At 61.8% G+C, this 114,005-nt stretch carries 110 protein-coding genes and 9 pseudogenes (2 of these 119 running past the window's edge); 56 read left to right on the plus strand and 63 right to left on the minus strand.

What is annotated here, in order from left to right; genetic code table 11:
• From paaF to N4R57_13550, 3 genes are all read left to right on the plus strand, one after another.
• Window positions 1-409: the end of a phenylacetate--CoA ligase gene (gene paaF / locus N4R57_13540; GenBank protein UYV36056.1), read on the plus strand. It extends 902 nt beyond the left edge of the window; the window shows 409 of its 1,311 coding nt (coding positions 903-1,311); the start codon falls outside the window, past its left edge; the stop codon is at window positions 407-409.
• A 4-nt stretch (window positions 410-413) separates the two neighbouring features.
• Entirely contained in the window at window positions 414-1,010 is a 597-nt protein-coding gene (locus N4R57_13545) for a TetR/AcrR family transcriptional regulator (protein ID UYV36057.1), read from the plus strand.
• Between the two features lie 134 nt (window positions 1,011-1,144).
• The gene (locus N4R57_13550; protein ID UYV36058.1) at window positions 1,145-1,489 is read left to right on the plus strand and encodes a hypothetical protein; all 345 of its coding nucleotides are present in this window, start codon (window positions 1,145-1,147) and stop codon (window positions 1,487-1,489) included.
• A gap of 52 nt (window positions 1,490-1,541) precedes the next feature.
• Here N4R57_13550 and N4R57_13555 read toward each other — a convergent pair whose 3' ends face one another.
• The 8 genes from N4R57_13555 to N4R57_13590 all read right to left on the minus strand — a co-directional run bounded on the left by N4R57_13555 (window position 1,542) and on the right by N4R57_13590 (window position 8,241).
• Window positions 1,542-2,303: a phenylacetate-CoA oxygenase subunit PaaI gene (locus N4R57_13555; GenBank protein UYV36059.1), complete on the minus strand. Its 762-nt coding sequence runs from the start codon at window positions 2,301-2,303 to the stop codon at window positions 1,542-1,544.
• A 19-nt stretch (window positions 2,304-2,322) separates the two neighbouring features.
• The gene (paaK, locus tag N4R57_13560; protein ID UYV36060.1) at window positions 2,323-3,390 is read right to left on the minus strand and encodes a phenylacetate-CoA oxygenase/reductase subunit PaaK; all 1,068 of its coding nucleotides are present in this window, start codon (window positions 3,388-3,390) and stop codon (window positions 2,323-2,325) included.
• A 10-nt stretch (window positions 3,391-3,400) separates the two neighbouring features.
• On the minus strand, window positions 3,401-3,859 hold the full coding sequence (gene paaJ, locus N4R57_13565; protein ID UYV36061.1) for a phenylacetate-CoA oxygenase subunit PaaJ: 459 nt from the start codon (window positions 3,857-3,859) through the stop codon (window positions 3,401-3,403).
• A gap of 103 nt (window positions 3,860-3,962) precedes the next feature.
• Window positions 3,963-4,718 (minus strand): phenylacetate-CoA oxygenase subunit PaaC, encoded by a 756-nt coding sequence (gene paaC, locus N4R57_13570; GenBank protein ID UYV36062.1) that lies wholly within the window; start codon window positions 4,716-4,718, stop codon window positions 3,963-3,965.
• Window positions 4,718-5,002: a 1,2-phenylacetyl-CoA epoxidase subunit B gene (paaB, locus tag N4R57_13575; GenBank protein ID UYV36063.1), complete on the minus strand. Its 285-nt coding sequence runs from the start codon at window positions 5,000-5,002 to the stop codon at window positions 4,718-4,720. The genes paaC and paaB overlap by 1 nt, the downstream gene beginning before the upstream one ends.
• 15 nt (window positions 5,003-5,017) lie before the next feature.
• Window positions 5,018-6,010, minus strand: a complete 993-nt coding sequence (paaA, locus tag N4R57_13580; GenBank protein UYV36064.1) for a 1,2-phenylacetyl-CoA epoxidase subunit A — start codon at window positions 6,008-6,010, stop codon at window positions 5,018-5,020.
• Between the two features lie 15 nt (window positions 6,011-6,025).
• Window positions 6,026-7,231: a 3-oxoadipyl-CoA thiolase gene (pcaF, locus tag N4R57_13585; protein ID UYV36065.1), complete on the minus strand. Its 1,206-nt coding sequence runs from the start codon at window positions 7,229-7,231 to the stop codon at window positions 6,026-6,028.
• A gap of 185 nt (window positions 7,232-7,416) precedes the next feature.
• Entirely contained in the window at window positions 7,417-8,241 is an 825-nt protein-coding gene (locus N4R57_13590) for a crotonase/enoyl-CoA hydratase family protein (protein ID UYV36066.1), read from the minus strand.
• 134 nt (window positions 8,242-8,375) lie between these two features.
• On the opposite strand from N4R57_13590, the gene N4R57_13595 reads away from it, so the two are divergent.
• The 8 genes and pseudogenes from N4R57_13595 (at window position 8,376) to N4R57_13630 (ending at window position 18,477) form a co-directional block, all read left to right on the plus strand.
• Window positions 8,376-10,361, plus strand: a complete 1,986-nt coding sequence (locus tag N4R57_13595; protein UYV39582.1) for an acyltransferase — start codon at window positions 8,376-8,378, stop codon at window positions 10,359-10,361.
• A 210-nt stretch (window positions 10,362-10,571) separates the two neighbouring features.
• A pseudogene (locus N4R57_13600) lies at window positions 10,572-12,142 on the plus strand (GMC family oxidoreductase).
• A pseudogene (locus tag N4R57_13605) lies at window positions 12,139-12,908 on the plus strand (SDR family oxidoreductase). Before N4R57_13600 ends, N4R57_13605 begins: the two co-directional pseudogenes overlap by 4 nt.
• Before the next feature lie 290 nt (window positions 12,909-13,198).
• A complete protein-coding gene (thrS, locus tag N4R57_13610) occupies window positions 13,199-15,178 on the plus strand; it encodes a threonine--tRNA ligase (GenBank protein ID UYV36067.1) in 1,980 nt (659 codons plus the stop codon).
• A gap of 480 nt (window positions 15,179-15,658) precedes the next feature.
• Window positions 15,659-15,961, plus strand: a complete 303-nt coding sequence (locus tag N4R57_13615; GenBank protein ID UYV36068.1) for a DUF2282 domain-containing protein — start codon at window positions 15,659-15,661, stop codon at window positions 15,959-15,961.
• A gap of 87 nt (window positions 15,962-16,048) precedes the next feature.
• Window positions 16,049-16,903 (plus strand): DUF692 domain-containing protein, encoded by an 855-nt coding sequence (locus tag N4R57_13620; GenBank protein ID UYV36069.1) that lies wholly within the window; start codon window positions 16,049-16,051, stop codon window positions 16,901-16,903.
• 264 nt (window positions 16,904-17,167) lie between these two features.
• On the plus strand, window positions 17,168-17,926 hold the full coding sequence (locus N4R57_13625) for a putative DNA-binding domain-containing protein (protein ID UYV36070.1): 759 nt from the start codon (window positions 17,168-17,170) through the stop codon (window positions 17,924-17,926).
• Window positions 17,923-18,477 carry a DoxX family membrane protein gene (locus tag N4R57_13630; GenBank protein ID UYV36071.1) on the plus strand — a complete coding sequence of 185 codons (555 nt, stop codon included), beginning with the start codon at window positions 17,923-17,925 and terminating at the stop codon, window positions 18,475-18,477. Before N4R57_13625 ends, N4R57_13630 begins: the two co-directional genes overlap by 4 nt.
• A gap of 142 nt (window positions 18,478-18,619) precedes the next feature.
• Here N4R57_13630 and N4R57_13635 read toward each other — a convergent pair whose 3' ends face one another.
• The gene (locus N4R57_13635) at window positions 18,620-19,816 is read right to left on the minus strand and encodes a DegT/DnrJ/EryC1/StrS family aminotransferase (GenBank protein UYV36072.1); all 1,197 of its coding nucleotides are present in this window, start codon (window positions 19,814-19,816) and stop codon (window positions 18,620-18,622) included.
• Between the two features lie 106 nt (window positions 19,817-19,922).
• Between N4R57_13635 and N4R57_13640 the strand changes: the two genes are divergently transcribed.
• A complete protein-coding gene (locus tag N4R57_13640) occupies window positions 19,923-21,230 on the plus strand; it encodes an MmgE/PrpD family protein (GenBank protein ID UYV36073.1) in 1,308 nt (435 codons plus the stop codon).
• A 104-nt stretch (window positions 21,231-21,334) separates the two neighbouring features.
• Here the strand turns inward: N4R57_13640 and N4R57_13645 are convergent, their stop codons facing one another.
• A complete protein-coding gene (locus N4R57_13645) occupies window positions 21,335-21,997 on the minus strand; it encodes an HAD-IA family hydrolase (GenBank protein UYV36074.1) in 663 nt (220 codons plus the stop codon).
• Window positions 21,998-22,137: 140 nt separating this feature from the next.
• On the opposite strand from N4R57_13645, the gene glmU reads away from it, so the two are divergent.
• From glmU to N4R57_13660, 3 genes and pseudogenes are all read left to right on the plus strand, one after another.
• Entirely contained in the window at window positions 22,138-23,496 is a 1,359-nt protein-coding gene (gene glmU, locus N4R57_13650; GenBank protein UYV36075.1) for a bifunctional UDP-N-acetylglucosamine diphosphorylase/glucosamine-1-phosphate N-acetyltransferase GlmU, read from the plus strand.
• Window positions 23,497-25,318 (plus strand): annotated as a pseudogene (gene glmS, locus N4R57_13655) (glutamine--fructose-6-phosphate transaminase (isomerizing)).
• A complete protein-coding gene (locus tag N4R57_13660; GenBank protein UYV36076.1) occupies window positions 25,315-25,992 on the plus strand; it encodes a DNA alkylation repair protein in 678 nt (225 codons plus the stop codon). The pseudogene glmS and the gene N4R57_13660 overlap by 4 nt, the downstream one beginning before the upstream one ends.
• Before the next feature lie 263 nt (window positions 25,993-26,255).
• On the opposite strand, the gene N4R57_13665 is transcribed toward N4R57_13660, so the two are convergent.
• A complete protein-coding gene (locus tag N4R57_13665) occupies window positions 26,256-26,588 on the minus strand; it encodes a D-galactarate dehydratase (protein UYV36077.1) in 333 nt (110 codons plus the stop codon).
• 259 nt (window positions 26,589-26,847) lie between these two features.
• On the opposite strand from N4R57_13665, the gene moaA reads away from it, so the two are divergent.
• Window positions 26,848-27,855 (plus strand): GTP 3',8-cyclase MoaA, encoded by a 1,008-nt coding sequence (moaA, locus tag N4R57_13670; GenBank protein ID UYV36078.1) that lies wholly within the window; start codon window positions 26,848-26,850, stop codon window positions 27,853-27,855.
• Between the two features lie 90 nt (window positions 27,856-27,945).
• On the opposite strand, the pseudogene N4R57_13675 reads toward moaA, so the two are convergent.
• The 5 genes and pseudogenes from N4R57_13675 to N4R57_13695 form a co-directional block, all read right to left on the minus strand.
• Window positions 27,946-29,108, minus strand: a pseudogene (locus N4R57_13675) (M20 family metallopeptidase).
• Between the two features lie 27 nt (window positions 29,109-29,135).
• Complete coding sequence (locus N4R57_13680; protein UYV36079.1) at window positions 29,136-30,308, minus strand: M20 family metallopeptidase; 1,173 nt, start codon at window positions 30,306-30,308, stop codon at window positions 29,136-29,138.
• A gap of 4 nt (window positions 30,309-30,312) precedes the next feature.
• Window positions 30,313-31,476, minus strand: a complete 1,164-nt coding sequence (gene argE / locus N4R57_13685; protein UYV36080.1) for an acetylornithine deacetylase — start codon at window positions 31,474-31,476, stop codon at window positions 30,313-30,315.
• A gap of 202 nt (window positions 31,477-31,678) precedes the next feature.
• Entirely contained in the window at window positions 31,679-31,879 is a 201-nt protein-coding gene (locus tag N4R57_13690) for a hypothetical protein (GenBank protein ID UYV36081.1), read from the minus strand.
• A 217-nt stretch (window positions 31,880-32,096) separates the two neighbouring features.
• A complete protein-coding gene (locus N4R57_13695) occupies window positions 32,097-33,917 on the minus strand; it encodes an ABC transporter ATP-binding protein (GenBank protein UYV36082.1) in 1,821 nt (606 codons plus the stop codon).
• Window positions 33,918-34,234: 317 nt separating this feature from the next.
• On the opposite strand from N4R57_13695, the gene N4R57_13700 reads away from it, so the two are divergent.
• The 4 genes from N4R57_13700 (at window position 34,235) to N4R57_13715 (ending at window position 39,440) form a co-directional block, all read left to right on the plus strand.
• On the plus strand, window positions 34,235-35,938 hold the full coding sequence (locus tag N4R57_13700; protein ID UYV36083.1) for a peptide ABC transporter substrate-binding protein: 1,704 nt from the start codon (window positions 34,235-34,237) through the stop codon (window positions 35,936-35,938).
• 92 nt (window positions 35,939-36,030) lie between these two features.
• Window positions 36,031-37,095, plus strand: a complete 1,065-nt coding sequence (locus N4R57_13705) for an ABC transporter permease (protein UYV36084.1) — start codon at window positions 36,031-36,033, stop codon at window positions 37,093-37,095.
• A gap of 105 nt (window positions 37,096-37,200) precedes the next feature.
• On the plus strand, window positions 37,201-38,058 hold the full coding sequence (locus N4R57_13710) for an ABC transporter permease (GenBank protein ID UYV36085.1): 858 nt from the start codon (window positions 37,201-37,203) through the stop codon (window positions 38,056-38,058).
• A 308-nt stretch (window positions 38,059-38,366) separates the two neighbouring features.
• A complete protein-coding gene (locus N4R57_13715; GenBank protein UYV36086.1) occupies window positions 38,367-39,440 on the plus strand; it encodes a YeeE/YedE family protein in 1,074 nt (357 codons plus the stop codon).
• Here N4R57_13715 and N4R57_13720 read toward each other — a convergent pair.
• Window positions 39,376-40,650, minus strand: coding sequence for a DUF3422 domain-containing protein (locus N4R57_13720; GenBank protein UYV36087.1), 1,275 nt, complete (start codon window positions 40,648-40,650; stop codon window positions 39,376-39,378). The genes N4R57_13715 and N4R57_13720 overlap by 65 nt on opposite strands.
• Window positions 40,651-40,807: 157 nt before the next feature.
• A pseudogene (locus N4R57_13725) lies at window positions 40,808-41,304 on the minus strand (lactoylglutathione lyase family protein).
• A gap of 99 nt (window positions 41,305-41,403) precedes the next feature.
• Here N4R57_13725 and N4R57_13730 point away from each other — a divergent pair.
• A pseudogene (locus N4R57_13730) lies at window positions 41,404-42,294 on the plus strand (LysR family transcriptional regulator).
• Between the two features lie 90 nt (window positions 42,295-42,384).
• On the opposite strand, the gene N4R57_13735 reads toward N4R57_13730, so the two are convergent.
• The 6 genes from N4R57_13735 to N4R57_13760 form a co-directional block, all read right to left on the minus strand.
• Window positions 42,385-43,143 carry an enoyl-CoA hydratase-related protein gene (locus tag N4R57_13735; GenBank protein ID UYV36088.1) on the minus strand — a complete coding sequence of 253 codons (759 nt, stop codon included), beginning with the start codon at window positions 43,141-43,143 and terminating at the stop codon, window positions 42,385-42,387.
• An 82-nt stretch (window positions 43,144-43,225) separates the two neighbouring features.
• Window positions 43,226-43,603, minus strand: coding sequence for a carboxymuconolactone decarboxylase family protein (locus tag N4R57_13740; protein UYV36089.1), 378 nt, complete (start codon window positions 43,601-43,603; stop codon window positions 43,226-43,228).
• Window positions 43,596-43,967 (minus strand): MerR family transcriptional regulator, encoded by a 372-nt coding sequence (locus tag N4R57_13745; protein ID UYV36090.1) that lies wholly within the window; start codon window positions 43,965-43,967, stop codon window positions 43,596-43,598. Before N4R57_13745 ends, N4R57_13740 begins: the two co-directional genes overlap by 8 nt.
• A 355-nt stretch (window positions 43,968-44,322) precedes the next feature.
• Window positions 44,323-45,756 carry an NAD(P)(+) transhydrogenase (Re/Si-specific) subunit beta gene (locus tag N4R57_13750; protein ID UYV36091.1) on the minus strand — a complete coding sequence of 478 codons (1,434 nt, stop codon included), beginning with the start codon at window positions 45,754-45,756 and terminating at the stop codon, window positions 44,323-44,325.
• Between the two features lie 13 nt (window positions 45,757-45,769).
• Window positions 45,770-47,341, minus strand: coding sequence for a Re/Si-specific NAD(P)(+) transhydrogenase subunit alpha (locus tag N4R57_13755; protein ID UYV36092.1), 1,572 nt, complete (start codon window positions 47,339-47,341; stop codon window positions 45,770-45,772).
• A 199-nt stretch (window positions 47,342-47,540) separates the two neighbouring features.
• On the minus strand, window positions 47,541-47,990 hold the full coding sequence (locus tag N4R57_13760; GenBank protein ID UYV39583.1) for an isoprenylcysteine carboxylmethyltransferase family protein: 450 nt from the start codon (window positions 47,988-47,990) through the stop codon (window positions 47,541-47,543).
• Window positions 47,991-48,165: 175 nt separating this feature from the next.
• Between N4R57_13760 and N4R57_13765 the strand changes: the two genes are divergently transcribed.
• Both N4R57_13765 and N4R57_13770 read left to right on the plus strand, forming a co-directional pair.
• The gene (locus tag N4R57_13765; protein UYV36093.1) at window positions 48,166-48,918 is read left to right on the plus strand and encodes an SDR family oxidoreductase; all 753 of its coding nucleotides are present in this window, start codon (window positions 48,166-48,168) and stop codon (window positions 48,916-48,918) included.
• Between the two features lie 39 nt (window positions 48,919-48,957).
• Window positions 48,958-49,311, plus strand: coding sequence for an MmcQ/YjbR family DNA-binding protein (locus tag N4R57_13770; GenBank protein UYV36094.1), 354 nt, complete (start codon window positions 48,958-48,960; stop codon window positions 49,309-49,311).
• Window positions 49,312-49,489: 178 nt separating this feature from the next.
• On the opposite strand, the gene N4R57_13775 is transcribed toward N4R57_13770, so the two are convergent.
• Entirely contained in the window at window positions 49,490-50,035 is a 546-nt protein-coding gene (locus N4R57_13775; protein ID UYV36095.1) for a cysteine hydrolase, read from the minus strand.
• Between the two features lie 107 nt (window positions 50,036-50,142).
• Between N4R57_13775 and N4R57_13780 the strand changes: the two genes are divergently transcribed.
• From N4R57_13780 to N4R57_13795, 4 genes are all read left to right on the plus strand, one after another.
• Window positions 50,143-51,090 (plus strand): helix-turn-helix domain-containing protein, encoded by a 948-nt coding sequence (locus N4R57_13780; protein UYV36096.1) that lies wholly within the window; start codon window positions 50,143-50,145, stop codon window positions 51,088-51,090.
• A gap of 66 nt (window positions 51,091-51,156) precedes the next feature.
• A complete protein-coding gene (gene kynU, locus N4R57_13785; GenBank protein ID UYV36097.1) occupies window positions 51,157-52,350 on the plus strand; it encodes a kynureninase in 1,194 nt (397 codons plus the stop codon).
• A complete protein-coding gene (locus tag N4R57_13790; protein ID UYV36098.1) occupies window positions 52,347-52,826 on the plus strand; it encodes a GNAT family N-acetyltransferase in 480 nt (159 codons plus the stop codon). Before kynU ends, N4R57_13790 begins: the two co-directional genes overlap by 4 nt.
• Window positions 52,827-53,060: 234 nt before the next feature.
• Window positions 53,061-55,529 carry a Hint domain-containing protein gene (locus N4R57_13795; GenBank protein UYV36099.1) on the plus strand — a complete coding sequence of 823 codons (2,469 nt, stop codon included), beginning with the start codon at window positions 53,061-53,063 and terminating at the stop codon, window positions 55,527-55,529.
• Window positions 55,530-55,671: 142 nt separating this feature from the next.
• On the opposite strand, the gene N4R57_13800 is transcribed toward N4R57_13795, so the two are convergent.
• Both N4R57_13800 and N4R57_13805 read right to left on the minus strand, forming a co-directional pair.
• Window positions 55,672-56,451, minus strand: coding sequence for a gamma-glutamyl-gamma-aminobutyrate hydrolase family protein (locus N4R57_13800; GenBank protein ID UYV36100.1), 780 nt, complete (start codon window positions 56,449-56,451; stop codon window positions 55,672-55,674).
• A gap of 124 nt (window positions 56,452-56,575) precedes the next feature.
• Window positions 56,576-57,073, minus strand: a complete 498-nt coding sequence (locus N4R57_13805; GenBank protein UYV36101.1) for an XRE family transcriptional regulator — start codon at window positions 57,071-57,073, stop codon at window positions 56,576-56,578.
• A 269-nt stretch (window positions 57,074-57,342) separates the two neighbouring features.
• Here N4R57_13805 and N4R57_13810 point away from each other — a divergent pair, with 269 nt between their 5' ends.
• From N4R57_13810 to pepN, 3 genes are all read left to right on the plus strand, one after another.
• On the plus strand, window positions 57,343-57,837 hold the full coding sequence (locus N4R57_13810) for a fasciclin domain-containing protein (GenBank protein UYV36102.1): 495 nt from the start codon (window positions 57,343-57,345) through the stop codon (window positions 57,835-57,837).
• A gap of 87 nt (window positions 57,838-57,924) precedes the next feature.
• Window positions 57,925-58,128, plus strand: coding sequence for a DUF378 domain-containing protein (locus N4R57_13815; protein ID UYV36103.1), 204 nt, complete (start codon window positions 57,925-57,927; stop codon window positions 58,126-58,128).
• Between the two features lie 131 nt (window positions 58,129-58,259).
• Window positions 58,260-60,809: an aminopeptidase N gene (pepN, locus tag N4R57_13820; protein UYV36104.1), complete on the plus strand. Its 2,550-nt coding sequence runs from the start codon at window positions 58,260-58,262 to the stop codon at window positions 60,807-60,809.
• 30 nt (window positions 60,810-60,839) lie between these two features.
• On the opposite strand, the gene N4R57_13825 is transcribed toward pepN, so the two are convergent.
• Window positions 60,840-60,983, minus strand: a complete 144-nt coding sequence (locus tag N4R57_13825) for a hypothetical protein (GenBank protein ID UYV36105.1) — start codon at window positions 60,981-60,983, stop codon at window positions 60,840-60,842.
• A 74-nt stretch (window positions 60,984-61,057) separates the two neighbouring features.
• Here N4R57_13825 and N4R57_13830 point away from each other — a divergent pair, with 74 nt between their 5' ends.
• From N4R57_13830 to N4R57_13840, 3 genes are read left to right on the plus strand one after another with little or no spacing between them, the layout of a single operon-like run.
• Window positions 61,058-61,591, plus strand: a complete 534-nt coding sequence (locus N4R57_13830) for a hypothetical protein (GenBank protein UYV36106.1) — start codon at window positions 61,058-61,060, stop codon at window positions 61,589-61,591.
• Window positions 61,588-62,334 (plus strand): SDR family oxidoreductase, encoded by a 747-nt coding sequence (locus N4R57_13835; protein ID UYV36107.1) that lies wholly within the window; start codon window positions 61,588-61,590, stop codon window positions 62,332-62,334. The genes N4R57_13830 and N4R57_13835 overlap by 4 nt, the downstream gene beginning before the upstream one ends.
• A complete protein-coding gene (locus N4R57_13840) occupies window positions 62,331-62,774 on the plus strand; it encodes a hypothetical protein (GenBank protein ID UYV36108.1) in 444 nt (147 codons plus the stop codon). The genes N4R57_13835 and N4R57_13840 overlap by 4 nt, the downstream gene beginning before the upstream one ends.
• A gap of 401 nt (window positions 62,775-63,175) precedes the next feature.
• Here the strand turns inward: N4R57_13840 and N4R57_13845 are convergent, their stop codons facing one another.
• The 13 genes from N4R57_13845 to N4R57_13905 form a co-directional block, all read right to left on the minus strand.
• On the minus strand, window positions 63,176-63,859 hold the full coding sequence (locus N4R57_13845) for an ABC transporter ATP-binding protein (GenBank protein UYV36109.1): 684 nt from the start codon (window positions 63,857-63,859) through the stop codon (window positions 63,176-63,178).
• Window positions 63,852-65,102: a lipoprotein-releasing ABC transporter permease subunit gene (locus tag N4R57_13850; GenBank protein UYV36110.1), complete on the minus strand. Its 1,251-nt coding sequence runs from the start codon at window positions 65,100-65,102 to the stop codon at window positions 63,852-63,854. The genes N4R57_13845 and N4R57_13850 overlap by 8 nt, the downstream gene beginning before the upstream one ends.
• A gap of 91 nt (window positions 65,103-65,193) precedes the next feature.
• Entirely contained in the window at window positions 65,194-65,721 is a 528-nt protein-coding gene (locus N4R57_13855) for a DUF2937 family protein (protein UYV36111.1), read from the minus strand.
• 61 nt (window positions 65,722-65,782) lie between these two features.
• Window positions 65,783-66,082, minus strand: a complete 300-nt coding sequence (locus tag N4R57_13860) for a hypothetical protein (GenBank protein ID UYV36112.1) — start codon at window positions 66,080-66,082, stop codon at window positions 65,783-65,785.
• 4 nt (window positions 66,083-66,086) lie between these two features.
• Window positions 66,087-66,341, minus strand: coding sequence for a DUF2484 family protein (locus tag N4R57_13865; GenBank protein UYV36113.1), 255 nt, complete (start codon window positions 66,339-66,341; stop codon window positions 66,087-66,089).
• On the minus strand, window positions 66,338-66,604 hold the full coding sequence (locus tag N4R57_13870; protein ID UYV36114.1) for a DUF2484 family protein: 267 nt from the start codon (window positions 66,602-66,604) through the stop codon (window positions 66,338-66,340). The genes N4R57_13865 and N4R57_13870 overlap by 4 nt, the downstream gene beginning before the upstream one ends.
• Window positions 66,601-67,821 carry an APC family permease gene (locus N4R57_13875; GenBank protein ID UYV36115.1) on the minus strand — a complete coding sequence of 407 codons (1,221 nt, stop codon included), beginning with the start codon at window positions 67,819-67,821 and terminating at the stop codon, window positions 66,601-66,603. Before N4R57_13875 ends, N4R57_13870 begins: the two co-directional genes overlap by 4 nt.
• Window positions 67,821-68,048, minus strand: a complete 228-nt coding sequence (locus tag N4R57_13880; protein UYV36116.1) for a hypothetical protein — start codon at window positions 68,046-68,048, stop codon at window positions 67,821-67,823. The genes N4R57_13875 and N4R57_13880 overlap by 1 nt, the downstream gene beginning before the upstream one ends.
• 302 nt (window positions 68,049-68,350) lie before the next feature.
• The gene (murC, locus tag N4R57_13885) at window positions 68,351-69,751 is read right to left on the minus strand and encodes a UDP-N-acetylmuramate--L-alanine ligase (GenBank protein ID UYV36117.1); all 1,401 of its coding nucleotides are present in this window, start codon (window positions 69,749-69,751) and stop codon (window positions 68,351-68,353) included.
• A 66-nt stretch (window positions 69,752-69,817) separates the two neighbouring features.
• Entirely contained in the window at window positions 69,818-70,918 is a 1,101-nt protein-coding gene (locus N4R57_13890; GenBank protein ID UYV36118.1) for a UDP-N-acetylglucosamine--N-acetylmuramyl-(pentapeptide) pyrophosphoryl-undecaprenol N-acetylglucosamine transferase, read from the minus strand.
• Between the two features lie 95 nt (window positions 70,919-71,013).
• Window positions 71,014-72,180, minus strand: a complete 1,167-nt coding sequence (gene ftsW, locus N4R57_13895) for a putative lipid II flippase FtsW (GenBank protein ID UYV36119.1) — start codon at window positions 72,178-72,180, stop codon at window positions 71,014-71,016.
• A gap of 365 nt (window positions 72,181-72,545) precedes the next feature.
• Window positions 72,546-72,968 carry a hypothetical protein gene (locus tag N4R57_13900; GenBank protein UYV36120.1) on the minus strand — a complete coding sequence of 141 codons (423 nt, stop codon included), beginning with the start codon at window positions 72,966-72,968 and terminating at the stop codon, window positions 72,546-72,548.
• Between the two features lie 33 nt (window positions 72,969-73,001).
• Window positions 73,002-73,628 (minus strand): pyridoxamine 5'-phosphate oxidase family protein, encoded by a 627-nt coding sequence (locus N4R57_13905; GenBank protein UYV36121.1) that lies wholly within the window; start codon window positions 73,626-73,628, stop codon window positions 73,002-73,004.
• Window positions 73,629-73,784: 156 nt separating this feature from the next.
• Here N4R57_13905 and N4R57_13910 point away from each other — a divergent pair, with 156 nt between their 5' ends.
• On the plus strand, window positions 73,785-74,966 hold the full coding sequence (locus N4R57_13910) for an NAD(P)/FAD-dependent oxidoreductase (protein ID UYV36122.1): 1,182 nt from the start codon (window positions 73,785-73,787) through the stop codon (window positions 74,964-74,966).
• Window positions 74,967-75,265: 299 nt separating this feature from the next.
• Here the strand turns inward: N4R57_13910 and N4R57_13915 are convergent, their stop codons facing one another.
• The 3 genes from N4R57_13915 to N4R57_13925 all read right to left on the minus strand — a co-directional run bounded on the left by N4R57_13915 (window position 75,266) and on the right by N4R57_13925 (window position 76,832).
• Window positions 75,266-75,715 (minus strand): c-type cytochrome, encoded by a 450-nt coding sequence (locus tag N4R57_13915; protein UYV36123.1) that lies wholly within the window; start codon window positions 75,713-75,715, stop codon window positions 75,266-75,268.
• A 10-nt stretch (window positions 75,716-75,725) separates the two neighbouring features.
• A complete protein-coding gene (locus tag N4R57_13920; protein UYV39584.1) occupies window positions 75,726-76,103 on the minus strand; it encodes a cytochrome c in 378 nt (125 codons plus the stop codon).
• 243 nt (window positions 76,104-76,346) lie between these two features.
• Entirely contained in the window at window positions 76,347-76,832 is a 486-nt protein-coding gene (locus N4R57_13925) for a cytochrome c (protein UYV36124.1), read from the minus strand.
• A gap of 121 nt (window positions 76,833-76,953) precedes the next feature.
• Between N4R57_13925 and N4R57_13930 the strand changes: the two genes are divergently transcribed.
• Window positions 76,954-77,364, plus strand: a complete 411-nt coding sequence (locus N4R57_13930) for a PaaI family thioesterase (GenBank protein UYV36125.1) — start codon at window positions 76,954-76,956, stop codon at window positions 77,362-77,364.
• 187 nt (window positions 77,365-77,551) lie between these two features.
• The gene (locus N4R57_13935; GenBank protein UYV36126.1) at window positions 77,552-78,484 is read left to right on the plus strand and encodes an MBL fold metallo-hydrolase; all 933 of its coding nucleotides are present in this window, start codon (window positions 77,552-77,554) and stop codon (window positions 78,482-78,484) included.
• Between the two features lie 79 nt (window positions 78,485-78,563).
• Here the strand turns inward: N4R57_13935 and N4R57_13940 are convergent, their stop codons facing one another.
• Window positions 78,564-78,992, minus strand: a complete 429-nt coding sequence (locus N4R57_13940; GenBank protein ID UYV36127.1) for a DUF1801 domain-containing protein — start codon at window positions 78,990-78,992, stop codon at window positions 78,564-78,566.
• A gap of 42 nt (window positions 78,993-79,034) precedes the next feature.
• The gene (locus N4R57_13945; GenBank protein UYV36128.1) at window positions 79,035-79,415 is read right to left on the minus strand and encodes a VOC family protein; all 381 of its coding nucleotides are present in this window, start codon (window positions 79,413-79,415) and stop codon (window positions 79,035-79,037) included.
• A 74-nt stretch (window positions 79,416-79,489) separates the two neighbouring features.
• Here N4R57_13945 and soxR point away from each other — a divergent pair, with 74 nt between their 5' ends.
• Complete coding sequence (gene soxR, locus N4R57_13950) at window positions 79,490-79,990, plus strand: redox-sensitive transcriptional activator SoxR (GenBank protein UYV36129.1); 501 nt, start codon at window positions 79,490-79,492, stop codon at window positions 79,988-79,990.
• On the opposite strand, the gene N4R57_13955 is transcribed toward soxR, so the two are convergent.
• Entirely contained in the window at window positions 79,948-80,508 is a 561-nt protein-coding gene (locus tag N4R57_13955) for a helix-turn-helix transcriptional regulator (protein ID UYV36130.1), read from the minus strand. The two genes, soxR and N4R57_13955, sit on opposite strands and share 43 nt — an antisense overlap.
• Before the next feature lie 122 nt (window positions 80,509-80,630).
• Between N4R57_13955 and N4R57_13960 the strand changes: the two genes are divergently transcribed.
• Both N4R57_13960 and N4R57_13965 read left to right on the plus strand, forming a co-directional pair.
• Window positions 80,631-81,362: an SDR family oxidoreductase gene (locus N4R57_13960; GenBank protein UYV36131.1), complete on the plus strand. Its 732-nt coding sequence runs from the start codon at window positions 80,631-80,633 to the stop codon at window positions 81,360-81,362.
• A gap of 12 nt (window positions 81,363-81,374) precedes the next feature.
• Window positions 81,375-81,977 carry a 2-hydroxychromene-2-carboxylate isomerase gene (locus N4R57_13965; protein UYV36132.1) on the plus strand — a complete coding sequence of 201 codons (603 nt, stop codon included), beginning with the start codon at window positions 81,375-81,377 and terminating at the stop codon, window positions 81,975-81,977.
• A gap of 21 nt (window positions 81,978-81,998) precedes the next feature.
• Here N4R57_13965 and N4R57_13970 read toward each other — a convergent pair whose 3' ends face one another.
• A complete protein-coding gene (locus N4R57_13970; protein ID UYV36133.1) occupies window positions 81,999-82,673 on the minus strand; it encodes an SDR family NAD(P)-dependent oxidoreductase in 675 nt (224 codons plus the stop codon).
• 314 nt (window positions 82,674-82,987) lie between these two features.
• Here N4R57_13970 and N4R57_13975 point away from each other — a divergent pair, with 314 nt between their 5' ends.
• Complete coding sequence (locus N4R57_13975) at window positions 82,988-84,556, plus strand: 2-isopropylmalate synthase (protein UYV36134.1); 1,569 nt, start codon at window positions 82,988-82,990, stop codon at window positions 84,554-84,556.
• Between the two features lie 355 nt (window positions 84,557-84,911).
• Here the strand turns inward: N4R57_13975 and N4R57_13980 are convergent, their stop codons facing one another.
• Window positions 84,912-86,006: an acyltransferase gene (locus tag N4R57_13980; protein ID UYV36135.1), complete on the minus strand. Its 1,095-nt coding sequence runs from the start codon at window positions 86,004-86,006 to the stop codon at window positions 84,912-84,914.
• 264 nt (window positions 86,007-86,270) lie between these two features.
• Here N4R57_13980 and N4R57_13985 point away from each other — a divergent pair, with 264 nt between their 5' ends.
• The 8 genes and pseudogenes from N4R57_13985 to N4R57_14020 all read left to right on the plus strand — a co-directional run bounded on the left by N4R57_13985 (window position 86,271) and on the right by N4R57_14020 (window position 95,208).
• Complete coding sequence (locus N4R57_13985) at window positions 86,271-87,317, plus strand: rod shape-determining protein (protein UYV36136.1); 1,047 nt, start codon at window positions 86,271-86,273, stop codon at window positions 87,315-87,317.
• Between the two features lie 147 nt (window positions 87,318-87,464).
• Window positions 87,465-88,742: a PLP-dependent aminotransferase family protein gene (locus tag N4R57_13990; protein ID UYV36137.1), complete on the plus strand. Its 1,278-nt coding sequence runs from the start codon at window positions 87,465-87,467 to the stop codon at window positions 88,740-88,742.
• A gap of 96 nt (window positions 88,743-88,838) precedes the next feature.
• A complete protein-coding gene (locus tag N4R57_13995; protein ID UYV36138.1) occupies window positions 88,839-89,057 on the plus strand; it encodes a DUF6500 family protein in 219 nt (72 codons plus the stop codon).
• A gap of 246 nt (window positions 89,058-89,303) precedes the next feature.
• A pseudogene (gene mreC / locus N4R57_14000) lies at window positions 89,304-90,235 on the plus strand (rod shape-determining protein MreC).
• Window positions 90,228-90,767: a rod shape-determining protein MreD gene (locus tag N4R57_14005; protein ID UYV36139.1), complete on the plus strand. Its 540-nt coding sequence runs from the start codon at window positions 90,228-90,230 to the stop codon at window positions 90,765-90,767. The pseudogene mreC and the gene N4R57_14005 overlap by 8 nt, the downstream one beginning before the upstream one ends.
• On the plus strand, window positions 90,706-92,739 hold the full coding sequence (gene mrdA / locus N4R57_14010; protein ID UYV36140.1) for a penicillin-binding protein 2: 2,034 nt from the start codon (window positions 90,706-90,708) through the stop codon (window positions 92,737-92,739). The genes N4R57_14005 and mrdA overlap by 62 nt, the downstream gene beginning before the upstream one ends.
• Window positions 92,726-93,865: a rod shape-determining protein RodA gene (gene rodA, locus N4R57_14015; GenBank protein ID UYV36141.1), complete on the plus strand. Its 1,140-nt coding sequence runs from the start codon at window positions 92,726-92,728 to the stop codon at window positions 93,863-93,865. Before mrdA ends, rodA begins: the two co-directional genes overlap by 14 nt.
• Before the next feature lie 411 nt (window positions 93,866-94,276).
• Window positions 94,277-95,208: pseudogene (locus tag N4R57_14020) on the plus strand (glyoxylate/hydroxypyruvate reductase A).
• Between the two features lie 225 nt (window positions 95,209-95,433).
• Here N4R57_14020 and N4R57_14025 read toward each other — a convergent pair.
• Entirely contained in the window at window positions 95,434-96,240 is an 807-nt protein-coding gene (locus N4R57_14025; protein ID UYV36142.1) for an SseB family protein, read from the minus strand.
• Complete coding sequence (locus N4R57_14030; protein UYV36143.1) at window positions 96,237-96,824, minus strand: uracil-DNA glycosylase family protein; 588 nt, start codon at window positions 96,822-96,824, stop codon at window positions 96,237-96,239. The genes N4R57_14025 and N4R57_14030 overlap by 4 nt, the downstream gene beginning before the upstream one ends.
• Window positions 96,825-96,921: 97 nt before the next feature.
• On the opposite strand from N4R57_14030, the gene N4R57_14035 reads away from it, so the two are divergent.
• Complete coding sequence (locus N4R57_14035; protein ID UYV36144.1) at window positions 96,922-97,290, plus strand: metalloregulator ArsR/SmtB family transcription factor; 369 nt, start codon at window positions 96,922-96,924, stop codon at window positions 97,288-97,290.
• On the plus strand, window positions 97,283-98,389 hold the full coding sequence (locus tag N4R57_14040; GenBank protein ID UYV36145.1) for a permease: 1,107 nt from the start codon (window positions 97,283-97,285) through the stop codon (window positions 98,387-98,389). The genes N4R57_14035 and N4R57_14040 overlap by 8 nt, the downstream gene beginning before the upstream one ends.
• A gap of 47 nt (window positions 98,390-98,436) precedes the next feature.
• Here the strand turns inward: N4R57_14040 and N4R57_14045 are convergent, their stop codons facing one another.
• From N4R57_14045 to N4R57_14090, 10 genes are read right to left on the minus strand one after another with little or no spacing between them, the layout of a single operon-like run.
• Window positions 98,437-100,131 carry a Na(+)/H(+) antiporter subunit D gene (locus N4R57_14045; GenBank protein UYV36146.1) on the minus strand — a complete coding sequence of 565 codons (1,695 nt, stop codon included), beginning with the start codon at window positions 100,129-100,131 and terminating at the stop codon, window positions 98,437-98,439.
• Complete coding sequence (locus N4R57_14050; GenBank protein ID UYV36147.1) at window positions 100,124-100,489, minus strand: hypothetical protein; 366 nt, start codon at window positions 100,487-100,489, stop codon at window positions 100,124-100,126. Before N4R57_14050 ends, N4R57_14045 begins: the two co-directional genes overlap by 8 nt.
• A gap of 11 nt (window positions 100,490-100,500) precedes the next feature.
• Window positions 100,501-101,961 carry a proton-conducting transporter membrane subunit gene (locus N4R57_14055; protein UYV36148.1) on the minus strand — a complete coding sequence of 487 codons (1,461 nt, stop codon included), beginning with the start codon at window positions 101,959-101,961 and terminating at the stop codon, window positions 100,501-100,503.
• Window positions 101,961-103,535, minus strand: coding sequence for a monovalent cation/H+ antiporter subunit D family protein (locus N4R57_14060; protein UYV36149.1), 1,575 nt, complete (start codon window positions 103,533-103,535; stop codon window positions 101,961-101,963). Before N4R57_14060 ends, N4R57_14055 begins: the two co-directional genes overlap by 1 nt.
• Window positions 103,535-103,957, minus strand: coding sequence for a cation:proton antiporter subunit C (locus N4R57_14065; GenBank protein UYV36150.1), 423 nt, complete (start codon window positions 103,955-103,957; stop codon window positions 103,535-103,537). The genes N4R57_14060 and N4R57_14065 overlap by 1 nt, the downstream gene beginning before the upstream one ends.
• 16 nt (window positions 103,958-103,973) lie before the next feature.
• A complete protein-coding gene (locus N4R57_14070; protein ID UYV36151.1) occupies window positions 103,974-104,417 on the minus strand; it encodes a Na(+)/H(+) antiporter subunit B in 444 nt (147 codons plus the stop codon).
• Entirely contained in the window at window positions 104,417-104,989 is a 573-nt protein-coding gene (locus N4R57_14075; protein ID UYV36152.1) for a DUF4040 domain-containing protein, read from the minus strand. Before N4R57_14075 ends, N4R57_14070 begins: the two co-directional genes overlap by 1 nt.
• Window positions 104,989-105,399 (minus strand): monovalent cation/H(+) antiporter subunit G, encoded by a 411-nt coding sequence (mnhG, locus tag N4R57_14080; protein UYV36153.1) that lies wholly within the window; start codon window positions 105,397-105,399, stop codon window positions 104,989-104,991. The genes N4R57_14075 and mnhG overlap by 1 nt, the downstream gene beginning before the upstream one ends.
• Entirely contained in the window at window positions 105,396-105,764 is a 369-nt protein-coding gene (locus N4R57_14085; GenBank protein UYV36154.1) for a monovalent cation/H+ antiporter complex subunit F, read from the minus strand. Before N4R57_14085 ends, mnhG begins: the two co-directional genes overlap by 4 nt.
• The gene (locus N4R57_14090) at window positions 105,764-106,261 is read right to left on the minus strand and encodes a Na+/H+ antiporter subunit E (GenBank protein ID UYV36155.1); all 498 of its coding nucleotides are present in this window, start codon (window positions 106,259-106,261) and stop codon (window positions 105,764-105,766) included. Before N4R57_14090 ends, N4R57_14085 begins: the two co-directional genes overlap by 1 nt.
• Before the next feature lie 326 nt (window positions 106,262-106,587).
• Between N4R57_14090 and N4R57_14095 the strand changes: the two genes are divergently transcribed.
• Window positions 106,588-107,247 carry an ATP-binding cassette domain-containing protein gene (locus N4R57_14095; GenBank protein ID UYV36156.1) on the plus strand — a complete coding sequence of 220 codons (660 nt, stop codon included), beginning with the start codon at window positions 106,588-106,590 and terminating at the stop codon, window positions 107,245-107,247.
• Window positions 107,248-107,346: 99 nt separating this feature from the next.
• On the opposite strand, the gene N4R57_14100 is transcribed toward N4R57_14095, so the two are convergent.
• Window positions 107,347-107,544 carry a hypothetical protein gene (locus N4R57_14100; protein UYV39654.1) on the minus strand — a complete coding sequence of 66 codons (198 nt, stop codon included), beginning with the start codon at window positions 107,542-107,544 and terminating at the stop codon, window positions 107,347-107,349.
• Here N4R57_14100 and N4R57_14105 point away from each other — a divergent pair.
• The 5 genes and pseudogenes from N4R57_14105 (at window position 107,507) to N4R57_14125 (ending at window position 112,028) form a co-directional block, all read left to right on the plus strand.
• Window positions 107,507-109,140: pseudogene (locus tag N4R57_14105) on the plus strand (capsule biosynthesis protein). The gene N4R57_14100 and the pseudogene N4R57_14105 overlap by 38 nt on opposite strands.
• A 139-nt stretch (window positions 109,141-109,279) precedes the next feature.
• Entirely contained in the window at window positions 109,280-110,776 is a 1,497-nt protein-coding gene (locus N4R57_14110; protein ID UYV36157.1) for a phosphomannomutase/phosphoglucomutase, read from the plus strand.
• Between the two features lie 38 nt (window positions 110,777-110,814).
• On the plus strand, window positions 110,815-111,030 hold the full coding sequence (locus tag N4R57_14115) for a hypothetical protein (GenBank protein ID UYV36158.1): 216 nt from the start codon (window positions 110,815-110,817) through the stop codon (window positions 111,028-111,030).
• Window positions 111,030-111,419, plus strand: a complete 390-nt coding sequence (locus N4R57_14120; protein ID UYV36159.1) for a hypothetical protein — start codon at window positions 111,030-111,032, stop codon at window positions 111,417-111,419. The genes N4R57_14115 and N4R57_14120 overlap by 1 nt, the downstream gene beginning before the upstream one ends.
• A 123-nt stretch (window positions 111,420-111,542) precedes the next feature.
• Window positions 111,543-112,028 (plus strand): DUF995 domain-containing protein, encoded by a 486-nt coding sequence (locus N4R57_14125; GenBank protein UYV36160.1) that lies wholly within the window; start codon window positions 111,543-111,545, stop codon window positions 112,026-112,028.
• Between the two features lie 245 nt (window positions 112,029-112,273).
• On the opposite strand, the gene N4R57_14130 is transcribed toward N4R57_14125, so the two are convergent.
• Window positions 112,274-114,005, minus strand: the 3' portion of a protein-coding gene (locus tag N4R57_14130; protein ID UYV36161.1) for a M3 family metallopeptidase. It continues 284 nt past the right edge of the window; the window shows 1,732 of its 2,016 coding nt (coding positions 285-2,016); the start codon falls outside the window, past its right edge; it ends in the stop codon at window positions 112,274-112,276.

Consider the following 114,005-nt stretch of genomic DNA (forward strand, 5'->3'; position numbering starts at 1 on the left):
GATGATCCGCTACCGCACGCGTGACCTCACGCGGCTCTTGCCCGGCACCGCGCGTTCAATGCGGCGGATGGAGAAAATTACCGGCCGTTCGGACGACATGATCATCCTGCGCGGCGTCAATGTCTTCCCCTCCCAGATCGAAGAACAGGTCATGGCCACCGGCGGCCTCGCCCCCTATTACCAGATCGAGCTGTTCAAATCGGGCCGTATGGATTCGATGCGCGTGTTTGTCGAAGCCTCGCTTGACGCCACGGACGAGCTGTCCAAAACCGCCGCCGCCCGGATGTTGACCAAGCGGATCAAGGACATCGTCGGTGTCTCGACCGAAATCATCATCGGCAATCCGGGCGAAGTCGAACGCAGCCAGGGCAAGGCCCGCCGCGTTGTCGACAACCGGGAAAAGGAGTAACCCCTTGGCTCGGACAATCGCAAAAGACCACGGCGAAAAGCGCGCGCAAATCCTGAAATCGGCGGCCAAAGTGTTCGCCGACGAAGGGTTTGACCGCGCCTCGATGAGCCAGCTTGCCAAGACCTGCGGTATCTCAAAGGCCAATATCTATCACTACTACGACAGCAAGCACGCGCTGCTGTTTGACCTGCTCGACAACTATCTTTCGGCCCTGCGTGACCGGCTCTGCGCCGTGCCGATTGACGATAGCTCACCCGAAACCGCACTCCGCCAGATCATTCTGGAAACCCTGCTCGCCTATCAAGGCGCCGATGACGAACACCGCGTCCAAAGCTCCGGCCTCTCGGCCCTGCCCGAGGATCAGCAACGCACCCTGCGCGCCTATCAACGCGATATGGTGCAGCATATGTCGGCCATCGTCACGCGCTGCGCACCCGATAAATTTACCAATGATCCGGGCAAGCTACGCGCCACAACCATGTCGGTCTTCGGGATGCTCAACTGGTTCTACATGTGGCACCCCGGCGCCGATGAAACCGCCCGGCGCGACTATGCCACGCAGGTCTCCAACCTCACGCTCGGCGGGCTCAACGCGCTTTAACACCTCGCTTCGGCCAGTTTCCGCCACCTTATTGGCGACGGAACCGCGCCCTTCCTACGTAAAACGTGCAGTACCGCGCACCGGCCCATCGGGTCGGCCAAGCGCGGTCGTCACAAAAACAGAGGAAGATCGAGATGAAACAGTTTGCAATTGCCGCCAGCCTCGCCGCGGGTCTCACCGCCGCCGCCGCGCCCATCGCCCAGGCCGACCCGGCCATTGGCTTTGGCGTTTCCTATGTCTTTGGCGGATCCAGCGGTGGCGATGTCGCCCTTGGGGCCAAGGTCTTTTCCGATGACACGCCGGGCGATGCCGCCGTGTCGCTGGGCCTTGATTACAAGCTTCAATCGCAAAGCTTCCGGCCCAATATCGGCGTCGCCTACATGGAGAACGACTGGTATTCCGACCTCAGCGTTGGCTATGACCTCGGCGCAGGCGCGGTCGATTTCGGCCTCGGCGCAGGTGGCTGGGGCAAGTTCTAAGCGTCCCTGACACTTGGCCCGCGCCGGACCAGAAACGGGTCCGGCGTGCGGCTTACCCCGCCTTTAGCCCGTGTTTAGCAAGGGTGGCACTTGCCTCGCGCTCCCATTGCGCTTTCATTGCGGCATTGGGCGCATGGCGCAGCCCCATCGCGCTTAGCGCTTCAAACCGTTTTCCCTTGCCGCTGCCAAAACTCGCCGCGACGCGGGGCCACCAGTAGGTGACGCTGGCTTGCAACGCCTCGCCCTGCCCTTCGGCGATCAAACGGACCACGCCCTCTTCGGCCAGTTCCGCATGACGCGCCTCAACCGGGGCCACCTCGCGAAAGGCCTCGGCCAGCGGCTGATAACTCGCCTTGGTGAAATCCGACATCTGCACGCCCACGGCCTGCCCCATCAACAGGTTCATCGCCACCGCGTCGCCCCAGCCTTCCAGCGGATAGTTGAACACCGCCAACCGCATGTCATGCTCCGAACGGCTCGCGCCGATGTCGGCGTCGCGCGGCAATCGCGCCGCCCACGGGTGATGATTGGCATACCGCGCCTCATCCACGCCGAATTCACCCATCACCTTTAGCACCTTGTCGGCGTTGTCGGTTTTTTCCAGCACGATCTTCGCCGCCGCGATCCGTTCCTTGATCCCCGGCCCGGTGTTGATGACATCGGCAAATCCCGCCGCCCCAGCCAGCTCGCTATCGACAAATGTCGCCATCAGCTTCATAAGCTCCGCGCGATAGCGCGGCGGCACATTCGCCGGGCTGCTCAATACGCCGCCCTCGGCCAGATAGCTCTCGATGCTCATATCGTCCATATCCATCCCCTCCCCGGGTTGCGCCTCACTGGTCGTAATCCACAACCACACGGTCGGTCACAGGAAAGGTCTGGCACGACAGAACATAGCCCTTCTCGACCTCGTAATCTTCCAACGCGTGGTTGGCGACCATCTCGACCTCGCCCTCGATCACCCGGCAGCGACAGGTCGAACAGACCCCCGCCTTGCAGGCATAAGGCGCGTCCATCGCGTTTTCGCGCGCCGCATCCAAAAGCGTGACATCCTTGGCCGCGCTGATTGTCTGGGTCGAGCCATCCAGCGTCACGGCAATCTCGGCAAGGTTCGCGGTCTTGCCCGCTTCCTTGGATTGCACCCGCTTCTTAAGCCGCCCCGGCTGGGCGCTGGCGAACAGCTCGAATTTGATCTGGCTATCGTCCAACCCATGTTCGCGCAGCGCCTTGGCAATCCCCAGCATCATCGGCTCCGGCCCACAGATAAACGCGGTGTCCACGCTCTCCACATCAATCCACGTGCGGAACAACTGGGCGCATTTTTCCTCGCTGACACGGCCGGTGAAAAGGTCAATCTCCTGCGCGTCCTGCTCCAGAATGTGAATGACGGACAAGCGCCCAAGGTATTGGTTCTTAAGGTCTTCCAGTTCCTCCCGGAACATGATCGTCGCCACCCCGCGATTGGCATATACCAACGTAAAGGTCGATTGCGGCTCAGCCGCCAGCGTCGTCTTGATGATCGACAAGACCGGCGTGATCCCCGATCCGCCCGCAAACCCGAGGTATTGCTTGGCATGCCCCGCATCAAGCGGCGTGAAAAACCCGCCCATCGGCGCCATCGCTTCCAAGGTGTCGCCCACGCTCAAGCCTTCGTTGGCAAACGTCGAAAACGCCCCGCCATCAACCCGCTTGATGCCAACCTGCAACTTGCCGTCCTGCTTGCCAGCACAGATCGAATAGGACCGGCGCAACTCCTCGCCGTCAAATTCACGCCGAAACGTCAGGTATTGCCCTTGGGTGAAATCAAACGCCTCCGGCTCATCCGGGGAAAGCGTCAGAACAACCGCATCACGGATCGTGCGGTGAATGTCGGTGACGGTCAGCTTGTGAAAACGTGCCATCAGGGTCTCCTCAGATGCACTTGAAATAATCGAACGGCTCAAGACAATCCTTGCACCGCCATTGCGCCTTGCACGGGGTTGAGCCAAAGGCGCTGATCCGCTCAAGATTGCGACTCTCACAGCGCGGGCAACGCGCCGGCCCACCGGCGGGTTGTGGCGGTGCAATGCCATACTCTTCCAACTTCTCGCGCCCGCTTTGCGTCAACCAATCCGTGGTCCACGCCGGCGACAACTGGCGTTTCAACTCCAGAGCTTCGACGCCGTGCTCGCGCAGCGCCTTTTCAATCTCGAAATTGATGACACTGGTGGCAGGACATCCCGAATATGTTGGCGTAACAGTGACTTGCAAAGTATCCCCCTGCCACTCCACAGCACGGATAATGCCCAGATCAACAAGGCTGATCACCGGAATTTCCGGGTCTGGCACGCCATCCAGCCATGTCCAAATCTGATCAACACTCGGTTGCATGTGCCCTCTCACGCCGCCCTCCGCCATCCGGCGCAGCGGAATTTTCCAAAAATTCCGGCCCGTTTTCTTTGAAAGAAAACGGCACCGCCCAATTCAAAACGCGCTACCAGCTTGCGCCGGGATAGGCCCGCTGCAACCATTGCATCTGCGTCAGAATATGCCCCAAATGCTCGGTATGCATCCGCCCGTCGCGGCCCCCCATATGGGCAAACCGGTCGCCCGGAATGCTCAAGGTTGCCGCGCTCATCACATCGGCCAGCTTGGCATCATAGGCCGCACGAAGGCTCCCCGGATCAGGCGCAACGCCCGCCGCAACCATCGCCGCATCGACCTGATCACCCTCAAACAACTCGCCCACATAGGGGTAAAGATAATCCAAAGCGGCCTGCATCCGCGCATGGCTCTCCTCGGTGCCATCGCCAAGGCCAATCACCGTGTCGCCCGAACGCTCGACGTGATAGGCCACCTCTTTGCTGGCCTTCTCGGCAATCTCGGCCACCCGTGCATTGCTCGACCCTTTGAGCGCAGTCAGCATCAACTCCTGCCACGCATCAAACAGGAATTGCCGCATCAGGGTCTGACCGAAATCGCCATTCGGCAATTCACAGAGCAGAACATTGCGAAAATCCCAAGCATCGCGCAGGAACGCCAGATCATCCGCCGAGCGCCCCTCGCCCTCAACCTCCGCCGCAAGGCCAAGCCACATCTGCGTCTGCCCGATCAGGTCCAGCGCCGTATTGGCCAGCGCGATGTCCTCCTCCAGAACCGGCGCATGGCCGCACCATTCGCTCACCCGATGTCCGAGGATCAGGGTGTTATCCCCCATCCGCAGCAGAAATTCGAAAAGATCGCGCGCCATTACATCGCCCCCACATCTTCGGGAATATCGAAAAACGTCGGGTGGCGGTAAACCTTGCTCTCGGACGGCTCAAACAACGGCCCCTTTTCACTCGGCGCAGTGGCGGTGATATGTTTGGCTTCCACCACCCAAATGCTCACGCCCTCGTTGCGCCGCGTATAGACGTCGCGAGCGTTTTTCACGGCCATCTCCGAATCCGGCGCATGCAGGCTCCCGACATGCCGGTGGCTCAGCCCGTGCTGACCGCGAATGAAAACTTCCCACAGGGGCCATTCGTTTTTCATTATTCCAACTCCCGCTTATTCCGCCGCAACCCGGCGCGCCGCACGTTTCTGACCGTGTGCCAACAACCCGTCGCGCACCCATGCGCCATCTTCCCATGCCTTCACCCGCGCGTTCATTCGCTCGGTGTTGCAGGGGCCCTTGCCTTTAAGAACGTTAAAGAATTCGGTCCAATCCGGGTCGGAATAATCATATCCGCCCTTCTCGTCGTTCCATTTCAGGTTCTCATCAGGGACGGTCAGCCCAAGGTATTCGGCCTGCGGCACGGTCTGGTCAACAAACCGCTGGCGCAGCTCGTCGTTGCTGTCCATCTTGATCTTCCACGCCATCGACTGGGCCGAATGCACCGATTCCGCGTCGCTCGGCCCGAACATCATCAGCGAAGGATACCAAAGCCGGTTCAACGCATCCTGCGCCATGCGCTTTTGCGCGTCGCTGCCCTTGGCCATCTTCATCATGATGTCATAGCCCTGACGCTGGTGAAACGACTCTTCCTTACAGATGCGGATCATCGCGCGGCTGTAGGGGCCGTAAGACGTGCGCTGCAACGGCACCTGATTCATAATCGCCGCGCCATCAACCAACCAGCCGACCGCGCCAATATCGGCCCAGTTCAGCGTCGGATAGTTGAAGATCGACGAATACTTCATCCGCCCTTCAAGCAGATCCATGGTCAGCTCGTCCCGGCTCACGCCCAGAGTTTCCGCCGCGCAATAGAGGTAAAGCCCATGCCCCGCCTCGTCCTGCACCTTGGCGAGCAGGATCGCCTTGCGCTCCAGCGTCGGCGCGCGGGTGATCCAGTTCCCTTCGGGAAGCTGGCCGACAATCTCGGAATGCGCGTGCTGCCCGATCTGACGGATCAGAGTGGCGCGGTAATCGTCGGGCATCCAATCCTTGGGCTCGATCTTGATATCGGCGTCAACCTTGTCCTGAAACGCCGCCTCCTCCGGCGTCATCTCGTCGCGCGCTTTCACGCCGGAATTCGCCGTTTTAATCATCTGAGCATACATAAGACGCCCTCCTCCCTAAACGCGTTCCAAAATGATGGCAGCACCCTGCCCCACGCCCACGCACATCGTGCAAAGCGCGTATTTCCCGCCGGTGCGTTGCAGCTGATAGGCCGCCGTCAGCACCAGTCGCGCCCCCGACATGCCCAGCGGATGACCAATCGCAATCGCGCCCCCCTGGGCGTTCACATGCGGCGCATCATCCGCCACACCCAGCGCCCGCAACGTGGCAAGACCCTGACTGGCGAAGGCTTCGTTCAACTCTATCACATCCATCTGCTCAATGCTCAGCCCGGCGCGTTCAAGCACCTTTTGGCTCGCCGGAACGGGGCCAATGCCCATCACACGCGGCGCAACGCCGGCGGCTGACATGGCCACAACCCGCGCCATCGGCTTCAAACCGTTCTTTGATGCCGCCGCCTCATTGGCCAGCAATATCGCCGCCGCGCCGTCGTTCACACCGCTGGCATTGCCCGCCGTGACGCTCAACTCCGGGCCGTTCACGCCCTTGAGTTTGCTCAGCTTTTCGGCGCCCGTGCCGGGGCGTGGGTGCTCGTCCGTATCAACAACAAGCGGCTCGCCCTTGCGCTGCGGGATGGTGACCGGCGTGATTTCGTCCTTGAACAACCCGGCCTCATGCGCCGCGGCCCAGCGCGCTTGCGAGCGTGCGGCGAATTCATCCTGATCGGCGCGGCTGATGTTGTAATCCTCGGCCACGTTATCGGCGGTCTGGGGCATCGAATCGACGCCATACATCTCTTTCATCTTCGGGTTCACGAACCGCCAGCCGATGGTGGTGTCATACACCGCATTGGCGCGGGTAAAGGCGCTCGTTGCCTTGGGCATCACAAACGGGGCGCGGCTCATGCTTTCGACGCCGCCCGCGATTGCCATGTCGTAATCCCCGGCGCGGATCGCCCGCGCGGCGCTGCCCACGGCGTCCATGCCGCTGGCGCACAGCCGGTTGATGGTCGACCCCGGCACATCCACGGGCAGTCCGGCCAGCAACGCCGCCATCCGCGCCACATTGCGGTTGTCCTCGCCCGCTTGGTTGGCGCTGCCATAGATCACGTCGTCCACGCTGGCCCAATCCACTTGCGGATTGCGCGCCATCAATGCCGCAATCGGCAGCGCGGCCAGATCATCAGCCCTGACTTGGCTCAGCGCCCCGCCATACCGTCCAATAGGTGTGCGCGTCGCGTCACAGATGAATGCGTCTGTCAAAATCTCTCTCCCGTTCCATCGAGTTTAGAAGTCAAAAAAACCCGACCGCATGGTCGGTATTACGGGCTCGCCCGATTCGGGGCAAGCATTTTGTTACCAAATTCTCCAATCACCCCGAAAGATGTAACGCTTTGCGTGGCGCTTTACTGGGTCACTCCATCCACCCCCAGCCAATCGCATCATGGTCATATCTCCTCGAAATCACCATGCCGCCCCTTGCCGCTCGCAAACCGCGCCGCGCCCTTGGCCCCCTCGGCGGCAACCATCGCTTTGCTCGCGTCCCACTCCTGGCGCAACGCCGCGCGCTGGCTCAGCCCAGCTTGCGCCCGCGCCGATGCCCGGTCCGCCCGCATGCACCCTTGCGGGAACCGCGCAATCTCTGCCGCCAATGCCTCGGCCTTTTCGCGCGCGTGCCCCTCTGGCACGACATATTCGCACAACCCGATCCGCAGCGCCTCTTCCGCCTCAACCCGCCGCCCGGTCAGGATCAGGTCCGCCGCCCGCCCCTCACCCACCAATCTTGGCAATCGCACGGTGCCCCCGTCAATCAGCGGCACGCCCCAGCGGCGGCAAAACACGCCCATAAAGGCAGTCTCGGCCATCACCCGCATATCCGCCCAGATCGCCAACTCCATGCCCCCCGCCACGGCTGCGCCCTCAATCGCTGCAATCACCGGCTTGGAAAGCTCCATACGCGACGGCCCCATCGGCCCGCGCAGATGCCCTGCACCGGAACCAGATTGCGGCCCATCGGCCCCGGCTTCGGGAAAGTTCAGCGCCTCAACGCCCCCCGGTCCGCCCAAACCATCAACCTGTTTCAAGTCCCAGCCCGCACAAAACCCGCCGCCTTCGCCCCAAAACACCGCAACCCGCGCGGTCTCATCGGCGTCAAACGCCACAAATGCATCAAAAAGAGCCTCGGCGCTCGCTTCATCCATTGCGTTTCGCGCCTCTGGCCGTGAATGAATCACCGTCCAGACATGACCCTTCTTTTCCACTCTCACGGCCATGACACGCCTCCTCTTTCCCCTACCCTTGCCGCTGCGCCGCAAATTCGCAACGAAGCGGTGAAAATTCTGCCCTTTTCTTGCAATATTCCTCGCGTCACGCTTTGCTTTGGCGACACCCACACCGGAGACTTCCCATAAAACCGCTCGCCCACCCTGCTTACCGCCCCGAAATCGACGGGCTGCGCATGATCGCAGTGCTGGGCGTCGTGCTCTATCACTTCGGCCTGCCCGGCCTGCCCGGCGGGTTTACCGGCGTCGATGTTTTCTTTGTCATTTCGGGGTTCCTGATCGGCGGCATCCTCTGGCGCGACCTTGAAGAGCATAACACCATAAGCCTTGCGCGCTTTTACACCCGCCGTGTCAAACGCCTCGCCCCGGCCTATTTCGCCGTGGCCGCCGCCTCGGCGCTGGCGGCGTGGTTTGTCCTGCTGCCGTTCGAATTGCGCGAATTCGGCAAAGAGCTGATTGCCGCCACCACCTATCTTTCCAACGTGCTTTTTTGGCGCGGCGAAGGGTATTTCGACATCGGCGCAGAAAACAAAGTGCTGCTGCACACGTGGTCGCTGGCGGTCGAGGAACAATTCTACATCGTCCTGCCGTTCCTCCTGCTGGCCTTCAAATTCTCCCGCCGCCTGCTGCTGGCGCTTCTCGTGGCGCTATTCATCGCCTCGCTTGTTGCCGCCATCGCGCTCACGCCCAGCCACCAAACCACCACCTTCTACCTCTTCCCCTTCCGCGCGTGGGAGCTTCTCGCCGGTGTGCTCCTCGCCATCCTCGGCCAGCAGAAACGCCTGACTTGGGCGTTTCACCCCTTGCTCAGCTGGCTCGGCCTCGCCCTCATCCTTGCGGGGCTTGTCCTGATCCAACCCTCCGGCTTTCCCGGCTGGCAGGCGCTCCTGCCGATCACCGGCACTGTCCTGCTCCTCGCCAATGGGCAGCAGCAAAACCTGCTCAACCGCGCCCTCTCCTCGCCCCTGCCGGTCTTTATTGGCAAGATTTCCTATTCGCTCTACCTCTGGCACTGGCCCGTTCTGGTGCTCTCGACCTATTGGCGCGACGGCTATTCCGGCCCGGTTGAGGCAACCCTCTGGCTGGCCCTGTCCTTTGTCCTCGCCACGCTGTCATGGGCGTTTATCGAACAACCTTTCCGCCGGATCACCCCGCGCTCCGGCTGGCGCGTCCTCACCACCCTGACGCTGACGTCTTCGCTCGCCCTCGGCTTCGGTGCGCTGGCATATCTCAAAAACGGCCTGCCCGATCGCTTCGGCCCCGACACCCGCATCCATATAGACGCCTCCGCCGATTTCCTCCAAGACGGCTCGCGCTGCCTGACGCCCGCCACCGGCCCCCTCGCCGGGATCGGCCATTGCCTGATCGGCCCCGAAGGCCCACCGCGCGTGATTATCTGGGGCGACAGCCACCTGCGCGCCTTGATGGAGGGGCTCGCACAGGCCGCAACCCAAGCTCAAACCCCCGGCCTCATCATCTGGCGCGCTGGCTGCCCGCCCCTGTTCGGCCTGACCAAAACAGAAAGCTACGCAACCCCGGCCCAGGATCAGGCCTGCGCCCGCGACACGGCACAAATCCGCGACGCCTTCAAACAGTTTGAAACAGCCCATAGCCTGCTGCTCGTCGCCCGCTGGGCCTATTACGAAAGCGGCCACGATATCGGCAAAGGGGCGCATCACTCCATCCAGCTCAAAGGCTATGACGCCACCACCAACGCCGAGGCGCTCTCCCGCGCCATCAAAGCCTCACTCCCCGAGATGACAGAGCGCTTTGACCGCGTCTTCCTGTTCCGCCAACCGCCCGAGTTCCCGCTATACGACAGCCGCGACACGGCCCGCCGCCTCGCGCATCACCGCATTGAGAGCGCCGAACAATATGTCACCATCCCCATCGACACGGCGCACAACCGCGACAGTAGCGGGTTTTTCACCCCCTATCTGGCGTCAAAGCAGATCACCCTGATCGACCCGTGGCCGCGCATCTGCACTGACACCACCTGCACCGTCATCCACGAAGGCAAAGGCTGGTATTTCGACACCAACCACCTCACCAACACCGCCGCCCGCGCCCTCATCCCCCTGTTCGCCCCCCTGTTTGAAACCGGCAACTGATATGCACAGACAGCACCCATCGCTTCATCTTGCTGTAAATACTCCGGGGGCGTGGGGGCTGGCCCCCACTTATAACAGCGTGTGTCGCACCAAAGGTGCGCATCGAACCAGCCTGCCCCCCACCACAGGTGCTCATCAAATCCGGCAGCACCCCACTCCCCCCCACACACCCCGGAGCCTCCCGTCACAGCTCTCGCCTCGGACAACGCCATGACCGCCACCCTCACCGATCAAACCTGGGACGTGATCGTCATCGGCACCGGCATCGGCGGCGGCACCGCCGGGCGGGCGCTCGCCGAAGCTGGCCTCAAGTCCTGTTCGTTGAAAAAGGCCCAGCAGGCCACCGCGCCGAACAAACCCCGCTCAGTTCCGAAATCTTCCTCCCCCAAGCCCGCGCAACCCGCGGCTTCTGGCCCGGCCAAATGGTTGGACACGAAAACAACCGCGAAACGCGCTTCTTCGGCCCCCTCGGCTCAGGGGTCGGCGGCTCCTCGGTGTTTTACGCCGCCACGCTTGAACGCCCGGAACCCCATGACCTCGATCATAGCCCGGAGCGGCCCCACCCCACGGGCGGCTGGCCCGTGTCCTACGCCGATTTCGCGCCCTACCTTGCGCGCGCCGAAACCCTCTATCAGGTCTCTGGCGACGCGCATGTGGCCGATCAAACCCACCTGCGCCCACCGCCGCCGCTGTCCGCCGCCGACACGCGCATTATGGAGCGCCTGCGCAGCAATGCGCTCAGCCCCTATCATCTGCACTCCGCCATCGCCCGCCTGCCCGGCTGCCTCGATTGCGCCGGTCACAAATGCCCGCGTCCGTGCAAGATGGACGGCCGCTCTGCCGGGGTCGAACCAGCACTTGCCACCGGCAACGCCGCCCTTATGGATCGCACCGAAATCACCCGCATCAACGCCAACAGCACCGGCGTCACCTCGCTCACCGCCCGCCGCGACGGGGCTGACCTCAGCCTCACCGCCCGCCATATCCTGCTTGCGGGTGGCGCTTTCGGCTCGCCCCGCCTCTGCCTCGCCTCCGCGTCCGAGACCCACCCGAACGGCATCGCCAATCCCTCGGGCCTCGTCGGGCGCGGGCTGATGTTCCACCTCAATGAACTCTTCGCCGTCTGGCCCGGCGTTGGCGGCACGACGCCCTCCAAATCCATCGGCCTGCGTGACCTCTGTTTTGTCGACAACCAACGCCTCGGCATGGTCCAAAGCATGGGCATCACCGCCTCCTACGGCGAAATCGCCTATTATCTGGAGACGCTGATCTCGCGCAGCCCGCTGCGCCATGTGCCGATGGCGGGCAAACTCACGCGCCTGCCTGCCGCGCTCGCCGCCAAACTGCTCGGCTCGGCCCAGATTTTCGTCGGCCTGCTCGAAGACCTCGCCTATGACGACAACCGCGTCCTGCCCCCCGACCCGAACGCCGCCACCGATGACATCGCCTTCACCTACAGCATGCACAGCGAACTCCTCGACCGCCGCCGCCTGTTCCGCCGCGAAATCTCGCGCGCCTTTCGCGGGCAACGCCGCGCCTTCCTGTCGCGCACGCCCGACCTCAACCATGGCCACCCCTCCGGCACCATGCGCTTTGGCAGCGACCCTGCCACCTCCGTGCTCAACCCGATGGGGCGCGCGCATGATCTGCAAAACCTCTGGTGCGCCGATGCCGGTTTCATGCCAAGCTCGATGGGCGTGAACCCCTCGCTCAGCATCGCCGCCCAGGCCTTGCGCACAGCCGACGCCATCAAAGACGCCATCAAAAAGGCCCCGACATGAGCCGAAATGACCCCCGCCTTCTCTCCGGCACTGCCCTGATTACCGGCGCAGGCTCCGGCCTCGGCCGCGCCCTTGCTTGCGAGCTGACCAATCGCGGCATGGTGGTCGCGGGCCTTGGCCGCCGCGCCGATGCGCTGAATGAAACCGCCGCCCTCGCCGGTGAAACCTTCCATCCGATCCCTGCGGATGTCGCCGATATCCCCGCCCTGCGCGCCGCTTTCGCGCAACTCGCGCCGCTGCCGCCCCTCACATTGCTGATCAACAACGCCGCCACCTATCCGCACCGCGACATCCTCGACGAAACACCCGAAAGCTTCCTCGCCACCATGGCCACCAATTTCGGCGGCACCCTCTCGGCAACCCGCCTCGCGCTCGACCACTTCGTTGAAACCGGCTTCGGACGGATCCTCAATGTCGCCACCTTCGCCGATATCGCCCCCCTGCCCACGGCTTCGGCCTATTCCACCTCAAAGGGCGCCGCCCGCATCCTCACCCGTGCGCTCAAAGCCGATCTCGCCGACCGGTTCCCTGACATCGTCATCACCGATTGGATGCCCGGCATGCTGGCGACGGACATGGGCATCCCCGATGGGCTACCGGCAGAGCATTCGGCCAAATGGGGCGCCGCGCTCGCCCTCTGGCACGATCCCAGCCTCACCGGAGCCACCTTCGAACAAGACCGCGAAATCCTGCCCCCCTCGGCCTGAAATCCCGCCTGAAAAACGCCCTGCTGCTGCGCCGCCGCAGGCCTCGCACGCTCGGCTGACCTTTTGACTTGCGCCAGACACGAGGGGTCAGCCCCTCAAACTACTGGTGGGATTGAGGGGCCAGCCCCTCAAACTCCCCGGGATATTTCTGGTCAGATGAAGCCACGGGCGGGCCTCCCCTCGATGCTCCGGCAGCCCCAGCCGCCACCCAAGCGGCTGCGAACAAAGCCCGCCACCCACCAAATCCAACCCCGCGCTTGACACCCGCGCGCCCTCGCTGCAAACAGACGCGAACCCATACCCGCAACCGGGCGCTTCGTAGGCGCCAAACCGACGAGGAGGCCAGACCATGGCACAAATCTCTCTCACCTTTCCCGATGGCAATGCACGCGACTATGACGCTGGCGTCACCCCCGCTGACGTGGCCGCGTCAATCTCCAACTCGCTGGCCAAAAAGGCGATCAGCGCCACAGTGAACGGCGCCCACCACGATCTGCAATGGCCGATCGACGCCGATGCCTCCATCGCCATCCACACCATGAAGGACGAGGCGCCGGCGCTCGAACTCATCCGCCACGATCTCGCCCATGTCATGGCCCGCGCGGTGCAAGAACTTTGGCCGGACGTCAAAGTCACCATCGGCCCGGTCATCGAAAACGGCTGGTATTACGACTTTGACCGCGAAGAGCCCTTCACCCCCGAAGACCTCGGCGCGATCGAGAAGAAGATGAAGGACATCATCAATTCCCGCGATCCCGTCCGCACCGAAGTCTGGGACCGCCCCCGCGCGATCAAACACTACGAGGACAACGGCGAGCCCTATAAGGTCGAGTTGATCGAGGCGATCCCCGGCGACGAACCCTTGCGCATGTATTGGCATGGCGACTGGCAGGATCTCTGCCGTGGCCCGCACCTACAACACACCGGGCAACTGCCTGCGGATGCCTTCAAACTGATGAGCGTCGCCGGTGCCTACTGGCGTGGCGATTCAAACCGCGCCATGCTGCAACGTATCTACGGCGTGGCGTTCCAGAACAAGGAAGGCCTGCGCAAATACCTCAACTTCCTTGAGGAAGCCGAAAAGCGCGACCACCGCAAACTGGGCCGCGAGATGGACCTCTTCCACATGCAGGAAGAAGCCCCCGGCCAAGTGTTCTGGCACCCCAATGGCTGGACCATCTACACCCAGCTTCAGGACTACATGCGCCGCAAACAACGCGCCGGTGGCTACCAAGAGGTGAACACCCCGCAAGTGGTCGACCGCAAACTCTGGGAGGCCTCGGGCCACTGGGACAAATACCAGCATCACATGTTCATCGTCGAAGTCGACGAAAGCCGCGACGGTGAAAACGACGATGCCTCCTCCAAGAACAAAGAGCAGACCCGCATCAACGCGCTCAAACCGATGAACTGCCCCTGCCACGTGCAGGTGTTCAACCAAGGCCTCAAAAGCTATCGCGACCTGCCCCTGCGGTTGGCCGAATTCGGCTCTTGTGCGCGGTTTGAACCCTCGGGCGCGCTGCACGGCATCATGCGTGTGCGCGGCTTTACACAGGATGATGGCCACATCTTCTGTACCGAGGATCAAATTCAGGAGGAATGCGCCCGCTTCATCGACTTCCTCGCCGGGATCTACGCCGAACTCGGCTTCCCCGACTTTGAAATCCGCTTTGCCACCCGCCCCGAAAAACGGGTCGGGTCCGAGGAAAGCTGGGATCACGTCGAAGGCGCGCTCGAAGGCGCGATCAAGGCCGTGGGCCGCGACTATACGTTAGAGCCGGGCGATGGCGCCTTCTATGGTCCCAAGCTCGACTTCTACCTCACCGACGCGATTGGCCGCGTCTGGCAATGTGGCACGTTTCAGGTTGACCCCAACCTGCCCGACCGCCTCGGCGCGTCCTATGTCGCGGCAGATGGCGACAAACACCGCCCCTATATGTTGCACCGCGCCACTTTGGGCAGCTTCGAGCGTTTCATCGGTATCCTGATCGAAGAGCACGCGGGCAAACTCCCCTTCTGGCTCGCCCCGCGTCAGGTCGTGGTCTCCACCATCGTGTCCGAGGCCGATGACTACGCCCATGAGGTCGCCGCCGCCCTCACCGCCGCTGGCGTGCGTGCCGAGGTTGATACCCGCAACGAGAAGATCAACTACAAGGTCCGCGAACATTCGCTCGCCAAAGTGCCGGTGATCCTCGCTGTCGGCCACCGCGAGGTCGAAGACCGCACCCTCACCCTGCGCCGTCTGGGTGAGAAACAGACCTCGGTGCAATCGCTTGACGATGTGTTGGCCAGCCTCTCGGCTGACGCCACGCCGCCGGACCTGCGCTAAAACCCACATGCCGGGAGGGGGGCACCCGCCCCAAGCCCCCTCCCGGCATGTGTCGCAGAACGGGCCGATAGACCGGCACAGCAATGGCCCCATCTTGAGCGCACCCCCGCTAAACTCCGGCGCGCAACCCGGCCAAACCCCAGCCAAACCGCCCCTAAACCCCGGGCAAAACCGCCCCAAAACAACAGTTATCCGCTCACAAATCCCGCAACACCCACCAATCGCGCCCCGCCCCACGCGGGCATTCTGTAACAAACGGCCCGGTTTCCACTTTGCTGCACCTGCAAAACCCGCCACGCGAAACCCTATCTTTTCAACCACTTACAAAAATCGCGCTGAAACATCCCCTCACGCGCTTCACGATTTTTCTGACGCTCACGTGATGCACAGCCTCGTGAGTGGCCCGTTTGTGATACCCTCGGCTAGCAATATCCCATCGCACACCGCGATACGGATTTTGCAACCATAAGGGAGAAACCAATGTCCAACACGATGAAAACCGTTGCCCTCGCCGGCGCCGTTGCCACCGCTCTGACGGCCCACGCCACCTCTGTTTCGGCTGCCGAAAAAGAGAAATGCTACGGCGTGTCCCTCGCCGGTCAGAACGACTGCAAAGCCGGCGCCGGCACCACCTGCGCAGGCTCCTCGACCGTCGATTACCAAGGCAACGCTTGGAAACAAGTCGTCAAAGGCACCTGCACCACGATGGAACTGCCCGCAATGGCCGATGGCAAAGCCCGCATGGGCTCGCTCACCGAGCTGAAGCGCGACCTGCCGTCCTAAACCTCTCCGGTCCGGGCGGGGCGAAACCAGCCCTATGCCCCGCCCGGACCCCCTTGTTCACGCCCCGTTCACACCGCGAGTCCAGACATGCTTGACCAGAACCGTCACTCCGCTCTGCCGCCCGCGCCCGGCGTTGGCTACAAGCCGCAACATTACGCCGACATCATGCACAACGCCGCCCCCGTCGGCTGGCTCGAAGTGCATGCCGAAAACTACATGTCCGACGGTGGCCGCCCCTTGGCACAACTCCGCCACCTCGCCGACCGCTTCCCGATGTCCGTGCATGGCGTTGGCCTCTCCATCGGCGGCGAAGCCCCGCTAGATGCAGAGCACCTCGCCCGCCTGCGCCACCTCTGCGACTGGCTCTCCCCAGCCAGCTTTTCCGAGCACCTCGCATGGTCCACCCATGAAAGCGCCTTCCTCAACGACCTCCTGCCGCTGCCCTATACCACCGCCACGCTCACCCGCGTCGCCGATCATATCGACCAGCTTCAAGAGACGATCGGCCGCCAAATGCTGCTCGAAAACCCCTCCTCCTACCTCGCCTTCGCCAACAGCACGTGGGAAGAGCCCGACTTCCTCGATGAAATCGCGCGGCGCACCGGCTGCGGGCTGCTGCTCGACGTCAACAACGTCTTCATCTCCGCCACCAACCTCGGGTTCTCACCCCAAAGCTATATCGACGCCTTCGCGCTTGATCGGGTTGGCGAAATCCACCTCGCCGGGCATGACACGGAAGAGGACGAGCACGGCAAACCCCTCCTGATCGACAGCCACGGGCGCGAAGTGGATGAACCCGTCTGGGCGCTCCTCGACTATACGCTTACGCGCTCCGGTGCGCGCCCCTTGCTGGTCGAATGGGACAACGACGTGCCCGACTGGCCCGTGCTCGCCGCCGAAGCCACCCGCGCGGCCCACGCCCTCGAAAGCGTCTCGGCATGAACAACCAACAGCATTCCCACATGCCTCCCCCGCCTACACCCCGCCCGCCCCTTCATCTTGCTGTAAATACTCCGGGGGCGTGGGGGCTGGGCCCCACTTGAACCTGTGTATGGGGGCTTGCCCCCATTTTAAACGGGGCGTGTCGCACCGAAGGTGCGCGACAAACCTGTCTGGCCCCCACTCTAGGCTGCGCCTACAGCCCGCCGCACCCTCGACCCCACAAAACCTCACCACCGAGAATTTCCCACCCGAAAGCTCTCTGTCATGAGCGATCAAACAACCTTCCGCGCCGCGCTGCTCGATCCCGAACGCGCCGTTCCCCCCGGCCTCCTCGACGGGAGCGGTCAGCCCGCCGGCGCGCGCTTCTCGGTCTATCGCAACAATGTCACCGCCTCCCTGAGCGAAGCCTTGGAGCAAACCTTCCCGGTGATCCGCAAACTGATCGGGCCGGAAAACTTCCGCACGCTCGCCATCACGTACCTGCGCGCCCACCCGCCATCCTCGCCCATCCTGTCGCGCTATGGGGCGGGGTTCCCAAGCTTCCTTGACGGGTTCGAGCCGCTCGCACAGCTCGCCTACCTGCCCGATACCGCGCGTCTGGAACGCGCCCTTGTGCAAAGCTACCACGCCGCCGATGCCGCGCCTGTTGATGCCAGCATTTTCTCGACCACCGCCCCCGACGATCTGCCCCGCCTGCGCCTCACCCTCGCGCCGCCGGTGCAGCTTGTGCGCTCGCGCTGGCCGATCCATGGCATCTATGAGTTTAACACCCGTGACGACGCCCCCCAGCCGCCGCATGACGGCCAAAACGTGCTTGTCACCCGCCCCGATTACGACCCGCTCCCGCGCCTTCTACCCGCAGGAGGCGGCACATTTATCGCCGCTCTCCTGTCTGGTGAAACCCTCGGCAGCGCCGCCGCCGCAGCCACCGAAACCACCCCCGATTTCGACCTCTCCGCGCTCTTGTCGCTGCTCTTGCAGGACAACGCCCTTGCGGATGTAACACTTGAGGATCAGCCATGAACACCTTGTTTTCAATCTATAACTCCACCACCACACGCCTTGAAAAAGCCGACTGGTTGGTCCCCACACTGGCGCGCTTCCTCTTTGCCGCCGTGCTGCTGATGTATTTCTGGAAATCGGCCCTCACCAAGATCGGAGACGGGGTCTTCGGCTTCCTCGACCCCACCAGCGCCTATTTCCAGATTTTCCCGAAACTGGCCGAGGCCTATGAATACGACACCTCTAAATTCGGCCTGCTCCACTGGCTGATTGCGCTGGCCGGCACATGGGCCGAATTCATCCTGCCGCTGCTACTGCTGCTTGGGCTCTTCACCCGTCTCGCCGCGCTCGGCATGATCGGTTTTCTCGCCGTCCAAACCCTGACCGATCTCTACGGCCACGGCGTCATCAACGAACCCGCCACCATCGGCGCGTGGTTCGACAACGGCGCCTCCTCGCTGCTGATGGATCAGCGCAGCTTGTGGCTGTTCCTCCTCGTGATCCTCGTGATCAAAGGCGCAGGCCCGCTGTCGCTGGATCGCCTGCTCAAACCCAAACCCGCCGAAACCTAAACGCCAGCCGGGCCCTCGTCATACGGACCCCCGCCAGACGGGCCCTCTCCAGCCCGGCCACATAAGCCCTCTCGCCTGCTGAAACCGTAGCAAGCCGCGCAGGCGGCCTGATCACGCGCGCGCCGCGCCGTGCAAACGCCGCTTATCCGCCCTGATAAACCGCGCTCACCTCTGACCGGATGATCCGCGCAATCAACGCACATTCCTCAAGCGTAAAGGTCAGCGGCAAGCGCATATCCATGATCGCCCGCAAGACCCGATCGCTCACCGGCATCCGCTCGGCCTTCACATAGCGCCAAGAGTCATAGCGGCTGGTAAACCCTTCGGGCTCCGCCCCGCCGAACCACTTCAACTCAACGCCTCTTGCCGCACAGCGGGCCCGCAACTCCGCGATCTTCTCATCCGCCCAATCCAACAGCAAAAACTGGATCGACGAGCCAACGAAATACTCCTCTTCCGGCCGCTCGACCACGCCAAGCCCCGCCACCCCGCGCAGCCCCTCCTCGACCACGCGATACCGCGCATTCCACGCCTCGCATTGCGCCTCAAGCCGCCGCAACTGAGGCCGCAAAATCGCCGCCCGCAAATGATCCATCCGCCCCGACACATTCGGCGTGTCATATTTCACCCGCTCGAACACCTCTGGCGATGGCGCCGCGAGATGCCGCTCATAAAGCATATAGGACCCCGACAGCATCACCGCCCGCGCCGCGACCTCCTCGTCATCAGTGACAAGAAAGCCTCCCTCGCCAGAATTGAGATGTTTGTAGGTCTGTGTCGAATAGCAGCCGATCACCCCATCCGTGCCGCTCAACCGCCCGCGCCACCGCGCGCCCATCGTGTGGGCGCAATCCTCGATCACCTGCACACCATGGGCGGTGCAAATCTCCATCACCCGGTCCATATCCGCTAGATGGCCGCGCATATGGCTCAGCATCAAGATCTTCGCCTGCCCCTTGGCCGCCTGCGCCTCAAGATCCTCAAGATCAATGGTCAGCGCCTCGCTCACCCCGACAAACACCGGCACCGCGCCCACGCTCGCAATCGCGCCGGGCACCGGGGCCAGCGTGAAGGCATTGGTCAACACCCGGTCGCCCGGCGCCACCCCCAAGGCCCGCAAGGCACAGGCCAGCGCATAGCCCCCCGACGCCACGGCGAGACAGTATTTCGCCCCCATCGCCTCGGCGAACTCCTGCTCCAACAAGGCGACCTCTCCGGCCTCGCCCTCGGCGACGTTATAGCGGTGCAAACGCCCGGTTTTCATCACCCTGACGGCGGCCTCAATGGCCTCATCCGGGATTGGTTCCTGCTGCGTGAAATTGCCATCAAACTTTTCCATGCCGCCTTAATGCGCCGCGCCCGCGTGCCCGTCAATGTCGCATCCCGCCCGGTGAATTGACGCAAATGTCCAAGGAAACAGCGCCAAACCCGTGCACACTGTTTCTATGAGCCATCCCGACCCCATCGCTTTTATCCACGAGTGCAACTGGAGCGACCTGCCCGCAGATGCGCAAGTGATGACGCGGCTCAACCTGCTTGACCTTACCGCGATCGCCGCCGCCGCCCAAACCACCCGCCTGACCGAGCTGATCGCCGCCCATGCGGCGCACCAATTCGCAGGCGTCCAGCCGATGCTGTTTGACCCAAGAAGCGCCTCGGCTGCGGGCGTTGCCCTTGCGGCGGGTATGCGTATCGACAGCCTTGATGGTCACGACGGTTTTAATCCGGCCAAGGGGCATATCGGCTGTCCGCTGCTGCCCGCGCTCCTAGCGCTTGCGCCGGCTGACCTTTCGGGGGGTGCGTTTTTGACCGCCCTCGCGATGGGCTATGAATTCGGCGCGCGCGCCTCGGTGGCGCAACATGCCACCGCGCCCGATTATCATACCTCCGGCTCATGGGGGGCGGTCACCGCCGCCGCCGCTGGTGCGCGGCTGCTCAAGCTCGACAGCCAGCAAACCCGCCACGCCCTTGGCATCGCCGAATACCACGGGCCCCGCAGCCAGATGATGCGCTGCATCGACCATCCTACTATGGTCAAAGACGGCTCTGGCTGGGGCGCGATGGCGGGCGTGTCCGCCGCGCTGCTTGCACAATCGGGCTTTACCGGCGCGCCGTCGCTGATCACCGAACAGGCGCAGGACCACTGGGGCGACCTTGGCGCGCGTTGGTACGTGAGCGAGCAATACTACAAACCCTGGCCGGTCTGCCGCTGGGTCCAAGGCCCGGTTGAGGCGCTGCTTGCCCTGCGCTCTGCCCATGGCGTCGCCGCCAGCGATGTCGCCAGCATCGAGATCGAAACCTTTCACGAGGCTGTGCGCCTCGCCACTGCCAGCCCCAAAACCACCGAAGAGGCGCAATATTCTACCTCTTTCCCCTGTGCTCTGGCGCTGGTCCATGGCGATATCCGCCCCGAACATCTGCGCGATGAGGCCCTGCAAGAGAGCGAGACCCTACGCCTGTCACAGGCCACGGTCATGCGCGAACATGCCCACGCCAATGCTTATTTCCCGCAGCAGCGCTTCGCCCGCGTCAGCCTTGGTCTGCGCAATGGCGCACGGCTCAAGACCGACTGGATAGAACCGCGTTGGGGCCCGCAAAATCCGCCCCGCGCCGCCGATCTCGAGGCCAAATACCGCGCCTATGCCACGCCCATCCTCGGCCCCGCCCGCGCCGAGGCGATTGAAACCACGATTGCAACGCTTGAAACGCGGCCCTACGCCGACCTTGGGCAATTGCTCATGGCGCCGACCTGAGGCCGGTTTGGAGGGGTGCGCCTGTGGTTGGGACGGGAGCGAGGGGCCAGCCCCTCGCGCTCCCCGGGATATTTTTGGTCAGATGAAGACACAGAGCGCAAGCCTCAGGCCAGCAGACGCGCCACCACGCCCGGCAGGTCTTCGTATCGCTCAAGCAAGGCTTCCGGGTTGAGCGCGGCCATATCCTCGCCCGAGGGGCCGAAGGTCACAAGGATGCTTGGCACCCCGGCTGCGCGCGCGGTGTTGCGGTCGGTGTCGCTGTCGCCCACCAACAGGCAACGCGCCGGATCGCCGCCCGCCCGCCGGGCCGCTTCGAACAATGGCTCGGGATCTGGCTTGCGCACCGGCAAGGTATCCGCCCCGACCAGCGCCGCGAAGGCATCGCGCACGCCCAAGCCCTGCAACAGCTGATCGGCCAGTCCTTCGGGTTTGTTGGTGCAAATCCCGACGCCGAACCCTTCGGTTTTCAACGCCTCGACGGCCTCCATCGCACCGGGATAGAGCACCGTGTGGCGGTCGATCTCGCCGGCGTAGGCCTCTAACAGCTGCGGATACCAGCGGTCGATCTCGGCCTCATCGGCCGTGCCGATCCGCCCCAGCCCCAGCCGCAGCATCGCCTTGCCGCCGCGCAGCGCCGTGCCTGCATCGCGGCCCGCGTCCAGCACATCGCCCGCGCCCAACGCGCGAAAACACGCATTCGCCGCCGCGATCAAATCGCCGCTGGTGTCCGCCAACGTGCCATCAAGGTCGAAAATCACCGTTCTCATCTGCTCTCCTTTGCGCCGCCTCCGGCGCTTTTCCGCCGCCCTGCGTTACAGTCCGCAATCTATGTTGAACGCCCCGCCCCTTGCCACACGCCCGTAACCGGATAAAACGGGCCACACCGAAAATAACAAGAGAAACCTTGATGAGCACCGCCTTGATCGTCCTCGCCGCTGGCATGGGCACACGGATGAATTCCGACCTTCCCAAAGTCCTGCACAAAGTCGCTGGCGCGCCTCTGTTGGTTCACGCAATGAAATCCGGCGCGGGCTTTGCCCCCGATCGCACGGTGGTCGTCGCCGGTCACGGGGCCGAGCAGGTCGCCGCCGCCGCCCGTGCGTTTGACGAGAACGCCGAGGTTGTGTTGCAAGAGGAACAGCACGGCACCGGCCACGCGGTTCAAATGGCCGAAGACACCCTCAAAGGGTTCACCGGCGACGCCATCGTGCTCTATGGTGATACGCCGTTCATCCGCCCCGAAACGCTCGCTGATATGGCCGCCGCCCGCGCCGCCCATGATGTGGTGGTGCTGGGGTTTGAGGCCGCCGATCCCGGCCGCTATGGCCGCCTTGTCATGTCTGGAGACCGGCTTGAAAAGATCGTTGAGTTCAAAGACGCATCGGATGATGAACGCGCCATAATCCTTTGTAATTCCGGCGTTATCATGGTCGACGCCGGAACGCTCTTTTCCCTGCTGGCCGACGTCTCCAATGACAACGCCAGCGGCGAGTACTACCTCACCGACATTGTCGCCATCGCCAATGCGCGCGGGCTTTCGGCCACCTCTGTCACCTGTGACGAGGCCGAAACCATGGGCATCAATTCGCGCCCGCAACTGGCCCAGGCCGATGCCGCCTTCCAATCGCGCGCCCGCGCTGAGGCGCTTGAAAACGGCGTCACGCTCGAAGCGCCAGAGACGGTCTTTTTCGCCCATGACACCGTGATCGGGCGCGATACGGTGATCGAACCCAACGTGGTGTTCGGCCCCGGTGTGACCGTCGAAACCGGCGCCCATATCCGCGCTTTTTCGCACCTCGAAGGCTGCCATGTCTCGCGCGGCGGCGTCATCGGCCCCTATGCCCGCCTGCGCCCCGGTGCCGAACTCTCCGAAGACGTGCACATCGGCAATTTTGTCGAGATCAAAAACGCCACCCTCGCCGCCGGGGCCAAGGCCAACCACCTCAGCTATATCGGCGATGCCGATGTTGGCGAGGCCAGCAATATCGGCGCAGGCACCATCACCTGTAACTACGACGGCGTGATGAAACACCGCACAACCATCGGCGCGCGCGCCTTTGTTGGCTCCAACACGATGTTCATCGCCCCGGCCACCCTTGGGGACGAAGCGATGACCGCCACCGGCACCGTCTTTACCGGCGACGTGCCCGACGGCGCCATGGTCATCGGGCGCGCCGAGGCACAGATCAAGCCCGGATTTGCGCGCAAATTCATGCAGATGCTCAAGGCCAAAAAGGCCCGGCAATCGAAAGATGAGGATAGCTAAATGTGCGGGATCATCGGCGTTCTGGGCAATCACGAGGCGGCCCCCTTCTGGTCGAGGCGTTAAAACGCCTTGAATACCGCGGGTATGACAGCGCCGGGATCGCGACCCTGAACAACGGCACCCTTGCCCGCCGCCGGGCTGTGGGCAAGCTGGTGAACCTTTCGGATTTGCTGGTGGTTGATCCGCTGGCGGGCAAGGCTGGCATCGGCCACACCCGCTGGGCCACCCATGGCGCGCCCACGGTCGATAACGCCCACCCGCATCGCGCCGGCTCTGTTGCGGTGGTCCACAATGGCATCATCGAAAACTTTCGTGAGATCCGCACCGAGCTGGCCGCCAAAGGCATCGGATTTGTCACCGAAACCGATACCGAAACCATCGCCCTTCTGACCCAGCATTACCTGACCGAGGGGCTCTCGCCGCGTGATGCCGCCGCCAAAACCGTCTCGCGACTGCACGGCGCCTATGCGCTCTGCTTTCTGTTTGACGGCGAAGACGACCTGCTGATTGCGGCCCGCCAAGGCTCGCCCTTGGCCATCGGCCACGGAGATGGCGAAATGTTCATCGGCTCGGACGCCATCGCGCTGGCGCCGATGACAAATCGGATCACCTATCTCGAAGAGGGCGACTTTACCGTCGTCACCCGCCAAAGCGTTGAAATATTTGACAAGACCGGCACCCGCACCAACCGCGAAATCCGCACGGTCAAGACCGAGTCGCCCGCGTCGACAAGGCCGGGCACAAGCACTTCATGGCCAAGGAGATCGCCGAACAACCCGCCGTGATCGGCGCGGCGCTGGCGCAGTACCTGTCCGCTGACGGGCAGAGCATTACCCTGCCGGGGGCAGACATTGACTTCACCGCGATCGACCGCCTCACCATGGTCGCTTGTGGCACGGCGTTTTACGCCTGTCTCACGGCGAAATACTGGTTCGAGCAAATCGTCGGCATCCCCGTCGATGTCGATATCGCGTCCGAGTTCCGCTACCGCGAACCGCCCATCCCGGCACGCACCGCCGCGCTCTTTGTCTCGCAATCGGGCGAAACCGCCGACACGCTCGCGGCCTTGCGCTTTTGCAACGGGCGCGCTGCCACGATCCTCTCGGTGGTCAACGTCCCCGAAAGCTCGATCGCGCGCGAAAGCGATGTCGCCCTGCCCATCCATGCCGGCGCTGAAATCGGCGTCGCCTCGACCAAGGCGTTCACCTGCCAGCTCACCGTGTTGCTGCTGCTCGCGCTCAAGGCCGCCCATGATCGCGGCGTGATGGACGCCGAAACACTGGCCGACCACCTGTCGCAATTGCGCGGCCTGCCCGCCGCCTTCAACACGGCTCTGCAAGACACCAGCGCCATGGCCAATGCCGCGCAGCAATTGGCCGATGCCCGTGATGTGCTCTTTCTTGGGCGCGGATTGATGTATCCGCTCGCGCTGGAAGGCGCGCTGAAACTGAAAGAAATCAGCTATATACACGCCGAAGCTTATGCTTCAGGCGAGCTCAAGCACGGCCCCATCGCCTTGATCGACACCCAAGTCCCGGTGGTCGTCATGGCCCCGCGCGACGGCTTGTTCGACAAGACCACCTCGAACATGCAAGAGGTCATCGCCCGCGGTGGCAAGGTCATCCTGATCACCGACAAAGCGGGGGCGGGCGAAGCCTCGGGCGACGCTTGGATCACCCTCGTGATGCCGCAAATTTCCGATGTGCTCGCGCCCATCCTCTATGCCCTGCCGGCACAGCTTCTGGCCTATCACACCGCCGTCGCCAAAGGCACCGACGTCGACCAACCCCGCAACCTCGCTAAATCGGTGACCGTAGAATGACGCTTGATGACGCCCTCGCCGCCCTGCATGCCCATATCGAACCCGGCCGCGCCGAGGGGCAGGCAAAATATCACAAGCAAACCCGCGTCGTTCTGGGTATCCCCAACCCGGCGCTGAACGCGCTGACCCAATCCTGGCGTCAAACTCTTGAGGTCGAGGCGCGAACCGCCCTCGCCCGCGATCTGTGGAACAGCGATATTTTCGAGGCCCGCATCGCCGCCGCCAAATTGCTGACCCAAGCCCGCCTGCGCCCCGACCAAGGCGCGTGGGAGCTGATCCAAAGCTGGGTGCCGCAATTTGACAGCTGGGCCATCGCCGATCACGCCTGCATGGCCGGTCAGAAGCGCCTGCTCGCCGATCCCGCACGCATTGACACGGTCGAAGGCTGGACCAAGTCCGAGCACATGTGGACCCGCCGAGCAGCGCTCGTCATCACCCTGCCGTGGACAAAACAGAACCACCCAAAAGCGGCAGACCTCGCCATCCGAGACCGGGTGCTGGGATGGGCCGCCGGTTACGTCGATGACCCGGACTGGTTCATTCAAAAGTCGGTGTCTTGGTGGCTACGCGACCTCTCCAAACACGACCCCGCGCGCACCGTTGCCTTTCTCGACACCTATGGCGCGCGAATGAAACCCTTCGCCCGCAAAGACGCCGCTCGCAAACTGCCCTAACGGGCCGTTTTTCGTCACGAAAAACGGTCAAAAATCCTTCGAGGATTTTCACCGCCCACCCGCAGCCGTATCACCCAAAATTTCTCAAAGAAATTTTGACCGAATTCCGCGACGGAATTCGCCCACCGCGCGCTGCATTAACTGAATCCGCCGTTAACCTTTTGCGCCACAACCGGCAGCCGGGAGTCAGCCGGATGTCAGCCGAGAGTCACCCCCCTGACCGCATGCATGCTTCGCGCCATTAACCCGCCTGAACGGCGCGTTTACTCGCTGTAAACATCCACTTCCGGCAATTCGGTCAACGGCGCTTCAATGACCCTGAGCGCGGCCAATGACATACGGCTTCCCGCCGTCGCTGGCCCCTCGATCGGGATCAACTCCAATTGCACCGCTTTGCCATTCGCCGGATACACCACCCGCCCCTTGGAAGGCTTTGAAACCAATGGCGTTTTTATCCAGATCCCCGGATCGCTCGGATCGCCCAACGACGCGACGGTGCGCCCCAGCAACTTGCCCTGCCCGCTGCTCTGCGCCTTTTTGGCGGCGGCCTCGGCGGCTTGCTTTTCTTGCGTTGTCGTGGTGTCAAACTGCGCCACGGTGCGCGCTCCGGCGGGCGGCTTCGCCGCGCCTCCCCCGCTGGCCGGGCCACCGGGCGCACTTGTCCCGCCCCGTCCAAAACCGGGCTATCCGTTTGACTTTTCTGCATAACCCCCGCGCATCCCGCAAGGGTCACCAACACCGTCATCGCACCAATCTCATGTTTCATGCCCCCAACCTATGCCCTTCTTGTGGCGCTATCAATCTCTCTTGAGCCCCCTTGCGCGACCCTTCGCCGGAGCCTAGTCTCGCGGGATCATGACAGCACCCCTGATCGACCCATTCCAGCGCCCGATTTCATACCTTCGCCTCTCGGTGACGGACCGTTGCGATTTCCGCTGCACCTATTGCATGTCGGAAAACATGACATTCCTGCCCAAACGCGACCTGCTCACCCTCGAAGAGCTTGACCGCCTCAGCAGCGCGTTCATCCGCCTTGGCGTTGAAAAACTGCGCATCACCGGCGGTGAACCCTTGGTGCGCCGGGGCATCATGTCCTACTTTCAATCCATGTCGCGCCACCTTGAAAGCGGCGCGCTGAAAGAGCTGACGCTGACCACCAATGGCAGCCAATTGCACCGCTTTGCCAAGGACTTGGCAAGCGCAGGCGTGCGCCGCGTCAACATCTCGCTCGACACGCTCGACCCCGAAAAATTCGCCCGCATCACCCGCTGGGGCAAGCTTGAAAACGTCATCCGCGGCATCGACGCCGCTCAGGACGCCGGCCTGCGTGTCAAGCTGAACGCCGTCGCGCTCAAGGGCTTTAATGAGGATGAGTTGGTCTCGATCACCCAATGGTGCGCCTCACGCGATATGGATCTCACGTGGATCGAGGTGATGCCGATGGGCGAAGACATCGGCGCCGACGACCGCCTCGGCCAATACTGGCCGCTCGAGGATCTGCGCAAGACGCTGTCGAATCACTACACGCTGACCGACCTTGCCGAACGCACCGGCGGCCCCGCCCGCTATGTTAAGCTTGAGGAAACCGGTCAGAAGATAGGCTTCATCACGCCGCTAACGCATAATTTCTGCGAAAGCTGCAATCGTGTCCGCCTGACCTGCACCGGAGAGCTTTACATGTGCCTCGGACAAGAAGACATGGCCGACCTGCGCGCGCCTCTGCGGGCTTCGGAAACCGACGTGCCCCTCGAAGACGCGATTCGCGCCGCGATCGAGCGCAAGCCAAAGGGCCACGATTTCGACTATTCGCGCCAGAACGTCGCCGGCACCATGACCCGCCACATGAGCCACACTGGCGGCTAGAACGCTCCGCTACTGCCCCTTGAAATTCGGATAAAAAATGCCGCCTCAGGCTTGACCCAAGGCGGCTTTTTTCAACGCAAAACCAGAAACTTATGCCGCCGGCATCCGCTTCTCGACAACCTCGGCATACCACGAAGACCCGGCGGGAATCGCCTCGTCGTTAAAGTTATACTTCGGATGGTGCACCATCGCCGTGTCACCATTCCCGACAAGGATGTAAGCTCCCGGACGTTCTTCCAGCATAAAGGCGAAATCTTCCCCCCCATGACAAGCGGCGCTTCCTCGCATCCGCCGGAAATGGACTTGGCCACCTCGACGGCAAACTCGGTCTGCTCGCTGTGGTTCGCCATCACCGGATAGTTACGGTTATAATCGACCGTAACGCTGCCGCCGAATGTCGTCGCAATCCCTTGGCAAATCTCGTTGATCCGCTTCTCGGCAAGGTCGCGCATCTCGGCGCTCATTGTCCGCACTGTGCCCTTCAACTGCACGGTCTGCGGGATCACGTTATAGGCTTTCGATCCGGTCTCGAAGGAGGTCACCGAAACGACAACCCTGTCGATCGGATCGGCATTCCGGCTGGCAATTGTCTGCAACGCCAACACCGCCTGAGAGGCCATGACCGTGGTGTCGATGGTTTCATGCGGCTTGGCGGCATGACCGCCCAACCCTACGAAATCAATGGTGAAAAGGTCCGTGGCGGCAAAAAATGCACCGTCCCGGATGGAAAATGCGCCCACTGGCTTACCAGGCCAATTGTGCATCCCGTACACCTCGTCGATGCCGAATTTCTCCATCATGCCGTCGTCGCACATTTCCTTGCCACCGCCGCCGCCTTCTTCGGCGGGCTGGAAGATCATCACTGCTGTCCCGTCAAAGTTCCGCGTTTCAGAAAGGTACTTCGCCGCACCTAGCAGCATCGCAGTATGCCCGTCATGGCCACAGGCATGCATCGCGCCCGGCGTCTTGGACGCGTACTCCACCCCGGTGTCCTCATGGATCGGCAATGCATCCATATCCGCGCGCAGCCCGATCACCTTGCCGGACGCATCCGACTTGCCCTTGATCACGCCAACAACGCCGGTGCGCCCGATCCCCGTAACCACCTCATCACAGCCGAATTCCTTGAGCTTCTCTGCCACCAAAGCGCTGGTGCGGTGGGTTTCAAACAGGATTTCGGGGTGCTCGTGAATGTCGCGCCGCCAGGCGGTGATTTCATCGTGCAATTCTGCCAATCGGTTCTTTACGGGCATGATCAGTCCTCTCGCTTCATATGGGTTTTAGTCCAGCGGCATCCGCGTCTCGGCCATTTCAACAAACCAACTCGCCCCATAAGGGATCGTCGCGTCGTTGAACTCATAAGCAGGGTTGTGCAGATCGGCGCTGTCTCCGTTGCCAACAAACAGGTAAGCGCCGGGACGTGCAAGAAGCATCTCGGCAAAATCCTCGCCGCCCATCGACGGCTCGATGTCGCGGTGGGCAACGCCGCAGACCGCTTCGGCCACTTGCGCGGCCAACTCCGCTTCCTTGGCGTGGTTGACCAAAGGCGGCGGGCCGGGCAAATGCACCACCTCTGCCTCGGCGCCATAGGCCTCTGCCGTGGATGTGACCAACTGCTCAATCCGCGCTTTCACCTTGGCCTCCGTGGCTTGATCAAACGTGCGCACTGTGCCTCGCAACCGCACAGTGTCAGGGATCACGTTGTAGGTGTCCGTCTCGGTGCGAAAGCCACAAACAGACACCACAACATGGTTCAGCGGGTCGATATTGCGCGACGCAATCGACTGTAATGCCACCACAATCTGCGCCGCAACCAAGGTGGTATCGATCCCCTTATGCGGCATCGCGCCATGCCCGCCCTTGCCCCGCACGCTCACTTCAAACTTGCCCGGTGACGCCATCTGTGGCCCGGCGCGCACGGCAAATTCGCCCACCGGCAAACCCGGCCAATTGTGCATGCCATAAACTTCCTCAACACCCCAGCGGTCCATCAACCCGTCTTCGATCATGGCCAGCGCCCCGCCGCCACCCTCTTCGGCGGGCTGAAAGGCCAACACCACGGTGCCTGCGAAATTGCGCGTCTCGGCCAAATATTTCGCGGCCCCCAACAGCATCGCAGTATGCCCGTCATGGCCACAGGCGTGCATCTTGCCCGGAACGGTCGACGCATGCGCAACCCCCGACGCCTCGTTGATCGGCAGCGCATCCATATCCGCGCGAAAGCCCAAGACCCGGCCCGCGCCCTCGCCTTTGCCCTTGCCACGGATCACCCCGACAACCCCGGTCTGGCCAAAGCCGCGCACCACCTCGTCACAGCCGAACTCTTCCAGCTTCCCGGCCACGAACGCGCCGGTTTCATGCTCTTCAAATCGCAATTCGGGATGGGCATGCAAATGTCGTCGCCACCCTGATACTTCGTCCTGCATCTCGGCAAATCGGTTGCGCACCGGCATTGGTTTATCCTTCCTTCAGGGTCTCAAGCAGGCGCTCCATGAAACGATGCCCCGCATTGAATTGTGCAACAGTTATAAACTCGTCCGGCTGATGCGCCTGCTCAATATTGCCCGGCCCGCAGATCACAGCGGAGTAGCCCGCCTCCTGAAACTGCCCCGCTTCGGTGCCATAGCTGACCACATGGCTGGCGTTGTCTCCGGTTATGCGCCGCACCAGCGCCTCGGCCTCGCTCTCGGCTTCGGGCTTCAACCCCGGAACATCAAAGAGTTCATCAACTTCGATGCGCGCACTTGGGTGGACCGCCTGCATTTCGGCCTCGACCCGGCGCACCTCTTCGTCGTAACGCGCGCGCCACATGTCGCCGCTTTCGCTGGGCACCATGCGAAAGCCCATGACGAATTCACAATCCTTGGCGGTGATGTTGTTCGCCGTGCCCCCGGTGACCGTGCCGACATGGGCGTTGGTCCATGGCGGCTCAAACTGGGCGGCCATCGCATCGGGCGTTTTGGCCATGTTCTCTTGGTTCACCTTGTTGGCCCAATCAATCAACCGCGCGCCCTGCATCACGGCGCTCACCCCGGTGTGGGCAATGCTCGAATGCACCTCGAAGCCGACAACCCGCGTGGCAAGACCAATGCCGCCCTTGTGGCCGGTGACCGCCTGCATCATCGACGGCTCGCCCACAATCACCGCGCTCGCCTTGGGGAGCGGCCCCTGCATTGCGCGGATCATCGGCGGCGCGCCGGTACAGCCCACCTCCTCGTCAAAGCTCAGCGCGATCTGCAAAGGCCGCACCACGCCGCTTTTCTTCGCCTCGACCAAGGCCCAAAGCGCCAGCGCGTCAAACCCTTTCATATCACAGCAACCACGCCCGAAATATTTGCCGTCCCGCTCAACCACCGTGAACGGATCGCTGGTCCATGGCTGGCCATCCACCGGCACAACATCGGTATGCCCCGACAGAATCACGCCGCCTTCGACCTCGGGGCCGACATGGGCGAACAAAGCGGCCTGCGCGTTATCCTCTCGGTAATACCTATGACAGATGATGCCATGGCCGGTCAGATACGCTTCAACCCAATCCACAAGCGGCAGGTTGGAGTCGCGGCTGACCGTGGGAAAGCTGACCAGCTTTTCCATTATTTCATATGGGGTGAGTGTTTGCATGCTTGCGCGTCCCTGTTCGTCTGTCCCTTGGGACAAAAGATGCGCATAAAGTCACGCGTCTATCGCGAACATGCAACCGCAATCGCATCGTCTGCGGCCTGCCCCGCCGTCACCGCTGCGTTATGCGGCACCGGCGCAAAACGAAAAACCCCCGCAGGCCTGCGCCAACGGGGGTTCACATTTTCAAAGCTGAACGCTTGGCTCAGGAATCGTCGGTCGTGGTGATAACGATCGCCAGAGCAACAGCAGCAACAGCCGCAACACCAGCACCAGCCGCGCCCAGGCCAAGACCACCTTGGGTCGAAACGAACGGGTCAGATGTGGTTTTGGTTTTGTCATCAGCCAGCGCCGGAGCAGTAGCGACAACGCTTGCAAGAAGTGCAGCAACAGCAATTTTCTTCATTGGATGTCCTTTCCTATACCATACTATACATGCGCAAACATCCCATAGGATCGAACACACATACAAATCAGCCCTTAAAATAACACAATAATGACGATTTGCAATCAACGATCTGACGCGCGCGCCAATCGGCAAAAACCTGTCGCTCAATAATTCATCGGGTGCCGAGTTTAGAAGTCGCCGACAGCTTCCCTCGGCGCATTGCCTGAACCCCGGATCAATACCCGCTGTCGGTGGTCAGGATGAAATGCCCCGGCGACACCTCTTCATACACCGATGGTTCCGGCTCATAGCTGACCGGGTGAATGGGCGAAGGTATTGGCTTGAAATTCAAATCTTTTTCCGACTTTCTGCGATGAGGATCAGCAATCGGAACCGCCTTCATCAAGGCCTGCGTATAGGGGTGGCGCGGGTCTTCGAACACCGCCCGGCGCGGCCCCCTCTCAACGATCCGGCCCAGATACATCACGCCCACGTCATGGCTCACCCGTTCGACCACGGCCATGTCATGACTGATAAAGAGATAGCTCAGGCCCAATTCCGCCTGCAACTCCATCATCAGGTTCAAGACCTGCGCCTGCACGCTCACGTCCAGCGCGCTCACCGCCTCATCTGCCACAATCAACTTGGGGTTCAACGCCAGCGCACGGGCGATTGCCACCCGCTGGCGCTGTCCACCAGAAAGCTCATGCGGAAACCGTCTCAGGAACGAACGCGGCAGCTCGACCCGGTCGAACAACTTCGTCACCCGGTCATGCAATTCCTTGCTGTTGTTCACCCCGAAATTGCGCAGCGGCTCGGCCACTTGATCCATTAGCTGCATCTGCGGGTTCAGGCTGGCAAACGGGCCCTGAAACACCATCTGCATGTCTGCCCTCGCCTCGCGCAGAGCCTTGGTATCAAGGGCCATCACGTCCACACCATCAAGCGTGACATGCCCCTCCTGTGGCTCGACCAACCGCATGAGCGAGCGCCCAACCGTCGATTTCCCACAGCCCGATTCACCCACGAGGCTAAGCGTGCGCCCCTTCTTCAGGGTGAACGACACATCCTCGACGGCATGAACATTGGCCACCGTGCGGCGGAAAAATCCGCCCTGCACCGGAAAGCGCGTCACAAGGTTTTTCACCTCCAAAAGCGTCTCGTCCGTGCCTTTGATCGGCTCACTGAGATGCCCTTCCGACCCCAACAGCTTCATCGGAGAAGGCAGGTCGGTGCCCGTCATCTCGCCCAAGCGCGGCACCGCCGAAAGCAGCGCCTTGGTATAGTCATGCTGCGGGTTTTCAAAGATTTCCTCGACCGTGCCCTCTTCCACCTTGTTGCCACGGAACATGACAACAACGCGGTCCGCCATCTGGGCCACCACCGCCATATCATGGGTGATAAACATCACCGCCGTGCCGGTTTCACGCTTCAAGCGATCCATCAGGGCAAGGATCTCAGCTTGGATCGTCACATCCAGCGCCGTGGTCGGCTCATCCGCAATCAACAGGCGCGGCTCACAGGCCAGCGCCATGGCGATCACCACCCGCTGGCGCATCCCGCCCGACAATTCGTGCGGGTATTGCTTTAACCGCCGCTCGGCTTCGGGGATGCGCACCTGATTAAGAAGCTCGAGCGCGCGCGCCTCGGCCTGTTTCTTGTTCATCCCCATATGCAGCCGCAACCCTTCGGTCAGCTGCCGCCCGACGGTGAACACCGGGTTCAGCGCCGTCATCGGCTCCTGAAAGATCATACCGATTTCATTGCCACGAATCGTGCGCATCAAACTCTGATCGGTTTTTGACAGGTCAACTTGCTCGCCGTTGCCGCGATCAAACAGCAACTTGCCACCGGCAATCTCGCCTCCGCCGTACTCCACCAGCCGCATCAATGACAGCGATGAAACCGATTTACCCGAGCCTGATTCCCCAACAATACAAACGGTTTCACCGGGGTTTACCGAAAACGACACGTCCTCCACCCCCAGCACCGGACCATCCTTGGTCTGGAATTCAACCCGCAGGTTTTCAATCTTGGCAATGGGCTGATCGAGCATGGTTTTCCTCTGAAATTCTGGCCTGACGGTGATGCTGGGATGCTGAAGGCCCGTGCCGACAAACGCTAACGACAGCGCCCTCACCCTGTCAAACACTTGTCGAATGGTGAAAAAACCGCCTTCCGCGCAGGCAAGGGTTGCTTTTTTGTGCAACTCGCATTGTGATGTGGGGCAGTCGCCGGGGTGGGTGCTGCTGAAACGAGCCGTTGTGCGCTACGTTTAAGTCCACGCTGATCTCGGCCTCAACAAACCAAAACCCGTGCATCGCACGGCAAAAGCGCGGGGCGCTCAACGCCCCGTCCAACAAGGAGTGAACAATGAAAATGAGATCTTTGTTACTTGGCGCTGCCGCCTCGTTCGCAATGGCCCCCGCGGCCATGGCCGAACGTGGCTCAGACGGCCACGTCAGCATCATCTATTGGCAAGCGCCATCGATTCTTAACCCCTATCTTTCGAGCGGGACCAAGGACATCGAATCGGCCAGCCTCGTTCTTGAGCCGCTTGGTCGCTATGACCAAAACGGCGCGCTCGTGCCTTACCTCGCGGAAAGCATCCCGACGGTTGAGAACGGCGGCGTCAGCGAAGACCTGACCACCATCACATGGAAGCTCAAGTCCGGCCTCAAGTGGTCCGACGGCTCGCCAGTTACCTCGGCTGATGTGAAATTCACTGCCGAATACTGCATGCATCCCGAAGGCGGCTGCGCACAGTTGGCCAAATTCGAAGGCGTCACCAGCGTCGAGGCGCTCGACGATCTGACCGTCAAGGTCACCTTTGGCGAACCGAAGCCGAACCCCTATGGCCCCTTCATGGGCGGTCAGTCCCCGATCCTGCAGATGGCCCAGTTCAAAGACTGCCTTGGCTCGAAAGCACCCGAATGCACCTCGGCCAACTTCAGCCCGATCGGCACCGGCCCCTTCGCTGTCACCGAGTTCAAGCCGAACGACGTGATCTCGCTGGAAGCCAACCCCAACTATCGTGACCCGGCCAAACCGGCCTTTGCCACCATGACCTTCAAAGGCGGCGGCGATGCCACTGCGGCGGGCCGTGCGGTTCTGGAAACCGGTGAATTCGACTACGCTTGGAACCTGCAACTTGCCCCCGATGTCATCGCCAAGATGGCCGAAGGCGGCAAAGGCAAAACCGTGGCGGCCTTTGGCTCGCTGGTTGAGCGGATCGAAATGAACATGACCGACCCGTCGCCCGACCTGCCAGAAGGCGAGCGTGCGACCGCCAAGCACCCCCACCCGATCCTGTCGGACATGCGGGTTCGCAAGGCGCTCTCCATGGCGATCGACCGCAACTTGCTGGTTGAAGTCGGCTATGGTCAGGCCGGTCGCCCGACCTGTAACCTCGTGCCTGCCCCTGCGATCTATGCTTCGGACAACACCGACTGTCTGACGCAGGACATCGAAGGCGCCAAGGCTCTGCTTGAAGAAGCCGGTTGGAAAGACACCGATGGCGACGGCATCCGCGACAAGGATGGCAAGAAGCTGGCGCTGCTCTATCAAACCTCGACCAACGCCGTGCGTCAGGACTTCCAAGCCCTGATCAAACAGTGGTGGTCTGAAATCGGCGTCGAAACCGAGCTGCGCAACATCAACGCATCGGTCTTCTTCGGTGGTGATCCGGGTTCGCCCGACACGTTCCAGAAGTTCTATGCCGACGTTGAAATGTATGCCAACAACTTCGACGGCACAGACCCGGAAAGCTATCTGGCCCAGCACACTTGCGACAAGGCGCCCAAGCCCGAAGCACAGTGGCAGGGTGAGAACATCAACCGCTTCTGTGACCCCGAGTTTGACAAGCTGATCATGGAACTAGGTCGCACAGGCTCGCTTGAAGAGCGCGGCAAACTTGGCCGCAAGCTCAACGACATGCTGACCAAGGAAAGCTATGTCGTGGTGCCGCTGGTTGATCGTGGTCGCGTTTCGGCCCACTCCAACAGCCTCGGTGGTGTTGTCCTCAACACCTGGGATAGCGAGCTGTGGAACGCAGCCGACTGGTATCGCATCAAGTAAATGCGCTGACGCAGCCCCGGACATCGCGCCGGGGCTGCGCTTCTCAACACGTCACGTAAACGCCAAAGAACAATAAACAAAGGCGCGCCCGTATGCTGACATTCACAATTCGTCGCTTGGTCCTTGCGATCCCGACGCTTTTGTTCATTTCGCTGGTTATCTTTCTCCTGTTGCAGCTCGCCCCCGGCGATCCGATGGCACAGGTGCCCCTCACCGTCCCCCCAGAAGTCAAAGAAAAGATGCGGCTGGCCCTCGGCCTCGGTGAGCCGATTTATGTCCAGTATTACAAGTGGCTGATCCAGTTTTTCGTGATCGAACCGATGGTTTTGATCGACTGGCTCACAAACAAGGAGGGCTGGCTCAGCTTCCTTCCCGACACCGACCTCTACACGGCCTGCGGCCCCGGCGCGCCCGCCGATTGTGACCTGCGCGTGCTTAGCTGGCAGAACCGCGCACCCGTTATGAACATCGTGGTGCAACGCCTGCCCCAAACCCTCACTGTTGTGGGGTTGAGCTATGTGGTCGGCATCCTCATCGCCATTCCCATCGGCATCTATTCTGCCTACCGGCAATATTCAGTGTTCGACCAGATGGGCACATTCATCACCATGGTCGGCTTCTCGATCCCGCCGTTCTTCACCGGCCCGCTGTTGATCGTGATCTTCTCGGTGAACCTCGGATGGTTCCCCTTTATCTATGACACGACACATCAGGTCACTGATTGGGACAGCTTCGTCTATCAGATCCGGCAAATGATCATGCCGGTGATGGTTCTGGCCATGCAAACCACGGCCCAGATCAGCCGCTTCATGCGTGCCGCGATGCTGGATAACCTCAATCAGGACTACGTGCGCACCGCCCGCGCCAAGGGCCTCTCCGAGGCCATCGTGGTGATCGTCCATGTGCTGCGCAACTCGATGATCCCGGTGGTCACCGTCATCGCGCTCGGCGTGCCCGGCATTTTCGGTGGCGCGATCATCACCGAAGTGGTGTTCTCCGTGAACGGCATCGGTGCCTATCTGATTGATGCGCTGTTTGCCAACGACCTGCCCACGGTGATGACCATTTCCTTCATCTTCGCCATCATGATCGTGCTCTTCAACCTGATCGCTGATGTTCTCTACGGCGTGCTTGACCCGAGGATCCGCTATGACTGAGGCAAACTCCCCCTCAACGCGCTGCAAGAGCCCGAAATTACCCGCCCCCCGCGCAGCCAATGGCGCGATGTCTGGGATCAGTTCTCCCATCACAAGGGCGCATTGATGGGCGGCTGCTTTTTGGTGTTCATCACTCTTGCGGTGCTGTTTGGCGACCTCTTGTGGCAGCTTGAGCCAACCAAGCTCGACATTCGCAACAAGGACATCCGCCCGATCTATACCGTGATCTGGAATAGCGATGCCAAGGTCAGCTGGGCGCATCCGCTCGGCTCGGACAACCTCGGACGCGATCACTTGGCCCAGATCATCGCCGGTGGGCGCACCTCCATGGCCGTGGGCTGGACCGCGATGTTCCTGACCATGCTGATCGGCACGTCAATCGGTGTTCTGGCGGGGTATTTCCGACGGCTCGACGGCATCCTGATGCGCTTCACCGACCTCGTGCTCAGCTTGCCAATCCTACCGCTCCTGCTTGTCGCGGTCACGCTGTTCCGACAACCGCTCATCAAAACATTTGGCAGCCCGGAAGCGGGCATGTTCGTGCTGATCGTCACCGTCATCGGCGTCACGTCATGGATGCAAACCGCCCGGATTGTGCGCGGCGAAATCCTTGCGCTCAAAGAACGCGAGTTCGTCCTCGCGGCACGCGCCGCAGGCACCTCCTCGCGTGGGATCATCTTCCGGCATTTGTTGCCCAATGTGCTCTCACCGATCATGGTGTCGGCCACGCTCGGGCTGGCCACGGCGATCATCACCGAAAGCGCGCTTTCGTTTCTTGGCGTTGGCTTCCCCTCGGATTTCCCGACATGGGGCAAGATGCTGGCCGATGCAGTGCAGCGGATGCAGGAATACCCCGAACGCGTCATGCTACCCGGCGTCATGATCTCGCTCACGGTTTTGTCGGTGAACTATCTCGGCGACGGCCTGCGCGACGCGCTCGACCCGCGCATTCGCGGACGCTAAGACACAGCCAAACGACTCACCGCCGCCCCGGATACAAATTCCGGGGCGCGGCTCGCCCGCTCTCGGGCAAATGCCGCTCATCTGCACAAATTCGCGAATAAGAATACCGACGCAGCCGCGCGTCCCAAGGTGAAACCTGCTCCCAAGCGCGCGCGCCAGCTAAAACAATTTCCCCTCATCCTCACAGCGGCGGAAAATTGTTCCGGGGCTTCGCCAACCCCAACGCTCTCCGCCCCTTGATTACGCCGCGCAACCGGCGCACATCCGGTCCGATTTCGCATAATCCTGCGCGCGCAAGGAGACATCCCATGTTCGAAACTTTCGAGTTCGAGACCCTCACCCCTGTCGGGGCCAGCCTCTATTTCGCCCTCGCACTCGGCGTCGCCTTTGGCCTATTGGCCGAAATCACGCGCTTCTGCCTGCGTCGTGCCATTGTCGGCGCCGACCGGCGACAAGCGGCTGGCACATGGCTCACCGCTCTGGCCGTGGCGGTCGCTGGCACCGGGCTGGCCGTGTGGTTCGACCTGATCTCTTTTGCCGATCACCGCCTCTCCGTGTCCGAACTGCCAATCCTTGCGCTGCTCGTTGGCGGGTTGGCCTTTGGCGTCGGCATGGTTCTGACCCGTGGCTGCGCCTCGCGCCTGACCGTGCTTACCGGCTCCGGCAACCTTCGTGCGCTCTTTGTGATCGTGCTCTTTGCCATTACGGCCCACGCTACGCTCAAAGGGGTGCTTGCGCCGATCCGTACCACGCTTGGCCAAGTCACCCTAAACGTCGGTGAGTATGGGAGCCTCTCGGCCCTGCCCGGCGGCGCACCTGTTTGGTCCACCCTGATCGCCCTTGCAGCGCTTGCTATCGCCCTGCGCTCGGGGATCCGCCCCGGCCAGATGCTGCTGGCCGCCCTGCTCGGCGCGCTTGTGCCGTTGGCATGGGTCGGCACTGGTTATGTGCTGTTTGACGAATTCGACCCGATCGCGATGGAGAGCCTCTCTTTCACCTCGCCCAGCGCCGAAACCTTGTTCTATACAATCGCCAGCACCGCCATCAGCGCAGGTTTCGGTCCCGGCCTGTTTGCCGGTGCCATTTTGGGTGCTGCACTTTCAGCCCTGATCTTTGGCCGCTTTCAATGGCAAAGCTTTGAGAGCCCGCGGCAAACCGGCCGCTACGCGCTCGGTGCTGTGCTTATGGGCCTTGGCGGTGTCCTTGCGGGGGGCTGCACTCTTGGTGCTGGCCTTTCGGGCATTCCAACGCTCGGCCTGTCGGCCTTTGTTGCCATCCTTGCAATCGTCGCTGGAGCGGCCATCGCGGGCCGCTTGCTCAATGAAACCCCTTCCGTATCCGGCGGATCGCAAGCCACACCAACCCCACAACCGGCAGAGTGATCAGCGCCGTCAGCATCCCCTTGTCAAGGTCCAGCGTGGCCTTGACCAGCGGATACAGCGCATAGCTCACAAGGTTTACGGCGTAATAGGACACGGCCACCACCGACAGCCCCTCGACCGTGTGCTGCAAGCGTAGCTGCAAGTCGGCCCGCCGGTCCATGCTGGCCAATAGCGCTTGGTTTTGCGCGCTGCGCTCCACATCCACCCGCGTGCGCAACAGATCCGCCGCCCGCGCCGCACGGCTTCCCATCGTTGCCAATCGCGCCTCGGTCGAACGGACAGTGCGCATCGCCGGATCAAACCGCCGCATCATGAATTCGGAAAAGCTCTGCCGCCCCATGAACCGCGCCTCGCGCAACACCCTGATCCGCTCATGCACCAAGGTCTCATAGGCCTGCGTCGCGCTAAACCGAAACGACGCCCGCGCCGAAAGCTGCTCCAACTCGCCCGAAATACCCAATAGCCGGTCAAGCGTGCCATCCGCCGGTTTCGCCCCCTCGCCCATCTCCTCAACCAGCGCAGTCAGCCCATCCGCCAGCCCGGTCAGCGCCGGAGACAGCGCCCGCGCCCGCGCAAACCCCAACAGCGACAGGGTTTTGTAGGTCTCGATTTCACAAATCCGCTGTACAATTCGCCCCACACGGCGCGATCCCACTGCGTCCTCGACAAACACCGCAAAGCGCAAATGCCCCGCCGGGTCGATCCTGAAATCTCCGGCAATCACTGCCGCGTCATCCAATACCCGGCTCACGGCAAGGCTCTCTGGCACGAACCACTCGCCCAACTGCCGCGCGATTTCTGCATCCTCGCCCTTTTGATCAATCCGGAGCAGCGCCGAAGTCATCCGCTCCCCCGGCGCCTCGGCCAGCCAATCGGCGGGGAAGACCTCAAAATCAGCCGGATCAAACGCCCGTTCGCTCAACCCGTCATAAAAGGCGGTATAGGTCACCACCTCGGTGTGGCTCTCCCATTTCAGCCAATGCCGCCCGATCTGCCCGAAGTAATGCGTTGCCCCCGGTTTCGGATGTGCCGCGCCATGCCGGTCCAATAAGGAGATCAGATGCGCCAAATCCTGCGCGCGATCCCGGCTCGCCGCATTCTCTGGCCGCTTGATACATAAAAACGCCGCCGAACACGGCACGCCGAGCGCCATGAAAGGACGCGCATGCATCTCCCCGGCCAGCTCATATCTCAACGGATGATCTTCCATGGGCACGCTCCGCAGTCTTTGCTCAAAGATACCGCGCGCAACTCATCCCGCAACTCGCCAAATGCGCACAGGTGCGCAAAGAGAGGAAAAAGGGCACCCCAAGGATGCCCCGTTTATGACCGGCCGCCCGTCGCCTTTGCCACCAGATCGGCAAGCCTCAGGCATAAGCCCCTGCCGAATAAGTCAGCTCATAGCTGTGGCTATAAAGCTCGAACACAATCCCAAAGGGATCTTCAACATAGACCATGCGATACGGCTTCTCGTCGGGAAAATACGCCCGCACCGGCATGCGCTGCTTGCCCCCGGCCGCAACAATCTTTGCCAGCAAATCTTCAAGGTTGTATCCTGAATGGCAAAGTGAAACGTGCCGTGCTGCCTGAAGTTCAAATTGTCTTTTGGCGCTTCGTGACCCTCAAACTCAAACAGCTCAAACCCCACACGATCCGCTGTCGCCAGATGGGCAATTCGCATCCGCCCCCAGCCAGCGCCAAAAACGTCCGAGCACATTTGACCGATGTCGCTGTCATCTTCGACAATGGCCGTTGGCTCCATGATGACATAAAACCCAAGAACATCGCGGTAAAACTCTATCGCCCTGTCCAGATCGGGAACGGACAGGCCAATATGGGAAAATGTGCGAGGTGTCGGTTGCATAATGTTTCCTTTGCAAGTGTGTTGGCCGTGATTTAGCTGGATCAACCTCACATTAAAAATTATCATTCTTCATGATTTTGATAATTTTTTGGGAACTCCATGCTCAACGCCACATGGCTCCACACCTTTACGACGCTCTGCGAGACTGGCCATTTCACGCGAACGGCTGACCTCCTCGGGATGACCCAACCGGGTGTCTCGCAACACCTGCGCAAACTTGAAATTCAGATCGGCAAGCCGCTCATCTCGAAAGATGGGAAATCCTTCACCCTCACACCGGCGGGCGAAGCCGTCTTTGCTCTTGGAACCGCGCGACGCCAACAAGAAAGGACCTCTTTGAGGGTATCCAGATCGACGATCCAAACGTCGGCACCATCAGCGTCGGTTGCTCCGGCAGCTTTGCCATGTGGCTCTATCCCCACCTGCTCGACCGGATGCAGCAAGCCCCTGAGCTGGTCATCAATGTCACGGCCGCACCGCATCAGAGCGTCGTGGACTCCGTGCTAAACGGCGCGTTCGATCTCGGCATCATTGCTGAAAAAATCGAACATCCCCGTCTAAGCGCGACGGAACTGGCCCGCGAGGAGCTCTGCTTGGTCGTCCCGCGTTCCCTCAAGGGGCAATCGTTCGATCTCAACCGCCTGAACGCGCTCGGATTTGTCGCGCATCCCGACGGCTATGCCTACGCCGATGATCTCTTCTCTCTCAATTTTCCCAAAGATTACAAAGGCCGCGACAGCTTGCGGGTCAGGGACCTTTGTCAACCAAATCGGCCAGATCCCGATGCCAGTCGCCAAGGGCCTTGGTTACACCATTTTGCCGAAATCGGGCGTCGATGCATTTGCCGGGCGGCAAGACTTGGCAATCATTCAACTGCCAAAACAGCGGCACCATGATCTATGGATCATATCCCGCAAGGGCCGCCGCAAGATCGCACGTATCGCCGCGCTAAGCACCCTGATCACACGCGCCACAAACGCGCTGCGGTAACGCCTCGCAGCGGATCGTGCGAACGCAGCATCCCCCAACAGCAAAGGGCACCCAAACGGATGCCCTTCCACTCTATCTCGTGGTGGAGGTTCAACCGTAGTTCGGCGCCCGTTTCTGCATCTTCGCGGCCACGCTTTCGGCAAATTCCGGCCCCTGAAGCTGGGCTGCAAAATGCTTGGCCTCTTCGGCCATCTTCGCGGCCACGGCCTCACGGTTGTCGCGGATCAATGCTTTGGACAAGACCATCGCCTTGGGGGCCATCGCCGCAACGGCTGCGGCGATCTTTGCCACTTCGCCGGACAATTGCGCATCCTCAAACACCCGCGCCACCAGACCAAATCGCTCGGCTTCCTCGGCGGTGATCACCCGCCCCGCCAGCAACATGTCGTTCGCTATTGCCATGCCCACCGCCGCCGGCAGCAACGTCGAAGACGCCGCCTCGGGCACCAGCCCCAACTGCACAAACGGCACGCTCAACGTCGCGGACGTCGAGGCATAAACCAAGTCGCAATGCAACAACATGGTCAAACCAATCCCGATCCCATGCCCGTTCACAGCGGCAATCACCGGCTTGGGGCATTCACGGATCGCCGCCAGAAACCGCCATACCGGCGGCACCTCTGTCTCGCGGTCGCCCTTGGCAAAGTCATAGAGATCATTGCCAGCGGTGAACATATCACCCGCCCCGGTGATCACAAAAGCCCGCGCCTCGTCATCTTCGGCATAGCTTTCCAGCGCATCGGCCATCGCCGCATACATCGCCTGCGTCAGCGCATTCTTCTTTTCCTCGCGCTGAAGGGTCAGCGTGATTACGCGCCCCTCCCGGTCGATCTTGATATGGTCATCCATGCGGCTTTCCTCCTCGTCTGGCTCCGCCTACACCTCCGGCATCACGCGGGCCAAGTCAAAGGCAACGTCACGGCAATCCGCTTCACAGATCGCATGCGGCAAACACCTCGCGCGCCGCGTTCAACCCATTGATCGCCGCCGGCATCCCGCCATAAACCGCCATCTGCCAGATCACCTCAAAGATTTCCCGCTCACTCGCCCCCGCCGCACGCGTGTTTTCAATGTTGATCTTCAATTGCGGCCCGGTCTGCCCGCCCAAAGCGGTCAACGCCGCAACAGTGCAAAGCTGCCGGGTCTTCAAATCCAGCCCCTCGCGCGCATAAATCCGCCCATAAGCCCATTCCACCAGCGTTTCGGCCATGTCCGGCAGGTCGCCATCATATCGCGCGGCCAACGCCTCTTCCAATCCGGGGTTCATCCCGGCCAGCAACGCCCGCCCCTTCTCCAATGCCTCAGACATCCGCCAATACCTCCGCTTCCAAATCCCGGTAATGCGCCACCTTGCGATCCATCAACGCCAAGGTCTCGCGCATCTTTGACAAGCGCTTGGCAATCTCCGCGCGATGCATTTCCAACATTTCACGCCGCTCGGCATATGTCGCCGCCCCCTGCTGGCGCAGCTTGGCATAGCGCACCCGATCGGCCTGTTTCATACCCGTCGCATTCAGCTGATCCAGAAACCCGATCCAGCCGATTACATCTTCGCCATAGACACGCCGCCCCGCATCATCGCGCATCGGCGGCGCGATCAATCCGATTTTCTCGTAAAACCTTAACGTATCCACGCTCAGCCCAGTGCGCGTGGCCACTTCGGAAATTTTCATAACAAACCCACCTTCCAGATGATTCTGTTCCAGCTTACGAGCTGGAGCGCACTCCAGCTCAAGCATTTTCCGCACCATTCGCATCAAATACCCGCTCCCCCTTCATCTGACTGGAAATATCCCGGGGGCGTGGGGGCTGGCCCCCACTTTATACGGGGTGTGGGGGCTGGCCCCCACTTGAACCTGCGTGTGGGGGCTGGCCTCCACTTTACCCAGCATGTGGGATCTGACCCCCACCTTAACCTCCGTATCGGGCCTGCTCCCACTACGACCTGCGCCGCTTCCCATCATCCAACATCAAAAAAAGGGCGCCCCACCGGGGCGCCCTTCTCCAAACACTTGCTCACGCGCAGGATCAGTCGATCATGCCCAACAGCTTATCAAGGCTCGCCTTGGCATCGCCGTAAAACATCCGCGTGTTCTCCTTATAGAACAGCGGGTTCTCGATCCCGGAATAGCCCGTGCCCTGGCCGCGTTTGCTTACAAACACCTGCTTGGCTTTCCAGCACTCCAACACCGGCATCCCCGCAATGGGAGAGTTCGGATCTTCCTGCGCAGCCGGGTTCACGATGTCGTTCGAGCCAATCACGATCGCCACATCCGTTTCCGGGAAATCATCGTTGATCTCGTCCATTTCCATCACGATGTCATAGGGCACCTTGGCTTCGGCCAGAAGCACGTTCATGTGCCCCGGCAAACGCCCGGCCACCGGGTGGATCGCAAAACGCACCTCTTTGCCCTTGGCGCGCAAACGCCGGGTCAACTCGGCCACGTTCTGCTGCGCCTGCGCGACGGCCATGCCATAGCCCGGAATGATAATGACGCTATCCGCCTCATCCAAAGCACTCGCCACACCGTCGGCTTCGATCGCGATCATCTCGCCCTCGACCTCCATCGCCGGGCCGGAGGTGCCGCCAAACCCGCCAAGGATCACGCTGATAAACGACCGGTTCATCGCCTTACACATGATGTAAGACAAAATCGCCCCCGACGAGCCGACAAGCGCACCCACCACGATCAACAGATCATTGCCAAGCGAGAAGCCAATCGCCGCCGCGGCCCACCCCGAATAGGAGTTGAGCATCGACACAACCACAGGCATGTCCGCGCCACCGATCCCCATGATCAGGTGATACCCGATAAACAGCGCCGCCAAAGTCATCAGGAACAGCGGGAAGAATCCGCCGGTGTTGAAATACCAGATCAGACAGATCACCGAAATCGCCGCTGCCGCCGCGTTGAGCATATGCCCACCCGGAAGCTTTTCTGCAGCCGATGTCAGCTTACCGGCCAGCTTGCCATAGGCCACGACCGAGCCGGTGAATGTCACCGCCCCGATGAACACGCCAAGGAAAAGCTCAACCCGCAGAATGTTCTGCTCAACGCCGCTCTTATGCGCCAAAAGCCCGGCAAAACCGGTCAAGGCGTCACGCTCGTCCAAGCCCATCGCAAGCACGTTGTTCAACTCGATATGCCCGATATAGCCAACGAATACCGCCGCCAGACCGACAAGGCTGTGCATCGCCGCGACAAGCTGTGGCATCTCTGTCATTTGCACGCGCTGCGCCACATAAGTGCCGATGATACCGCCACCGATGATCAACAGGATCGACAAAAGCCAAAGCCCCGAACCGGGCCCGATCAGCGTCGCCACCACGGCCAGAGCCATGCCGACAATGCCATACCACACCGCGCGTTTCGCGCTTTCCTGCCCCGAAAGGCCGCCCAGCGACAGAATGAAAAGAACCGCTGCAACCACATAGGCCGCTGTTGTGAAACCGAATTCCATTATCACGGCCTCCTTAAGATTTCTGGAACATGGCAAGCATGCGCCGCGTGACGAGGAACCCGCCGAAAATGTTGATACCGGCCATAAAGACCGACAAAGCCGCCAGCAGGATCACCAGGAATGATCCCGACCCGATCTGCATCAACGCGCCCAAAATGATGATCGACGAAATCGCGTTCGTCACCGCCATCAATGGCGTATGAAGCGAATGCGCCACGTTCCAGATCACTTGGAACCCGATGAACACCGACAACACAAAGACGATGAAATGCTGCATAAAGCTCGCTGGCGCATAAAGCCCGGCCAGCAGGATCAGCGCCCCACCTATGCCCAGCAATGTCACCTGTTGCTTGGTCTGCGCCTTGAACGCGGCCACCTCGGCGGCGCGTTTCTCTTCCGGCGTCAATTCCTTGACCTCGGCTTTGGGCTTGGCCGCGATCGCCTGAATTTTCGGCGGTGGCGGCGGGAAGGTGATCTCGCCCTCATACGTCACGGTCGCGCCGCGGATCACGTCATCTTCCATGTCGTGATTGACCTTGCCGTCCTTCTCGGGCGTCAGGTCCGTCATCATGTGGCGGATGTTGGTGGCATAAAGCGACGATGCTTGGCTCGCCATCCGGCTGGGGAAGTCGGTATAGCCGATGATGGTCACGCCATTGTCGGTCACAACCTTCTCGTCCGGCACCGTGCCGTCCGCGTTGCCGCCCTTTTCGGCGGCAAGGTCAACAATGACCGAACCGCGCTTCATCGACTTGATCATATCTTCAAGCCACAGCTTGGGCGCTTCGCGGTTGGGGATCAGAGCCGTGGTGATGACAATATCCATCTCCGGTGCCAATTCGCGGAACTTGGCCAGCTGCGCCTCGCGGAACTCCGGGCTCGAAACGCTGGCATAACCACCGGTCGCGGCGCCGTCCTGCTGTTCTTCCTCGAAATCGAGGTACACAAACTCGGCACCCATCGATTCGACCTGCTCGGCCACTTCCGGGCGCACGTCGAACGCGTAAACAACCGCGCCAAGGCTCACTGCCGCGCCAACCGCGGCCAAACCGGCCACGCCCGCGCCCACCACCAGAACCTTCGCCGGGGGCACTTTGCCCGCCGCCGTGATCTGACCGGTGAAAAAGCGGCCATAGTTGTTGCCTGCTTCGATCACCGCGCGATAGCCCGCGATATTCGCCATCGAGGACAGGGCATCCATCTTCTGCGCACGGCTGATGCGCGGCACCATTTCCATGGCGATCACATTCGCGCCCTTGGCCTTGGCAGCCTCCATCCCCTCTTCATTCCCACCGGGATTGAAGAATGAAATCAAGGTTTTACCCTTGGTCAACCGTTTCAACTCGGTGGCATTCGGCTGGCGCACCTTGGCGATAATGTCGGCCTCTTTCCACAACGAGGCGGCGCTCTTGATCACCTGAACACCCGCCTCTTTGTATGCGGCATCCTCAAACCCGGCCCGCGCCCCCGCGCCCGCCTCGATCAGGCACTCATGGCCCAGCTTCTGCAATTGCAGCGCCGAGTCCGGTGTCATGGCGACCCGTGCTTCCCCCTCGAAGACTTCTTTTGGCGTTCCGATTTTCACCTTAATTCATCCCTTTCAGCATCGTAAGACCGCAGCGCAGAGCGCCCGGCCAGAGAATTCCCAGTTTGGTTAACCGCCTGTATGACACATCCGGCTGGCATGTTCGATTGCCCACATGTCGCAACGCGGCGATTCTCCCCTTGCGCAACTTTGTTATCCGATTCAGCCGCTGCATGAAATAAATGCAATGGCTAAATTGTCAAACCCAACGCCGCGTCTTTTGGCAATACCGTGCGAAATCCGCACGGAATTTGCGGCGCAACCGGTCCTCTTCGGGCAGAATAAAGCGCCGCTCGATCCACCACAGGAAAATCGGCACCAACGGCAGGGCCAAAACCGCGTCCCAGCGCAGGATCAACCCGGCCAAGATCAACATATCGCCAAGATAGATCGGATTGCGCGACCGCGAGAAAATGCCCGACTGCACCAGCCGGTCTGCCTCGCGATGCGGAATCACCGTGGTTTGATGGCGGCGCATCTCGTAAACCGCCAGCGCCATCAAAACCAAACCGCCCCCCACCAGAACACCGCCCAGAAAATCGGCAAACCCGATGCCAAAATTCAGCCCAAGTGGCAGATAAACGGCCTGCGCCCAGGCTAGGCCAATGAAAATGCCCAGCCAAACGGGCGGAATATCAATCCATTTCAACATGGCAAAACGCCTTTCTTCCAAGGGCCAAAAGCGCCGTGACTCACCCGTCACGGCCTGTGCTCTGGCTATGGCATGACGGCGCGCCAATGTCGATCTGACGGAACGGCACAGGTTGCACGCGGCCCCGCTTGGGGTAGGCTTGCGCGCAAATCAGGGAGAGGAGACACCAACCATGATGCTCAAAGGAAAACACGCGCTCGTCACTGGCGGCGGCACCGGAATCGGGCTGGCCATTGCCCGCGCTCTTGTGGCCGAAGGGGCCGAAGTGACCATCACGGGGCGGCGTATCGACGTGCTGCGCGACGTGGCCGAACCGGGCATGTTCCCCGCCACCATGGATGTTTCGGACGAAGCGATGAGCGCCGAGGTCATCGACGCCGCCGTGGCCGAACGCGGCCCGATCCAGATTTGCGTCGCCAACGCCGGCATCGCCGAAGGGCGCAAGCTGCATAAAACCGACACCGAAATGTGGCGGCGCATTATGGCGATCAACCTTGATGGCTGCTTCTTCACCATCCGCGAGAGCCTGCGCTCGATGCTGACCACCGATTGGGGCCGTGTCATCGCGGTGTCCTCCATCGCCGGTCTGCGCGGCGCGCCCGGCGCCGGGGCCTATGCGGCCTCAAAACACGGGGTTATCGGCATGGTCCGGTCGTTCTCCGAAGACTTCATGGGCGAGCCCTATACGTTCAACTCGATCTGCCCCGGCTATGTCGACACGCCGATCGTGACGCGCAACACCGACGCCATCGCCAACCGCGCCGGCATCAGCGCCGATCAGGCCCGCGATATGATGGTGCAACAGAACCGCCACAAGCGTCTGATCACGCCCGAAGAAGTCGGCGCCGCCGCGGTCTGGCTCTGCAATCCGCTTTCGGAAAGCACCAATGGCACCGAAGTGCGCATCGGCGGCGGACAGGTCTAGGGTGGGCAACCTGCCCAACTCTTTTGCCAAGGGCTGCGCATGACGCGCGCAGAGTTCAACAGCTTCTGCGCCGCCCTTGGCCCCACCACGCATGTCATGCAATGGGGAAACTCTGACGTTTGGAAAATCGGCGGCAAGGTCTTTGCCATTTGTGGCTGGGCCGAGTCGCGTGACGCGTTCACTTTCAAATGCAGCGACATCGCCTTTGAGGTGCTCCAAGACACGCCCGGCATCCGCCCCGCCCCCTATCTTGCCTCGCGCGGGATGAAGTGGCTTCAACACTACGCGGCACCGGGCCTGTCAGATGGCGACCTCAAAGCGCATATCACCATGTCCTATGAGATGATTGCCGCCGCTCTGCCCAAGAAAAAGCGCGCCGAACTCGGGGTGTGACGGGTGCTGAACGCGTCAGGTGTTGCGCCGCCTTCGGCGTCGCCAGAGGGAGGGGCTCGCTTCGCTCGCCCCCCCACAATAGCTGCCAATGCTGTGGACCCTATTTGGCGGAAACGGGTTTTGCTCCCGTTGGAATGGGTATTTTCTCCATTAAAGAAACCTCAGAAGGGCTCCAATCCTATGCCGTGATGTCTTTTGCTGTGACGATCTCGGCATAGGTGCCCTGCAACGCGGCCATGATCGTTGCATGCACCTGCGGCGCGGGCACGGAAACCTCGTTGAAAACTAGCGATTTCGCAGCGCAAGCGTCGGCGACAACGCGCACCTTGAAGCCGTGATCGGCGGCGGCGCGGGCCGTAGCGTCGATACACATTTGGCTCATCGCGCCGCAGAGCGTTACCGCCGTGACATCCGCCGCTTTGAGCAGGTCAAAAAGGCCGGTGCCGAGAAAACTGTTCGGTCGCGCTTTGGTCAGAACCATCTCACCCTGCGCCGGGGCGACGGCGTCGGCAATCTCGGCACCTTTGCTTGCGGGCCGGAAAAAGGGCGCTTTGTCGCTCGCCATTTCGTGGCGCACATGCACCACCATTTGCCCCGATGTGCGCGCCGCGCTCAGCAGGTGCGCCGCCCGTTCGGCGGCAGCCTCCATCCCCTCAACCGGCCAAAGGCCGCCGGGGAAATAATCATTCTGGATATCCACAAGGATCAACGCATCTTTGCTCATGTCATTTTGCCCTTTCCTGGCATGGTGTTGGTCTGTGACGTGTTTACTTTCGCCGCGACTCTGGCGAAACTGGCATAAACGACACTCATTGTGCGAAAGCTGCCAAAATGCCTGAAATCGCTCTCTTGTCTTATTCCGGCGCGCAGCAGGCTGCGATGCTCGGGCTTCACGACCTGTTCACTCTGGCCAGCGGGATCAGCCGCAAACGCAGTGGACCAGAGCTGACCCTCTCCATGAACACCCCGCCTGCGCAGACGCCGGATATCGCGATCCTGCCACCGAACATGTCGGGCGCGCGCGGCGATGCCGATGAAGCGCTGCTAGACTGGTTGCGCGCGGCGCATGGTCAGGGCGCCGTGCTGGCCTCGGTCTGTGCTGGGGCGTTTTGGCTGGGTCATGCCGGGTTGCTGGATGGGCGCCCCGCCACAACCCACTGGATGCTGGAGGACGAATTTTGCGCCGCTTTCCCAAAGGCCCAACTCTACCCCGAACGCCTGCTGATTGACGATCATGACATTGTCACGGCGGGCGGGCTCATGGCTTGGGTCGATCTTGGCCTGTTCTTTGTTGAACGCCTGTTGGGACCGGATATTGTGACCCAGACCGCCCGGCATATGCTGGTCGATCCGCGGGGCCGCGAACAGCGCAACTGGCGCAGCTTTCGCCCAAGGCTCAGCCATGGCGACGACCGCATCCTCCCGCTGCAACACGCGATCGAATCCGCCCCCGCAGCCGATCATTCGGTCGTTGCCCTCGCCGCACGCGCCCGCCTCAGCCCACGCAGTCTGCACCGCAGGTTTCGTGCGGCAACCGGCCTTACGCCGAATGCCTATGTGCAGGCCCTGCGCATCGAAAAAGCCCGCGGTTTGTTCGAGCGGTCCCGCGATAGCGTCGCCACCATTGCCCGCGCTGTCGGCTACGAAGACACCCCCGCCTTTACCCGCCTGTTTCGAAGCTCTACCGGCCTCACACCGTCAGAGTATCGCGCCCGGTTCAGCGTATCCTCGCCCCCCGCAACAGCCGAGCGACTGGACAGAGCGCGCGTCAGCCGGTAATAGATGCTTTAAGCCTAAAGCAAATAGAGCCATCCCACTCAGGACCTCCCAAAATAGGACCGCCCCATGACCGACTTCGCCACCACCAAATCGCTGTTTCACCTGCCCGAGGGCGTGATTTACCTCGATGGCAACTCGCTTGGGCCGCTGCCCAAATCCGCCACCGCGCGGATGCAGACCACCATGCAGAACGAATGGGGCGAGATGCTCATCACCGGCTGGAACAAGGCCGGATGGATGGAACAACCCACCCGCGTCGGCGACCGTATCGCGCGCCTCATTGGCGCGGAGCAAGGTCACGTTGTCATGGGCGACACCCTTTCGGTCAAGGTCTATCAGGCGCTCGCCTCGGCGCTTGCCATGAACCCGGATCGCAAGGTGATCCTGTCGGATAGCGGCAATTTCCCCTCCGATCTCTATATGGCCGAAGGGCTGATCAAATCGCTGAACCAAGGCCACGAGCTGCGCGTTGTTGCCCCCGAAGAGGTCGCGGCCAACATCACCGAAGAGATCGCCGTGACCATGATCACCGAGGTCGACTACCGCACCGGCCGATTGCACGACATGAAGGCGCTCACCGCCAAGGCGCACGAAATGGGCGCGCTCACTGTCTGGGACCTCGCCCATAGCGCCGGTTCCTTGCCGGTTGACGTTGCCGACGCTCGGGCCGATTTTGCGGTTGGCTGCACCTATAAATACCTCAACGGCGGCCCCGGTTCGCCAGCGTTCATCTATGTCGCACCGCGCCATGCTTTCGCTGCTGCGCCTGCGCTCTCTGGTTGGCTTGGCCATGACGCACCCTTCGCGTTTGAACCCTCATATCGGCCCGGCGCAGGGATCGAACGGATGCGCGTTGGCACGCCGCCGGTGCTGGCGCTCTCGGCGCTCGAGGCGGCGCTCGATATCTGGGACATGACGACAATGGCGGACATTCGCGCCGCCTCGATCGCGCTCACCTCGCGGTTTGTCGACGAGGTCGAACGCCGCTGCCCGATGCTCGAACTCGCCAGCCCGCGCGATCCGGCGGCCCGCGGATCACAAGTGTCGTTCCGGTTCGCCGATGGCTATGCCGCCATGCAGGCGCTGATTGCGCGCGGGGTGATCGGCGATTTCCGCGCGCCCGATATCATGCGCTTCGGCTTCACCCCGCTCTACATCGACGAAAGCGATGTGATCGCCGCCGCCGAGATCGTCGAAGACATCATGACCAACCGCCTGTGGGACACGGATGAATACAAGGCCCGCGCCCGCGTAACATGACCCCGCGCATCCGTCCCTATCACAGCGGCGACAGCGACACGCTCTTTGCGATTTTTGTCGATGCAGTGCGCAATGGCACCGGCGAATACTATGACAACGACCAGCGCCGCGCTTGGGCGCCCGCCACCACGCCGCCCTCGGATTGGTCGGCCCGGCTTGGCGCTTGCGACACCTATGTTGCCCTGTTTGAGGGCGAAATCGCAGGCTTCATTGCCACCACTGCCGACGGCTATGTTGACCTCGCCTTTGTGCGCCCGGCCTTGGCCCGGCGCGGCGTGGGACAGGCGCTCTATGATGCCATGCTGGCGCGTGCGCGCTCCCGCGGGCTCACCGCGCTGACCACCCATGCCAGCCACCTTGCAAAACCGTTCTTTGCCCGCAATGGCTGGCGCGTCGAAACGACCGAACTGATTGAACGCAATGGCGCAACGCTTGAACGCTTCGCCATGGCGCTGGACCTCTCGCCTCTGCGTTGATCCATCCGGGCGACACAACCTCCCCATGAGAACGCGACCAAACTGTGGCGATCCCCACAGGCATCGAACCAATTACGTCCATTTTAGGCCAATTGTGCACGAATTAACCTAAATAACCCCGTAATCACGCCCCACCGCCTTTGTATCCATTTGCGAAACAAACCGCCCCAAAACCGGGGCATTGGCGGTTCTGATGCAAATTCAGCCGCCATCCGAGGAACGCGGAGCAGCGATATGGCGACGATGGTAACCGGGCTAGGCGGCCCTGCCGGATACGGTGAAGGGGTATTCTCCACCACCAGCAAAGACTCCGGCAACAATGACGACGGCTCCATCGCTGTCGATGTTACATCCGTCTTCGGCGCCGGCGGGATCGAATTTTACGGCACCTCCTACACCGACATCTACGTCAACTCGAACGGCAATATCTCGTTCGGGGGGCCCAACACCGCCTATTCGCCCAACCTAGCGGGCACGTCCAACCCTGTGATCGCCGCCTTCTGGGGCGATGTGAACATCAATTCCAGCGGCGAAATCTATTGGGATGTCGACCCGGCCAACGGCACCGTCACCATCACATGGGACGGTGTTGCGCCCTATTCCGGCTCTGGCACCAACTCGTTCCAACTGGTGCTGACCGCGACGGGCGACGGCAATTTTACCACCGAGTTCATCTACGAAGACATCAACTGGACCAATGGTGGCTCGGGCAACGCCCAGACCGGCTTTACCGATGGCGGCGCCAACGACACGCCGCTCGAAGGCTCGGGAAATTCCACCGCGCTGGCCAATTACGAAAACAATGATTTCGATAATGGCGACCCCAATGGCGCCTACAGTGTGAATTTCGTCAACGGCGAACCTTACGCAGGCGACGGTGTCGTGTCGGGCACCGGCGCGGGCGAGGTCATTGACGGCGACTATAGCGACAGCGACGCAGACCAAGTTGACAGCGGCCTGGGCACCGGCACCGACAACATGGATGACAGCATCGAAGCGGGCGGCGGTGCTGACACCGTTTACGGCGGCACCGGTGGCGACACGATCCTCGGCGAAGCCGGTAACGACGTGCTCTACGGCGACTACGGCGGCGTTGGCGAGACCGGCAGCTACGATTCTGAATACCTCGACTGGAGCGCCGCCGGTTCGGATGAAGCCAACATCGCCAGCGGCTTCACCCAGAACACGGGCGAGATCGACGTCACCGTCTCGTTTGACAATGATGGCAACAACAACCCGCTGTTTCAGGTCGAAAGCACCGACAATACCTATGTGGCAAGCGGTGAACCGTTTGATGCGAACTCCTCGCTCTACCTCTATGGCAACGGCGATGGCGCAACCTCAACCACCACGATCGACTTCGCGGCAAGCACCGGCAGCAATGGCACCGGCGAGGTGCAAAACGCCAGCTTCCGCATCAACGATATCGACTGGGCGTCTGGCAACCACCAGGACACGGTGACAATCAACGCCTATGACGCCGACAACAACCCGGTCACCGTCACAATCACCGAGAGCGCCAACGACAGCGTCAGCGGCAACACCATCACTGCCGGCAACGTTGGCGAAGACCAGGACGACGCCGGCGGCTCTGCGCTGATCGAAATCGCCGGGCCGGTGTCTTCGATCGAAATCATCTATTCCAACGGCTCTAGCGGCACCCAAGCGGTCTGGGTTTCGGACGTACATTTCGAACCCGTGGTCGATCAGCCCGGCGACGACTCGATTGATGGCGGCGCGGGCAATGATGCGATCTTCGGCGAAGCCGGCGACGACACGCTGCTCGGTGGGCTGGGCGATGACACGCTGACCGGCGGCGACGGCAATGACCTGTTCTACCTCGCCGAAGGCGACAGCGCGATCGGCGGAGAGCGCGAGGATACGTTCATCCTCACCGATCTCGGCGAAAGCGGCAGCGACACCATCACCATTGATGGCGGCACCACTGGTGAACCGGGCGGCGACACGCTCGACCTCAACGGGGTTGCCGACCGCAGCACGCTCACCTTTTCGCCCTCCGCCGGTGACCCGGATGCGTTTGACGGCTCGGTCACCCTGCTTGATGGCACGGTCGTCAACTTCAGCAATGTTGAGAATATCATCTGCTTCACCCCCGGCACGATGATCGACACGCCCACCGGGCCGCGCGCAGTGGAAACCCTGCGCCCCGGCGATCTGGTCCTGACCCTTGATGACGGGCCACAACCGCTGACATGGGCGGGCAACAGTACGGTTCCGGGTGTCGGCGACCACGCCCCGATCCGTATCGACCCCGACCTTCTGCCCGGCGCAACCGCCGCGCTGACCGTGTCGCCGCAGCACCGCATCCTGATCGACGATTGGCGTGCCGAGCTGATCTGTGGCGCGCAACAGGTGTTCGTCGCCGCCAAACATATGCTCGGCCTCGACGGGGTCAGCGCCACACCGGCAGCGCAGGTAACCTATATTCACCTGATGTTTGACCGCCACCAGATCGTCACCGCCAATGGCTCCGCCAGCGAAAGCCTGCACGCCGCCGAGCAAAGCCTCGCCGCTCTCTGCCCCGAGGCCCGTGAGGAGTTGTTCACCTGCATGCCCGAATTGCGCGACAACCTTGCCGCCCATGGCCCCACTGCACGCACCTGCCTGAAAGCATGGGAAGCGCGCCTGCTGCTCTCGCGGCTCTACCCCGCTGCCCAAACAGACAGGGCTCTGGCTGCGTGATCTCGATCACGGCTCTCGGGCTGTTGCGCCGCATCGGCACAGGCCCCTAAAACTTGCATTAAGTTGCGCTGATAAAGTCGTCTGGCCCTCAGCATACCTGGCCGCCGCTACATTCCTGGCCGCCACAATGAACAACCGACAGTCAAGCCGAGCGTAGCATCGCCCCGCCGACACGCGCCGCGCGCCACGCCTGACAGGCCGCGCCAAAGGCTTCGAACAAGGGTCGCGAAACCGGATCGGCGGTCGCGTTCCATTCGGGATGCCACTGCACCGACAATGTGAACCCCGGCGCGTCCTTGATGAAAATCGCCTCCGGCGTGCCATCCGGCGCATAGCCATCAATCACCACCCGCTCTCCGGCGCGGGCAATCCCCTGCCCGTGCAGCGTGTTGGTCATCACCTCCTGCGCGCCCATCAGCTGGTGGAACACACCGCCTTCGCTAAAGCTCACGGTATGGCGCAACGCGAATTTCTCTTCCAATGTGCCATCGGGCGGCATCCGGTGATTGTCGCGCCCCGGCAAATCGCGGATCTCCGGGTGCAGCGACGAGCCGAACGCCACCGCCACCTCCTGAAACCCCCGGCAAATCCCCAAAAACGGTTGCCCGCGCTCGGCACAGGCCCGCACCAGCGGCAGCGTGATCGCATCCCGCCCACGGTCAAAATCGCCATGCGCCGGGGTGGCATTCTCGCCATATTCCTCAGGGTGAACATTGGGCCGCCCACCGGTCAGGACAAAGCCGTCACACACCTCAAGCAGTTCATCCACCTTCACATACCGTGGATCCGACGGGATCAACAACGGCAGGCAATGCGCCGCATTCGCAACCGCGTCCGAGTTCATGGCCCCCCCGGCATGCACCTCATAGGTGTCGTTGATCATGTGCTGATTGCCGATAATACCCACAACGGGACGAGTCATATGATCCTCTTGGCGTCAGGTTTTCGTATGCGCCCTTGATAATATGACATTGAGATGAATGAAACACCAAAGCGTGCACCGCTCCCCTACGTTCCCGCACAGAAGACCCCGCCCTGCCCATTGCTTAGGCAACAGCCTCCTCGCGCACTGTCACGATCGCCTGACACCCATCGTCCCCCGCGCCACAATAGGAATGCTCGAACCCCGCCTCGAAATAAACCGAGTCGCCCGCCTCAAGCCGCGTCTCGCCACCGTGGATGCTCAACATCATCGCCCCGCGGATCACATAGATCAGCTCAACACCCTCATGGGCATGCGGCACGCTCGCCGCGCCCCCGGCCGGAAACTCGGCCAGATAGGCGCTCAACTCGGCATCCGACACCGGAAAATCGAGGCTCTCGAAATAAAAGGCCGGTTTGCCCTGCATCGTATCGGGCAGACGCAGCCGGTCTTTTGCGCGAACCACCTCCATGATTGGCCCCTTGCCCCCGTCGACAAAGAAATGATCCAGCCCGACACCAAAGACCAACGCAATGCGCAACAATGTCGGCAAGGTGGGAAATATCTGCCCCCGCTCCAGCTTGGATAGCATCCCCGCCGACAGCCCCGTATGCGCGCCCAATTGCGCCAGCCCCAGCCCTTTGGCCAGCCGAAGCGCGCGATCTTCTGCCCGATTCGGTAAGTTCCCAGCCCTTCGCTCAAGGTATCAGTGATCATTTCTGTGCCTTTCATTTCCTCACAGGCAAACCTGCTGAGTACAATTTTCACGAGATGACAAAATCTATCTCATCACGAATATATTCCTTGTGTGCAACTAATTTGCACATCATTCAAGACTCACAAGACAGCAGTTCAATCCACGCTCGAATGACCCTCTGGAAAGGAACCACCATGAAACTCTCCATCCCTTCGATCAAAGATTTCGCCCTTGTAGCGGGCCTGTCCCTCGCGCCTGTTGCCGGGTTTGCGGCAGACGCTGACATCATCGACACCGCTGTCGGTGCGGGCAACTTCACAACCCTCGCCGCCGCGCTCACCGCTGCCGGTCTGGTCGACACGCTCAAAGGTGACGGTCCCTTCACCGTGTTCGCGCCCACCGATGCCGCTTTCGCTGCCCTGCCCGAAGGCACGGTTGAAACGCTGCTCAAACCCGAAAACAAGGACAAGCTCATCGCCGTGCTCACCTATCATGTGGTGCCGGGCAAAGTGATGTCAGGCGATCTGATCGACGACATGAAAGCCGCCACCGTCCAAGGCGGCGACATCACGATCGACCTCGACAATGGCGCCATGGTGAATGACGCCAAAGTCACCGCCGCCGACATCGCCGCCTCCAACGGTGTGATCCACGTCATCGACAAGGTGATCCTGCCACCGGCTTCCTAATCGGCCGGACAGCAGCGCGCGCGGCGCCGCTCTCCCCCTCGCGTCGCGCGCAACTTTCCCTTCTCTCAAAAGAACCGGCATACCCCCATGCGTCTCCTCACCACCATCACTCTTGTGTTGCTCATCATTGGCGGTCTCAACTGGGGCTTTGTCGGCCTGTTCGGCTTTGATCTGATCGCCGCCATCTTTGGCGAGGGGGCGATCGTGTCGCGCATTTTCTATACGCTCGTCGGGGCCTGTGCGATCTACCAGACCGCCATTGCCCGCGATCATCTGAACGCGCTCACCTAAGTCGCGCGCCACAGGCGTACCAGCGCACAATCACGTGCGAAGCGCCCCTCCCGTCACGCGCCCCATTGCAGCGCCCCACCCGCCTGATAAGGTCGCCCCAAACGACACCCCATCAGGAAGAAGGCCCCGCGATGAAAGACGCCGCACCGCAAACCATCTATCTCAAAGACTACACGCCCTTCGGCTACACCGTCGAACATGTGGCGCTGACCTTCCGCCTGCATCCCACCGGCACGCGCGTGCTCTCGACCATCCGCTTTGCCCCCAACCCGGCGGCCAGCGACACACGCTTTTTCCTCCACGGCGAAGAGCTGACCCATATCTCGACCCGCATCGACGGCATCAAAACGCCCGCCCGCACCGTTCCCGGCGGCATCGAACTCGACGTGCCAAACGCCCCCTTCACCTTCGAAGCCGAGGTCGAGATCAGCCCCTCAACCAACACCGCCCTCGAAGGTCTCTATATGTCCAACGGCATGTATAGCACCCAATGCGAGGCCGAAGGCTTTCGCAAGATCACCTACTATCCCGACCGTCCCGACGTGATGGCCCCCTTCGATGTGCGCATCGAAAGCGATCTGCCGGTGCTGCTCTCCAATGGCAATCCCGGTGCGTCGGGAGCGGGCTTTGCCGAATGGTCCGATCCGTGGCCAAAACCTGCCTATCTCTTTGCGCTGGTTGCCGGTGATCTTGTCGGCCCTTCGGACACGTTCACCACCCGCTCCGGCAATGTCGTCGACCTCAACATCTATGTGCGCCCCGGTGACGAGGGCAAATGCGCTTTCGCGATGGAGGCGCTCAAGAAGTCGATGACATGGGATGAACAGGTCTATGGCCGCGAATACGATCTCAATACGTTCAACATCGTTGCGGTTGATGATTTCAACATGGGCGCGATGGAAAACAAAGGGCTGAACATCTTCAACTCCTCCGCCGTTCTGGCCAGCCCCGAAACCTCGACCGATATGAACTTCGAGCGGATCGAAGCGATCATCGCGCATGAGTATTTCCACAATTGGACCGGCAACCGCATCACCTGCCGCGACTGGTTCCAACTCTGCCTCAAAGAGGGGCTGACAGTGTTCCGCGATGCCCAGTTCACCTCCGATATGCGCTCTGCCCCGGTAAAACGCATTGAAGACGTGATTGCGCTGCGCGCCCGCCAGTTCCGCGAAGACAACGGCCCGCTGGCCCACCCGGTGCGCCCCGACAGCTTTGTCGAAATCAACAATTTCTACACCGCCACCGTTTATGAAAAAGGCGCCGAGCTGATCGGCATGTTGAAAACCATTGTCGGGGATGATGCCTATTACAAGGCGCTCGATCTCTATTTTGAGCGTCACGACGGCGACGCCGCCACCATCGAAGACTGGCTCACCGTGTTCACTGATGCCACCGGGCGTGACCTCGAGCAGTTCAAACTCTGGTATGAACAGGCCGGAACGCCCCGCCTGTCTGTGAGCGAAGCCTTCAACGACGGCACCTATACCCTGACGTTCAAGCAACAAACGCCGCCCACGCCGGGTCAGCCCGACAAAGACCCGCGCGTCATCCCCATCGCCACCGGCCTGCTAAGCCCCAATGGCGACGAGCTGCTAGAAACCATCACCCTTGAAATGATCGAAGCCGAGCAGCGCTTTTCCTTCAGCGGCCTCGCCGAAAAACCCATCCCCTCGATCCTGCGTGGCTTTTCCGCCCCTGTGATCCTTGAGCACACCAGCGATACAGCCACCCGCGCCTTTCTGCTCGCCCATGACACCGATCCGTTCAACCGCTGGCAGGCAGGCCGCGACCTCGCCCGCGACACGGCGCTTGCGATGATCCGCACCGGCGCGGCCCCGGAAACCGCCTATCTCGACGCGCTCCACAGCCTGATCCGCGACGACGCACAGGACCCCGCGTTCCGGGCGCTCTGCCTCGCCCTGCCCTCACAAGACGAACTGGCTCAGGCGCTGTTCGACGCCGGTGAAACCCCCGATCCCCAAGCCATCTGGGAGGCGCTCGAAACCCTGAAACAGGCCCGCGCCGAAGCGTTTCAGGACACTGCGACCCGGCTCTATGCACAGTTTCAGGTCACAGAACCCTTCGCCCCCTCCGCCGAACAGGCCGGTGCGCGCAGCCTCGCCAATGCCGCCCTCGGTCTGCTCAACCGGCTCGACGGTGGTGCCACGGCGCAGCGCCAATTCGACAACGCCGACAATATGACCCAACAGCTTGCGGCGCTGAATGCGCTGATCTCTGCGGGCAAGGGCGACGCCGCCACCGCCGCCTTTTATACCCAATGGCAAAACGACCGGCTGGTGATAGACAAATGGTTCTCGGCCCAGATCGTCGGCGCTCTGCCCGAAAACGCGGCCCATGTGGCGCGTGCGCTCACCAATCACCCCGATTTCACCATGAAGAACCCCAACCGCTTCCGCGCCACACTTGGCGCTCTGGCGATGTCACCCGCCGGGTTCCACCATGCCTCGGGGGCGGGTTATGAATTGCTCGCGGACTGGCTGATCAAGCTCGATGCGCTCAACCCACAGACCACCGCCCGGATGAGCACAGCTTTCGAAACTTGGAAACGCTATGACGCCGACCGGCAGGCCAAAATCAAGGTGCAGCTTAAGCGCATCCTCGCCACCCCCGACCTATCGCGCGACACCACCGAAATGATGACCCGGATTCTGGGCTAACCCCCATCACGGTCGAACTCAAACCCAAGGTCAGGCCCGCCCCAATGGACAGGCCTGACCGAGCGTCTCAAGCAGCATTCCCCGCAAATTGGCAAGGTCGGCGAGCGTCTCGTCGACCTCGCTGATTTTGTCGCACAGCAAATCCGCCACGTCCTCCGACGCCACATCGCGCATCCGCATCTTGCCCCGCGCGCAGCCTTTGCCTAGGCTCTCTGCAAGCTATTATGTTTGTAAAAGGTGCTCCCCCCATGCCAGTCCTGATCGCCATCATCGGCGCCATTACCGCCGTTGCCTTCTTTGTCCTGCGCGCCCGCAACGCGGCCAATGCGGCGGGCGACCTTGTTGATATGGCCAACGACGTGCGCCTCGCCGCGCGCCGCTTCGGCTTTCGGCGCAAAACCAACCTCCATCCCGCTGAATCAATCGAGGATCCCAACATCGCCATCACCGGCGTCGCCTCGGCATTTCTCGAACTCGATGACCTGCCAACCTCGGGGCAACGCACCGCCCTTGTCTATGCGATGCAGGACACCTTCGGACTGTCGGCACAAGACGCCGATGAACTCGCAATCCTCGGGCGCTGGATGGTCAGCGAATGCGGCTCTCCCGACGCCGCGATCTCACGGCTCACCCGCAAACTGATGCGCCTGTCTGGCCAAGAAAGCTTTGCACCGCTGCTCTCGATCATCAATGCGACACTCACGTCGGGCGGCGGCGCCGGGCTGAACAACAAGCAGAGAGAGGCGCTCGACGATGTGAAACGCGCCTTCCGCATCTCATGAGCACGCCTGCACGCAATACCGTCCTCATCACCGGCGGCTCTGCCGGTATCGGTGCTGCCTGCGCCCGTCATGCCGCGTCCAAAGGGCGCAACGTGATCCTCACCTACAACAGTGACCGCGCCGGGGCCGACGCCGTCGCATCCGATGTCATCGCTGCAGGACAGTCTGCGCAGGTCATCCGCTGCGATGTGAGCGACTCCGCCCAAATCGACGCGCTGTTTGCGGCCATAGACCCCGCCACGCCGATCGACCTTGTAAACAATGCAGGGATCGTCGCGCCGACGGCTTCTGTGAACGACCTGACAGCAGAGCGGCTTACGCAAATCTTTGCGGTCAACGTGGTCGGCGCGATCCTCGTCGCGCGCGGCGCAGTGGCGCATATGCGCCGCGCCCCGCGCAGCGGCCATATCGTCAACATCTCCTCGGCGGCGGCGCGGCTCGGATCGGCCAACCTCTATGTCGACTATGCCGCCTCCAAAGGCGCGGTAGACACGTTTACCACCGGCCTCTCCGGCGAACTGGCGGGCGAAGGCATCCGCGTCAACGCCGTACGTCCGGGTATGGTTTTAACCGACATCCACACCAAAGGCGGCGAACCCGACCGCGCCCAGCGACTGGCCCCCACGATCCCGATGCAGCGCCCCGGAACAGCGGCCGAAATCGCCGCGTCGGTGATCTGGCTCTTGTCCGACGAAGCCTCCTATGTCACCGGCGCTTTCCTCGATGTCTCGGGCGGACGATGAACGCTCCGCCGCCGCCCTATCGGTTTGAAAACCGTGGCCGGTCACGCCGCGCCATGATCACACTGGCTTTGATATGGAGCGCGCTCGCCGCGCTCACCGCCCTGATTGACCTGTCACTGTGGATCGGAGGCGCGGTCTTACTGCTCAGCCTGCCCGCAGCTTGGGAAGTGCTGCGCGACCCCCGCTCGTCTCTCACACTCGACACAGACACTCTTGCTTGGACCAGCGCCCGTTTCTCCGACAGCCTGCCGCTTCGCCAAATCCGCAGCGTGCGGTTTGACACCCGGCTGGACCTGTCGGTCAAAATGACACTGCTGCTGACTGATGGGCGCAAAATTCGCCTCCCTCACGCCTGCGCCCCGCCCCATCGTAGCTTCGAAGCGGCGCTAAAGACGCGTGGCATCGCGACCGAACGACACCACTTCACTCTGATTGGCTAAGGCGTTGCGCCGCGCTGCGCACGTCAACTGTCCGAGGGCTTGCGCCGCGCTTCGTGCGTCGACTGTCAAAGGGTTTGCGCCGCACTTCGTGCGTCGGCTGCCTGAGGTTTTGCGCCGCACTTCGTGCGTCGCCGGGGGGCCTCGCTTCGCTCGGCCCAAACGACCCCGTAGAATAGAGCACTATTTGCCACCGCTGGTTTTTGAGTAGAGGTCGGGGATTTGGGTATTTCTCCAATGACAGAAACCACCCCCCTCTGTCATGGCACAAATACCCACTCCCAGAGTTGCGGCAAAGACAGGCTCACCCGGAGCAGCCCCCTTTGACCCGTGGGGTGGGCAAGAGTGGCGCAAGAACCTTGGCGAGGCGGTGGCTTGGGTGGGAACGGGTCAAAGGGGGCTGTTCAGCCCGCCACCAAACTGCCGTTCTCCATGCGCAATACCCGGTCCATGCGCGCGGCGAGCTCCATGTTATGCGTCGCGATCAGCGCCGAAAGGCCGGTGCCGCGTGCAAGGTCGATCAGCGTCTCAAACACCGTGTCCGATGTGCCGGGGTCAAGGTTGCCAGTCGGTTCATCCGCCAACAACAGGCGCGGCGCATTGGCCAGCGCACGGCAAAACGCCACCCGCTGCTGCTCGCCCCCTGACATCGCCGCCGGTCGGTGCCCGGCACGCTCTGCCACGCCCACCCGCGCCAACAGGTCATTGGCCCGCAGCTCTGCCTCGGCCCGCGCGAACCCATTGGCCAGTTGCGGCAACACCACGTTTTCCAACGCGCTGAACTCCGGCAGCAAATGGTGAAACTGGTAGACAAAGCCCACATCCTGCCGCCGCACCGCCGTGCGCCGCCTGTCGCTCAGCCCGCTCATCTCCTGTCCGGCAATCCGCACTGTTCCGCTATCGGCAACATCCAACAGCCCGGCAATATGCAGCAGCGTCGATTTCCCTGCCCCCGACGGCGCCACCAGCGCCACGATCTCGCCTGCATCAAGCGACAGGTCCACACCCGCCAGCACTTCAACCGCATTCGGTTTGCCCCGGTTGTAACTCTTCGTCACGCCGCGCAATTCCAGTATCGGCTCACTCATAGCGCAACGCCTCCACCGGGTTCATCCGCGCTGCACGCCGCGCCGGAAATATCGTCACAATGAATGACAGCCCCAAGCTCAGCCCGACAGCCGACATCACGTCACCCATCTGTAATTTCGCCGGCAGGTAATAGATCCCGCGGATCGACGGATCCCACGCCTGACCGCCCGACATCCAGTTCACAAACCCGAACACCTGATCAATATAGATCGCAAAAAGACAGCCCAGCGCCACGCCCAAAGCCGTGCCGATGATCCCGGTGAACGCGCCGCAAATAAAGAACACCCTGAGCACCGAACCCTCGCTCAAACCCACGGTGCGCAAAATGCCAATATCGCGCCCCTTGTTTTTGACCAGCATGATCAACCCCGACACGATGTTCATCGTCGCGATCAGCACCAGCACCGACAGGATCACGAACATCACGTTGTCCTCAATATCCAGCGCGCGCAGGAAGGCGCCCGACGCGTCCCGCCATGTCCACATCAAGGCCCGCTCGCCCGCGGCGCGGATCAACGGCAAAGACAGCGCATCCACCGCCTCGGGCGTCGTGACCATCACTTCCAATTCATCCGCCACACCCTCGCGATTGAAGAACTGCTGCGCCTCACTAAAAGGCATGTAAACCCGTGTGCGATCAATGTCATAGCGCCCTGCGGTAAAGATATAGACCACCTCGTACGCCTTGACCCGCGGCGAGGTGCCAAAGGCGGTTTTCACACCGTTCGGGCTGATCACCTTGATCCTGTCGCCCACCGACACGCCCAATTCCCGCGCCACGCCCGACCCGATGGCGACGCCCTGCGCGAACCTGTCAATCTCGCCCAGCGCATCCTGCGGGTCGGCCACGCGCGGAATGGTCTTGAGGTTCTCTTCGCTGATCCCGAACACCTCGATCCCGGCGTTTCGGTTGCGGGCATTGGCCATCACCTGCCCCTTGATCAACGGCGCCGCCCGCGTCACCCCCGGCACGGCACGCACCCGCTCGGCCATAGCCTCGTAATCCTTGATCGTGCGGTCGCTGCGTTGGGTGACCGGATCAACCTCGGCCGAGTTATAAATCGTCACATGAGCATTGGCGCCCAGAATGGTCTCAACCAATTCCGAGCGGAAACCGGCACGCACCGACAGCGTTGCGATCAAGGCCGCCACGGCCAGTGTGATCCCGATCAGCGAGATCCACGTCATCACGCTCACGCCGCCTTCGGCACGGCGCGCCCGCAGGTATCGCCACGCGATCATGAATTCAAACGCCGCAAAAGGGGGGTCTTGCCTGCCATGCCTGCTCCGATGGTCTTGGTTGGTCGCAATCTGCGTTGCGGCGGGGCTTAGGTCAAGCCGAAGTGGCCGCCAGAGACCCGCGCTCTGCGGGCTTACGGCGTGCAAACGCCGCCCGGATCACCGCAAGCGCCCCGCCGATAAGCGCCAATCCGCCCAAAAGGCCGATCCCCGCGAAGATCGCCCCCTCAACCGTCAGCGGCACAGCCGGGCGAAACGCGCCCCAAGTGTTCGCCGCGATCTCCTTATCGCTGAACCGCGCCACGCGGTAACTGCGCGTAAACGCCCCCGCGCCGCGCATCTCGGCCAACTCACCCGACATATGCTCATAACGCGCCAGCGTGTGCCCCATGGTCTCGGCCCGTTTCGCCCCCATCGCCCCGCCGTTTGACAACGACTCCAACGCGGCGGCACGGCTTAGCCCGACCGCCGTGGCATCCGCATCAAACTCGGCCACAAAGCGTTCCAGCTCATCCACGGCTCCGCCCAAACGCTGCATATATTGCTGCGAAAACTCCGGTGCCTGCGACAGCCCCGCTGCGCCGGCGATCCCGCCGGCCAATGTAAGTGCCTTGAGAAGCATCTGCTCTGCCTCTTGTTGTTTTGTAAAAGCCTAACAGAAATCTGCTATCCTGGGTAGAGGCTTAGCCCGCGCCCTGCCCATCGTCCTGCCCGTCGTCGCGTTTCCTTGCGCGCCACCACGCAATAGCCCCGCCCAAAAGCAATCCAATCACCCCCGGCATCAGGAAAAAGAATATCGCCAGCATCATGGCAATGCCGTCCCAACCCGTTTGCGCGCCCTGCGCCTCGATCCATTGCCAGATGACGACGGCCATCATCGCCGCTGCGGTCAGCCACAACATCAGCCACGCGCGCTTGCGTCCCAACATAAAGCCGAACAAAACGCCCACCACGAAACAGGCCGCCGGTATCGCGTATTGCATGTCGCTACCCTCCGCGCGCCATCTGCCGTTTGATCCAACGGCCAAGGTATATCACCGGCCAGCGCAGCACGCTCATCGCCGCCGCCAGCGCCAAAAGCGCGATCCAGATGCCGTTTTGCCAGAAGACCCAGCCAAGCAGCGGAATGCCAATCGCGATCAGCACATATGCCCGCCGCCAATGGTAATCCTTCGACGGCACCATCGCCGCCACATTCGCCGCCACCAACCACGCGCAAACAGCAATCAGCGACCCGCTCATTTGCGCATCTCGGGCGGCAATTCCACCGCCTCGCCCCGCGCCCTGCGCCACAAATAGCGTAGCGGGTTGCGAAACATCGACACAAACGCCGCCAGCCCAAGCGCCGCGAACACCCAGCCATGCTGCCAGCCGATATAGCCGATCAAAACCGGGGCCGCGATCAACAGGCTCAGCCCCGGCACATATTGCCGCCGCATCGGTAGCATCGCCACCACCGTGGCCGCAACCACCCACAAACACCCCAAAAACAGCGAGAGGCTCATCCCATCCCTCCAAGATTGACCGCCAAAGCCCCGCCCGCAAGGACAAGCCCCACAACCGGAACCGCCATCCACACCCGGAACGGCGCCTCAGGCTCTCGTATTTTCATAACGATCAACGACAGGTTCACCAACATGAAAACACCCAGCAGGATCGAACTGGCCCCCTCGGCCAACACCGCCACAGGCAATGCAATCGCCGCGCCAACCACGGCTGCCCCGATCAAAACAGAGGCCAAAACCGGCGTCCCGGTGCGCGTGTTGGCATGGTGGAAAACCCCCAACAGCGCGGTGCGTTTGCCCAGACCAAACAGCACCCGGCTCGCCATGACAATCTGCGCCAACACACCGTTCAGCGCGGCGAAAACGGCAATCGCCGACAACACCACAACCGATCCGGCCCATGTCGCGCCGAAACCTGCCTCCCAAACCAAAACCAGCGGCTTCTCGCTCCCCGCCAAATCGCGCAGCTCCACGGCCCGCACGGCGGCAAAACTCACCCCCGCATAAATCAGCGTGGTCAGAGCCAGAGCAATCAGGATAGCGCGCGGCATGTTGCGTTCCGGCTCCTTTACTTCCTCGGCCATATTCACGATGTCCTCAAAACCGATAAAGGCGAAAAACGCCAACGCCGCCCCCGCCGCGATCCCGGTAAGGGCAAGCTCGTCTGGCAGGACCAGCCACTCTTGCGCCGCAAATCCCGCCACCGGTTCGGCACTCATCCCCGCCCCGAACACCAGCACCAAACCGATGATCTCAACCGCCGTGAACACCGCCGCCAACCACAGGCTCTCCAGCACCCCGATCACCGCCACCAAGGTCAGCCCCGCGCCCAGCACGATCATCGCCGCGCCCTCCGGCACCTCCATAACAGCGGTCAAATACCCGACCCCGCCGCGCAACACCGCCGCCGCCGACACCGTGCCCGCCACCACAATGGCCAACCCAACCAGCACCGCCAAAAGCTGGCTGCTCAATGCCCGCCCGACATAGGCCGCCTCGCCCGCCGCCTCGGGAATGCGCGCTGAAAACTCGGAATAAGACAGCGCGGTCGGAACCGCGATCATCCCGGCACACAGAAACGCCATTGGCGCCCAAAGCCCCGCCGCCCCGGCCACCGCACCGACCAGAACATAAATCCCCGCCCCAACCATGACGCCCACGCCATAGGCGGTCAAAAGACCCAAGCCGATCCTGCGCTTTAGATGCTCTTCACCCATCAGAATATCCCGCCAAACATCATCCGCCGCAGCGGCCGCGCAAGGCCCAATCCGGCAACCATCACACTCAGCCCCGCCGCCGCTTCGGCCGGATTGTCGCGCATATGCAGCCCCAACATCACCCCCGCCGCCAGCGCAAACGCCATGACAAATCGCCGCAATACCCGCGTCACGGCCAGCACCGCGCCCAGCACAACAATCCCGGCAATGATCCAAACCCAGCTCATCCGCGCAGCCCGCCCGCGCCCGTGATCGCCCACACCCGCATCCAAGCGCCCGCCCCGGCTTCATCTGACCGGAAATATCCCGGGGGGTTTGGGGGCTGGCCCCCCATTTGCAAAAGCGGGTTGGAGGGCTGCCCCCCAATTATTACGGCTGGTTTGGGAGGCTCCCCCCATTTGATACCGTGGTTTTGGAAGCTGCCCGCCTAATCCTTACCGCGGTTCGGAAGGCTGCCCCCCCAATCCTGACCAAGGGTTCAATAACACCCCCCACCCCGAGAGCCGCGCAAAAACCCCCGCCTGCATCCTCACGCGCTCAGCTTCTCCGGCAAAGCATGCGCCCAGGTCGAGATTGTCCCCGCGCCAAGACACACAACCATATCGCCCGGCTTGGCCTGCTCCTTCACCAGCCGCACCAGATCATCCAGATCCTCGATCGCGCGCGCATGGCGATGCCCGTGAGCGATCAGCCCGGCGACCAACCCGTCACGATCCGCGCCCGCAATCGGCTCTTCCCCGGCGGCATAGACGTCTGCAATCGCCACCACGTCGGCCTCGTTGAAACAGGTGCAAAAATCCTCGAACAGGCTCGACAGACGGGAATAGCGATGCGGCTGATGCACCGCGATCACGCGCCCTTCGGTGGCTTGCCGCGCGGCCTTCAGAACGGCGGCAATCTCAACCGGGTGATGGCCGTAATCATCAATGATCGACACGCCACCCACTTCGCCAACCCGCGTGAACCGCCGGTTCACCCCGCCAAAGGCGGCCAATGCGGCGCGGATCTCTTCGCTTTTCATACCCAGATGGCGCGCAATCGCCACCGCACTCAGCGCATTCGAAACATTGTGATCCCCCGGCATCGGCAGGCTACAGCCTTCGATCATCTTGCCCTCGCCCGACAGCACAATATCGAAATGCGCCACCCCGGCCTTATATGTCAGGTTCACCGCCCGCACATCGGCCTGCGCGTTAAAACCAAAGGTGACAACACGCCGGTCGGTGATTTTACCGACCAAAGTCTGCACATCCGGGTCATCGGTGCAGCATACGGCCAAGCCGTAAAAAGGGATGTTGCTGACGAAATCCTCAAACCCTTGGTGCAGCGCCTCTTCCGTGCCCCAATGCTCCATATGTTCGGGGTCGATATTGGTCACAATCGCAATCGTCGCTGGCAGGCGGTTAAAGGTGCCGTCGCTTTCGTCGGCCTCCACCACCATCCACTCGCCCTCACCCACACGGGCGTTCGAGCCATAGGCGTGGATGATCCCGCCGTTGATCACTGTGGGATCAAAATTGCCGTGATCCAAAAGGGCCGCCACCATCGTCGTCGTCGTGGTCTTGCCGTGGGTGCCAGCCACCGCGATGTTGGATTTGAGCCGCATCAATTCAGCCAGCATTTCCGCCCGGCGCACCACCGGCAACCCCAACCGACGCGCCTCGTCCAACTCCGGGTTGCCCGGCTTGATCGCGGATGAAATCACGACGACTTCGGCGTTTTCAAGGTTCGCGGCCTTCTGCCCTTCAAAGATATGCGCGCCCATCCCGGCAAGCCGCTCGGTGATCGGCGTCGATTTCAAATCCGACCCCTGAACCACATAGCCGTGGTTCACCAGAACTTCGGCAATCCCCGACATGCCAATGCCCCCGATGCCCACAAAATGGATCGGTCCTACATCTCCGGGAAGCTTGGTCGCCGCTGCATTCATCGCCTTGCCTTTCGTTCAATCCATCGGGTGGCTTTGCCCCACCGCTTTGCACCTGTTGTTCTACGCTTATTGCTCTACGCCGGCCAATTGCTCGACCAGCTGAACCAACTCATCTGTCGCTTCGGGCTTGCCCATCGCAATCGCGCCCTGCGACATGGCCAACGCCCCTTCGGGCTGGCTCAGGACAAGGCGGATCTGCTCGCTCAGGCTCTCAACCTCAAGCTTGCTCTCGGGAATGACAATCGCCGCCCCAGCCTCGGACAAACCACGCGCATTGGCGCTCTGATGATCGCCCGCCGCTGCGGCATAGGGGATCAAAATCGAAGGCCGGCCAATCACGCTGATATCCGCCACCGAGGACGCGCCCGACCGCGAAATCACCAGCTGCGCCTCGGTCATACGACGCGGCACATCCTGAAAGAACGGCTGCACATCGGCGTCAATCCCGTTTTCGGCGTAAAACTGCGTCACCCGCTCGGCGTCTTCATCACGCGCCTGATGGCTCACCCGCACATATTGCAAAATATCCATCGGCAAATCCGCAATCGCTGGCGGCACCACATCGCTCAGAATACGCGCGCCCTGACTGCCGCCAATCACAAGGATCGACATCGGGTAATCCCCCGGCGCGATATAGGCCGCATTGGCGCGCTCCAGAACCGCATTGCGCACCGGGTTGCCGGTGTGATGCCCCTCGATCCCCTCTGGCATGTCGGTCGGCCATGTGCCACAGGCAACAAGATCCACACGCTTGGCAAACACCCGGTTCACCCGGCCCAAAACACCATTCTGCTCATGAATCATCCGCGGCAGCTTGAGCAGCCACGCCGCGCCCATCGCCGGAATCGTGGGATAGCCGCCAAAGCCGACCACCACATCGGGCCTATCGCGCCGCATCCGCCACGCCTGCGCCAGAACACCCATCCCAATCCGGAACGGCGCGGCCAGCTTGGCCAGAATACCACCCCGCGCGAATGTCGCGCTCGACACCTGCTCGATCTCAACAGAATGCGGAAAGCCACCGGTATAGCGCGCGCCGCGCGCGTCGGTAGACAGTTTCACCCGCCACCCCTTGCGCAACATCACCTCGGCAAGCGCCTGCGCCGGGAACATATGTCCCCCCGTGCCACCCGCCGCGATCACCAGAAGTCTCTGCCGTTCTGCCATACCGTCCCTCGTAGGGTGGGGTTTCACCCCACCATGCGCTGCCCTGTCGGCAACCGCCCCGTAAGCGACTGCCCCGTCAGCAACCGTCCTGTCACCTACCGCCCGCGCCCGCGGAAAATCTCGTCGATCTCGCCCTGCGGGCGTGTGCGCGTAAAGGCCAGAAGCATCCCAACGGCAATCCCCCCGGCAATCAACGACGACCCGCCATAGCTCACAAACGGCAACGTCATCCCCTTGGCCGGAAGCAGCCGCACAGCCACGCCCATGTTGATCATCGCCTGCACCCCGAACAACACCGCCAATCCGGTGCCCGCCAGCCGAATAAACGGATCGCGTTCACGGATCAGCCGGAACAGAGAGCGCACGACGACGCTCGCATAAAGCGCAATGATCACCAGCACAAGCACCAGCCCATACTCCTCGGCCGCCACCGCAATAATGAAATCCGTATGCGCATCCGGCAGGCTCCATTTGACCTGTCCCTCGCCCACACCCACGCCGAAAAACCCGCCCTCGCGGATCGCATTCGCAGCATATCCCAATTGCGTGCGCGGATCGACATCCGGGTTCAGAAACCCATCAATCCTGCGCGCGAAATGCTCCGAGGAGTTATAGGCAAACGTTCCTGACAGCACCACACCCCCGGCCAGCACAACCAGAATAAGCATCGGCGCCCCGGCCACGAAATACATCACGCCCCAACCAAACAGGATCAACGCCGATTGCCCGAAATCCGGCTGCAACGCCAACATCAACACAATCACCGCCGCCAGCAACAACGACAAGGACTTGCCCGGTGGCCCGTTGATTTCTTGGCTCGCGGCCATCATCCACGCCGCCACCACGATAAATCCGGGCTTGAGAAACTCGCTCGGCTGCACGCTCGCAAACCCAAGGCTATACCAGCGCGTCGCGCCCTTGCCGAAATCCGTTCCGAAAAACGGCAGCCCCATCAGCGCAACAAACGCCACCAAGAACCCCAGAACCGCCAATCGCCGGACAAGATCAGGGCTCATCATCGAGGTGATCAGCATCGCCAAAAGCGCCGTGCCGCCGAAAACCCCCTGCCGGATCACATAGTGAAAGGCCGCAAAGCCGTTCTTTTCAGCCAGCGGCACGCTCGCCGCGAGGCCCAAAAGCAATCCAATCCCGAACAGGATCAGCACACAAGACAAGGTCCACTTGTCCAACGTGCGCCACCATTTCGGCAAAACCGGCTCGCCCTCGCGCACCGGCACCGTTCCATAGACCATTTCTGTCATGGGTCTTCACCGCTCAATCTGCCTCAACCACCGGCCCTGGGTCTTTGCTTGCCCGAGGTCCGAACGCCCCGATTTTTCGGGTGCTTGTCACTCACCCTAACACGGCGGCCCGCTCAAGGGAAGAAGGCGATTCGACGGCTGATACAGACTTTCTCGCTCGGCCCACGAGCGGGGCGCAAAGCTGACCTCCAGAGCCATCCCCCCTCACCGCTCGGCCCCGAACGCCCGCGCCGCCGGACAAGCCGCTCCCGAAACATCGTCGCCGCTGGCCCCCCGCACAACCGCAATCCAAAATCGGGTCCACCCTTTCACAATCAAAGCTGAAACACCCGCAAAGCCAAAGCAAACCGCTGCCGACACCACCCTCAGAACACCTTCTGAACCTTCCGCGACAGCTCGAACCCATGCCCGTCAAGGTTCTTGCAAGCCAGCGTGTTGCGCGTCGCCGAACAGACGATCCCTCTGAACTCCGACGGCTTGCCCCTGTCAAACTTGCCGTTGCCCGGCCAGTTGTTCTTCCAGGCCTCAAGGCACAACATCCTGACCGGCCCACGCTCGACGATGAGATAGACATGGCCCCATTTATGTAAACACTTATCCGGTTTCGGTTGGGCAAACGGCCCCGACCGGCGAAAAATGTTACACATCAATGTCGCGCGCCTCGGGTCATCCCCAACCTCACAATGAATATTGTTCGCCCGCGTCGCAATCGTCCAGCTTTCCGCATGGGCGGGCATCGCCCCGCCAAAAAGCCACACCAGCCCCAGACCGCACATCAACTGCTTCATCCCGCCCCCGTTCATTCCAAGCCACCCCTGCGCTCAATAAAGCCGTTCCTGCTCGTCAGCGCTGTGATCGGCCTCGACCTCTTGCAACGTCTGATCCCGCTCTACCGCCGCGATCACCCAATCCGCCAATGTCGGCGCGCTCTTGCGCGCGGGCCACTGCTCAGGCTGCCAAAGCCGCGATCGGATCAGCGATTTGGAGCAATGCATAAACGCCTCCTCCACCTCGATCACCAAGGCCAAAAGCGGCTCTCGCCCCTTAATCGCATGGCGTTTGCTGATCGCGGCGTCGCGCACAATCTTCGCTTTTCCCGCCACGCGCAGCGTGTCACCATGCCCCGGCACAATGAACAAAAGCGCAATATTGGGGTCCTCCAGCAGGTTTTGAAACCCGTCCACACGGTGGTTGCCCAATCGGTCGGGAATGATCAGCGTCTTGTCGTCATAGACCTCAACAAACCCCTGCGGATCGCCCTTGGGCGAAACATCAATCAACCCCTGCGCTGATTTTGTCGCCACCACAACGAAGGGCGAAAGCGCAATAAATTGCCGCGCGACATCGTTCAAATGGTCTGTGACTTTGAGAAAGGTGTTCACAAAACCCTCGGTGGGCAGCAATTCGCGCAACCGTGCGAGGTCGGCAATCTCTTCGTCAAATTGCATCGGTTAATTCCTTTCGGTTCACCGTCACTGAAAACGCTTCAATGCCGAATGATAGCCGAAATCCGCTATTCTCCCAACGGCCGAGCGCGGCTGATCCCGATGCGCCGCGCAATTCACACTTGATTTGCCCGGCGCCACGGTCCACCCCCTGCCGGCATGGACATCAACACGCTCATCCTCGGCGCAGGCGCGGCTGGCCTTATGGCGGCGGCCCATTGCGGACCCTCCACCGTGGTCATCGACCACGCCAAAGCACCGGGCGAGAAAATTCGCATCTCTGGCGGGGGAAGGTGCAATTTCACCAACATGTATTGCGAGCCGACGGCGTTCCACGGCGCCAATCCGCATTTCGCCAAATCCGCGCTGGCGCGCTATACGCAATGGGATTTCATCTCGCTGATCTCTGATCACGGTATCGCCTGGCACGAAAAAACGCTGGGCCAGCTGTTTTGCGATGGAAAATCCACGCAGGTGGTCACGATGCTCACCAGCCTCTGCGCCGCCGCCGGGGCCGAGCTGCGGCTCGAAACCTCCCTGACCGAGCTCTCCCACGATGGCACCCACTTCAAAGCGACGCTGGCACGCGGCAACATGCGCGAAACCCTGCGCGCGCGAAATCTGATCGTCGCCACAGGCGGAAAATCCATCCCCAAGATGGGCGCGACCGGCCTCGCCTATGACATCGCGCGCCAGTTTGGTCATGCGCTGGTCGCCCCGCGGCCGGCGCTGGTGCCGCTGACCTTCCCCGACGGTCGGTTCGCCGGGCTGTCCGGCCTGTCCCTGCCGGTGCGCGCCACGGCTGGCAGCACCTCGTTTGACGAAGCTATGCTTTTCACCCACCGCGGGCTCTCCGGCCCGGCAATCCTGCAAATCTCCTCCTATTGGGAGGACGGCAGCGCCATCACGCTCGACCTGTCGCCGGCGCAAAACATCTTTGAAACCTTGCGAAACCGGCGCCAAACACATGGCCGCAAACAACTCTCAACCGAACTCGCAACCCTCCTGCCCGCGCGCCTCGCCAGCCACTTGGCCGACGCACTCCCCCTCAAAGGCAACCTCGCGGATCAATCCGATACGGCCCTGCGTGACCTCGCCGACAGCTTGCATCACTGGACCCTCACGCCCTCCGGCACCGAAGGCTACCGCACCGCCGAAGTCACCGCCGGCGGCATCGCCACGGATGAGGTCAGCTCCCAAACCCTGCAAAGCACGCGCCTACATGGCCTCTATTTCGTTGGCGAATGCCTGGACGTAACAGGCTGGCTCGGCGGCTATAACTTCCAATGGGCGTGGTCCTCGGCCATGGCCGCCGCCCAAGCGATCACCGCCCACCCTTGACCTGCCCTTTCATCTGACTGGAAATATCCCGGGGGTGTGGGGGCTGGCCCCCACTTTAAACTGCGTTTGTCGCACCGGTGATGCGCAACTACTGTCTCGCCCTCTCTGAAGACTGTGCTCTAGCGGTCACCTGTGCGACCTCCCTCAGGGATTGCGCCGCACTTCGTGCGTCGCCAGGGGGGCCTCGCTTCGCTCGGCCCGGCGCTGCTGGCGAAGGGAGCACACCCGATCTATAGCCTGTGCAACCGGCGAAGTTACAGAAATGGGTATTTAAGCCATTAAAGAAAGCCCCGCACGCATTAGCGCTGGAGCGATTCCAGATAGACCATCAACGCCGCGAGCGGGCGTGGTACCGGGGTCATCACCCCGTCGCCCGTATCAACCGGAACAGTCGGCCCTTCCAAAAGCAAACCGAATTCGGGCATATTTTGACGTTCAAGACGCCCTCGGGTGTAGCCGTCGATATAGGACAGCACCTCGGCGCGCGGGAACACTCCCTTGTTGTGGGCGCTGATCCGGGTCAGATCGGCGGGCTTGCGGCCAAGGTCGGCGCGAATATCCGCGGCAAGTTCGCCGTTGCCGCGCCCTGACGCCCCGTGACACATGGCGCAATTGCTCGCGAACAACAGGGCGCCCTCGTCGGGTTCGGGCATGCTCTGCATCACACAGCCCGCCATAACCAGCGCAATGCAGCCCCCGCCGTCCAACCCAAAGCATGTCGCATCATGTTCCTCCTGCCGTCTTTCCAACCGTCATGGCTTACTTCTGGATACCTTGCAAGAATGCAACCAAATCGGCAATCGCGCGGCTTGTCATCAGCGGCTGGCCACTTGCGGTTTTCATCGCCGTGTCATTGCCTTCAAAGAAGTCGCCATAGACCGGCATCGGGCTGCCGTGGCTGACCAGCGGATCACGCCCGTCGATCCGGCGCACCACATTCAACGCCGGGAATGTCCCGTTGTTGGCGGCCGTCAAGCCGGTCAAATCCACAGGTTGCACCAAAAGCACGCTGGCCATCGGCCCTTGCCCTTTGCCGTCAACCCCGTGACAGGTGGCACAGTGGCGGGCATAAAGATCAGCCCCCACGCCCGCATCCTGCGCCGACACTGGTCCCGCACCAAACGCCAGCCCCGCCATCACCCCGGCGACCAGAGCAATCGCCCCAAAACCGGACCGAAGCCTCGAAAACTCAACCTTATTTGCAAGCTGTTTCACCATCATCTCACTCCTTTTCGCATTGCGCCCCTGTCGCGCGAATGAGCTTACCACCCCAACAAGCCCCGCGCTTTGATCCGTATCATGGCGGCCTGTTGCGGCGCGCCCACGCACAGCCACCCTTGCACGACGCGCCTCCCGAACCGCCTTCGCCCGAACGGCCCCTTAACGCTGAAGCCTCTCCACGTAATCCGCAAGCTCAAGCAAGGCGACGGGCGTCATCACCTCTTCCCCCTTGGGCGACACCCAGATCTGCTTGGGCCCGTTCAAAAGCGAGCCGAATTCCGGCATCATCGACGCCGCGTGTTTGCCCGGATAGCCGTACACCGTGGCCATGACATGTTCGGTCGGAAACATCCCGTCGTTAACGGCGCTCAGCACCGTCAAATCGGCTGGCGGCACAGACAAATCGCCCGCGTTCACCCCATCGCCCATGCCCGTCGCCCCGTGGCACCCGGCGCAATATTGCGCAAACGTCACCCGCCCCGGATGCGGCGCCGCGACACTGCACGCCACCAGCAAACCAAGCGCGGCACATCCCGCTGCAAACCCTGTCAAAACCCTGCTCATCTCTTTGGCACCTTTCTTCTGAAGCGCTATTATCCTTGCAGCATGCACCGCAAAGGGCGGACAATCATTGATCTGGATCATGCCGCGCCCCCATGCGATTGTTCGCACACACCCGCTCTTGAAACCGCGCTCAAGCGCCGCTGCTGACAGTTAACCCCAACCTGACACACGCACCATACACGCATCCGAAAAAGGCACAGCCATGACCCTTACCCCCGAAACGGCCCAATCCTTCCTGACCGAGAATTTCGCCGATTGGGTGCGCGCGCTCGACCTTACCATCACGGCAATCGGAGCAGAGGGGGCAGTGCTGCATATGCCAATCACCCCCGCGCTGGCACGCGTCGGCGGTATCCTCTCGGGACAGGCGCTCGCCGCGATGGCCGATACGGCGATGGTCTTTGCCTGCGCCGGGCATATGGGCGAATTCCGCCCCATCGCCACCACCAACCTCGACACGCAATTCCTGCGCCCCGGCATCGGCGACGCGGTGCGTTGCGAGGCCACGGTCGTGCGCGCCGGCAAGGCGCTGATCTTTGCCCGCGCCACGATGATCGCCGAGCCGTCAAACAAACCTGTCGCCACCGCCAACGCCACGTTTTTCGTGCCATAGCTGCCGCGCGACCGCCCCCCTGTTTCGCACACTGTTATTTGTCGCCCCGCATCATTCGGCCTGCGCGCCGCATCCGGCTGCCTACGTCACGTATAGTTTACAGGCGCGCCGCCAAAATCACGCTATACTCGGTCCCGAACCTACCCCTGCAACGGCCCTAACCCTCCACCAACAAAGGACGCGTCCCATGACAAAACCCGCCTTTTCCATCACTCGTCGCAGCGCCTTGATGGGCGCCGCGGCCTTGCCCATTGCCGCACTCGGCGATAGCCCGGCCTTTGCCGCCGCCAAAATGATGGGCCTCGCCACCACCCGCTTCAATCGCTTCAAACTTGGCGGGTTCGAGGTCACAACCCTGCTCGCCGGAACCCGCACCGTGCCGGACCCGCATGCGATTTTCGGCCTCAACGCCAGCGAAGATGACTTTGCCGCCGCCTCTGCCGCCGCAGGCATCCCCACGGACAAGGCGCAGTTCTTCTTTACCCCCACCGTCGTCAACACCGGCAGCGAATTGATCCTGTTTGACACCGGCCTCAACGCAGGCGGCATTACCGGCGCTCTCGAAGCTGCGGGCTATAGTGCTGATCAGATCGACACCGTGGTGTTGACCCATATGCACGGCGACCATATCGGCGGGCTGATGGAGGGCGGCGCGGCGACCTTTGCCAACGCCAAATACGTCACCGGCGCGACCGAGTTCGACGCATGGGATATGTCCGGCAACGACGGGTTCGAAGGCAAAGTCCGCCCGCTCGCCGAAAAAATGGCCATGATCAAAGGCGGCGACAGCGTCGCCTCTGGCGTGACCGCAATGGAAGCGTTCGGCCACACCCCCGGCCATATGGCCTATATGATCGAAAGCGACGGGAAATCCCTGCTCCTCGGCGCGGATTTTGCCAACCATTACGTCTGGTCGCTGGCCTATCCCGATTGGGAGGTCAAATTCGACCGCGACAAGGCGATGGCCGCAAAAACCCGCCGCAAAACGCTCGACATGCTGGCAGCCGATAAGATTCCCTTCGTCGGCTATCACATGCCCTGGCCCGGAACCGGCTATGTCGCCAAACATGGCGATGGCTATCACTACGAGCCGACCAGCTATCAGCTGATGATGGACTGACCTTTATTTGGTCAACCTTGAAGGGTGCGTGCCAGCCACGCACCCTTCATTGCCAAAACACCGCCAAAGCCGATACGCCCTAGCCCGCCTCAACCGGCCAGCGCGCGCCCAGATCTTCAAGTCCGGCTCTGATCAACTCCTCAAGCACTGATTCATCTATGTCAGACAACTTGTTGATATATAAACAAGACTTGCCGGTCTTGTGCTTGCCAAGCCGGGGCAGCACCGCGCTAAAATCGGCATAGCCCGGCATGATATAGACCACCAGCTTCGCTTTCCTCACCGCAAAGCCGGTGGCAAGGAAATCACCCTCGCGCCCGCTGTCATAGACATAATGATACCGCCCGTATCCGATGATGGACGGCCCCCACAGGCGCGGCTCAAACCCGCTCACACGCCGGAAAATCGCATCCAGCTTTAACGCCTCCTGCCGTCGCCGCTCCGGTTCTATCTGCGCGAGATAAGCCCCCACATCCGCCTGCGTCGCTTGCGTCTTATTCTCGGCCATAGCGCCCTTCCTTCACAGACACAGCATAACCGAACACAGGGCTCAGGAATAGCTCACCACCTCCCACTCGGTGCCATCCTGATCGTCGAAATAGAACCGCCGCCCCGGCTCGTAATCCGCGTGATTATGCGCCACCAACCCGGCCGCTTTGACCCGCGCCTCGACCGCGTCCAGATCCTCAACCACCACGCCGATATGGTTCAACCCGCCCGTGGTGCGATAGCTGTCCACCGGTGCGCCGTTCTGCTTCGGGTGCTTGTACAGCGCGACATAGCTGTCCGCGTCGCCCACATGCGCGGTCTCGCCGCCATCCTTGGCCGCCCCGCGCCAGCGCAGATGCCAGCCGAACAGCTGCGAAACCAACGCCACCGCGCGGTCCAGATCGCTCACCGTGACGTTCACATGTTCCAATCGTCCAACCATAACAGATTCTCCTTTGCATTAGGTTGGCGCCTAAGCTAATTTCTAAAGCTAACTTTAGGTCAAGGAATTTTTTCATGCCCGCAAAGACGCGACCAGAACGCCCCGCGCCCAGCCCGAAAGACATGCTGCCCATCGGCCATATCGCCCGACGCACCGGCCTCGCTGTCTCGGCCATCCGCTTTTACGAGGAAAAAGGCCTGCTCCGCTCTGTGCGCGCCGCCTCGGGCCACCGCCGCTATGCCCGCGCCGACATCCGCCGCCTGTCCTTCATCCGCATCGCTCAAAGCTTCGGCTTCACCCTGCCGCAAATCCGCGAGGTTCTGGCAACGCTGCCCAACGCCCGCACCCCCACAGCCGCCGACTGGCGCAAAATCTCCGAAGGGTTTCGCAGCGAACTCGACGCCCGCATCGCGACACTTGAAAAACTGCGCGATGATCTTGACGGCTGTATCGGTTGCGGCTGTCTCAGCCTTGATCGCTGCCGCCTCTATAACCCTACCGACAAAGCCAATAGCGCCGGCCCCGGCCCGCGCTATTTGATGGGCGACACGGCGGCGGATTTCGACACCGCCTGATCTGCGCCCACCTCTGATCCCGGCTCGAAACCCGGCTCAAAACCCGTCTCGAAACCCGGCCCCGCCACCATGCGCATGTCGCGCCGTGCCAACTTGCGCCCGTCCGCCCCCACGGGCCAAAGCGGTGCCACCCGCACGCCGCTCTTCTTTTCAACACTCATCACCGGCTCATGCCCCGCGCCATAGATTTGCGCATTGCCCCAATCCGCCATCGCCATCATCACCGGCAACAACGCCTCGCCCTTCTCGCTCAGGACATAGGCAAACCGCTTGCCCGCATGCCCCACATCCTGTCGCTGCAAAACCCCGTGCTCGACGAGCGCGCCAAGCCTCTGGCTCAACAGGTTCTTGGCAATCCCGGTATGGCGCTCGAATTCGCCAAACCGTGTCCGCCCCAGAAACGCCTCGCGCAGGATCAACATGCTCCAGTGATCGCCAATCACATTCACCGTGGCGGCAATCGGACAGGGTTGCGTGTGACGCAGGGTCATAAGGGCCTCACCGCCGGAACCCGGCATTTGTGGTTGATCTTTCACCCTGCTCTATGCAGTTTGGTTTCAAATTGCAACCAAACTCAGCCGGGGTCCAAACCCAAACCGCCCCCAAACCCGCGCCCCGTCTGATGCGAAAGGATACGCCAATGCCCGCGACCTCCTGCCTTGTGATCGGTGCAGGCGATGACACCGGGGCCGCCATTGGCCGCGCCTTTGCCCGTGATGGCCATGCCGCCTGTCTGGTCCGCCGCAACCGCCACGCCGAGGCGCTCGAAACGCTGGCCCAATCCATCCGCAACGAAGGTCACGCCGCCCATGCCCTGCCCGCCGATGCCCGTGACGAGGACGCGATGATCGCCCTGATCGAGCATATCGAGACCCAGATCGCGCCCATCGAGGTTGCCGTCTTCAACATCGGCGCAAATGTCAGCTTCCCGATCACCGAAATGACCACCCGCGTCTATCGCAAGGTCTGGGAAATGGGGGCGTTCGCCGGTTTCCTCATGGGGCGCGAAGTGGCCAAACGGATGCTCACCCGCGGCCACGGCACCATCATCTTTACCGGCGCCACCGCCAGCACCCGTGGCAGCAAAGGCATGAGCGCCTTCGCAGGGTCCAAACACGCCCTGCGCGCGCTCGCACAGTCCATGGCGCGCGAACTGGGGCCGCAAAACATCCATGTCGCCCACACCATCATCGACGGCGCGATCGATTCCAACTTCATCCGCGAGAATGTTCCCGGCGTTGATGACCTGCGCGACCGTGACGCCATTCTCAACCCCGATGCCATCGCCCAGAATTACGTGATGCTGCATCACCAACCACGCTCTGCCTGGACGCATGAGCTTGACCTGCGCCCTTGGGCGGAAAAATGGTAAGGACCTGTTTCAATGACCAAAAAACTTGATTTCATTTTCGACTTTGGAAGCACGAACGCCTATCTCGCGTACAAAGTCCTGCCCGCCCTCGCCGCACGCACCGGCGCTGAAATCACCTATCTGCCCTGCCTTCTGGGGGGCGTGTTCAAGGCGACCAATAACCAATCCCCCATCGTCGCCTTCGGCAACGTCAAAGGCAAACTCGACTATGAGCGCACCGAAATCATGCGCTTCATTGCCAAACATGGCCTCACCGATTTTCAGATGAACCCGCATTTCCCGGTCAACACGCTGATCTTGATGCGGGGCGCCATTGCCGCCGACATGGACGGCACCCTCCTGCCCTATGTCGAGGCCGGAATGCGCGCCATGTGGGAAAGCGGGCTGGATATGAGCGACCCTGATGTCTTTGTCGCCGCCATGAATGACGCAGGCCTTGACGGCGCAACCCTCCTCGCCCGCACCCAAGACCCAAAGATCAAGGCCAAGCTGGTCGAAAACACCGCCGCCGCGGTTGATCGTGGCGTATTCGGTATGCCCACGTTCTTTGTTGGCGATCAGATGTTCTTTGGCAAAGAACGCCTCGGGCAGATCGAAGAGGAACTGATCGGGTAAAACCCCCGCGCCGCCCCACGCTCACCACGGAACGCGCTTACCGGCCCAGTCGTAAAACCCGCCTGTGTCCTGCGGCCCCAACCCGTCTATAACGCCCAGCAGATTGGCCGCGGCCACCGCTGGGCTCACCTTGTCATGGCCCGAATAATTCTCGGTAAAGCGGGTCTCAACCGTGCCGGGGTGCAAACAAACGCACACCGCATGCTTGTGGCTGCGCGCCAGCTCAATCGCACCGGTGTGAACGATCTGGTTCAACGCCGCCTTGGACGCGCGATAGGCATACCACCCCCCGGCCCGATTATCCCCGATCGAACCGACCCGCGCCGAAAGGGCCGCAAAAACACCCCGCCGCCCCCGCGGCAAAAGCCGCTTTGCATGGCGCAACACCAAGGCCGGACCAATCGCATTCACCGCAAATTGCGCCGCCATTTCTGCACCGCTCACCTCGCGCAGCGCCTTTTCGGGGCGCGCCGCACCGCCCGTCAAAACCCCACTGGCGACCAGCATCAAATCGACCCCCGGTTCTACGGCCTCCAAAGCGGCCTCCACCGTCTCGGGCTGGGTCAAATCAAAACCGTCGCGCGACCGGCTCAACCCCATCACATCATACCCGCGCTGGCCCAATGCCGTGCTCAGCGCCCCTCCAACCCCGCCGGACGCGCCGATCACCAATGCCCGTTTTGCATGCTCTGTCATCAGTCTGCCTGCATAAAGAATATGCGCCCCGCCCGCCGCCTTTGTTCACCCGAGCCATAGCATTTTTGCCGCCCCGTTTCATTTTTAACTTTATCTTCGTGCCGTCCCGCGTATAAATCCCCCCATGACCACGCAGACGCATATCCTTTCCTTGATCGCCGCCCCCGCCTTGCGGGCGAACGGTGCGCGTCTTGCCGCTCTGCTAATCCTTAGCCGCCTCTGAGCGTGCCACTCCGGCGCGAGCGCTCAGAGGAGTTCGGTTTCGCGCCAAGAGGCAGCCAGTAGGCTAAGGAAAATTCAAAAGAGATCCCAAAATGACTGATACATCCAAGCAGGACCGCGTCCTGATCTTTGACACCACCCTGCGCGACGGCGAACAATCCCCCGGCGCCACGATGACCCACGAGGAAAAGCTCGAAATCGCCGAGATGCTCGACGATATGGGCGTCGACATCATCGAAGCGGGCTTCCCCATCGCCTCCGAAGGCGACTTCCGCGCCGTGAACGAAATCGCGAAGCGCTCGAAAAACTCGGTGATCTGCGGGCTTTCCCGCGCCAATTTCAAAGACATCGACCGCTGTTTCGAGGCGATCCGCGATGCCGCCCAGCCGCGCATCCACACCTTCATCGGCACCTCGCCGCTCCACCGTCAGATCCCCAATCTGACACAGGATGAAATGGCCGACCGCATCCACGATACGGTGACCCACGCCCGCAACCTCTGTGACAATGTGCAATGGTCGCCGATGGATGCCACGCGCACCGAATGGGATTACCTCTGCCGCGTCATCGAAATCGCGATCAAGGCCGGGGCCACCACCATCAACATCCCCGATACCGTGGGTTACACCGCGCCCGAAGAAAGCGCCGATCTCATTCGCCGCCTGATTGAAACCATCCCCGGCGCGGACGAGGTGGTGTTCGCCACCCACTGCCACAATGACCTCGGCATGGCCACGGCCAACTCCCTCGCCGCCGTTGCCGCCGGTGCGCGCCAGATCGAATGCACCATCAACGGCCTCGGCGAACGCGCAGGCAACACCGCTCTGGAAGAGGTGGTGATGGCGATGAAAACCCGCAACGACATCATGCCGTGGCACACCGGCATCGACACGACCAAGATCATGGCGATCTCGCGCCGTGTCGCCACCGTCTCGGGCTTCCCGGTGCAGTTCAACAAGGCGATCGTCGGCAAAAACGCCTTCGCCCATGAAAGCGGCATCCATCAGGACGGCATGCTCAAGAACCCCGAGAATTTCGAGATCATGAAGCCCGAAGACGTCGGCCTCGCCGGCACCTCTCTGCCCTTGGGCAAACACTCCGGCCGCGCCGCCCTGCGTGACAAGCTCGACCAGCTCGGCTTCGAGGTGGGCGATAACCAGCTCAAGGACATCTTTGTTCAGTTCAAAGACCTCGCCGACCGCAAGAAAGAGGTGTTTGACGATGACATCCTCGCCCTGATGCGGGTCGGTGAATCGACCGAAAACGCCCGCCTCCGGCTCAAAACCCTGCGTGTCGCCTGCGGCACCGGCGGCCCGGCCGAAGCAACCTTGGTGATGGAAATCGACGGGGAAGAGAAAACCGCAATCGAACGCGGCGACGGCCCGGTCGATGCCAGCTTCCGCGCCATCCGCGCGCTGCACCCCAACACGGCGCACCTTGAGCTTTATCAGGTCCACGCCGTCACCGAAGGCACCGACGCCCAAGCCACCGTCACCGTCCGGCTCGAGGAAGGCGGCAACATCGCCACCGGCCAATCGGCGGACACCGACACCGTGGTCGCCTCGGCCAAGGCCTATATCCACGCCCTCAACCGTCTGCTCACAAGGCGCGGCAAACTGGGCGAGGATCAAAAAGAGATCAGCTACCGCGACATGAGCTAACGACGCAAGCATCGCGCCCGGCTGAAACCCCAACGCGCAAACGCGGTCCAGAACCGGATGATCCCATCCCCACTGGACCGCGTCGGCGCACAGCTCTCGACACTTGCCAAACCCGCCACACCGCGCGTTTCTCTCATCGCGCCGAGTCATGGCCCAAACGGCTCCGGCTCCCCCGCCCGCCGGCGCTCCCCCTAAAGGCCACGCGCCCGGCTGACCTCCCTAGGCTTTCTCGCCCCACGTCAGAGCAAACAGCAAAACCGCACCCCCCGCGCGTCCCCCCCTTCATCTGACCCAAAATATCCCGGGGGTGAGGCCAAAGGCCGAGGGGGCAGCGCCCCCTCCCCTGCCTGCCAAATCACACCAACGGCAACGGCCTGTTGTTCGCCTTGACCAACACCCATCCCACCGGCAGGCAAATCACCACCGCTACCAGCGTAAGCAGGCTCGGCGTCAGCCCCGCCACCTGCTCCAGTACCAGCAAAACCAAGGCATGAACGAAATAAATAGCCGCCGACATCGGCGCCATCCACGGCGCGGCCCGCACCCCCTTCAGGCGCAACAACCAGGCAAAGATCACCGGCGCCAAAGCGAAATTCATCACCGCCACTTCGAACACCGCATCATGCGCAAACCCCACGTATTTCACCCAGTTTTCCAGCATAAGCAGCGCAACAAGCCCCAGCACCACGGGCCAGCGGCTCACCCGCCCAAGCCAATCGCGCACCGCCTCCTCCTGCATCAGGTAGCCCAGCGCCATAAAGGGAAACCCATAAAACAAGAAGTTGCGCGGCAAGGCATAAAGCGCGTTGTGATGCTTCACCGTCTCGAAATCGACCAGCACATCAAGGGCATATTGCACCACGCCCCCGGTCAGATACAGCGCCCCTGCCAGCGCCAAAAGCCACCCCGCCGGCAGCCCCCGCAACCGGGCAAGCATCAACCCGCCACCGATCAAAGCGGGCATAAACCACAAATGCCCCGCGCCAAAGAAAATCCAGAACCCCGCCTTGGCAAAGGAAAAACTGCCCAAAGGCATCCAGCACCCAATATAAACCGCGCTCCACACCAGATGCAGCAGCACCAACCGCTTGGCCCATGCCCCCACCCCACGACGGATCTGCACGGCAAAGAAAAACCCCGACATCATCAGGAACAGCGGAATGATGATCCGCGCCCAGCCCCCGACAAAGGTAAAGAAATAAAGCGGATAGCTCAGATCAACAAACAACCGGCCATGCGCCCCAACCACAACCAGCGCCATGATGAACCGCGCCAGATCAAGCGCCTCAACACGCGCCGCACTCTGTCCCAGCTCTGCTGCGGCCACCGGTGCGCCCACCGATACGGCCACTGGCGCGACAGCGTCCCTCACGGCTCCCGTCAGAGGGTCCGTTACAGGGTCCGCCACGGTCACCGTCGCCGCACGCGAAAAGGAAGCATCACCGTTCATTCAAGCGATCACCCTTACAAATAAGACCCTTGTTTTAGTCGATTTTGCCTCATCACCGTGGGTTTTTTCGGAAACACTTCGTTTCCCGGCGTTCACCAACACGCCTGAGCCCCCTGCCTGCACGTTCCTTCCTGCGCGGTTTCGCGCCGATCACACCCCCGATCTCCCCTTTCACCCGCCCGTCGGCAGGCGTATATAAGGGCGTCTGCGACACGGCTCTCCGAGTCGCCGGCCCAGAAACTTGTTGTCAAAGGCCCCCCCAACATGTCGATTTTCGATAAGATGCCCGGTTTGTTCGCATCCGACATGGCGATTGACCTCGGCACAGCCAACACGCTGGTCTACGTCAAAGGCAAAGGGGTGATCCTGTCCGAACCCTCCGTGGTCGCCTATCACGTCAAAGATGGCGTCAAAAAAGTGCTCGCCGTGGGTGAAGACGCCAAGCTGATGCTGGGCCGTACCCCCGGTTCCATCGAAGCCATCCGCCCGATGCGCGAAGGTGTGATCGCCGATTTCGACACCGCCGAAGAGATGATCAAACACTTCATCCGCAAGGTCCACAAACGCTCGACCTTCTATAAGCCCAAGGTCATCGTCTGTGTGCCGCACGGCGCCACACCGGTTGAAAAACGCGCGATCCGCTCGTCGGTTCTGGCCGCGGGCGCGCGCCGTGCCGGTCTCATTGCCGAACCCATCGCCGCAGCGATCGGCGCGGGCATGCCGATCACCGATCCCACCGGCAACATGGTGGTTGATATCGGCGGCGGCACCACCGAAGTCGCCGTGCTCTCGCTTGGCGACATCGTCTATGCCCGCTCCGTGCGCGTCGGCGGGGACCGTATGGACGAGGCGATTATTTCCTATCTGCGCCGCCAGCAAAATCTCCTCGTCGGGGAAAGCACGGCCGAGCGGATCAAAACTTCCATCGGCACCGCCCGCATGCCCGATGATGGCCGCGGCACCTCGATGCAGATCCGTGGCCGCGACCTGCTCACAGGCGTGCCCAAGGAAACCGAAGTCAGCCAGGCGCAGGTCGCCGAAGCTCTCGCCGAACCGGTGCAACAAATCTGCGAAGCGGTGATGACCGCGCTCGAAACCACACCGCCCGACCTTGCGGCTGACATCGTTGACCGGGGCGTCATGCTCACCGGCGGCGGCGCGCTCTTGGGCGAACTTGACCTCGCCTTGCGTGAAAGCACCGGCCTCGCGGTTTCCATCGCCGATGAATCGCTGAACTGCGTGGCGCTCGGCACGGGCAAGGCGCTGGAGTTTGAAAAACAACTCAAGCACGCCATCGACTACGACAGCTAAAGCGCCCTCGGCACCGATCCCAAAGCCCGCGCGAACACGCCCGACCGCGTCCCGGATTTAATCCGGGACCGCGCGCGCCCGAACCAGCCCCTGCCCAGATCCAAGCGCCAAGCGCCCCCCCACACAACATCCCGGCAATTCCCCGGCTTGCACCTCCCTGCCACTCCCCCTAAGCTGCCCGCGATCCTGCATCTCAAAGGCCGCACCAATGACATTCGACTACACCCCCTCCTGCCGACAAACACGCCCGACCCCGCCCCCCGTTGGAGCGGCTTTCCCGCCTATAACTTTGTCGGCGGACATATCGACAACGCCACCGTCCCCGTCGATGAACTGCGCGCCGCCGTCGACCGCGCCCTTGCGCGTGACGGCTCCGATCTTGCCACCTATCACCTGCAAAGCGGGCCCCAAGGGTATCTCCCCCTGCGCAGCTTCGTGGCCGAAAAACTCAAACGCTACGCCGGGATCAACACCACAGCCGATGACATCCTGCTCACCTCCGGCTCCCTCCAAGGGCTTGATCTGGTTAACAAACTTCTGCTTTCCCCCGGTGACACCGTGATCGTCGAGGAATCAAACTACGGCGGCGCATTCACCAAACTGCGCAAGCTCGGCGTCAACATGGTGCAGATCCCGCTGGATGACCAAGGCATGCGCATGGACGCGCTCGAAACCGCGCTTTCCGACCTCGCCCAGCGCGGCATCACGCCGAAATACATCTTCGCCATCATCACCGTGCACAATCCCACCGGCACGATCCTGCCGCTAGAGCGCCGCCACCAGATGCTGGACCTTGCCCGCAAATACGGCGTCCCGGTTTTTGAGGATGAATGCTATTCCGACATCACATGGGCCAACAGCCGTCCCCCCGCGCTTCGTGCGCTTGATGACAGCGGTATGGTGATCCACGTCGGGACCTTCTCCAAAACCATCGGCCCGGCCCTGCGCGTGGGCTATATCAACGCCGATTGGCCGGTGCTGGGCCGGCTTGTCGCGCTGAAATCCGATGCCGGCTCGCCCGCGCTGGACCAGATGGTTTTGGCCGAATTTGGCCCCGCGCATTTCGACGATCACGTCAAGCAGTGCAACGCCGTTCTCGAAGGCAAGCTCGACACGCTGATCGACGCGCTGAACGAGCATTTCGGCACCTCCGTGGCGTTCACCAAACCGCCCGGCGGCATTTTCCTGTGGATCAAACTCCCCACCGGTGTCAGCGCCGCGCGTTTGGCCCAGGCCGCCGCCGCCAAAGGCGTGTCTATCAACCCCGGCCCGGAATGGTCGCTGCAATCCGATGCCGACGGCTGGATGCGCCTGTGCTTTGCCAACCCGCCCAAAGAGACGATCCGCGACGGCGTCGCCCGCCTCGCCGCGATCTGCCACGATGAATTCGGCGTGCCCGAAGTCAGCGGCAATATCCGACGGTAACGGTTAAGGCGGGGCCAAAATCCTACGTTGCGCCCCGCGTTTTACTCACCTTATGTTCCCATCAATCCCCTACCCCCAAAGAGGCCGCAAACACGTATGAGAGCAACTCTAAGACGCCACGCCGTCGCGGTCTGCAATGACAAGATCGCCAAGAAGGGAGAGACCGTAGGCCTCTCTTTCTATGCGTTTTTCGCCAATAAAAATGATGATCCGGCCTTGCTTATGGAGGCCGCCGAATGGTGGATCAAAACCCACGAATTGGATCACTTCGAGAAAGCGGTGAAGATTCGCGATATGATCTCTTCGGGAGTTTGACCAACGGCGGTTTTGCCTGCGCGTCCCAACATGGCACCAACATGGTATGGCCAGCCCGATAGACCTCCTGCACCTCGCACATCAAATCGGGGATCGATTCGAACGCGCCAAAACACGAGGGGCCGATCAAACCGTTTGTCGTTACGCTGTCGGCATACGCAAAAACCGGCTGACGCCGCGTGGCGGCTGATGCCTCGGCGGTTTTTCCCTCTCAACCTCACCCAATCGCCATGATATACCCCCCTCATGGCACGCGATCGCTCTCAATCGGATGATTTCACCGGCCCGCTCAAGCGGTTGCTGGGCGCGATCCTCGTCATCCTGCTCTTGGCGGTCTTTGTTGTCTGGCGGATCGATTCCCCGCGCGTCGAACGGTTTCGCGCCCATGTGGTCGATAATGTGCTGCCGGGGTTTGACTGGGCTATGGCCCCGGTCACCGGCGCGGTCAACCTGATCCGCGATTTCCAAAGCTATCAAAGCCTGCATGAACAGAACCAAGAGCTCAAACGCGAGCTTCAGAAGATGCGCAAATGGCAGGAAGCAGCCGTGCAGCTGCAACAGGAAAACGCCCGCCTGCTGGACCTCAACAAAGTCCGCCTCGATCCGCGCCTCACCTTTATCACCGGCGTTGTCTTGGCCGATAGCGGCTCGCCTTTCCGGCAATCGGTTGTGCTCAATATCGGGGCGCGTGATGGCATCCTTGATGGCTGGGCCGCGATGGACGGGATCGGCCTTGTCGGGCGATCTCCGGCGTGGGCGAGAATACCTCGCGCGTCATCCTGCTCACCGATGCGGCGTCGCGCATTCCCGTCACCATTCAGGCCTCGGGCCAACCCGGCCTCTTGGTCGGCGACAACACCCGCTCTCCGGCGATCGAGTTTGTTGAAAACCCCGATGCGGTGCGCCCCGGTGACCGGGTGGTAAGCTCGGGCGACGGCGGCGTCTTTCCCCCCGGCCTGCTGGTCGGGCAGATCGCGGTTGATCCCGGCGGGCGGATGCGCGTGCGCCTTGCGGCCGATTACGAGCGGCTCGAATTTCTGCGTGTGCTGCGCCACCACGGGCGCGAACGCATCCTTGACCCCGGCACGCTGATCCTGCCCGACGAAGGCCTCCTGCCCGCGCCCACCGCACAGGCCCAGCCCGCCACCACCGCCAAACCCGGAGGCGCCGATGGATGACATCTCCCTCCTGCGCCTCTGGCTCATGCGGCTCAGCTTTGCCCTGCTGGTGATGGCGATCCTGTTCTTCGACCTGCTGCCGCTCGAAACCTCGCCGCGCCGCTGGGCGGGGCCGGACCTCGTGCTGGCCTTCGCCTTTGCATGGGCACTGCGCCGCCCCGAATACACGCCGCCGCTGATGGTCGCCGCACTGTTTCTGCTGGTCGATCTGATGCTGGGCCGCCCGCCGGGGCTCTATGCCGCGCTGTCGCTCTTGGCGTTCAACAACCTTGCGGGCCGCGCGCTCACCATGCGTGACATGCCCTTCCCGGTCGAATGGGTCACCGTCGCGCTCGCCCTTGCGGGGGTGATCTTTGGTCACCAACTCCTGCTTGGGCTGTTCCTCGTTGATCCCCCCGCCTTTGCGCTGGTGCTCAGCCAACTCGCCATGACCGTGCTGACCTATCCGCTGGTCGCGGCCATCACCCGCTATGGCTTTGGCCTGCGCCCGGTTGGGCTGGGCGAAATCAACGCCCTCGGCCAACGACAGTAACGAAAGAGAGAGAGAGCCCCATGCGCAGATCCCCCGCGACACCGCCGTCTCTCAGCGCCTCGTCACCCGGCGCGGCCTTCTGCTTGGCGGGATACAGGCCGCAACGCTCGGCGGGCTGGCCATGCGGATGCAGTTCCTTCAGGTCGAACAAGCCGATCAGTTCCGCTTCCTCGCCGAAGAAAACCGCATCTCGATCCGCCTGATCCCGCCGTCGCGCGGCGAGGTGTTTGACCGCACCGGCCGGCTGATCGCGCGCAATGTGCAATCCTATCGCATCACCATGACCCGCGAAGAGGCCGGCGATGTCGACGCTGTGCTCACCCGCCTCTCGACCATCATCGACCTCGACCCAGAAGAGGTCGCCGCCGCCCGCGAGGAAATGCGCAAACGCCGGGGCGACACCCGCGTCACCGTCGCCGACCGCATCACTTGGGAGGAACTCTCCCGCGTGGCCATCAACGGCCCCGCCCTGCCCGGCGTCACCCCCGAAGTCGGCCTGTCGCGCACCTATCCGCTGGGGCCGGATTTCACCCATGTGGTCGGCTATGTCGGCCCCGTCTCCGACTATGACCTCTCCAAGATCGACGACCCCGACCCGCTCCTGCGCCTGCCCCGCTTCCAGATCGGCAAAATCGGCATCGAAGCCCGTCAGGAAGAACTCCTGCGCGGCAAATCCGGCATCAAACGGGTCGAGGTCAACGCCGCCGGGCGCGAAATGCGAGAGCTTGACCGGCAAGAGGGCGAAGCCGGATCGGATGTGCAGCTCACCATCGACCACATGCTGCAAAACTACGTGCAGGCCCGCCTCGGCGACGAAAGCGCCGCCGCCGTGGTGATCGACACCCAAACCGGCGACCTACTCGCCGTTGCCTCGTCGCCGACGTTTGACCCGAACCTCTTCGTCAACGGCATTTCCACCAAAGATTACAAAGCTTTGCTTGAAAACAACCACCGCCCGCTGGTGGCCAAATCGGTTCAGGGGCTCTATCCCCCCGGCTCGACCTTCAAAATGGTCACCGCCCTTGCGGCGCTCGAAAATGACATCATCGACCAGAAAACGACCTTTAACTGCAAAGGCGTGCTCGAAGTCCACTCCAGCCGCTTTCACTGCTGGAAACGCGCCGGACATGGCAACGTCGACCTCGCCCGCTCCCTGCGCGAAAGCTGCGATGTGTTCTATTACGAACTCGCCCTGCAAACCGGGATCGAGAATATCTCGGCCATGGCCCGCCGCCTTGGCATAGGCGAAAAATACGACATCCCCATGTCCTCGGTCGCCTCCGGCGTCGCCCCGACAAAGGCATGGAAGAAACGCTCCAAAGGCGAAGACTGGGTGATCGGCGATAGCGTCAACGCCTCCATCGGCCAAGGGTTCGTGCTGGCCTCGCCGCTGCAACTCGCCGTGATGACGGCCCGCCTCGCAACCGGTCGCGATGTCAAACCGCGGCTGATCCGCTCGGTCGACGGGGTCGAAACGCCCTCGCGCGGCGGCGACAGCCTCGGCATCAACGAAAACCACCTGCGCGCGATCCGCAAAGCGATGTTCGAGGTGTCAAACAACCGCCGTGGCACCGCCTATGGCTCTCGCATCACCGCCGAAGGCTTCCGCATGGCGGGCAAAACCGGCACCTCACAGGTCCGCCGCATCACCGCCGCCGAACGGCGCGCCGGGGTCACCCGCAACCGCGACCTCCCGTGGGAGCGCCGCGACCACGCGCTCTTTGTCGATTTCGCACCGTTTGATAACCCGCGCATCGCCGTGGCGGTGGTGGTCGAACACGGCGGCGGCGGCTCAACCACCGCCGCACCGATCGCGCGCGACATCACGCTACAGGCGCTCTACGGCGAAGACCCGCCGCTCGCCGCCTACCCCTCCAAGGATCGCGGCCGCATCCGCGCCCAGCAAGAGCGCCTGCGCGCCATGCGCCCCCCGCCGAAGACAAACGCCCGGGCCGCGCATGAGCTATCTTGAGTCCAACGTCCAATACGTCCCCACCGGGCCGCGCAAGGTGTTCTTCCTCAACTGGCCGGTGGCTCTGCTGCTGATCGCCGTGGCCTGCCTTGGCTTCCTCATGCTCTACTCGGTGGCGGGCGGCTCGTTTTCGCCTTGGGCCGAACCGCAAATGAAACGCTTCGGCGCCGGATTCGTGCTGATGATCTTCATTGCGATGATCCCGATCTGGTTCTGGCGCAACGTGGCGCTGGTCGGCTACCTCGCCACCATCGCGCTCTTGGTCCTCGTCGCCGTGATCGGCGATCAGGGCGGCGGCGCACAACGCTGGGTCGATCTCGGCTTTATGCGCCTGCAACCCTCCGAGCTGATGAAAATCACACTCGTGATGCTGCTCGCGGCCTATTACGACTGGCTGCCAATGAACAAGGTCTCGCACCCGCTCTGGGTCGCCCTGCCGGTGGCGCTGATCCTGATCCCGACAGCACTGGTCATCCGTCAACCCGACCTCGGCACCTCGCTTCTGCTGGTGATGGGCGGCGGCGCGGTGATGTTCATCGCGGGCGTCCACTGGCTCTACTTCGCCGCCGTGATCAGCGCGGGCGCAGGCCTCGTCACCGCCGTCTTCCAATCGCGCGGCACGCCGTGGCAGCTGCTGAATGACTACCAATACCGCCGCATCGACACCTTCCTCGATCCCGCCGCCGACCCGCTTGGCGCGGGCTATCACATCACCCAATCCAAAATCGCCCTCGGCTCCGGCGGCTGGACAGGGCGCGGCTTCATGCAAGGCACCCAATCCCGCCTCAACTTCCTGCCCGAAAAACACACCGATTTCATCTTTACCACTTTGGCTGAGGAATTCGGCTTCCTCGGCGCCGTCTCCTTGCTCGGGCTCTATGCGCTGATCATCTTCTTTTGCATCGCTTCGGCGCTCTCCAACGCCAACCGCTTCGCCGCCCTCTTGACCCTTGGCATCGCCACGACATTCTTCCTCTTTTTCGCGGTGAACATGTCGATGGTCATGGGCCTCATCCCCGTGGTCGGCGTCCCCCTGCCCTTGGTTAGCTACGGCGGCTCCGCCATGCTCGTCCTCATGCTCGCCTTCGGCCTCGTCCAATCCGCGCACGTCCACAAACCCCGCTAACCACACCCATTGCTTCATCTGACTGAAAATGTCCCGGGGGGTATGGGGGGCTGGCCCCCCACTTTTAACTGCGGGTTGGGGGCTGGCCCCCCAATTAAAAACAGCGGTGTGGGGGGCTGACCGCAACCTTATTGCGGTGTGGGGGGCCAGCACCCCACCTTTGCCACCGGCGTGGCGAACTACCCCCCACTCAATGCCGCCCCCCACGCATTAACCATTTCCCACCCGCCCAATTGCCGCACTGCGGCGGTGCACGCATGTCAGCCGGACGTCAGCCGAAGATCACCCCCCGGCAATCGCCGCGCCGCAGCACCGTTAACCCACCAAACCGCTGCATTAACCATCGCCTTGCAAATCCCCGCGCAAGACCGCACCTTGCCACCAAATCCACCCTCACACGCAAGGCGCACCATGCCCACCAACATCCTCTTTGCCGCCACCAACAGCCGCTGGACCGAATATGAAACCCCGCTGCGCAACGCGCTCGACGACCTCGGGCTCGGCTATTCTCTCGCCACCGATTTCCCACCAGCCGAGGTCGACTATATCGTCTATGCCCCCAACTCCCCGCTTCAGGATTTCACCCCCTACACGCGGGCCAAAGCGGTGCTCAATCTCTGGGCCGGCGTCGAAAGCGTGACCCACAATGAAACCCTCAAAATCCCGCTCGCCCGCATGGTCGGCGGCGGCCTGACCGAAGGCATGGTGGAATGGGTCACCGGCCACACCCTGCGCTATCACCTCGGCATGGACAGCCACATCGTGAACCCGGACAAGACATGGGACCACTCCGCGCCCCCTTGGCACGCGATCGCCCCGTCACCATCCTTGGGCTTGGTGAATTGGGCCTCGCCTGCGCCCGGTCGCTCGCCGCACTTGGCTTCCCGGTAACCGGCTGGTCGCGCTCGGAAAAAACTGTTCCCGGCATCACCACCCGCCACGGCGAACAGGGCCTGAAAGAGGCCCTTAACGGCGCGCAAATCGTGGTCCTTCTTTTGCCCAATACGCCCGCGACCGCGAATGTGATCAACGCCGAAAGCCTCGCTCTCACCGCCCCCGGCGCGTTCCTGATCAATCCGGGGCGTGGCACGTTGATCGACGATGATGCGCTGCTCGCCGCGCTCGATACCGGGCAAATCGCCCATGCCACGCTTGACGTTTTCCGTGTCGAGCCTTTGCCCGCCGATCATCCCTATTGGGACCACCCGCGCGTCACAGTGACCCCGCATATCGCCTCGGACACCCGCGCGCCTTTGGCCGCGCATGTCATCGCTGAAAACATCCGCCGGGGCGAGGCGGGCGAACCCTTCCTCCACCTCGTCGACCGGTCTGCCGGATATTAAACCTATCTCCGTGCGCCTCAGTATATCTCGGGGCGTCGCGGCCCGACATCACAGAAACAGCCCCCGGCCCGACCCTGCTCAGCAGCCGTCGGGCTGGCCCCTGCCCGCGACTCGCATCGCGGCGTTAACCAATTCCGCACAAAGTGGCGCTACCCTAAGGGTCACAGAGGCATTCCGCAGCGCAGCATCACCAAGCCAGCCACCATGGCGCCGCCATCACACCTGTTAAGACTTATTTGAGCTTCGGAGGCCGCGCCGGCCCCTCCCCGGTGCCGACCCCGGTATCTGAACCTGTTCTGGCGGCTCGGGCGCGGGGTCGGGCACGTCAAACCACCGCCCGGCGGCACGCATCTCGGCCTCTCGTGCGCCACCCCCGGAAAAAAACGCAATATCAAAGCCTTCGCCGCCCATACCGGCGAATACCTGCGCCTCGGCCATGGCCTTGGCCAGCGGCGCCTCCGCCTCCGGCGCGGCATCAAAAATCCCAAGGATATGCCCCTCGCGCCCGTCCGCGAAGCGTGCAGCCACCATCGCAGCCCCCGCCGCGACCCCCGGCATCGCCGCCAGCCGCGTTTCCACCGCGATCATCACCGGCTCGGCCAACACCGGCGGCGCAAACCCCGTCGCCACCGCCCCCTCCGCCGCTTCGGGCGCCGGTGCCAAAGTCTCGGCCAGCCAATCCACCGCTTCAGCAGGCAGCAGGATCGACGAAGGCGCCACATCCACGTTCACCCCCAGCCCGATGCCCTGCCCCGCCAGCATCCCGGCCAAGGCCCGCCCCGACAAGGCGGCATAGGGCGCAGCCTTGCCGACAAAATCCGCCAACCGTTCTTCCGCGTCGAAAACCAACACGTAAGAGCCTGCATCAAAAGAGAAAACCTCCGGGCTAATGCTCTCGCCCTCCGCCTCGGTGCTCAGCAACAGGAACAGCTCGCAATCCGCCAGCGCCCGGTAAAATCCCAACCGCGCCGCCTCAACCTCGGGGGCCGCGTCCATCGCCGCATGTGCCCTGTCCAATGCCGTTTCGCTCATTTCTCCAACGCCTCTCTCACCGCCGCGCGCAGGGCGGGCAAAACCTCTTCCCCGAACCACGGGTGCTTCTTTAACCATGCGGTATTGCGCCAAGACGGATGCGGCAAGGGGAAAACCCCCGGCGCATGTTTGCGCCACGCCGCAACCGTCTCTGTCACTCCGGTTTTCACCCCCAGATGCCAGCGATGCGCATAGCCCCCCACCAGCAGCGTCAGCCGCATTTCAGGCAGCCCCGCCATCACCCGCGCATGCCACGTCTCGGCACAGCGTTTCGGCGGCGGCAAATCGGACCCTTTGGAATCATAGCCCGGAAAGCAGAACGCCATGGGAACGATTGCGAAACGATTTCGATCATAAAATGTCTCGCGATCGACCCCCAGCCAGTCGCGCAGCCGATCCCCCGACGGGTCATCAAACGGCACGCCGCTCTCATGCACCCGCGCGCCGGGGGCCTGCCCGGCGATCAAAACCCGCGCGCGCGGCGAAAACCACGCCACCGGGCGCGGCTCATGGGCCGTTTTCGTGGCCGCAAACTGCTCGGCGCACAAGCGACACGCGCGGATCTCATGGCTTAACTCGTCCATCGCGCCACCCTAGCGCGCCCCCCGGCAAAACCCAATAGTTCGATAAAAGTCGAAATAACGCTCGACAGATGTCAATTGCTTCGATATTTCTAGAATCATGAAACAGTCTGACATCACCCCCGACGCCGATCTCGACCTCGTTCGTGCCGCCTCTACCTTTGCCGCACTCGGGTCCGAGCAACGCCTGACCGTCATGCGCACCTTGGTGCGCGCCGGCCCCGAAGGTCTCACCATCGGAGAGCTTGGCGCGCGCGCCGGCGTCACCGGCTCAACCCTGACCCATCACATGAAAACCCTGTCACAGGCCGGATTGGTCATCCAGAAACGCCAAGGCCGACAGATCATCTGCGCCGCCATCTCCTATGGTGATTTGCGCCACCTCTCCGAATTCCTCTTGCGCGAATGCTGTGCCGATGCGCCCGGTTCGCTCGACCTCCCCGATGAAAAAGGCCACCACCATGACTGATATTCCTCATTCTCCCCAGCGGTTTAGCTGGAAGAACATCGACAAGGCATGGCTCGCCCTCGGTGTCATCCTCACGCTTGTCGCGCTGCTCGACTGGCCGCAATTCATGCCCACCGTGACCTTCGCGATCGAAGCGTTGGGCCGCACCGCGCCCTTCATCCTCTTCGCCGTGCTTGCCGTCGCCTATATGAAAGCCACCGGCGCGGAAAACCTCCTCGCCAAGGCGTTCGAGGGGCGCGAAACCCGGATGATCGTCATGGCCGCGCTGCTCGGCGGGCTCTCGCCCTTCTGCTCATGTCAGGTCATTCCCTTCATCGCCGCGCTGCTGGCGATGGGCGTGCCGCTCTCGGCGGTTATGGCCTTCTGGCTGGCCTCGCCGCTGATGGATCCAGCGATGTTTTCGATCACCTCGGGCACGCTCGGCGTTGAATTCGCAACCGCCAAAACCATTGCGGCCGTTGGTGTCGGCGTGCTCGGTGGCTTTGGCACCATGCTGCTCAAAGCCTCGCCGGTCTTTTCCGATCCGCTGCGCGCCAAGCCTCAGGTCGGCGGCTGCTGCGGCGTGCAAAAGCCCTTCTCGGACAAACCCCACTGGCGCTTCTGGGACGACGCAGACCGCCGCACGGTTTTCCGCGATAACTTCATCGAAAACGGCGTCTTCCTGCTGAAATGGCTGCTGCTCGCCTATGTGCTGGAAAGCCTGATGATCCATTACGTGCCCGCCGACATGATCGCCGGTGTGCTGGGCGGAACCGGTGTGCAACCCATCCTTGTCGGCGCCCTTGTCGGTGCTCCGGCCTATCTCAACGGCTATGCCGCCGTGCCGCTGGTTGATGCTCTGCTCGAACAGGGCATGGCCCCCGGTGCCGCCATGTCCTTCATGGTCGCTGGCGGGGTAAGCTGCATTCCCGCCGCCGTCGCGGTCTGGGCACTGGTTAAACCGCGCGTCTTTGTCGCCTATATCGGCTACGCCATCCTCGGTGCGATGATCGCCGGCCTCGCCTGGGGTGCTTGGGTCTGGGGTCCTTACCCTCCCGCCCCGACGATCACCAAAAACAAAAGCGCCGCCTCACATTGGGGCGGCGCTTTGCCTTTTTGATAGATCACCTTGGCGCAACCATCAGCGCCAAGAGCCGCCGCAAAACCTCAGCTGACGAAGTTCACAAACATCGTCACGCCCAACAGGATCGCGATCCACAAAACCATCGCCCCCGTCGGCCATGTCTGCGCCAGCCGCCCTTCTGGACCGGTCGAATATTGGAACCGACGGTAAAGCCCCATCGCCCAATTGCTGATCTCACCCACGACATAGCCCGCGCTCGCGCCGAACGCCGCATGCAGATAGCGCAGAGCCACCGGCCCCGCCTTGCGGTACACCCAATCAAAGCCAAGCGTGACCTGCGCCCCGGCCTGCGGAAACACCCCGGCTCGCAGCAAAACAACAAACCCCAACAGCGTGAACATCACCAGCTGCACCTGCGTGATAACATGCGTCGTGGTATAGCTGTCATAGGCCACATCAAAGGGCAGCAACGCATAAAGCTGCTCTGGGTAAACGCCAATAGCGACACAGAAAAACGCCATCCCCGCCATCGCGACAAGCATGTGAAACGGCGCTTCCTCGGGGCGCAGCCCGCTGTCCTTGGCAAAGAACGCGGCATAGGGCACGCGGATACCGGTGTGCAAAACCGCCCCGACCGACGCCAAAAGCAACGCCCCCCAGACCCAGTCGTAATGCCCCTTGGCCGCCGCCGACAATGTCAGCGATTTGGTCACAAAGCCTGAAAACAACGGCATCGCGGAAATCGACGCCGCGCCGACAACGCACAACAGCATGGTCAGCGGCATCGTCCGGTAAAGCCCGCCCAAGGCGCTCGCCTTGACCGTGCCGGTGCGGAACATCACCGCGCCCATCGCCATGAACAACAGGCCCTTATACAGCACCGACGCCACCGCATGTGCCGCCGCCCCGTTCAGGGCAAGCTCGGTGCCAATGCCGATCCCGACCACCATAAAGCCAAGCTGGCTGATCAAAGCAAAGGCCAGAACCCGGCGTAAATCGTTCTCGAAAATCGCATAGAGGATCGGGAAAAGCGCCATGACCGTGCCGACATAAATCAACATCTCGGTCCCGGCAAAACCGCGCGCCAAGGCGTAAACCGCCATCTTGGTGGTGAACACCGACAGGATCACACTGCCCGTGACCGTCGCCGCCGGATAGGCATCACTCAACCAGCTGTGCAGCAGCGGAAAGCCGCATTTTATCCCAAACGCAATCAGGATAAGCCAGCTCGCCGCCGACCCCAGCACCATCTTGTCAAAGGCCACCGACCCGGTCTCGCGATAAAACAGCGCTACCCCGATCAACAGCAACACGCCCGAGGCGATCTGCACCACCAGATAGCGCATGCCAGTGTGATACGCGCCTTCGCTGCCCCGCGCCCAGATCAGGAAAACGCTGGCAATCGCCGTGCCTTCCCAAAACACAAAGAGCGAGATCAGATCGCCGGCAAACACCGCACCAATCGCCGCCCCTGCATAAAGCAACGCCGCCAGCTGCTGCGCCGTATCGCGCAAATGCCAAGCGTAAAGATTGGCCAAAAACGCCGCGAGGCTAAAGATCAACCCGAACAGCCGCGCCAGCGGATCAACCCGCAACAGCTCCAGCTCGAAACCGAAAAACGCCATCGGTGCCAACGCCCCCTCGGGCAGGCTCCAGATCATCCAACCCGACAGCAAAGGCGCCGCCAGCAAAACGATATTGCGTGCGATCATGGGCAAGCCCGGCAACAAAATCGCCGCGGCCAGAAACAGGAAAGCAGGCGGGAAAAACTCAGCCATCTTGCGTCCCCTTTTCACGCGGCGCTTCGGGATAATCTTCGCTGTCCACATCATAGGGCGCGTAATACGTCGCGTCCCGCGCCAGCAGGAATTGCACCCCCTTCGCACCGATCACCAACGCGGCGCAGACCACGAACCCGAACAGCGCATAGAACCCCGGCGTCTCTTCGATCGGCAGGTAAACATGCTTGTGATAAAAGAACTCGGCCAGAAACAGACCCGCGCAAACGGCATAGATCGCGTAAACAAACCCGCTCACCGCCTTGGGCTTGTCCGTCCAGGCAAACAGCCGCCCCAGCATGGGCATGCGGCCCGTCTGGTCCAACTGCGCTGTCTCTTCGCTCTTGGTCTCGCTCATCCCCGCCCCTCTCACTTCGCGACCAACGGCATCAGGAACGCCTGTATCGCGCCTGCGTAAAAGAACAACACAAGGCAGCCCGCCGCCGCGATCGCCGGTGGCAACCAGACCAAAACGCCCGCCTCGCCCCATTCATCCGGTGCATCCTTTTTGTCCCGCAGAAAGAACCCTTTGCCCACCACCGGCAGCAAATAGGCCACGTTCAACAAGGACGACGCCATCAATACGCCGATCATCACCCATTGCTGCGTGTCCGCCGCCGCCATGATCAACAGCCACTTGCTCCACGAGCCGCCCAAAGGCGGCAAGCCAATGATGCTCAACGCGCCAATCAAAAAGGCGATAAACGTCACCGGCATCGCCCGGCCCAAACCCGTCATCTGGCTGATGTTGGTCTTATGCGTCGCCACGTAGATCGACCCGGCACACATGAACAAGGTGATCTTGCCCATCGCGTGCATTGCGATATGCATACCGCCCCCGATCACGCCCATCGACGTGGCCAAGGCCATGCCCAGCGTGATGTAGCTCAGCTGTGATACCGTCGAATAAGCCAGCCGCGCCTTGAGGTTGTCCTTGGTCAACGCCACAACGCTCGCCGCGACAATGCTGAACGCCGCCAGCCACATAAGCCATTCGCTCGCGCCCGTCTCGGCCAGAAAATCAATGCCAAAGATGTAAACGCCGACCTTCAGCATGGTAAAGACACCCGCCTTCACCACCGCCACAGCATGCAACAGCGCCGACACCGGCGTCGGGGCCACCATCGCCGCCGGCAACCAGCGGTGAAACGGCATAAGCGCCGCCTTGCCGATCCCGAACGCATAAAGCGCCAGCAGGATCGGAACCATGATCCCTGCAACCTTGCCGTCCAGAATGCCACCCAGTCGGAAATCCAACGTCCCGGCCAACGCCCAGGTCCAGATCACCCCGACCAACAGCAATGCAATCGACGTGCCCATCAGGATGCCTAAATAGGTCCGCGCACCGCGCACCGCCTCGGCCGTTCCCTTGTGCGCGACCAGAGGATAGGTCGAAATCGTCAACATCTCGTAAAACAGGAACAAAGAGAACATGTTGGCCGAAAACGCCAACCCCATCACACTCGCAATCGCAAAGCTAAAGCAGGCAAAGAAGCGCGCGTGATCTTTCTCGTTGTTTCCACGCATATAGCCGATGCCATAGAGATGCGTCAAAATCCACAAACCGCTGGCGATCAGCGCAAACATCAAGCCCAAAGGCTCGACATGAAAGGCAATCTCGATCCCCGGCATCACCTCGGCCAACAGCATCTTTTCGCTGGTGCCATTGCCCTCGTTTACCAGCACGACAAGCACGCTGGCAAAGGTCGCCATCGCCGCAGCAAGGGTCATCCCGTCGCGCAGGTTCTCACGGTTGCGCAGCACGATGTTGCCCACCGTCGCCACGCCGGGAATAAGCATCGAAAGCGTTATCGCTACCCAGGTTTCCATCAGCGCACCACCATTCCGGCCACATCCGCCATCCCGGCGGATCCGGCGATAAACCCTTGCGCCGCGCTCAATGACGCCGCCAGCGACAGGTCGGTGTTCACCCCGAACCAGACACAGGCAATCGCCATCACCCAGAGCGGCACCAACATCGCCGCCGGCGCCTCGCGCACCACCACATCCTCGGCCGGTTCCGCCAGATACAGCGCCTCAACCATTTTCCAGACGTAAATCACCGCCAACAGCGACGACAGCATGATCAAAACGGCCATTGGCCACCATCCCGCCTCGAACGCCGCCTGCACCAGAACCCATTTGCTGATGAACCCCGCCGTGCCCGGTACCCCGATCAGGCTCAAGCCGCCAATCACCATCGCCGCGCTGGTCCATGGCATCGTCTTGCCCGCCCCGCCGATCCGATCCAAAAACGAGTTGCCATAGCGCAGCGCCAGCGCGCCAACCCCCATGAACAAGGCCGCCTTGGTGATCCCGTGATTGAACAGATGCGCAATCGCCGCCGTCAGCCCGGTCTCGCTCAGAAATCCAATGCCCAAAAGCATATAGCCGATCTGAGCAAGGCTGGAATAGGCCAGCAACCGCTTCAAATCGGTCTGGAAAATCGCAATCAAAGACGCGGCAAACATCGCCAGAACCGCCAGCGGAATGATGATGAACTCTAGGGTCTTCACCTCAAACAGATACTGCGGCTGGAACACCGTGAACATGAACCGCATCAGCACATAGATCGCCACCTTGGTCGCCGTCGCGGCCAAAAACGTGGTCACCGCGCTCGGCGCATAGGTATAGGCATTGGGCAGCCACAGGTGCAGCGGATAAATCGCCGCCTTTAGCCCCATGCCCACCACGATAAACGCAAAGGCCGCCCGCACCGTGCGGTTGCCCTGCTGGTCGGCGATCCGCTCGGCAATATCGGCCATGTTGAGCGTGCCAGTCGCCATATACAAAAGGCCCAGCCCGATCACAAAAAACGTCGCCCCGATCGTGCCCATGATCAGGTAATCATAGGCCGCGGTCAAAGCCCGCCGATCCTTCTCGGCCCCCGCCGCGATCAACACATAGGTCGCCAGCGACGAAATCTCGAGAAACACGAACACGTTGAACGCATCGCCCGTGATAACAACGCCCAGCAAGCCGGTGAAACACAACAGGAAACAGGAATAGAACAAGGCCTGATGCCGCTGCCCCACCTCGGCCAGAATGCTGATCCGCGCATAGGGCATCACCACCGCCGCAATCCCGGTCACCAAGAGCAGAACAAAGGCATTCGCCGCGTCGATCCGGTATTCGATCCCCATCGGCGGCGCCCAGCCGCCAATGTGATACGATATCACCTCGCCGCCGATCACCCGCATCATCAGGAACACAGCCATGACAAAGCTCGCCGTCACCGCCGCATAGGCAATCGCCCAAGCCAGCTTGCGCGAGCCGATCAACACGATCAAAGGTGCCGCACAGAACGGCGCCATGATCAACAAAAGCGGAAGCTGATCCACAAGGCTCAGCGCCACATGCGCGGCCGCGTGATGGCCTTCGGTTGCTGCTGCTGTGCTCGCCATTACGCCCGTCCGCCCATCGTGCCGCCATACAGGCGTTTTTCCTGTGCTGCCATCTCGGTCTCTATGATCAGAATGTCATCCTCCTCGATGGTGCCGAATTCTTCGCGAATGCGCACGATCAAGGCCAGCCCCAGCGATGTCGTCGCGATCCCCACCACAATCGCAGTCAGGATCAACACATGCGGCAGCGGGTTGGAGTAAACGACCTCGGGGTCGATATTCATATCCACCGGGAAAATCGGCGCGGTGCCGCCGGTGACTTTCCCCATCGAGATATAGAGCATGAAAACGCTGGTCTGAAAGATGTTCAGCCCGACAATCTTCTTGATGAAATTCCCTTTGGCCACAACGATATAGAGCCCGGTCATCATCAAGACCGTGAACAGCCAATAGTTCAAATGGCCCACGAAAAATTCAAACATGTCGCCGCTCATTGCCTTACCATTCCTCGTCGCTGATCCGTGGCGGGCGCGCGGCAAAAGCATAGTAAATTGCCACCATCACCCCCGTCACCGTGATCCCCACACCCAGCTCGACCACAAGGATCCCCCAGTGTTGCCCATGCGACGGATGATCCGGCGTAAACGCGCCATAGTTCAGGTATTCATACCCCAGCAGCATGCTCAGCAATCCGGTCCCGGCATAGAGCAACACGCCCAGCGCCATCAGCTTGTGAACCAACCATGGCGGGAACACCTGCTTGGCTTTGCGCAGCGAGAAAACGATCCCATAGAGGATGAACGCCACCGCAAAAATCGCCCCCGCCTGAAACCCGCCGCCGGGCGAATAATCGCCGTGAAACTGCACATAAAGCGCAAACAGAATGATCGCCCCAACCGTCAGCTTGGTCACAATCCGCAGGATAAGATGGTGAGAGCCCATTACGCCGTCCCCCCCTTACGATCGTCCTCGCGCCGGCCACGCTTCTTGCGCCGCCGCAAGCCGCTGATCAGGAACAAAACCCCGATCCCGGCCGTGAACACCACCGCTGTCTCGCCCAACGTATCATAGCCGCGATAGCTCGCCAAAACCGCAGTCACCACATTGGGCACGCCAATCTGCTCCGGGCTTTTTTGCAAATAATCGGGCGACACATGGGTCTGTGGCGGCGCATCCGGCACGCCGAAATTGGGCATGTCCAGCGTGCCATAAATCAACGCGCCGCCGGTCATGAACACCACCAACAGCGGCAACAAGGGCGAGCGCGTGCTCGGCTTCTCCACCCGGCTGGTCAAGGCCATCGTGCCCAGCATCAAAACGGTCGAAATCCCCGCGCCCACTGCGGCCTCGGTAAAGGCCACATCCACCGCGTCCAGCGCCACAAACAACAGCGCCGACAACAGGCTGAACATCCCCGCCAGCATCGCCGTCACAAACAACCGGTTGGTCACCACAATCGCAATCGCCGTGACGACCAACATGATGAACAATGTGATAACAATGAAGGTCTCCATCACCGCGCCTCCTCGCCATCATGCTCACCGTCGTGCTCGTCCTCATCCTCGTCCAAATCGCTCGCAACAAGCGGCTCTGGCTCGGCGGGCACCAACCCTTTGGCCACCTTGGGGCGCAACCCCGACACCAGCGCGGCATTGGCTACAGCATGGGTCGCGGTCGGCCCTGTGATGAACAGGAAAAGACCGATAATCAGCAACTTAACCGTGATCAACGTCGGCCCCGCCTGAAGGCACATCCCGACAATCAGCAGGATAACACCGCCCGAATCCGTCACCGACGCCGCATGCAACCGCGCCCAGAAATCCTCAAGCCGCCAGCTCCCGAAGGCGCCGACCAGCACGAAAAAACTGCCCGAGACGATGCAGATCCAGCTCAGAACCTCGACACTCACTTCTGCCCAGCTCATCGCGCGCTCCCCTCGCCATCCGGCGCCATCTTTCCGGCCATCGGCCCGGCGACCCCGTCACCCTCGGCACCTGCGCCTTGACCCGGCGCTTGCCCCGGTATCTGCACAATATCGCCAATCGCGCGATAGCGGAAAAACTTCAGAACCGCGATCGTGCCGACAAAGTTGATCAGCGCATAAAGCAGCGCAATATCAAGGAAATCGGGCCGCCCCGACAGAAACCCCATCACCCCGATCAACAACACGGTATGGGTGCCAAACAGGTTCACCGCCAACACCCGATCATACAGCGTCGGCCCGGCGAACGCCCGGATCAGCACGAAGACCATGCCGATGAAAATCGCAATCGTGGCCAGAATAAACATCACCCGCGCCCCTTGGTTGCAGCCGTCGCATGCTCGGTAACCGTCACCCGCCGGTCCATATCGCGCAGCGCGTCCATATCGTCGGGGCTGAAATTCAGCGCATGCACCAAAAACCGCTCGTCCTCGGTCTCGACCGTGATCGTGCCGGGGGTCAGGGTGATCGAATTGGCGAAAATCACCTGTCCAACGTCGGTTTTCTGGCTGTGTTTGACGCTAAACAGATGCTGGCGCGTCTCGGCCACCGGGGCCATGATAATCTTGGTCACCGCCCAGTTCGCCTTGGCGATTTCGACCAGCAACCAAAGGAAATAAGCGAAACTGCTGAACGGGCGCAGCACCAGAGGCACCACATAATCATCGGCATCATCCATCCGCCGCACGAAATAGACCGCAAGCAGGGCTGAAACGACCCCGAACCCGACAATCAACGGCTTATACAGCCCCGACAGCAACAGCCAAAGCGCCATCAATACGATGAACGGTCCGATTATCCGCACGAAGCTCAGCCCCCCAGTTCTATCGTGGGCCAGCGCAGTTTTCGTGGCGCGGATCCCCGTTTTTGATTGCCCCATTTGGTATCGTTCTACCCCCCGGATTACAAGCATCCCCACGGCATTTTTCGCCGTTTTCCGCTCAAATCCGCGTCATCACGTCACCGTGACAAACGCCCGCAATGACGCTTTATTTCAATGATCCGGTCACATTTTTGCCGTATGACATTGTCATAGACTGTCGTGATCCGACATAATGACGGAGAAAAGACGCACCAAGCGTTAACCAAACCCCGTTAAAGAGGGTTGAGAGAGCAGTACCGGAGCCTGAGATGCTCGAATTTGACAATGTAAGCAAGTCCTTCTGGACCGGCACGCAGCGCAAGGTGATCCTTGACCGCGTGAGCTTTCGAGTCGATCTTGGCCGGTCGATGGGCGTGCTTGCGCCCAACGGCACCGGGAAAACCACGCTTATCAACATGATGGCCGGCCTTGAAAAGCCGGATGAGGGCGAAATCCGCCGCGATTGCCGCATCTCCTTCCCGCTTGGTTTCATGGGCGGCGTCGTTTCCAAACACACCGCCGTCGAAAACAGCCGCTTCATCGCCCGCCTCTATGGTCTCGACCCCGATTATGTCGAAGCCTACTGCCGCTGGCTCTGTGGCCTTGGTGAATATTTTGACCAACCCTTGGGCACCTATTCCTCGGGGATGAAATCGCGCTTTTCCTTCGCCCTCATGTTGGCGCTTGATTTCGACATGTATCTCATCGACGAAGGGATGCCCGGCTCAACCGATGTTGAGTTCAATCGCAAGGCCGGCGACATCCTGCGCGAACGCCTGCGCACCACGACTGTGGTGATTGTGTCGCACAGCCCGCAGGTGTTGGAACAATTTGCCACCTCCGCCGCAGTTCTGTTAAACGGTAAGCTGCATATTTTTGATACCTTGGAAGAAGCGAAACAGCTCTATGACTACGAAACCCAAGGCTAGAAAATTCCGCATACGCCGCTCCGGAGTCGGGGCGGGCGCAATCGGTGCCAAAACGGCCGCCGATGGCACAGCTGCGGGCAACGCCGATGACACCAGCGATCAGTCAAAGCCGCTGACCGCCGAAAGCCTTGTGCAACCCGCTGCCAAGCCGAAGGCCAAAGCCCAATCAAAATCCACGCCCACTGATACAGCCAGCGCCGGGACCAGCGATAAAGCTGCGCCCACTGCCGCCGCAGCCAGCGCCGCCCCCGGAGCGGCCCTGCGCGCCGCCGCCGCAAGGGCCAAAGCTCCCGACACCAAATCACAGCCCCAACCCGAGGCCCGCACCCAAACGCAAACCGCGCCCGACCCCGACCCCGCTGTCGACACCCCCACCCCGGCGGGCGACTTCGCCTCCCCGCGTGAAACCCGCGCCGAAACCGACATCGACGCCATCCGCAAAGAGGGGCTGACCGGACGCCAACTCCGCATGGCGCGCCGCGTCGCCCAGAAACACGGGCTCGCCCCGATCTCTGATTTCGACGCCGTAAGACAGCTGCGCACCCGTGGCATCGACCCCTTCCAACGCGCCAACATGCTCGAACTCGTCGTCCCCGGTGAGGGCGCCGGCGGGGCCGGTGGCGGTGGTGGCAAGGGCGGTGTGCCCGTCGACAATGGCGGCCAGCCGCCCGATATGGGCCACGCCAAACTGCCCCAAACGGTGCAGGCGCAAAAATCCACCCTGCCCTCGACCGATACCATGACCCCGGCCCAGCGCCGCGAGATGGAGATCACCGAGATCCAGCGCGACATCGCGCGGCGTCGCCGCCGCCGTCTCGCCCTGCTCTTTACCCGCCTGTCGGCCTTTGTCTTCATCCCGACGATCCTTGCCGGTTGGTATTACTTCGTCCTCGCCACGCCGATGTATGCCACCCACACCGAATTCATGATCCTCTCCAATGACGGCGGCGGCGGTGCCGGGCGCTCCCTTTGCCCTCGCAATATGCCAACAGTCAGGACAGCATCGCGGTGCAATCCTATATGCTGTCCAAGGACGCCATGCTCAGGCTTGACGCCGAACACGGGTTCAAATCGCATTTCTCCGACCCGTCGATCGACCCGATCCAACGCCTCGCCGCGGATGCCTCGAACGAAAAGGCGCACAAGCTTTATAAAAAGATGGTCAAGATCGGCTATGATCCGACCGAAGGCGTCGTCCGGATGGAGGTTATCGCCGCCAGTCCCAAGGTCGCCTTTGATTTCTCGCAACTGCTGGTCGATTTCGCCGAAGAGCGCGTCGATGAACTCAGCCGCGAGAAACGCGAAGACGCGATGGCCTCGGCCAATCAAAGCCTGAAAGAGGCCCGCGATGAACGCCGCGCCGCACAGGCCACGCTGGTCAACCTTCAGGAAACCCAAGGCGTCGATCCGACCGAACAGCTCGCCGTGCTGCGTCAGCAGATCTCAAGCTACGAGACAGAGTTGCTTGAAAAGGAACTGCAACTCGCCGCCCTGCTCGACAACCCGCGCCCCAACCGGGCCAAGGTTGACGGCGCGCGCGCCGATATCACCCGCCTCAACGCCTTGATCAAAACCCTCAACGCGCGGATGACCGGCAGCAGCGACAGCTCAGACAGCCTCGCCTCCCGCTCCGCCCGCGTGCAAATGGCACAGGCCGACCTCACCACCGCCGACCTGTTCCTGCAAAACGCCCTGCAAACCGCCAAACAGGCCGAGCTTGAAGCCTCAAAACAGGTGCGCTACCTGACCGTCCCGGTCCTGCCCGTACAGGCAGAAGAGGCGTCCTACCCGCGTGCATTCGAGAATACGGTGCTGGCCTTCCTGATCTTTGCCGGCATCTATCTCATGGTCTCGCTGACCTCCTCGATCCTGCGCGAACAGGTCTCCTCGTGACGCGAGCGTGTGCGGCAACAATGGGCGGCGGCGGCACAACGCGCCGGTTTTCTGCGCCGCCCCGCCTTGCACCGTTTCGCTGATCATGTAACCTCGACCCATAGTCCTGAGCCATAGTTCCGAGCAGAGAGTATTCCCGTTGAAAAAACCGCTTCCCACCGTCACGCCCAACACTTGGGATTTCCTGCGCGACGCCATGATCGCCCCCACCGGTTTCCGCGAATATGACGCCCGCTGGCAATACCCCGAAGCGATCAACCTGCCCGGCATCACCGCCCTCGGCCTCGGCCTTGGCACGCAAATGCGCCGCCGCGGGATCGAGCCGGTCATCGCCGTCGGCAATGATTACCGCGACTATTCGCTCTCGATCAAAAACGCCCTCATGCTGGGCCTGATGCAGGCCGGTATCCATGTCAAAGACATCGGTCCCGCCCTCTCCCCCATGGCGTATTTCGCGCAATTCCACCTTGATGCGCCCGCCGTTGCCATGGTCACGGCCTCGCATAATCCCAACGGTTGGACCGGCGTGAAAATGGGCTTTGAACGCCCCCTCACCCACGGCCCCGACGAAATGGGCGAACTGCGCGACATTGTCTTGAACGGCGAAGGTCAAACCGCCCCCGGCGGTGGCTATGAATTTGTCGATGGCGTGCGCGAGGCCTATCTCGACGACCTCATTGGCGACTTCAAAATGACCCGCAAGCTCAAGGTGGTCTGCGCCACCGGCAATGGCACCGCCGCCGCCTTCGCGCCCGAGCTGTTTGAGCGTCTCGGCGTCGAAGTTGTGCCCTCCCATAATGAGCTCGACTACACCTTCCCGCATTACAATCCCAACCCCGAAGCCATGGAAATGCTGCACGATATGTCGGACAGCGTGCGCGCCTCCGGCGCCGATTTCGCGCTTGGCTTTGATGGCGATGGCGACCGTTGCGGCGTGGTCGATGACGAGGGAGAAGAGATTTTCGCCGACAAGGTTGGCGTCATCATGGCCCGCGATTTTGCCAAGCTTTACCCAAACCGCACCTTCGTCGCCGATGTGAAATCCACCGGCCTCTTCGCCTCCGATCCCGAACTGATCAAACACGGGGCCAAAGCCGATTACTGGAAAACCGGCCATTCCCACATGAAACGCCGGGTCAAGCAAATCGGCGCGCTGGCGGGGTTTGAGAAATCCGGCCATTACTTCCTCGCCGAACCGGTGGGCCGTGGCTATGACTGCGGCATGCGCGTTGCGGTCGAAATCTGCAAAATGATGGACCGCAACCCCGACATGTCGATGTCCGACATGCGTCGCGCCCTGCCCAAAACATGGGCCTCGCCCACCATGTCGCCCTATGCCGCCGATACCGAGAAATACGATATCCTTGACCGGCTGGTGCAAAAGCTCGTCGCCAAACACGAGGCCGGCGAAACCCTCGGCGGCCGCCCCATAAAAGAGGTGGTCACCGTCAACGGCGCGCGGGTGATCCTAGATAACGGCTCATGGGGTCTGGTCCGGGCCAGCTCGAACACACCCAACCTCGTCGTTGTCTGCGAAAGCAGCCAATCCGAGGCCGAACTCCGCGCCATTTTCGCCGACATCGACGCGGTCATCCGCACCGAACCCGGCGTGGGTGACTACGACCAAACCCTCTGACCAAACCCTCTAACCACCCCTTCTAACCGGACCGACCCATGCGCCTATTCCTGCCCCTCATGCTGCTGGCTTCACTGGTCGCCGTTGGGTTGGCGCTCGTCCGCCCTGAGCTTTCCGACATCCTGCTGCTGGCAGTGCCCATTGGCTTGGCCAGCGGCTGGCTCTGGCTCTCCAACCTGCGCCGCCCGGCGCCACCACCGCCCAAACCGCCGCAGACCCGGCCAAACGCCTCGTCATCGACGGCTCCAACGTGATGTATTGGCGCGACAACACGCCAAAGCTCGAAACCGTCATCGAGCTCATCACCCTGCTGCACGCCAAAGGCTACCAGATCGGCGTCATCTTTGACGCCTCCGCCGGTCACGTCCTCTTCGGGCGTTACCTCGACGACGCCCCCTTCGCCGCCCGCCTCGGCATTGCGGTCGAAGAATGCTTCGTCGTCCCCAAGGGCACGGTGGCAGATGAATACATCCTCAAATCCGCCCGCGACCTTGGCACGCGCATCGTCACCAACGACCGCTACCGCGACTGGGCCGATCAATTCCCCGAGGTCCACAAGAAAGGCCACCTCATCCGTGGCCACTACGAAAAAGGCGCGCTCCACCTCCACTCGCTTATCCCGCCGCGCTCAAAATCCGCCTGACTGGCTGCCTCAATTCCAAATATGGAAACACACTGTCCTAGCTGATTTGCTTGACAGGTACCTCAAAAGCCAACACTTTTAGGCGAATTCGAGCCATCGCAATGCACATCATGGAGGACGCCAATGACACGTTTTAGCAAGGGAATGCTGATCTCCGCTTTTCTCGTCGCGGTTCCCTCTCTCGGGATCGCTGATCCCAAACCGAGAAATGCCCAGCCCGCAACGGCTGCGAAAATCACCAAGATCTACGCTGGCAAAACTGATGTCTGGGACACAGACTGCGGCGGCGGCATCTACTTCGGCCCCAACGGCCAGGCCCGCGCCTGGTGCGCCACCAACCCCGATACCCTCGGCGCCGGCACGTGGTATGCCACCAATCAGGGCCAACTGTGCCACAAGCTGAAATGGTACTACCCCCAAGGCTCCGGCGCCGGGGTAAGCGCCGAACAAACCAGCTGCATCGACCATGTCGACAAACGCTGGGGCAACACCTACCGCAACTACGCCGATAGCGCCGAATGGTGGCCGATCGACGATTATTCAGGCCCAAAACGCGGCTACAAATTCCAAGCCAACGTAAAAGCCGCCCGCGCCAAACTCGGCCTCTAAAGCACCCGCGCTCAGCGCATTACAGAGCCCGCGTCTTCATCTGACTGAAAATATCTCGGGGGCGTGGGGGCTGGCCCCCACTTTAACCTGCGTGTGGGGGCTGGCCCCCACTTTAACCTGTGCGTGTCGCACCGAAGGTGCGCCATAATACTGTCTGGCCCCACTTAAACCGGCGCGTGGGGATGGCCCGCAACCCTAGCTAGCATCACGCACCCCCTTTTTCCAACCGTTGCACACCGCACCCATCACGCCCCAACCAACCCGCGCCCCTTGAGCAATGCCTCAACCCCCGGCAACCGCCCGCGGAACCGCTCGTAAAGCACCGCCGCATCGACCGACCCGCCAGTGGACAGGATATTCGCCTCCAGCGCCTTGGCCGTCGCGGCATCAAACGCGCTCCCCGCCTCCTCAAAGGCGGCAAAGGCATCCGCGTCCATCACCTCCGACCACATGTAGGAATAATAACCCGAGGAATAGCCGTCCCCGGCAAAGACATGCGCAAACTGCGGCGTCGCATGGCGCATGGTGATCGCCTTCGGCATCCCCAGCGCCTCCAGAACCTCCGCCTGTTTCGCCATCACATCGCCCGGCGCCGCCCCGCCATGAAACTCCAGATCCACAAGCGCCGAGGCAACATACTCCACCGTCTGGAACCCCTGATCGAAATTCGCCGCGCCCAAGACCTTTTCCAACATCTCTTCGGGCATTGCCTCGCCACTCTCCACATGGGTCGCAAACTCGCGCAACACCTCCGGCACCTCCAACCAATGCTCAAAAAGCTGGCTTGGCAGTTCAACAAAATCCCGCGCCACGCTGGTGCCCGAAACACTCTCATAGGTCACATCCGACAACATCTGATGCAGCGCATGACCGAACTCGTGGAACAACGTCCGCGCATCGTCATAAGACAACAGCGCCGGTTCTCCTCGCGCAAAATTGCACACGTTGATCACCACCGGCGCCTGCGCGCGCGGCCACTTCGCTTGCGACCGCATCGCCGAACACCACGCGCCCGACCGCTTTGACCCACGCGCGAAATAATCGCCGATGAACACTGCCACATGCCGGCCATTGCGCGTCACCTCCCACGCCCGGCAATCGGCATGGTAAAGCGGCACGTCCAGCCGCTTGAACTCCAACCCGAACAGCCGCCCGGCACAGGCAAACGCCGCCGCGATCATCCGGTCCAGCGACAGGTAAGGCTTCAACGCCGCCTCATCCAGATCATGCTCCGCCCGCCGCCGCTTCTCTGCGTAATACCGCCAATCCCACGGGGCCAACGCTCCGTTGACACCATCGCCGTGCATCATCTCTTCCAACACAGCGGCGTCCGCCTCGGCCTGCGCCTTGGCCGGTTCCCAAACCGCCATCAGCAATTCGCGCACCGCCTCCGGCGTCTTGGCCATCTCGGTTTCCAACTTGAAGGCCGCAAAATTTTCATAGCCAAGCAGCTTCACCCGCTCCTCGCGCAGCGCCAAAATCTCCGCCGCCACCTCGCGGTTGTCGGTCTCGCCGCCATTGGCCCCCCTAGCGGCCCACGCCGCAAACGCCTTCTCGCGCAAATCCCGGCGCGGCGAAAATTGCAAAAACGGCACGATCAGCGAGCGTGACAGCGTCACCACCGGCCCCGCGGCCCCCTTCTCGCGCCCCGCCTCGCGCGCCGCCTCGATGACAAACTCCGGCAACCCTTCCAGATCGCCCTCGCCCAGCTCCATGAACCACGCCCGCTCATCCGCCAAAAGGTTCTGCGTGAACGCCGTGCCCAACTCGGCCAACCGCGCCTTGATCTCCTTCATCCGCGCGTCCGCCGCCCCGTCAAGCGCCGCGCCCGACCGCACAAAGCTGCGCCGCGTCAACATCAACACCCGCGCCTGCTCCGGGTTGAGCGTCAAGCTGTCGCGCGCCGCCCACACGGCCTCGATCCGCGCAAACAGGGCCTTGTTCGCTGTGACGGCTGCGAAATGGCGCGCCAACAAG

Source organism: Rhodobacteraceae bacterium D3-12 (genome assembly GCA_025916135.1).
In the GTDB taxonomy this organism is placed as follows: Bacteria; Pseudomonadota; Alphaproteobacteria; order Rhodobacterales; family Rhodobacteraceae; genus JAKGBX01.

Bases quoted from the DNA above. Each gene is read 5' to 3' on its own strand.
- N4R57_13550 (UYV36058.1), top strand. From the start codon at position 1,145: ATGAAACAGTTTGCAATTGCCGCCAGCCTCGCCGCGGGTCTCACCGCC.
- N4R57_13555 (UYV36059.1), bottom strand. From the start codon at position 2,303: ATGGATATGGACGATATGAGCATCGAGAGCTATCTGGCCGAGGGCGGC.
- paaK (UYV36060.1), bottom strand. From the start codon at position 3,390: ATGGCACGTTTTCACAAGCTGACCGTCACCGACATTCACCGCACGATC.
- paaJ (UYV36061.1), bottom strand. From the start codon at position 3,859: ATGCAACCGAGTGTTGATCAGATTTGGACATGGCTGGATGGCGTGCCA.
- paaC (UYV36062.1), bottom strand. From the start codon at position 4,718: ATGGCGCGCGATCTTTTCGAATTTCTGCTGCGGATGGGGGATAACACC.
- paaB (UYV36063.1), bottom strand. From the start codon at position 5,002: ATGAAAAACGAATGGCCCCTGTGGGAAGTTTTCATTCGCGGTCAGCAC.
- paaA (UYV36064.1), bottom strand. From the start codon at position 6,010: ATGTATGCTCAGATGATTAAAACGGCGAATTCCGGCGTGAAAGCGCGC.
- N4R57_13590 (UYV36066.1), bottom strand. From the start codon at position 8,241: ATGGCCGTGAGAGTGGAAAAGAAGGGTCATGTCTGGACGGTGATTCAT.
- thrS (UYV36067.1), top strand. From the start codon at position 13,199: ATGGCACAAATCTCTCTCACCTTTCCCGATGGCAATGCACGCGACTAT.
- N4R57_13615 (UYV36068.1), top strand. From the start codon at position 15,659: ATGTCCAACACGATGAAAACCGTTGCCCTCGCCGGCGCCGTTGCCACC.
- N4R57_13620 (UYV36069.1), top strand. From the start codon at position 16,049: ATGCTTGACCAGAACCGTCACTCCGCTCTGCCGCCCGCGCCCGGCGTT.
- N4R57_13625 (UYV36070.1), top strand. From the start codon at position 17,168: ATGAGCGATCAAACAACCTTCCGCGCCGCGCTGCTCGATCCCGAACGC.
- N4R57_13630 (UYV36071.1), top strand. From the start codon at position 17,923: ATGAACACCTTGTTTTCAATCTATAACTCCACCACCACACGCCTTGAA.
- N4R57_13635 (UYV36072.1), bottom strand. From the start codon at position 19,816: ATGGAAAAGTTTGATGGCAATTTCACGCAGCAGGAACCAATCCCGGAT.
- N4R57_13640 (UYV36073.1), top strand. From the start codon at position 19,923: ATGAGCCATCCCGACCCCATCGCTTTTATCCACGAGTGCAACTGGAGC.
- N4R57_13645 (UYV36074.1), bottom strand. From the start codon at position 21,997: ATGAGAACGGTGATTTTCGACCTTGATGGCACGTTGGCGGACACCAGC.
- glmU (UYV36075.1), top strand. From the start codon at position 22,138: ATGAGCACCGCCTTGATCGTCCTCGCCGCTGGCATGGGCACACGGATG.
- N4R57_13660 (UYV36076.1), top strand. From the start codon at position 25,315: ATGACGCTTGATGACGCCCTCGCCGCCCTGCATGCCCATATCGAACCC.
- moaA (UYV36078.1), top strand. From the start codon at position 26,848: ATGACAGCACCCCTGATCGACCCATTCCAGCGCCCGATTTCATACCTT.
- N4R57_13680 (UYV36079.1), bottom strand. From the start codon at position 30,308: ATGCCGGTGCGCAACCGATTTGCCGAGATGCAGGACGAAGTATCAGGG.
- argE (UYV36080.1), bottom strand. From the start codon at position 31,476: ATGCAAACACTCACCCCATATGAAATAATGGAAAAGCTGGTCAGCTTT.
- N4R57_13690 (UYV36081.1), bottom strand. From the start codon at position 31,879: ATGAAGAAAATTGCTGTTGCTGCACTTCTTGCAAGCGTTGTCGCTACT.
- N4R57_13695 (UYV36082.1), bottom strand. From the start codon at position 33,917: ATGCTCGATCAGCCCATTGCCAAGATTGAAAACCTGCGGGTTGAATTC.
- N4R57_13700 (UYV36083.1), top strand. From the start codon at position 34,235: ATGAAAATGAGATCTTTGTTACTTGGCGCTGCCGCCTCGTTCGCAATG.
- N4R57_13705 (UYV36084.1), top strand. From the start codon at position 36,031: ATGCTGACATTCACAATTCGTCGCTTGGTCCTTGCGATCCCGACGCTT.
- N4R57_13710 (UYV36085.1), top strand. From the start codon at position 37,201: ATGGGCGGCTGCTTTTTGGTGTTCATCACTCTTGCGGTGCTGTTTGGC.
- N4R57_13715 (UYV36086.1), top strand. From the start codon at position 38,367: ATGTTCGAAACTTTCGAGTTCGAGACCCTCACCCCTGTCGGGGCCAGC.
- N4R57_13720 (UYV36087.1), bottom strand. From the start codon at position 40,650: ATGGAAGATCATCCGTTGAGATATGAGCTGGCCGGGGAGATGCATGCG.
- N4R57_13735 (UYV36088.1), bottom strand. From the start codon at position 43,143: ATGGATGACCATATCAAGATCGACCGGGAGGGGCGCGTAATCACGCTG.
- N4R57_13740 (UYV36089.1), bottom strand. From the start codon at position 43,603: ATGTCTGAGGCATTGGAGAAGGGGCGGGCGTTGCTGGCCGGGATGAAC.
- N4R57_13745 (UYV36090.1), bottom strand. From the start codon at position 43,967: ATGAAAATTTCCGAAGTGGCCACGCGCACTGGGCTGAGCGTGGATACG.
- N4R57_13750 (UYV36091.1), bottom strand. From the start codon at position 45,756: ATGGAATTCGGTTTCACAACAGCGGCCTATGTGGTTGCAGCGGTTCTT.
- N4R57_13765 (UYV36093.1), top strand. From the start codon at position 48,166: ATGATGCTCAAAGGAAAACACGCGCTCGTCACTGGCGGCGGCACCGGA.
- N4R57_13770 (UYV36094.1), top strand. From the start codon at position 48,958: ATGACGCGCGCAGAGTTCAACAGCTTCTGCGCCGCCCTTGGCCCCACC.
- N4R57_13775 (UYV36095.1), bottom strand. From the start codon at position 50,035: ATGAGCAAAGATGCGTTGATCCTTGTGGATATCCAGAATGATTATTTC.
- N4R57_13780 (UYV36096.1), top strand. From the start codon at position 50,143: ATGCCTGAAATCGCTCTCTTGTCTTATTCCGGCGCGCAGCAGGCTGCG.
- kynU (UYV36097.1), top strand. From the start codon at position 51,157: ATGACCGACTTCGCCACCACCAAATCGCTGTTTCACCTGCCCGAGGGC.
- N4R57_13790 (UYV36098.1), top strand. From the start codon at position 52,347: ATGACCCCGCGCATCCGTCCCTATCACAGCGGCGACAGCGACACGCTC.
- N4R57_13795 (UYV36099.1), top strand. From the start codon at position 53,061: ATGGCGACGATGGTAACCGGGCTAGGCGGCCCTGCCGGATACGGTGAA.
- N4R57_13800 (UYV36100.1), bottom strand. From the start codon at position 56,451: ATGACTCGTCCCGTTGTGGGTATTATCGGCAATCAGCACATGATCAAC.
- N4R57_13810 (UYV36102.1), top strand. From the start codon at position 57,343: ATGAAACTCTCCATCCCTTCGATCAAAGATTTCGCCCTTGTAGCGGGC.
- N4R57_13815 (UYV36103.1), top strand. From the start codon at position 57,925: ATGCGTCTCCTCACCACCATCACTCTTGTGTTGCTCATCATTGGCGGT.
- pepN (UYV36104.1), top strand. From the start codon at position 58,260: ATGAAAGACGCCGCACCGCAAACCATCTATCTCAAAGACTACACGCCC.
- N4R57_13825 (UYV36105.1), bottom strand. From the start codon at position 60,983: ATGCGCGATGTGGCGTCGGAGGACGTGGCGGATTTGCTGTGCGACAAA.
- N4R57_13830 (UYV36106.1), top strand. From the start codon at position 61,058: ATGCCAGTCCTGATCGCCATCATCGGCGCCATTACCGCCGTTGCCTTC.
- N4R57_13835 (UYV36107.1), top strand. From the start codon at position 61,588: ATGAGCACGCCTGCACGCAATACCGTCCTCATCACCGGCGGCTCTGCC.
- N4R57_13840 (UYV36108.1), top strand. From the start codon at position 62,331: ATGAACGCTCCGCCGCCGCCCTATCGGTTTGAAAACCGTGGCCGGTCA.
- N4R57_13845 (UYV36109.1), bottom strand. From the start codon at position 63,859: ATGAGTGAGCCGATACTGGAATTGCGCGGCGTGACGAAGAGTTACAAC.
- N4R57_13850 (UYV36110.1), bottom strand. From the start codon at position 65,102: ATGATCGCGTGGCGATACCTGCGGGCGCGCCGTGCCGAAGGCGGCGTG.
- N4R57_13855 (UYV36111.1), bottom strand. From the start codon at position 65,721: ATGCTTCTCAAGGCACTTACATTGGCCGGCGGGATCGCCGGCGCAGCG.
- N4R57_13860 (UYV36112.1), bottom strand. From the start codon at position 66,082: ATGCAATACGCGATACCGGCGGCCTGTTTCGTGGTGGGCGTTTTGTTC.
- N4R57_13865 (UYV36113.1), bottom strand. From the start codon at position 66,341: ATGAGCGGGTCGCTGATTGCTGTTTGCGCGTGGTTGGTGGCGGCGAAT.
- N4R57_13870 (UYV36114.1), bottom strand. From the start codon at position 66,604: ATGAGCCTCTCGCTGTTTTTGGGGTGTTTGTGGGTGGTTGCGGCCACG.
- N4R57_13875 (UYV36115.1), bottom strand. From the start codon at position 67,821: ATGGGTGAAGAGCATCTAAAGCGCAGGATCGGCTTGGGTCTTTTGACC.
- N4R57_13880 (UYV36116.1), bottom strand. From the start codon at position 68,048: ATGAGCTGGGTTTGGATCATTGCCGGGATTGTTGTGCTGGGCGCGGTG.
- murC (UYV36117.1), bottom strand. From the start codon at position 69,751: ATGAATGCAGCGGCGACCAAGCTTCCCGGAGATGTAGGACCGATCCAT.
- N4R57_13890 (UYV36118.1), bottom strand. From the start codon at position 70,918: ATGGCAGAACGGCAGAGACTTCTGGTGATCGCGGCGGGTGGCACGGGG.
- ftsW (UYV36119.1), bottom strand. From the start codon at position 72,180: ATGACAGAAATGGTCTATGGAACGGTGCCGGTGCGCGAGGGCGAGCCG.
- N4R57_13900 (UYV36120.1), bottom strand. From the start codon at position 72,968: ATGAAGCAGTTGATGTGCGGTCTGGGGCTGGTGTGGCTTTTTGGCGGG.
- N4R57_13905 (UYV36121.1), bottom strand. From the start codon at position 73,628: ATGCAATTTGACGAAGAGATTGCCGACCTCGCACGGTTGCGCGAATTG.
- N4R57_13910 (UYV36122.1), top strand. From the start codon at position 73,785: ATGGACATCAACACGCTCATCCTCGGCGCAGGCGCGGCTGGCCTTATG.
- N4R57_13920 (UYV39584.1), bottom strand. From the start codon at position 76,103: ATGGCGGGGCTGGCGTTTGGTGCGGGACCAGTGTCGGCGCAGGATGCG.
- N4R57_13925 (UYV36124.1), bottom strand. From the start codon at position 76,832: ATGATCCAGATCAATGATTGTCCGCCCTTTGCGGTGCATGCTGCAAGG.
- N4R57_13930 (UYV36125.1), top strand. From the start codon at position 76,954: ATGACCCTTACCCCCGAAACGGCCCAATCCTTCCTGACCGAGAATTTC.
- N4R57_13935 (UYV36126.1), top strand. From the start codon at position 77,552: ATGACAAAACCCGCCTTTTCCATCACTCGTCGCAGCGCCTTGATGGGC.
- N4R57_13940 (UYV36127.1), bottom strand. From the start codon at position 78,992: ATGGCCGAGAATAAGACGCAAGCGACGCAGGCGGATGTGGGGGCTTAT.
- N4R57_13945 (UYV36128.1), bottom strand. From the start codon at position 79,415: ATGGTTGGACGATTGGAACATGTGAACGTCACGGTGAGCGATCTGGAC.
- soxR (UYV36129.1), top strand. From the start codon at position 79,490: ATGCCCGCAAAGACGCGACCAGAACGCCCCGCGCCCAGCCCGAAAGAC.
- N4R57_13955 (UYV36130.1), bottom strand. From the start codon at position 80,508: ATGCCGGGTTCCGGCGGTGAGGCCCTTATGACCCTGCGTCACACGCAA.
- N4R57_13960 (UYV36131.1), top strand. From the start codon at position 80,631: ATGCCCGCGACCTCCTGCCTTGTGATCGGTGCAGGCGATGACACCGGG.
- N4R57_13965 (UYV36132.1), top strand. From the start codon at position 81,375: ATGACCAAAAAACTTGATTTCATTTTCGACTTTGGAAGCACGAACGCC.
- N4R57_13970 (UYV36133.1), bottom strand. From the start codon at position 82,673: ATGACAGAGCATGCAAAACGGGCATTGGTGATCGGCGCGTCCGGCGGG.
- N4R57_13975 (UYV36134.1), top strand. From the start codon at position 82,988: ATGACTGATACATCCAAGCAGGACCGCGTCCTGATCTTTGACACCACC.
- N4R57_13980 (UYV36135.1), bottom strand. From the start codon at position 86,006: ATGAACGGTGATGCTTCCTTTTCGCGTGCGGCGACGGTGACCGTGGCG.
- N4R57_13985 (UYV36136.1), top strand. From the start codon at position 86,271: ATGTCGATTTTCGATAAGATGCCCGGTTTGTTCGCATCCGACATGGCG.
- N4R57_13995 (UYV36138.1), top strand. From the start codon at position 88,839: ATGAGAGCAACTCTAAGACGCCACGCCGTCGCGGTCTGCAATGACAAG.
- N4R57_14005 (UYV36139.1), top strand. From the start codon at position 90,228: ATGGATGACATCTCCCTCCTGCGCCTCTGGCTCATGCGGCTCAGCTTT.
- mrdA (UYV36140.1), top strand. From the start codon at position 90,706: ATGGCTTTGGCCTGCGCCCGGTTGGGCTGGGCGAAATCAACGCCCTCG.
- rodA (UYV36141.1), top strand. From the start codon at position 92,726: ATGAGCTATCTTGAGTCCAACGTCCAATACGTCCCCACCGGGCCGCGC.
- N4R57_14025 (UYV36142.1), bottom strand. From the start codon at position 96,240: ATGAGCGAAACGGCATTGGACAGGGCACATGCGGCGATGGACGCGGCC.
- N4R57_14030 (UYV36143.1), bottom strand. From the start codon at position 96,824: ATGGACGAGTTAAGCCATGAGATCCGCGCGTGTCGCTTGTGCGCCGAG.
- N4R57_14035 (UYV36144.1), top strand. From the start codon at position 96,922: ATGAAACAGTCTGACATCACCCCCGACGCCGATCTCGACCTCGTTCGT.
- N4R57_14040 (UYV36145.1), top strand. From the start codon at position 97,283: ATGACTGATATTCCTCATTCTCCCCAGCGGTTTAGCTGGAAGAACATC.
- N4R57_14045 (UYV36146.1), bottom strand. From the start codon at position 100,131: ATGGCTGAGTTTTTCCCGCCTGCTTTCCTGTTTCTGGCCGCGGCGATT.
- N4R57_14050 (UYV36147.1), bottom strand. From the start codon at position 100,489: ATGAGCGAGACCAAGAGCGAAGAGACAGCGCAGTTGGACCAGACGGGC.
- N4R57_14055 (UYV36148.1), bottom strand. From the start codon at position 101,961: ATGGAAACCTGGGTAGCGATAACGCTTTCGATGCTTATTCCCGGCGTG.
- N4R57_14060 (UYV36149.1), bottom strand. From the start codon at position 103,535: ATGGCGAGCACAGCAGCAGCAACCGAAGGCCATCACGCGGCCGCGCAT.
- N4R57_14065 (UYV36150.1), bottom strand. From the start codon at position 103,957: ATGTTTGAATTTTTCGTGGGCCATTTGAACTATTGGCTGTTCACGGTC.
- N4R57_14070 (UYV36151.1), bottom strand. From the start codon at position 104,417: ATGGGCTCTCACCATCTTATCCTGCGGATTGTGACCAAGCTGACGGTT.
- N4R57_14075 (UYV36152.1), bottom strand. From the start codon at position 104,989: ATGGAGACCTTCATTGTTATCACATTGTTCATCATGTTGGTCGTCACG.
- mnhG (UYV36153.1), bottom strand. From the start codon at position 105,399: ATGAGCTGGGCAGAAGTGAGTGTCGAGGTTCTGAGCTGGATCTGCATC.
- N4R57_14085 (UYV36154.1), bottom strand. From the start codon at position 105,764: ATGTTTATTCTGGCCACGATTGCGATTTTCATCGGCATGGTCTTCGTG.
- N4R57_14095 (UYV36156.1), top strand. From the start codon at position 106,588: ATGCTCGAATTTGACAATGTAAGCAAGTCCTTCTGGACCGGCACGCAG.
- N4R57_14115 (UYV36158.1), top strand. From the start codon at position 110,815: ATGCGCCTATTCCTGCCCCTCATGCTGCTGGCTTCACTGGTCGCCGTT.
- N4R57_14120 (UYV36159.1), top strand. From the start codon at position 111,030: ATGTATTGGCGCGACAACACGCCAAAGCTCGAAACCGTCATCGAGCTC.
- N4R57_14125 (UYV36160.1), top strand. From the start codon at position 111,543: ATGACACGTTTTAGCAAGGGAATGCTGATCTCCGCTTTTCTCGTCGCG.